At 63.5% G+C, this 114,124-nt stretch carries 96 protein-coding genes, 3 tRNA genes, 3 rRNA genes and 5 pseudogenes (2 of these 107 only partly in view); 56 read left to right on the top strand and 51 right to left on the bottom strand.

Annotated elements, in window-relative coordinates; translation table 11 throughout:
- A protein-coding gene (locus ACZY0R_RS03375) for a hypothetical protein (protein ID WP_035859690.1) crosses the window boundary here: on the top strand, positions 1-108 show its 3' end. 144 nt of this gene lie to the left of the window's left edge; the window shows 108 of its 252 coding nt (coding positions 145-252); the start codon falls outside the window, past its left edge; its stop codon occupies positions 106-108.
- 15 nt (positions 109-123) lie between these two features.
- Here the strand turns inward: ACZY0R_RS03375 and ACZY0R_RS03380 are convergent, their stop codons facing one another.
- The 3 genes from ACZY0R_RS03380 to imuA are packed head-to-tail and all read right to left on the bottom strand — an operon-like array spanning position 124 to position 6,047.
- The gene (locus ACZY0R_RS03380) at positions 124-3,612 is read right to left on the bottom strand and encodes an error-prone DNA polymerase (protein WP_488857122.1); all 3,489 of its coding nucleotides are present in this window, start codon (positions 3,610-3,612) and stop codon (positions 124-126) included.
- A 46-nt stretch (positions 3,613-3,658) separates the two neighbouring features.
- Entirely contained in the window at positions 3,659-5,218 is a 1,560-nt protein-coding gene (locus ACZY0R_RS03385) for a Y-family DNA polymerase (RefSeq protein WP_488857123.1), read from the bottom strand.
- On the bottom strand, positions 5,151-6,047 hold the full coding sequence (gene imuA, locus ACZY0R_RS03390; protein ID WP_488857124.1) for a translesion DNA synthesis-associated protein ImuA: 897 nt from the start codon (positions 6,045-6,047) through the stop codon (positions 5,151-5,153). The genes ACZY0R_RS03385 and imuA overlap by 68 nt, the downstream gene beginning before the upstream one ends.
- Before the next feature lie 572 nt (positions 6,048-6,619).
- Here imuA and ACZY0R_RS03395 point away from each other — a divergent pair.
- The gene (locus tag ACZY0R_RS03395; RefSeq protein ID WP_488857125.1) at positions 6,620-6,799 is read left to right on the top strand and encodes a hypothetical protein; all 180 of its coding nucleotides are present in this window, start codon (positions 6,620-6,622) and stop codon (positions 6,797-6,799) included.
- Positions 6,800-6,812: 13 nt separating this feature from the next.
- A complete protein-coding gene (locus ACZY0R_RS03400; protein WP_488857126.1) occupies positions 6,813-8,432 on the top strand; it encodes an IS66 family transposase in 1,620 nt (539 codons plus the stop codon).
- A 514-nt stretch (positions 8,433-8,946) separates the two neighbouring features.
- Here the strand turns inward: ACZY0R_RS03400 and ACZY0R_RS03405 are convergent.
- Positions 8,947-10,014, bottom strand: coding sequence for an alkene reductase (locus tag ACZY0R_RS03405; RefSeq protein WP_488857127.1), 1,068 nt, complete (start codon positions 10,012-10,014; stop codon positions 8,947-8,949).
- 366 nt (positions 10,015-10,380) lie between these two features.
- Between ACZY0R_RS03405 and ACZY0R_RS03410 the strand changes: the two genes are divergently transcribed.
- Entirely contained in the window at positions 10,381-10,830 is a 450-nt protein-coding gene (locus ACZY0R_RS03410; protein ID WP_045243004.1) for an Rrf2 family transcriptional regulator, read from the top strand.
- Between the two features lie 358 nt (positions 10,831-11,188).
- On the opposite strand, the gene ACZY0R_RS03415 is transcribed toward ACZY0R_RS03410, so the two are convergent.
- Entirely contained in the window at positions 11,189-11,881 is a 693-nt protein-coding gene (locus ACZY0R_RS03415; protein ID WP_488857128.1) for an NnrU family protein, read from the bottom strand.
- 206 nt (positions 11,882-12,087) lie between these two features.
- On the bottom strand, positions 12,088-12,252 hold the full coding sequence (locus tag ACZY0R_RS03420; protein ID WP_488857129.1) for a hypothetical protein: 165 nt from the start codon (positions 12,250-12,252) through the stop codon (positions 12,088-12,090).
- Between the two features lie 190 nt (positions 12,253-12,442).
- Here ACZY0R_RS03420 and ACZY0R_RS03425 point away from each other — a divergent pair, with 190 nt between their 5' ends.
- Positions 12,443-12,727 (top strand): transposase, encoded by a 285-nt coding sequence (locus ACZY0R_RS03425; protein WP_488857130.1) that lies wholly within the window; start codon positions 12,443-12,445, stop codon positions 12,725-12,727.
- A gap of 126 nt (positions 12,728-12,853) precedes the next feature.
- Here the strand turns inward: ACZY0R_RS03425 and ACZY0R_RS03430 are convergent, their stop codons facing one another.
- Both ACZY0R_RS03430 and ACZY0R_RS03435 read right to left on the bottom strand, forming a co-directional pair.
- The gene (locus ACZY0R_RS03430; protein WP_488857131.1) at positions 12,854-13,633 is read right to left on the bottom strand and encodes an SDR family oxidoreductase; all 780 of its coding nucleotides are present in this window, start codon (positions 13,631-13,633) and stop codon (positions 12,854-12,856) included.
- Entirely contained in the window at positions 13,633-13,959 is a 327-nt protein-coding gene (locus ACZY0R_RS03435; protein ID WP_488857132.1) for a nuclear transport factor 2 family protein, read from the bottom strand. The genes ACZY0R_RS03430 and ACZY0R_RS03435 overlap by 1 nt, the downstream gene beginning before the upstream one ends.
- Before the next feature lie 89 nt (positions 13,960-14,048).
- Here ACZY0R_RS03435 and ACZY0R_RS03440 point away from each other — a divergent pair, with 89 nt between their 5' ends.
- A complete protein-coding gene (locus ACZY0R_RS03440) occupies positions 14,049-14,411 on the top strand; it encodes a winged helix-turn-helix transcriptional regulator (RefSeq protein WP_488857133.1) in 363 nt (120 codons plus the stop codon).
- 526 nt (positions 14,412-14,937) lie between these two features.
- On the opposite strand, the gene ACZY0R_RS03445 is transcribed toward ACZY0R_RS03440, so the two are convergent.
- Both ACZY0R_RS03445 and ACZY0R_RS03450 read right to left on the bottom strand, forming a co-directional pair.
- On the bottom strand, positions 14,938-16,359 hold the full coding sequence (locus ACZY0R_RS03445) for a coniferyl aldehyde dehydrogenase (RefSeq protein WP_488857134.1): 1,422 nt from the start codon (positions 16,357-16,359) through the stop codon (positions 14,938-14,940).
- A gap of 100 nt (positions 16,360-16,459) precedes the next feature.
- Positions 16,460-17,920 (bottom strand): hypothetical protein, encoded by a 1,461-nt coding sequence (locus ACZY0R_RS03450; RefSeq protein ID WP_488857135.1) that lies wholly within the window; start codon positions 17,918-17,920, stop codon positions 16,460-16,462.
- Between the two features lie 137 nt (positions 17,921-18,057).
- Between ACZY0R_RS03450 and ACZY0R_RS03455 the strand changes: the two genes are divergently transcribed.
- Positions 18,058-18,768 (top strand): Crp/Fnr family transcriptional regulator, encoded by a 711-nt coding sequence (locus ACZY0R_RS03455; protein WP_488857136.1) that lies wholly within the window; start codon positions 18,058-18,060, stop codon positions 18,766-18,768.
- Positions 18,769-19,007: 239 nt separating this feature from the next.
- On the opposite strand, the gene ACZY0R_RS03460 is transcribed toward ACZY0R_RS03455, so the two are convergent.
- From ACZY0R_RS03460 to ACZY0R_RS03470, 3 genes are read right to left on the bottom strand one after another with little or no spacing between them, the layout of a single operon-like run.
- Positions 19,008-20,042, bottom strand: coding sequence for a copper resistance D family protein (locus tag ACZY0R_RS03460; RefSeq protein WP_488857137.1), 1,035 nt, complete (start codon positions 20,040-20,042; stop codon positions 19,008-19,010).
- Positions 20,043-20,084: 42 nt separating this feature from the next.
- Positions 20,085-20,444, bottom strand: coding sequence for a copper resistance CopC family protein (locus ACZY0R_RS03465; RefSeq protein WP_488857138.1), 360 nt, complete (start codon positions 20,442-20,444; stop codon positions 20,085-20,087).
- A 20-nt stretch (positions 20,445-20,464) separates the two neighbouring features.
- Entirely contained in the window at positions 20,465-21,430 is a 966-nt protein-coding gene (locus ACZY0R_RS03470; RefSeq protein ID WP_488857139.1) for a hypothetical protein, read from the bottom strand.
- 382 nt (positions 21,431-21,812) lie between these two features.
- Between ACZY0R_RS03470 and ACZY0R_RS03475 the strand changes: the two genes are divergently transcribed.
- The 3 genes and pseudogenes from ACZY0R_RS03475 to ACZY0R_RS03485 form a co-directional block, all read left to right on the top strand.
- Positions 21,813-22,898, top strand: a complete 1,086-nt coding sequence (locus tag ACZY0R_RS03475) for an IS630 family transposase (protein WP_488857140.1) — start codon at positions 21,813-21,815, stop codon at positions 22,896-22,898.
- A gap of 211 nt (positions 22,899-23,109) precedes the next feature.
- Positions 23,110-24,432, top strand: coding sequence for an IS4 family transposase (locus ACZY0R_RS03480; protein WP_488859488.1), 1,323 nt, complete (start codon positions 23,110-23,112; stop codon positions 24,430-24,432).
- 68 nt (positions 24,433-24,500) lie between these two features.
- Positions 24,501-25,019: pseudogene (locus tag ACZY0R_RS03485) on the top strand (TonB-dependent receptor plug domain-containing protein); the annotation flags it as partial.
- Between the two features lie 861 nt (positions 25,020-25,880).
- Here the strand turns inward: ACZY0R_RS03485 and ACZY0R_RS03490 are convergent.
- The 4 genes from ACZY0R_RS03490 to ACZY0R_RS03505 form a co-directional block, all read right to left on the bottom strand.
- A complete protein-coding gene (locus ACZY0R_RS03490; protein ID WP_488857141.1) occupies positions 25,881-26,270 on the bottom strand; it encodes a hypothetical protein in 390 nt (129 codons plus the stop codon).
- Positions 26,271-26,498: 228 nt separating this feature from the next.
- On the bottom strand, positions 26,499-26,849 hold the full coding sequence (locus ACZY0R_RS03495) for a type II toxin-antitoxin system ChpB family toxin (protein ID WP_488857142.1): 351 nt from the start codon (positions 26,847-26,849) through the stop codon (positions 26,499-26,501).
- On the bottom strand, positions 26,843-27,094 hold the full coding sequence (locus ACZY0R_RS03500; protein ID WP_488857143.1) for an AbrB/MazE/SpoVT family DNA-binding domain-containing protein: 252 nt from the start codon (positions 27,092-27,094) through the stop codon (positions 26,843-26,845). The genes ACZY0R_RS03495 and ACZY0R_RS03500 overlap by 7 nt, the downstream gene beginning before the upstream one ends.
- Before the next feature lie 166 nt (positions 27,095-27,260).
- Positions 27,261-27,548, bottom strand: coding sequence for a tyrosine-type recombinase/integrase (locus ACZY0R_RS03505; RefSeq protein WP_488857144.1), 288 nt, complete (start codon positions 27,546-27,548; stop codon positions 27,261-27,263).
- On the opposite strand from ACZY0R_RS03505, the pseudogene ACZY0R_RS03510 reads away from it, so the two are divergent.
- Both ACZY0R_RS03510 and ACZY0R_RS03515 read left to right on the top strand, forming a co-directional pair.
- Positions 27,493-27,612, top strand: a pseudogene (locus ACZY0R_RS03510) (ABC transporter substrate-binding protein); the annotation flags it as partial. The gene ACZY0R_RS03505 and the pseudogene ACZY0R_RS03510 sit on opposite strands and share 56 nt — an antisense overlap.
- A gap of 200 nt (positions 27,613-27,812) precedes the next feature.
- A pseudogene (locus tag ACZY0R_RS03515) lies at positions 27,813-27,997 on the top strand (IS3-like element ISBvi3 family transposase); the annotation flags it as partial.
- A 190-nt stretch (positions 27,998-28,187) separates the two neighbouring features.
- Here the strand turns inward: ACZY0R_RS03515 and gltA are convergent.
- The 5 genes from gltA to ACZY0R_RS03540 all read right to left on the bottom strand — a co-directional run bounded on the left by gltA (position 28,188) and on the right by ACZY0R_RS03540 (position 34,381).
- Positions 28,188-29,489 (bottom strand): citrate synthase, encoded by a 1,302-nt coding sequence (gene gltA, locus ACZY0R_RS03520; RefSeq protein ID WP_488857145.1) that lies wholly within the window; start codon positions 29,487-29,489, stop codon positions 28,188-28,190.
- 616 nt (positions 29,490-30,105) lie between these two features.
- The gene (locus ACZY0R_RS03525) at positions 30,106-31,776 is read right to left on the bottom strand and encodes a PHA/PHB synthase family protein (protein WP_488857146.1); all 1,671 of its coding nucleotides are present in this window, start codon (positions 31,774-31,776) and stop codon (positions 30,106-30,108) included.
- 64 nt (positions 31,777-31,840) lie between these two features.
- Positions 31,841-32,281 carry a MaoC family dehydratase gene (locus tag ACZY0R_RS03530; RefSeq protein WP_045242761.1) on the bottom strand — a complete coding sequence of 147 codons (441 nt, stop codon included), beginning with the start codon at positions 32,279-32,281 and terminating at the stop codon, positions 31,841-31,843.
- A gap of 465 nt (positions 32,282-32,746) precedes the next feature.
- The gene (locus ACZY0R_RS03535; RefSeq protein ID WP_488859489.1) at positions 32,747-33,886 is read right to left on the bottom strand and encodes an extracellular catalytic domain type 1 short-chain-length polyhydroxyalkanoate depolymerase; all 1,140 of its coding nucleotides are present in this window, start codon (positions 33,884-33,886) and stop codon (positions 32,747-32,749) included.
- Between the two features lie 63 nt (positions 33,887-33,949).
- Positions 33,950-34,381 carry a CopG family transcriptional regulator gene (locus ACZY0R_RS03540; RefSeq protein ID WP_447432382.1) on the bottom strand — a complete coding sequence of 144 codons (432 nt, stop codon included), beginning with the start codon at positions 34,379-34,381 and terminating at the stop codon, positions 33,950-33,952.
- Between the two features lie 350 nt (positions 34,382-34,731).
- Here ACZY0R_RS03540 and ACZY0R_RS03545 point away from each other — a divergent pair, with 350 nt between their 5' ends.
- The 4 genes from ACZY0R_RS03545 to ACZY0R_RS03560 all read left to right on the top strand — a co-directional run bounded on the left by ACZY0R_RS03545 (position 34,732) and on the right by ACZY0R_RS03560 (position 39,367).
- The gene (locus ACZY0R_RS03545; RefSeq protein WP_045242756.1) at positions 34,732-35,100 is read left to right on the top strand and encodes a hypothetical protein; all 369 of its coding nucleotides are present in this window, start codon (positions 34,732-34,734) and stop codon (positions 35,098-35,100) included.
- Positions 35,101-35,300: 200 nt separating this feature from the next.
- Complete coding sequence (locus tag ACZY0R_RS03550; protein ID WP_488857148.1) at positions 35,301-35,705, top strand: Hsp20/alpha crystallin family protein; 405 nt, start codon at positions 35,301-35,303, stop codon at positions 35,703-35,705.
- Between the two features lie 89 nt (positions 35,706-35,794).
- Positions 35,795-38,236, top strand: a complete 2,442-nt coding sequence (gene lon, locus ACZY0R_RS03555) for an endopeptidase La (protein WP_488857149.1) — start codon at positions 35,795-35,797, stop codon at positions 38,234-38,236.
- A 381-nt stretch (positions 38,237-38,617) separates the two neighbouring features.
- Complete coding sequence (locus ACZY0R_RS03560) at positions 38,618-39,367, top strand: helix-turn-helix transcriptional regulator (protein WP_488857150.1); 750 nt, start codon at positions 38,618-38,620, stop codon at positions 39,365-39,367.
- Positions 39,368-39,423: 56 nt separating this feature from the next.
- Here ACZY0R_RS03560 and ACZY0R_RS03565 read toward each other — a convergent pair whose 3' ends face one another.
- The 4 genes from ACZY0R_RS03565 to gabT all read right to left on the bottom strand — a co-directional run bounded on the left by ACZY0R_RS03565 (position 39,424) and on the right by gabT (position 45,308).
- Entirely contained in the window at positions 39,424-40,923 is a 1,500-nt protein-coding gene (locus tag ACZY0R_RS03565) for an aldehyde dehydrogenase (protein WP_488857151.1), read from the bottom strand.
- 33 nt (positions 40,924-40,956) lie between these two features.
- Positions 40,957-42,198: a Zn-dependent hydrolase gene (locus ACZY0R_RS03570; RefSeq protein WP_488857152.1), complete on the bottom strand. Its 1,242-nt coding sequence runs from the start codon at positions 42,196-42,198 to the stop codon at positions 40,957-40,959.
- Between the two features lie 28 nt (positions 42,199-42,226).
- Positions 42,227-43,954 carry a thiamine pyrophosphate-binding protein gene (locus ACZY0R_RS03575; RefSeq protein ID WP_488857153.1) on the bottom strand — a complete coding sequence of 576 codons (1,728 nt, stop codon included), beginning with the start codon at positions 43,952-43,954 and terminating at the stop codon, positions 42,227-42,229.
- Positions 43,955-44,045: 91 nt separating this feature from the next.
- Positions 44,046-45,308 (bottom strand): 4-aminobutyrate--2-oxoglutarate transaminase, encoded by a 1,263-nt coding sequence (gene gabT, locus ACZY0R_RS03580; RefSeq protein ID WP_488857154.1) that lies wholly within the window; start codon positions 45,306-45,308, stop codon positions 44,046-44,048.
- Between the two features lie 486 nt (positions 45,309-45,794).
- Between gabT and ACZY0R_RS03585 the strand changes: the two genes are divergently transcribed.
- The 4 genes from ACZY0R_RS03585 (at position 45,795) to ACZY0R_RS03600 (ending at position 49,986) form a co-directional block, all read left to right on the top strand.
- A complete protein-coding gene (locus ACZY0R_RS03585) occupies positions 45,795-46,568 on the top strand; it encodes a FadR/GntR family transcriptional regulator (RefSeq protein WP_045242741.1) in 774 nt (257 codons plus the stop codon).
- 365 nt (positions 46,569-46,933) lie between these two features.
- The gene (locus tag ACZY0R_RS03590) at positions 46,934-48,286 is read left to right on the top strand and encodes an MFS transporter (RefSeq protein WP_488857155.1); all 1,353 of its coding nucleotides are present in this window, start codon (positions 46,934-46,936) and stop codon (positions 48,284-48,286) included.
- A 100-nt stretch (positions 48,287-48,386) separates the two neighbouring features.
- On the top strand, positions 48,387-49,013 hold the full coding sequence (locus ACZY0R_RS03595) for an RraA family protein (protein WP_488857156.1): 627 nt from the start codon (positions 48,387-48,389) through the stop codon (positions 49,011-49,013).
- A 109-nt stretch (positions 49,014-49,122) separates the two neighbouring features.
- Positions 49,123-49,986 carry an HpcH/HpaI aldolase/citrate lyase family protein gene (locus ACZY0R_RS03600; protein ID WP_488857157.1) on the top strand — a complete coding sequence of 288 codons (864 nt, stop codon included), beginning with the start codon at positions 49,123-49,125 and terminating at the stop codon, positions 49,984-49,986.
- A gap of 55 nt (positions 49,987-50,041) precedes the next feature.
- Here ACZY0R_RS03600 and ACZY0R_RS03605 read toward each other — a convergent pair whose 3' ends face one another.
- Positions 50,042-51,040, bottom strand: coding sequence for a LysR family transcriptional regulator (locus ACZY0R_RS03605; protein WP_045242739.1), 999 nt, complete (start codon positions 51,038-51,040; stop codon positions 50,042-50,044).
- A gap of 125 nt (positions 51,041-51,165) precedes the next feature.
- On the opposite strand from ACZY0R_RS03605, the gene ACZY0R_RS03610 reads away from it, so the two are divergent.
- Together ACZY0R_RS03610 and ACZY0R_RS03615 are read left to right on the top strand one after the other, a co-directional pair.
- Positions 51,166-51,792, top strand: a complete 627-nt coding sequence (locus ACZY0R_RS03610) for an HAD family hydrolase (RefSeq protein ID WP_488857158.1) — start codon at positions 51,166-51,168, stop codon at positions 51,790-51,792.
- Between the two features lie 53 nt (positions 51,793-51,845).
- Positions 51,846-53,156: an NAD(P)/FAD-dependent oxidoreductase gene (locus ACZY0R_RS03615; protein ID WP_488857159.1), complete on the top strand. Its 1,311-nt coding sequence runs from the start codon at positions 51,846-51,848 to the stop codon at positions 53,154-53,156.
- A 52-nt stretch (positions 53,157-53,208) separates the two neighbouring features.
- Here ACZY0R_RS03615 and ACZY0R_RS03620 read toward each other — a convergent pair whose 3' ends face one another.
- The 5 genes from ACZY0R_RS03620 to ACZY0R_RS03640 all read right to left on the bottom strand — a co-directional run bounded on the left by ACZY0R_RS03620 (position 53,209) and on the right by ACZY0R_RS03640 (position 59,932).
- Entirely contained in the window at positions 53,209-55,083 is a 1,875-nt protein-coding gene (locus ACZY0R_RS03620) for an ABC transporter ATP-binding protein (protein WP_488857160.1), read from the bottom strand.
- Between the two features lies 1 nt (position 55,084).
- Positions 55,085-55,963: an ABC transporter permease gene (locus tag ACZY0R_RS03625; RefSeq protein WP_488857161.1), complete on the bottom strand. Its 879-nt coding sequence runs from the start codon at positions 55,961-55,963 to the stop codon at positions 55,085-55,087.
- Complete coding sequence (locus ACZY0R_RS03630; protein WP_488857162.1) at positions 55,960-56,916, bottom strand: ABC transporter permease; 957 nt, start codon at positions 56,914-56,916, stop codon at positions 55,960-55,962. Before ACZY0R_RS03630 ends, ACZY0R_RS03625 begins: the two co-directional genes overlap by 4 nt.
- A gap of 20 nt (positions 56,917-56,936) precedes the next feature.
- Entirely contained in the window at positions 56,937-58,559 is a 1,623-nt protein-coding gene (locus ACZY0R_RS03635; RefSeq protein ID WP_488857163.1) for an ABC transporter substrate-binding protein, read from the bottom strand.
- Between the two features lie 92 nt (positions 58,560-58,651).
- Positions 58,652-59,932, bottom strand: a complete 1,281-nt coding sequence (locus ACZY0R_RS03640) for an NAD(P)/FAD-dependent oxidoreductase (protein ID WP_488857164.1) — start codon at positions 59,930-59,932, stop codon at positions 58,652-58,654.
- 454 nt (positions 59,933-60,386) lie between these two features.
- Between ACZY0R_RS03640 and ACZY0R_RS03645 the strand changes: the two genes are divergently transcribed.
- The 4 genes from ACZY0R_RS03645 (at position 60,387) to ACZY0R_RS03660 (ending at position 64,282) form a co-directional block, all read left to right on the top strand.
- Positions 60,387-61,241, top strand: a complete 855-nt coding sequence (locus ACZY0R_RS03645) for a GNAT family N-acetyltransferase (protein WP_488857165.1) — start codon at positions 60,387-60,389, stop codon at positions 61,239-61,241.
- 16 nt (positions 61,242-61,257) lie between these two features.
- Positions 61,258-62,184, top strand: a complete 927-nt coding sequence (locus ACZY0R_RS03650) for a 2-hydroxyacid dehydrogenase (protein ID WP_488857166.1) — start codon at positions 61,258-61,260, stop codon at positions 62,182-62,184.
- A 148-nt stretch (positions 62,185-62,332) separates the two neighbouring features.
- Entirely contained in the window at positions 62,333-63,712 is a 1,380-nt protein-coding gene (locus ACZY0R_RS03655; RefSeq protein WP_488857167.1) for an aspartate aminotransferase family protein, read from the top strand.
- A 75-nt stretch (positions 63,713-63,787) separates the two neighbouring features.
- Positions 63,788-64,282 (top strand): Lrp/AsnC family transcriptional regulator, encoded by a 495-nt coding sequence (locus tag ACZY0R_RS03660; protein ID WP_488857168.1) that lies wholly within the window; start codon positions 63,788-63,790, stop codon positions 64,280-64,282.
- A gap of 21 nt (positions 64,283-64,303) precedes the next feature.
- Here the strand turns inward: ACZY0R_RS03660 and ACZY0R_RS03665 are convergent, their stop codons facing one another.
- The gene (locus tag ACZY0R_RS03665) at positions 64,304-64,651 is read right to left on the bottom strand and encodes a cupin domain-containing protein (RefSeq protein ID WP_488857169.1); all 348 of its coding nucleotides are present in this window, start codon (positions 64,649-64,651) and stop codon (positions 64,304-64,306) included.
- 273 nt (positions 64,652-64,924) lie between these two features.
- On the opposite strand from ACZY0R_RS03665, the gene ACZY0R_RS03670 reads away from it, so the two are divergent.
- The 4 genes from ACZY0R_RS03670 to ACZY0R_RS03685 all read left to right on the top strand — a co-directional run bounded on the left by ACZY0R_RS03670 (position 64,925) and on the right by ACZY0R_RS03685 (position 68,737).
- Positions 64,925-65,305 carry a helix-turn-helix domain-containing protein gene (locus ACZY0R_RS03670; RefSeq protein ID WP_488857171.1) on the top strand — a complete coding sequence of 127 codons (381 nt, stop codon included), beginning with the start codon at positions 64,925-64,927 and terminating at the stop codon, positions 65,303-65,305.
- Between the two features lie 26 nt (positions 65,306-65,331).
- Positions 65,332-66,045 carry an HAD family hydrolase gene (locus tag ACZY0R_RS03675; RefSeq protein WP_488857172.1) on the top strand — a complete coding sequence of 238 codons (714 nt, stop codon included), beginning with the start codon at positions 65,332-65,334 and terminating at the stop codon, positions 66,043-66,045.
- Positions 66,046-66,080: 35 nt separating this feature from the next.
- Positions 66,081-67,181, top strand: a complete 1,101-nt coding sequence (locus ACZY0R_RS03680; protein ID WP_488857173.1) for a tartrate dehydrogenase — start codon at positions 66,081-66,083, stop codon at positions 67,179-67,181.
- A 71-nt stretch (positions 67,182-67,252) separates the two neighbouring features.
- The gene (locus tag ACZY0R_RS03685) at positions 67,253-68,737 is read left to right on the top strand and encodes an NAD-dependent succinate-semialdehyde dehydrogenase (protein ID WP_488857174.1); all 1,485 of its coding nucleotides are present in this window, start codon (positions 67,253-67,255) and stop codon (positions 68,735-68,737) included.
- Positions 68,738-68,867: 130 nt separating this feature from the next.
- On the opposite strand, the pseudogene ACZY0R_RS03690 reads toward ACZY0R_RS03685, so the two are convergent.
- Positions 68,868-69,011, bottom strand: a pseudogene (locus tag ACZY0R_RS03690) (ABC transporter ATP-binding protein); the annotation flags it as partial.
- A 57-nt stretch (positions 69,012-69,068) separates the two neighbouring features.
- Between ACZY0R_RS03690 and ACZY0R_RS03695 the strand changes: the two are divergent.
- A complete protein-coding gene (locus tag ACZY0R_RS03695; protein ID WP_488857175.1) occupies positions 69,069-69,428 on the top strand; it encodes a hypothetical protein in 360 nt (119 codons plus the stop codon).
- 630 nt (positions 69,429-70,058) lie between these two features.
- Complete coding sequence (locus ACZY0R_RS03700) at positions 70,059-70,349, top strand: hypothetical protein (protein WP_488857176.1); 291 nt, start codon at positions 70,059-70,061, stop codon at positions 70,347-70,349.
- Positions 70,350-70,400: 51 nt separating this feature from the next.
- On the opposite strand, the gene ACZY0R_RS03705 is transcribed toward ACZY0R_RS03700, so the two are convergent.
- Positions 70,401-71,804, bottom strand: coding sequence for an aminotransferase-like domain-containing protein (locus tag ACZY0R_RS03705; RefSeq protein WP_488857177.1), 1,404 nt, complete (start codon positions 71,802-71,804; stop codon positions 70,401-70,403).
- A 315-nt stretch (positions 71,805-72,119) separates the two neighbouring features.
- Between ACZY0R_RS03705 and cyoA the strand changes: the two genes are divergently transcribed.
- From cyoA to cyoD, 4 genes are all read left to right on the top strand, one after another.
- A complete protein-coding gene (cyoA, locus tag ACZY0R_RS03710; protein WP_488859490.1) occupies positions 72,120-72,980 on the top strand; it encodes a ubiquinol oxidase subunit II in 861 nt (286 codons plus the stop codon).
- A gap of 68 nt (positions 72,981-73,048) precedes the next feature.
- On the top strand, positions 73,049-75,025 hold the full coding sequence (cyoB, locus tag ACZY0R_RS03715) for a cytochrome o ubiquinol oxidase subunit I (protein WP_488857178.1): 1,977 nt from the start codon (positions 73,049-73,051) through the stop codon (positions 75,023-75,025).
- A gap of 3 nt (positions 75,026-75,028) precedes the next feature.
- Positions 75,029-75,631, top strand: a complete 603-nt coding sequence (gene cyoC, locus ACZY0R_RS03720) for a cytochrome o ubiquinol oxidase subunit III (RefSeq protein WP_045242734.1) — start codon at positions 75,029-75,031, stop codon at positions 75,629-75,631.
- Complete coding sequence (cyoD, locus tag ACZY0R_RS03725; RefSeq protein ID WP_488857179.1) at positions 75,628-76,002, top strand: cytochrome o ubiquinol oxidase subunit IV; 375 nt, start codon at positions 75,628-75,630, stop codon at positions 76,000-76,002. The genes cyoC and cyoD overlap by 4 nt, the downstream gene beginning before the upstream one ends.
- A 73-nt stretch (positions 76,003-76,075) precedes the next feature.
- Here cyoD and ACZY0R_RS03730 read toward each other — a convergent pair whose 3' ends face one another.
- Together ACZY0R_RS03730 and cynR are read right to left on the bottom strand one after the other, a co-directional pair.
- The gene (locus tag ACZY0R_RS03730) at positions 76,076-76,777 is read right to left on the bottom strand and encodes a hypothetical protein (protein WP_488857180.1); all 702 of its coding nucleotides are present in this window, start codon (positions 76,775-76,777) and stop codon (positions 76,076-76,078) included.
- Between the two features lie 450 nt (positions 76,778-77,227).
- Positions 77,228-78,127, bottom strand: coding sequence for a transcriptional regulator CynR (gene cynR / locus ACZY0R_RS03735; protein ID WP_488857181.1), 900 nt, complete (start codon positions 78,125-78,127; stop codon positions 77,228-77,230).
- Between the two features lie 117 nt (positions 78,128-78,244).
- Here cynR and ACZY0R_RS03740 point away from each other — a divergent pair, with 117 nt between their 5' ends.
- The gene (locus ACZY0R_RS03740) at positions 78,245-78,904 is read left to right on the top strand and encodes a carbonic anhydrase (RefSeq protein ID WP_488857182.1); all 660 of its coding nucleotides are present in this window, start codon (positions 78,245-78,247) and stop codon (positions 78,902-78,904) included.
- Between the two features lie 31 nt (positions 78,905-78,935).
- Entirely contained in the window at positions 78,936-79,406 is a 471-nt protein-coding gene (gene cynS / locus ACZY0R_RS03745) for a cyanase (RefSeq protein WP_488857183.1), read from the top strand.
- Positions 79,407-79,525: 119 nt separating this feature from the next.
- Here cynS and ACZY0R_RS03750 read toward each other — a convergent pair whose 3' ends face one another.
- The 3 genes from ACZY0R_RS03750 to ACZY0R_RS03760 all read right to left on the bottom strand — a co-directional run bounded on the left by ACZY0R_RS03750 (position 79,526) and on the right by ACZY0R_RS03760 (position 83,928).
- Positions 79,526-81,046, bottom strand: a complete 1,521-nt coding sequence (locus tag ACZY0R_RS03750) for an AMP-binding protein (protein ID WP_488857184.1) — start codon at positions 81,044-81,046, stop codon at positions 79,526-79,528.
- Between the two features lie 68 nt (positions 81,047-81,114).
- A complete protein-coding gene (gene sauS, locus ACZY0R_RS03755) occupies positions 81,115-82,542 on the bottom strand; it encodes an acylating sulfoacetaldehyde dehydrogenase (RefSeq protein ID WP_488857185.1) in 1,428 nt (475 codons plus the stop codon).
- An 81-nt stretch (positions 82,543-82,623) separates the two neighbouring features.
- Positions 82,624-83,928, bottom strand: coding sequence for an MFS transporter (locus ACZY0R_RS03760; RefSeq protein ID WP_488857186.1), 1,305 nt, complete (start codon positions 83,926-83,928; stop codon positions 82,624-82,626).
- Between the two features lie 365 nt (positions 83,929-84,293).
- On the opposite strand from ACZY0R_RS03760, the gene ACZY0R_RS03765 reads away from it, so the two are divergent.
- Positions 84,294-85,058, top strand: a complete 765-nt coding sequence (locus ACZY0R_RS03765; protein ID WP_045242725.1) for an IclR family transcriptional regulator — start codon at positions 84,294-84,296, stop codon at positions 85,056-85,058.
- A 173-nt stretch (positions 85,059-85,231) separates the two neighbouring features.
- Here the strand turns inward: ACZY0R_RS03765 and ACZY0R_RS03770 are convergent, their stop codons facing one another.
- The 5 genes from ACZY0R_RS03770 to ACZY0R_RS03790 form a co-directional block, all read right to left on the bottom strand.
- Positions 85,232-86,389, bottom strand: coding sequence for an acyl-CoA dehydrogenase family protein (locus ACZY0R_RS03770; RefSeq protein ID WP_488857187.1), 1,158 nt, complete (start codon positions 86,387-86,389; stop codon positions 85,232-85,234).
- Positions 86,390-86,576: 187 nt separating this feature from the next.
- Positions 86,577-88,271 carry an IS1634 family transposase gene (locus ACZY0R_RS03775; protein ID WP_488857188.1) on the bottom strand — a complete coding sequence of 565 codons (1,695 nt, stop codon included), beginning with the start codon at positions 88,269-88,271 and terminating at the stop codon, positions 86,577-86,579.
- Between the two features lie 268 nt (positions 88,272-88,539).
- Positions 88,540-88,652: ribosomal RNA gene (rrf, locus tag ACZY0R_RS03780) — 5S ribosomal RNA — on the bottom strand.
- Between the two features lie 134 nt (positions 88,653-88,786).
- Positions 88,787-91,665, bottom strand: a 23S ribosomal RNA gene (locus tag ACZY0R_RS03785).
- Positions 91,666-92,031: 366 nt separating this feature from the next.
- Positions 92,032-93,563: ribosomal RNA gene (locus ACZY0R_RS03790) — 16S ribosomal RNA — on the bottom strand.
- The 16S, 23S and 5S rRNA genes sit together here, the layout of an rRNA operon.
- Positions 93,564-94,241: 678 nt before the next feature.
- On the opposite strand from ACZY0R_RS03790, the gene ACZY0R_RS03795 reads away from it, so the two are divergent.
- The 10 genes from ACZY0R_RS03795 (at position 94,242) to ACZY0R_RS03840 (ending at position 103,545) form a co-directional block, all read left to right on the top strand.
- Positions 94,242-94,859, top strand: a complete 618-nt coding sequence (locus ACZY0R_RS03795; RefSeq protein WP_488857189.1) for a GbsR/MarR family transcriptional regulator — start codon at positions 94,242-94,244, stop codon at positions 94,857-94,859.
- Positions 94,860-94,863: 4 nt separating this feature from the next.
- Complete coding sequence (locus ACZY0R_RS03800; protein ID WP_488857190.1) at positions 94,864-96,225, top strand: cytochrome ubiquinol oxidase subunit I; 1,362 nt, start codon at positions 94,864-94,866, stop codon at positions 96,223-96,225.
- Positions 96,226-96,239: 14 nt separating this feature from the next.
- Positions 96,240-97,262 (top strand): cytochrome d ubiquinol oxidase subunit II, encoded by a 1,023-nt coding sequence (locus ACZY0R_RS03805; RefSeq protein ID WP_488857191.1) that lies wholly within the window; start codon positions 96,240-96,242, stop codon positions 97,260-97,262.
- A gap of 49 nt (positions 97,263-97,311) precedes the next feature.
- A complete protein-coding gene (locus ACZY0R_RS03810; protein ID WP_488857192.1) occupies positions 97,312-98,286 on the top strand; it encodes an oxygenase MpaB family protein in 975 nt (324 codons plus the stop codon).
- 49 nt (positions 98,287-98,335) lie between these two features.
- On the top strand, positions 98,336-98,989 hold the full coding sequence (locus ACZY0R_RS03815; RefSeq protein WP_488857193.1) for a 3'-5' exonuclease: 654 nt from the start codon (positions 98,336-98,338) through the stop codon (positions 98,987-98,989).
- A 41-nt stretch (positions 98,990-99,030) separates the two neighbouring features.
- Positions 99,031-99,600 carry a hypothetical protein gene (locus ACZY0R_RS03820; protein WP_488857194.1) on the top strand — a complete coding sequence of 190 codons (570 nt, stop codon included), beginning with the start codon at positions 99,031-99,033 and terminating at the stop codon, positions 99,598-99,600.
- The gene (locus ACZY0R_RS03825; protein ID WP_488857195.1) at positions 99,569-100,378 is read left to right on the top strand and encodes a YdcF family protein; all 810 of its coding nucleotides are present in this window, start codon (positions 99,569-99,571) and stop codon (positions 100,376-100,378) included. Before ACZY0R_RS03820 ends, ACZY0R_RS03825 begins: the two co-directional genes overlap by 32 nt.
- 312 nt (positions 100,379-100,690) lie before the next feature.
- Positions 100,691-101,821: an FAD-dependent monooxygenase gene (locus ACZY0R_RS03830; protein WP_488857197.1), complete on the top strand. Its 1,131-nt coding sequence runs from the start codon at positions 100,691-100,693 to the stop codon at positions 101,819-101,821.
- A gap of 38 nt (positions 101,822-101,859) precedes the next feature.
- Entirely contained in the window at positions 101,860-102,708 is an 849-nt protein-coding gene (locus ACZY0R_RS03835; protein WP_488857198.1) for an IclR family transcriptional regulator, read from the top strand.
- An 18-nt stretch (positions 102,709-102,726) separates the two neighbouring features.
- Positions 102,727-103,545: a DODA-type extradiol aromatic ring-opening family dioxygenase gene (locus ACZY0R_RS03840; protein WP_488857199.1), complete on the top strand. Its 819-nt coding sequence runs from the start codon at positions 102,727-102,729 to the stop codon at positions 103,543-103,545.
- 113 nt (positions 103,546-103,658) lie between these two features.
- On the opposite strand, the gene ACZY0R_RS03845 is transcribed toward ACZY0R_RS03840, so the two are convergent.
- Positions 103,659-103,733: transfer RNA gene (locus tag ACZY0R_RS03845), tRNA-Thr, on the bottom strand.
- 378 nt (positions 103,734-104,111) lie between these two features.
- Between ACZY0R_RS03845 and ACZY0R_RS03850 the strand changes: the two genes are divergently transcribed.
- The 4 genes from ACZY0R_RS03850 to ACZY0R_RS03865 are packed head-to-tail and all read left to right on the top strand — an operon-like array spanning position 104,112 to position 109,167.
- Positions 104,112-104,855, top strand: coding sequence for a DUF3348 domain-containing protein (locus ACZY0R_RS03850; protein WP_488857200.1), 744 nt, complete (start codon positions 104,112-104,114; stop codon positions 104,853-104,855).
- A 10-nt stretch (positions 104,856-104,865) separates the two neighbouring features.
- The gene (locus tag ACZY0R_RS03855) at positions 104,866-107,856 is read left to right on the top strand and encodes a DUF802 domain-containing protein (RefSeq protein WP_488857201.1); all 2,991 of its coding nucleotides are present in this window, start codon (positions 104,866-104,868) and stop codon (positions 107,854-107,856) included.
- Positions 107,853-108,500 (top strand): OmpA family protein, encoded by a 648-nt coding sequence (locus tag ACZY0R_RS03860; RefSeq protein ID WP_488857202.1) that lies wholly within the window; start codon positions 107,853-107,855, stop codon positions 108,498-108,500. Before ACZY0R_RS03855 ends, ACZY0R_RS03860 begins: the two co-directional genes overlap by 4 nt.
- Complete coding sequence (locus ACZY0R_RS03865; protein ID WP_488857203.1) at positions 108,493-109,167, top strand: DUF2894 domain-containing protein; 675 nt, start codon at positions 108,493-108,495, stop codon at positions 109,165-109,167. Before ACZY0R_RS03860 ends, ACZY0R_RS03865 begins: the two co-directional genes overlap by 8 nt.
- 111 nt (positions 109,168-109,278) lie before the next feature.
- On the opposite strand, the gene ACZY0R_RS03870 is transcribed toward ACZY0R_RS03865, so the two are convergent.
- Positions 109,279-109,632: a VOC family protein gene (locus ACZY0R_RS03870; RefSeq protein WP_488857204.1), complete on the bottom strand. Its 354-nt coding sequence runs from the start codon at positions 109,630-109,632 to the stop codon at positions 109,279-109,281.
- A gap of 293 nt (positions 109,633-109,925) precedes the next feature.
- Between ACZY0R_RS03870 and ACZY0R_RS03875 the strand changes: the two genes are divergently transcribed.
- Positions 109,926-110,339: a hypothetical protein gene (locus ACZY0R_RS03875; RefSeq protein ID WP_488857205.1), complete on the top strand. Its 414-nt coding sequence runs from the start codon at positions 109,926-109,928 to the stop codon at positions 110,337-110,339.
- A 337-nt stretch (positions 110,340-110,676) separates the two neighbouring features.
- On the opposite strand, the gene ACZY0R_RS03880 is transcribed toward ACZY0R_RS03875, so the two are convergent.
- From ACZY0R_RS03880 to ACZY0R_RS03895, 4 genes are all read right to left on the bottom strand, one after another.
- Positions 110,677-110,752: transfer RNA gene (locus ACZY0R_RS03880), tRNA-Gly, on the bottom strand.
- A 5-nt stretch (positions 110,753-110,757) separates the two neighbouring features.
- A tRNA-Asn gene (locus ACZY0R_RS03885) sits at positions 110,758-110,833 on the bottom strand.
- Between the two features lie 180 nt (positions 110,834-111,013).
- The gene (locus ACZY0R_RS03890; protein ID WP_488857207.1) at positions 111,014-112,468 is read right to left on the bottom strand and encodes a heavy metal sensor histidine kinase; all 1,455 of its coding nucleotides are present in this window, start codon (positions 112,466-112,468) and stop codon (positions 111,014-111,016) included.
- Positions 112,468-113,142, bottom strand: a complete 675-nt coding sequence (locus tag ACZY0R_RS03895) for a heavy metal response regulator transcription factor (RefSeq protein ID WP_488857208.1) — start codon at positions 113,140-113,142, stop codon at positions 112,468-112,470. Before ACZY0R_RS03895 ends, ACZY0R_RS03890 begins: the two co-directional genes overlap by 1 nt.
- A 218-nt stretch (positions 113,143-113,360) precedes the next feature.
- On the opposite strand from ACZY0R_RS03895, the pseudogene ACZY0R_RS03900 reads away from it, so the two are divergent.
- Both ACZY0R_RS03900 and ACZY0R_RS03905 read left to right on the top strand, forming a co-directional pair.
- A pseudogene (locus ACZY0R_RS03900) lies at positions 113,361-113,791 on the top strand (efflux RND transporter permease subunit); the annotation flags it as partial.
- Between the two features lie 206 nt (positions 113,792-113,997).
- Positions 113,998-114,124, top strand: the start of a protein-coding gene (locus tag ACZY0R_RS03905) for a DUF4148 domain-containing protein (protein WP_488857209.1). Its footprint extends 224 nt past the window's final position; only the first 127 of its 351 coding nucleotides appear in the window; the start codon lies at positions 113,998-114,000; its stop codon lies off the right edge, out of view.

Genomic DNA, 114,124 nt, shown 5'->3' on the forward strand with positions numbered 1-114,124 from the left:
CATGTCACGCCGCATGGCTTCGCCTTGCTCAGGGCGATGGGCTGGCAGGGAGATATGGCCAGGGCGCGGCAGGGCGCGTCGCGCGGGCAGGAAGCATCCGCGCGGTAACGCCTTCCTCGCGGCTCAATGAAAGTCGCGGCTGGACACCATCAGGCGGCCCAGCAGCGGACTCAGATCCACCAGTTCCTGCGCCACCAGGTGCCTCACCTCGCCCTGGCGCTGCCACATGCCGATCACGCCCAGCAGCGTGGCGCCCAGCACTTCCTTGCGCTGGCGCTCGATCAGGTCCGGCCAGAGAATCACGTTGACGGCACCCGTCTCATCCTCGATCGACGTGAAGATCGTGCCGCTGGCGGTCGCCGGCCGCTGCCGCACCGTGACGATGCCGCAGGCCCGCACGCGCCGGCCGTTGCCGCAACGGGCCAGGTCCTGCGCGGTGGCGTACTTCATGGCCGCCAGCCGCGGCCGCAGCAGCGCAAGCGGATGCGACTTGAGCGACAGGCCCATGCTGGCGTAATCAGCGGCCACGTCCTCGCCCAGGCGCGGCGCCGGCAGCGACAGCTTGCTCTCGGCCGGAGGTGCCTCGTAGAGCAGGTCATGATGGGCGGCCTGCAGCGCGGCGGCGCGGGCTTGCCAGCGCGCCTGGCGCCGATGCCCGGCGAGGCTGGCCAGCGCATCGGCGGCGGCCAGCGCGTCGATGTCGTGGCGATCGAGCCGCGCCCGCAGCACAAGATCCTCGACGCTGGCAAAAGGCTGCCTGGCGCGTGCCTGCTCGATGCGCCCGGCAGCCGCCTCGCGCATGCCGCTCACGCGGTTGAGCCCTAGCCGCACCGCGGGTTGGGTGCGCTCGCGTCCTCGCGCTGCCCGCCCGTCCGCTTCCTGCTCCAGCGTGCTTTCCCAGCAGCTCACCGTCACATCCACGGGCGACGTACGCACGTGGTGGCGCCGCGCATCCTGCACCAGTTGCGAAGGTGAATAGAAACCCATCGGCTGGCTGTTGAGCAAGGCGCACAGGAAAGCCGCCGGATGATGGCACTTGATCCACGCGCTGACATAGACCAGCTTGGCGAAGCTGGCGGCATGGCTTTCCGGGAAGCCATATTCGCCGAAGCCTTCGATCTGCTTGCAGATGGCCAGCGCGAAGGCTTCCGGATACTTGTTGCGGGTCAGCGCGCTGACCAGCGCGTCCTGGTGCTGCTTCAGGTCGCCCTTCCGCCGCCAGGCCGCCATCGAGCGGCGCAACTGGTCGGCCTGGCCGGGAGTGAAACCAGCGGCGTCGATGGCCAGCTGCATCACCTGCTCCTGGAAGATCGGCACGCCCAGGGTCCGGCCCAGCACCTTCTCGATGACGTCGTTGTGATACGCCGGCGGCTTGCCGGTGCGCCGCACCTGCTCGCGCCGTTTCAGGTAGGGATGCACCATGCCACCCTGGATCGGCCCGGGCCGCACGATGGCCACCTCCACCACCAGGTCGTAGAAGGTGCGTGGCAGCAGCCGCGGCAGCATCGACTGCTGCGCGCGCGACTCCACCTGGAACACGCCGATGGTATCGGCGGCGCAGATCATGTCGTAGGTCTGCGCGTCCTTGCCGGGGATGTCCTCCATGCGGTACGGCGCGCCCGAGCGGCTCGGGATCATCGCCAGCGCGCGGCGGATGGCCGACAGCATGCCCAGCGCCAGCACGTCCACTTTCAGCAGGCCGAGCGATTCCAGATCGTCCTTGTCCCACTGGATCACGCTGCGGTCTTCCATGGCCGCGTTCTCGATCGGCACCAGCCGCGACAGCTTGTGCCGCGCGATCACGAAACCGCCCACGTGCTGCGACAGATGCCGCGGAAAGCCGCGCAGTTGCGCGGTCAGGCTGGCCCATTGCCGCACCGCCGGCGATTCCGGGTCCAGCCCGTACTGGGCAATGCGGTCGAGAAAGGTCTTGCCGCCGTCCCACCAGGCCTGGCCCTTGACCACCTGCTCGATCACGCTGGCGTCGATGCCCAGCGCGCGGCCCACGTCGCGCAGCGCGCTGCGCGAGCGGTAGGTGATCAGCGAGGCCGCCAGCGCGGCGCGGTGGCGGCCGTATTTCCCGTAGATGTACTGGATGACTTCCTCGCGCCGCTGGTGCTCGAAATCGACATCGATATCGGGCGGCTCATCGCGTTCGCGCGACAGGAAGCGGCCGAACAGCATGTTGGCGTCGCCGGGATCGACCTCGGTGATGAACAGGCAATAGCAGACCAGCGAATTGGCCGCCGAGCCGCGCCCCTGGCACAGGATGCCGCGCCCGCGGGCAAAGCGCACGATGTCGTGCACGGTGAGGAAGAAGGGTTCGTATTGCTTCTCCCGGATCAGTTCGAACTCCTCCTTCAACTGCTTGCGCCACTCGGGCTTGAGTCCGCCGGGGAAGCGCCGCAGCACACCCTTCATGGTCTCGCGGCGCAGGTAGCTGAAGGGGGTCTCACCGGGGGGCACCAGCTCTTCCGGATACTCGTAGCGCAGCGTATCGAGCGAGAAATCGCACAGCGAGGCGATCCGCACCGTCTGCGCCAGTGCCTCGCGCGGGTACAGCCGGGACAAACGCTGCCGCATGCGCAGGTGCTGCTCGGCATTGGGCGCCAGCGTCATGCCGCACCCGGACAGCGGCTGGCCCACGCGAATCGCGCTCAGCACATCGGCCAGCGGCTTGCGCGAACGCACATGCATGGTCACCGCGCCGGCCGCCGCCAGCGGCACGCCGGATTGCGCCGATGCGTCCGCAAGACGCAGCCGGTGCAAGGCATCGGCATGGCCCTGCAACTGTTCGAGCGCGATCCAGCCGCGCGCGCCAAAGGTCTGCCGCATCCATTGCGCTTGCTGCAGCAGCGCCGCGGGCTCGGGGCAATAAGACGGCAGCAGCAGCGCCAGGCAGTTGGGCATGCCGCGCAGGTGAGCCTGCTCCGGCTGCGGCGGCGCGGCCAGGTCGTCGGGGTGGAGCCGGTAGCTGCCCTTCTCCGAGCGCGTGCGCCCCAGGGTGATCAGTTCGCTCAGGTTGCCAAAGCCTTCCCGGTCCTGCGCCAGCAGCACCAGCCGCAACACCGGCTGGCCGGTGGAGTCGGTCAGCGTGAAGCGGCTGCCGACCAGCAGGCGGAAATCCTGCGCGGCGCGGGCCAGCGCGTCCAGTCGTTCATGGCGGCGCAGGCGGGCCTGGGTGGCTTCGCCAGGGGCCAAGGCGTCGCAGGCGGCGGGCGTGGCATCCGGCACGGCGAGGGATTCACCATCCACGCCATGCTCGCCGTCATGCTGGTCGCCCTCTTCGCCGTCGTCCTCGATGAGATCGTCATCGTCGCCATCCTCATCCAGCCCCGCGGCCAATCGCGCCGCGCTGCGCGCCGCGGCGTCGCCGATGCGCTCACGCAGGTCCTTCAGCGCATGATGCGCGCGCGCCGTGCCGGCCACCGAACATTCATCGGTCAGCGCCAGCCCGCGATAGCCCAGCGCAAAGGCGCGCTCGATCAGTTCGACCGGATGCGACGCCCCGTCCAGGAACGTGAAATTGGAAATGCAGTGCAGCTCCACATAATCCGGCAATACCGGCAGCAACGCGGAAAGCGCCGGCGGCAAAGCGGAAAACGAGGGCATGGCGGGCTTGCTGGACATGACAGGGAGGCAAAGGCTCAGGCGAATCTCAGGCGAACAGGCCGTGCAGGAACCAGCGGTATTCACCGCTCTCCTCGCGCCCGGGACGCTGGCGATAGACCCAGCAACGCAGGCCATCCGCACGTTCGGCGACGAAATAATCGCGCGTGGCCAGCGCGCCATCCCACCAGCCGCTCTCGATGCGCTCCGGCCGCGAGAGCAAGGTCAGCGGGCCGCCATGACAGGGCCGGTGACGCTGCACGGTGAGCGGCATCGGCTTGTCCAGCAGCCACACCGGGCGCTCCGGCATGGCGCCTGCCGGGGCCGGCTGCGGCGCGCGCGCCGGCATTTCGTCGACGGGGCACCAGCGATTGGCGCGCTCGGGCCGGTGGTCGGGCAGCGGCTGGGGTTGCAACACGTTTTCGCGGCCGAGCCGCGCCATCAGCGTATCGAGCAGGCGGCCCAGTTCGGCCGGCGTGCCGCCCGGTTCCGGAAACAGCGAATCGCTCTGCGGCAGGCAGGTCTCCATGGACTCCACCACCAGCATCAGGCCCACCGCCGGCACGCTGAACTGCACCTTGTCCAGCCGCTCCTGCAGCAGCCTGGACAGATGGACCGGATCGCGGCTGGGCTGCGCCAGGCTGACCGTCACCGGCGTAGACGGGGTCTCGGTGCCGAGCCGGTAGCGCTCGTGTTCGAGCCGCAGCACCAGCCGCGTCACGCCCGCGTGCTGTACCGCCAGCCAGCCGGCCAGCGCCAGCAGCAGGCGCTGCGCGCCCGCCATCGCGCCCTGCACGGACTCGGTGCGGCCCGGCAGCTCCATGCGCTGCGCGAAGGCTGCCGGCGCGCTGAACCAGGTAAAGCGCACCGGCACCTCGCCATAGGCCTGGTCCAGCCGCGCCAGCAGATCCGGCCCCAGCCGGCGCCGCAGGCCGGCACGCGGCAGGCCCCGCACCTCGCCCACGGTCCGGCAGCCGATGCCGTCGAGCCAGCCGTCGTCGGCCACGCCTTGCAGCATGGCCACCGGCAGCCGGTCCAGCAGCCGCGCCATGCGAGCAGCCCGCACCGCGCGCCGCGCCGGCCGCACCATCGCGCCACGGCGGTCCCGCCGCAGCGGCTGCGCCGCCAGCCACGCCGCCCCGAAGGCCGTGGGCCCGCAGCCAAGCTGCGGAAACACACCCAGCCGGCGCACCCGCGCATACACCGCGCGGCACAGCGCCAGATGGCCGCCGAACAGCCGCAGGCTGGCGCCGGCATCGATCATCACGGTAGCCGCATCGGGATCGGGATGGCGCGTCACATGCGGTGTGAAGTGCAGCAGCGCCAGCGCCAGCGCCGTCATCAGCTGCGCCTCGGCGGCCGGCTCGCGCTCCAGTTGCACCACCTGCGCCGACAAGGCCTGCACGCCGCCACGCCGCATCCCGGCCTGCACCCCCAGTGCCACCGCCGGCCCGTTGGCCAGCACCACCCGCTCGCGCTCCATCACCGCCACCGGCACCCGGTGGTGCAGCAGGCCGGAGGAAGCCGGGAGCGAGGCGGGCTCAGGCCAGTTCGGCTGCAACGCGTCCAGCGACAGGCGCGGCAGATGCACCGCGATCCAGTACGACATGGGCTTGCTCTCCCGCAACGGCTTGGGGAACCGGGAAATTGAAGGGAACCGGCGGCGGCGCGGACGGCGAAGCGGTCCTGGCCGGCACCGCCATCATCTCGCCCAGCGGCAGCACCAGCGGCGCATCGCGCACCGGGCCGCGCCGCTTGTGAAAAGCGATCGACAAGGCATTATCCGGCGCCGGCGACAGCAGCAGCCGCAGCACCGCCGGCGATGACTCGCGCAGCACACTGGCCGGGCGGCACGCCCAGACCACCGCGTCGCCCGCCTGCGCCAGCACCTGCAGGCGCCGCAGCGCCTCGGGACGCGCCGTGGGCAGCCACACCATCACCCCGCCAAAGGCCTGGCTGCGCAGCACCTGCTCCGCGGCCCACAGCACATCCGCCTGGGCCGCGGCCCGGCCCGCGCCGGCGGGCGGGCGCACCCAGAACAGCTGGCTTGCCGGCAAACCCCATTCGGCCAGGCACATCGCATTGGGCAGGTACGGCGGCCCCACCAGCGCCACCCGGCGCTGTGCCGCCGCCAGCGCCAGCAACGCCGGGCGCAGCAGGCGCAATTCGCCCACGCCGGCGTCGGCCAGCAGCAGCTCCGTCAGCGCCCCCACCGGCCAGCCGCCGCCGGGCAGCTCGGCAGAGAGCGCCGCATGGCCGGTGGACAAGGCCGGCACGCTGCCCGCCCGCCCCAGATGGCCGAGCTGCCCCGCCCGCCACAGGCCGGGATAGCGTCGTTCCAGTGCGTCCAGGGCACCCTGCCGGTCGGCGGCGGGCGCCTGCGCCAACGGCGCAACGCCCGACACGTCGGGCGAGGCTGGGGAGAGATGGGTGGTCATGTGATGCTTGCGCCTCGGCTTGGGGACCGGGTGGAAATTTCCGATTACTGTATATTTATACAGTATCACGGAAGCACGCAAGGAGGCAAAGCCGGGATGAAATCCTGTGGAGACTGACAATAGTTAGCTGCGCTGAGACATAGTTAGCTGCGCCGGACCCAAAATGACATTGTTAGCTGCGCCGACGGGCCAGAATCTGCCTAACGGCTTACAAAGTTAGCTGCGCCGGCACCCGTTAGCCCTTGTCCCGTAAGGCTTTGTCGATCAGCCTCCCAAGCACACCTGGAAAGCGTTTTTCGCCTAGATTCCTCTCAGCAATGGGAGCGTCGGTCCTCGCGGCACCGCCACGCCTCGAAGCGGCAACATCAGCCCCCAATGAAATCAATGGGTTACAGAAGAAGTTCGTAACTTCTCAATAAGCCGGGGCAAGGCCAGGTGGTGAGGCGTGGCCGGTGACTGGAATGTCGGCGTGGAAATATCGGCGCGAGCTTGCCGCAAGCCGCAACGCGTTCCACTTGTAAACGCTGGGTGGGGATGTTAACTTTCGCCGTCGCCATTCACGCTGCCCGATCATGACCACTTGCCAAAAATTCACGCCGCCGGACATCGCGCGAGAAGGATTGACGCCAAAAGAACTTGAGGTGTTGGCATGGGTTGAGGGATTGGTCGACATGGCCAATGGCTTGCAGCAGGAGACGGAGCAACTGGAACAGGAACTCGCCGAGTTGAGAAGAGCGGAAAAGCGCGCGTAGCCTGACTGCGGCCGTGAAGAAGAAACTTGTTGCGCCGTTCATTGCCGAGGCCGAACGCACGCCGGCGGTGCTGAAGGTGCTGGCCTGGGGTGAAGGTCTGGTGGAGCTCATCCATCGTCTGGTGGAGAACGCGGGGCACATGAAGGACGAAGTCGCGGTGCTCAAGGGAGAGAAGAAGCGCCCTACGTTCAAACCAAGCCGTATGCATGAGGAGGCCGGCAAAACCAGCGAGTCCAATCGGCAGCAGCAGGGCAAACCAGCCAGACGACGCGGTTCGCCCGCCAGGAGCAAGACGGGGCAGCTGAAGATCGATTGCGAGCAAGTCATCCAGCCGGACGAGTCGATCCCGTCTGGCTCGCGGTTCAAGGGCTACCGGGATTTCGTGGTCCAGGACCTCGTGATGGGGACACACAATACGCGCTACCGGCTCGCACGCTGGCAGACCCCGGACTGTCAAACGCTGACCGGGCAACTGCCCAAGGCCGTTGCCGGCAGCCACTTTGGCGCGACACTGGTCAGTTACGTGCTGTACCAATATCACCACTGCCACGTGACGCAGCCGCTGCTGTGCGAGCAGTTGCGGGAATGGGGTATCGAGATCTCGTCCGGGCAGATGAATGCGCTGCTGCAGGAGGACAAGGGGCGATTCCACGAGGAAAAGGAGGATCTGCTGTCGACGGGGCTGGCGCTCTCGGCGTATGTGACGGTCGACGACACCGGCACGCGGCATCAGGGCCGCAACGGCTACGTCACCCACATCGGTAACGAACATTTCGCCTGGTTCAAAAGCACAAGCACGAAGAGCCGCATCAATTTCCTCGAACTGCTCGCGGCGGGACATGGCTACCAGGTCAACGACGAGGCCCTCTCCTCCATGAAAAAGCGTGGGCTCCCACAGGCGTTCGTTGATGGGCTGCGTCAGCATGAGTGCGCGAGCTTTGCCGACCAGAGTGCGTGGCTGTCTCACCTGGACAGCCTGGGCATGGACGTTACCCGCCACCGGAACATCGCCACCGAAGGGGCGTTACTGGGCAGCCTGAGGCGACGTGGCGTCGCCCAGGATCTGGCCATCATTAGCGATGATGCGGGACAGTTCAATGTGTTGATTCACGGCTTATGCTGGGTCCACGCCGAGCGTCTCGTGCACAAGCTGCTGCCGCTCAATGACCTACATCGCGAGGATATTGCCCGTGTGCGCGGCGATATCTGGTCGCTCTATGCGGATCTGAAGGAATACAAGCAGAATCCGACGATCCAGCGCAAAGCCGAACTGCAAAAACGCTTTGACGCAGTCTTCATCCAAAAGACCCGTTACGCGACGCTGGACCGTTTGCTCAGACGCCTTCACAAGAACAAGTCCGAGCTGCTCTTGGTGCTCGAACGCCCCGAGATCCCACTGCATACCAACGGCAGTGAACGCGACATTCGCGACCACGTGAAAAAGCAGAAGATCAGTGGCGGCACGCGCAGCGAACTCGGTCGCCAATGCCGTGACACCTTCTCGAGCTTGAAGAAGACCTGTCGAAAGCTGGGAATCTCGTTCTGGGAATACCTGGCCGACCGCATCTCACACACCAATCACATTCCCCTCCTTCCCCACATCCTCGGACAGCGCATCGCTCTCTCCACCTGAGCCGCGTGCCGCCGTTTGCCCCGCTTTATTGAGAAGCTACGATTTGTGAGCGCAGCTAACTATTGTCAGTCTCCACCTGTTCTCGAGCGGCACTGACCCTGATGGCAATGCCGCTCTTCACCGAGATGCTTCGCCTCGTCAAGGTCCCGGGCCAAGCCACGCTCCTTGCGTACCTCATCCGAGAAGGCGCACATCGAGCTCCGTTGCGTCGATCCACTCGCTCCATCGAAACGGACCTCGCCAAATGGCGCCTCGTTAAGAGACAGGTAGCAGCGCAGTTGAAGCGCTCGCTTTCGCTGTGTCGCCGGTTGTTTGCAGTTTTGCGCTACGCGATTATCAAACAGTCGCCGTGAGACTGGCGCGTCCGGAGTCGACGGCACCGGAAGTCACGTTACTCTCGCCGCACTGCGCTTCAGGCTCGACCTGATCCGGGATCTGGATCAGGCATACTCCGAAACCCACCAGCAACCGGATCCCTATCCGGTTGCTGCGGCGCCGACAGCGCGCGTCGGCTTCAAACAGCTTCGTCGAGCAACGGATAGTCGTTGTAGCCGGTTTCGTCGTCCGAGTAGATCGTTTCCGGATTGATCGTATTGAGCGGCGCACCGCGTCGAAAGCGCTCCACCAGGTCAGGATTGGCGATAAAAGGACGTCCAAACGCCGCCGCGTCCGCCTCGCCGCGTTCGATGGCCAGCTCCGCGCTCTCCCTCGTCAGCCCTTCATTGAGGATGTAGGCCCCTTTGAAGATACGCCGCACGTCACGGCCGATGCGATCCTCGCCGCGATCCAGCGCCTCGCGCGCAAAAATGAAAGCGATGTTGCGCGCGTTGAGTTGCTCGGCGATATACGTGAAGAGCGCGCGCGGATTCGAATCGCGCATCGAGTATGAACTCGACATCAGGTTCAGATGCACGCCGATGCGGCCCGCCGGCCAAACCGTGAGCAACGCGTCGACTGCCTCCAGCAAGAAGCGCGCTCGATTCTCGATCGGACCGCCATAACGGTCGGTCCGCTGGTTAGATCCGTCGTGCAGAAACTGATCAAACAGGTAGCCATTTGCCGCGTGAAGCTCGACGCCATCAAAACCAGCGCGTTTTGCGTTTGCGGCGCCGGCCCGGAAATCCTCGACGATGCCTGGAAGTTCTTCGGTCTCCAGCGCACGCGGTACGGTGTACGGGCGATGCGGCCGCACACGCGTGACATGGCCTTCCGGCGCAATCGCGCTGGGGGCGACCGGAAGTTGGCCGTCATGGTAGACCGGATCGGAAACTCGCCCGACGTGCCACAACTGGGAGACGATCAGGCCGCCCGCATCGTGTACCGCGGAGGTCACCTCCGTCCAGCCGGAAATCTGCTTCTCGGTCCATATGCCCGGCGTGTTGGGATAGCCAACGCCCTGAGGCGTGACCGAAGTGGCTTCGGTAATGACGAGTCCTGCGCTCGCACGCAGCACATAGTGCCGTGCATTGAGGGGGCCCGGACTGCGCTCAGAGAACGCGCGCATGCGCGTGAGCGGTGCCATGACAATGCGGTTCGACAGCTTCAGCGCGCCAATCTGGATAGGATCGAAGAGTGTGGACATCTGCGGGTTTCTCGTTTCGGTATTGAAGATGAAATGGACAGCAGCTTCGTTTCCGTTGACTGTGGAAACGTCGTAAGACCTACGCCTATCTTCACAGTACATATGATGTAACTGCATTGGTTACAACATAAACCATCAGCGCCATCAACACAAGTCTTTCGTCTTGAACGTTCGACATCGACGAGACAAAAATGGTATGGTTTGGCGGCTTTGGCACGTCTTTGGGACCCGTGCATGTAGCCGGTTTTCGCCCGCCTTACAAGGCTGCGAACACGCGAGGTCGCCGGGATTCATCAAGCTTGTCAAGTTGACAATCCATGCTGTAATGAATATTGTTACAACTAAATTGACTAATACAGGCTTTCCATGAGCGCTAACAGCCGCTTGACCGTGGCGACCCACATCCTGGCGTGGATGGCGCTCGTCACGCGAGACAATCCTGACCCGGTCACGTCCGACAGGATCGCTGCGAGCGTCAACACTAATCCGGTGGTGATTCGTCGTACGCTCGGGCTGCTTGCAAAAGGCGGCCTTGTCGAAAGTTATCGCGGCGTCAATGCGGGATGGCGCCTGACCAGGAGTGCGGACGCAATCAGCCTGCTCGACGTGTTTGATGCACTTGAAGAGGGTGCGCACTTTGCGCTGCACCCTTCGAAGCCCAGCCAGGCGTGCCCCATCGGGCGAGGCATCGGGTCGACGCTGAGCCACGTCTATGAGTCGATCGACGATGGCGTTCGAAAGACGCTTGCCGCCACGACGATCGAAGAGGTACTTGCAGACACCCTTGCATCGCGATCGTCGAAAAAACGCGGCTGAATCCAGGTCGGTTATCTCGGGACACATCGGCCCAAAAGAATGATGGAACGAATCGTCGCTAAAGAAGCAAAGGTGAGGCAGCCGTCGCCAGATCAAGCTGAGCGGGGCGTCCGCGATACAGTGCCATGTGACAATGCGACAGAACGCCCCCAAAGGATGGCGGTCAACGCAACGCCAACCAAGACAGACCCGTCCGAGGATTCGCAGCCAGGAACCGCGCATGCGGTTGCTTCACTTCCACCTGGCGAAAAGATTGGGCGACAGAGCAACGAAGCGCGGCAGGTGCAGCTCGTTCACTGCTTGGGGGTATCGGCTGGCAACCCGCTACCGCTCCATGGAATGACAGCCCGGGCTGCGGCTACAGCCAGCGCCAGATGCCCGCGGCCCAACCGGCGAGGGGGATATGAGCCCAAGTCGCTGCGAGCCAGACGACGAGGCCGCCCAAAAGCGCGTGCAAGCCGAACCCGCCGAGCCGCGCACGGCCAGCGGCGATCGCCGCGAACGGCAGATAACTCGTCTTCGACTCCCATGCGGGCCAGAGATCGGGCTGGAGCCGCTCCTTTTTCCGGTCCTGCAGCGCGGCGCCGACGAGCGCGAGGATGACCATGGCCGCTGCGACTATGATGTTCTTGGCCACCGGGAACACCGCGACGTGGCACAGCCCCCAAAGTGCGAACGACCACATCATCGGGTGGCGCGTCACCGCGTACACGCCGCGCGCTGCTTCCGGGATCGAGCCGGGCCGACCGCCGGTGGGAAGCGCCGGGTTGCGGATCAGCGAGCCCATCAGGAGGACCGACGCGATCAGCATGACCGCGGTCACAACCGCCCAGAGGCCGTTTCCTACCGGCCATAGTGGTGCCGTCAGGGGCGCCTTTCGGTATGCCAGGATCAGCCAGCCGAGCGTCAAGACCGCAACCAGCGAATAGACGCCCTGGAACCCCGCTTCGCCAATTGCGCGGACCAAACCCCTGCGCAGCGGATGGGACAAGAGAAAGTGGCTGCCCACGAAGGCGACTGCCGCCGCCGCAACTGCGTTGGTGCTTCCCATTGGCCCGGCTCCTCAAGTCATATCGTTGGCTGACCGCATTGCCCCCAAATTCGCGAAGAGGCGTGGCCGGACTGGTTCGACGCTGCCGGCATAGACCGTACTTCGGTATGAAGGGGTCTTCATTTGGACATTTTTCGTCATGGCAATTCAAGCCGCCATAGAGTGGCTGGCATTTGCCTTTGTTCCATATCCAGTACTGAAGATTACTACTTGAGTGTCGCAAAAGCCAACTTGACCATCCCAGCATTAGCTGCTTCCCACTTCCATTTACGGTTATTGACTAACAGTGCTGGAGGGGAAAGCGCGGCGAACTTGCTTGCTGCCTTCTCCACCGCATCTTTCGCTTTCCCTTCCTTGCCGACTTCGTCCACCTTGGCATGCGTGTGCTGAACGGCCGCTTTGGATCGTTACGGCCGTTCGTCGATCCAAAAGCACAGTACGGCAATTGATGCGGCAGATGTCCTCGCCACTCGATCCCGACGACTATTGAGGCTTGCATAAATCATCACAAGCGATTCGAGTCTGACGCGTTATCTGATCAAGGCGTTGATCGGGAGTCGATTGCATGGCGGGGAAGATGGACGAAGCGACCCGAAAGCAGGTTCGCGCTGGACGAATGCTGTTAGCGAACAAGCCGATGCAGTGCAGATGGCCTTTGTCCCGCCCTACAGCCTGGACCTGAATCCTGTGGATTATCTCTGGTCCTGGCTCAAGCGGCATGCCCTGGCCAACTTCTGCCCACACTCGCTCGCTGAACTCAAAACGACCGCCCGCAATCGGCTGCGCAGCGCACAGCGGCGCGCCAACATCATTGCCGCGTGCTGGAAGCAGGCCGAGTTGTTGTGATGTCATCATTTATGCAAGCCTCAATAACAGGACATGCAATACGGCAGCGCCGACGAGGCCTGGCTGTGGCTGTCCGCCTGCCGGCAGAAATATGCGACACCGGGGAGGCAGAGCAAGCGGCTCAGATTACGCAGTCGGAACAGTTCCGCCGTCGATGACGTACTCGGTGCCGGTGATGGCGCTGGCCCGCGCGGAGACGAGGAAACCAATGAGTTCTGCCACTTCTCGGGGAGAGCATGGCCGGCCGAGAGGAATGCCCCCAAGCGAATCCATGATGATCTTGCGGGCGCCTTCGGTGTCGATGCCGCGCTGCCGGGCGATCTCAGCAACGAGACCCGCGGCGGCATCTGTCTCGACCCAGCCGGGGGAGACACGCACGACGCGAACGCCTTTCGGACTGACTTCCCTGGACAAGGCTTTGCTGTAGTTCGACAGGGCAGCTTTGGCGGCGGCATAGGCCATCGTGGCCTCCGGCAACGGTAACTGCCGCTGGATCGACGTGACGTGGATGATGACGCCCGAGCGCTGCTCGACCATCAAGGGCAACAGCGCGCGATCGATGCGCACTGCCGGGAACAGGTTCAGGCTCAATGCCTTGCTCCATTCGTCGTCGTCGAGCACCCTGAAGCCACCCGCCGGCGCAGATGAGCCACCCGCCACGTGCACGATTATATCGACGCCGCCGAGCCGTTCGAGCACGGCGTCGACAATGGTTTTACAGCCCTCTGCAGTCGTGATGTCCGCACCGATGAACCTTTCTTCGGAAAGGTCACCGGGACGCGAACGTGCCGTCGCGATGACGTTCGCGCCTGCCTCGAAAAGGTGTGCGACAACGGCTTTACCGACTCCTTTGGTCCCGCCTGTGACAAGCGCCCGAAGGCCCTGAAGTTCGGGTGCGGCGCTCATCAGTGAATCTCCAGAGACGCGATCTTGCCGCCAGCCAGGACAAACGTGTACGTCAGCTCGACCGGGCTACCGGGGAAGGCGCCCGTGATCCTGGCGCGCATCGTGACGGCGGCGCCATTCTGGGACAGGTCCAACGGCTCGACGTTGTACTGGTACCTGGCTTTGGCGTCTTTCTTCCAGGCCTGGATGGCTTCGAGCCCCTCGATAGTGCGGCCCTCGTCGCGCACCACGGCGTCGGCAGCGAAGCAGTTCGCAAGAGAGGCCGTGTCGCTGGTGGTTTCTGCGTTCAGATAGGCATCCAGTGGCGGCGGCAGGGTCATGTTCATCGGACTTTTCCTGAATGTCACGTTTGCACGTCCCAATGATGGCGCTATAGTTACCACATCGCAAGAACGCACTAAAAAGTAAGTGAGCCGTGCCCAACCGAAAAGCCTACACTCCTGCGACTGCCGCGGTCGACGTCGAAGCCGCATTCAAGCTGCTGGAAGGTCGTTGGAAGCTGGTGATCCTATTTCACCTTTTCGGCGGCCAGGTGCGGCGTTTTTCGGACCTCGAGAGGCTGATCCCCGGCATCACGCAAAAGATGCTTGCCCAGCAGTTACGCCGCCTCGAACAAGCCGGCATTGTGACGCGCACGGTCTATCACCAGGTGCCGCCGAAGGTGGACTACCGCCTGACCGATTGGGGCCAAGCGCTTTGCCCGGCACTGGATGCGATCCTGAAATGGGCAGGGCGCCGTAAAGACTTTCCATCGTCGGCGTCGAGCGTGCGTGCCTAAGGCTGACAGACCTGTTTTCCAGAATACGAATTCTGTGGGTGGTCGACGAGGTGTCTGCTGTAAGTCAACGGATGCGTTTGCATCGGTTTGGGGTGCTCTCCCAAAATTCTTTGGAATCACACGGTCGGGTCGCGCTATGGTCGGACCGCGTCAGCGATCCGCTATTTTCCGTGACGGCCGACGAGATGAAGGCCGGCACGTTATCCGCGACCGTCTCATGTTGCTCCCGGAACGGACGGTCGTAGAACTTGTCAGACCGGATCAATCGGGTCGGGAAGGGACGACTGGGTTGCAGCGGGCGGAGGTCCCTTCCCGGACAGGAACCGCCGTTGGCGCACTGCTTGCCGAATGACCGAAACGGCTGAGGAGCGGGAATCCAGGCTCTTCCCGAGGAACGTCCGATAAGCGCCTGCGGATTCAACCGGTCGATGCAACACACGTCATCGGCCGGGTTCAGGTCATTCACCTTCCTGTCCGGGAACAGCCCGGGTGGCCAAGAAAATCAGCCTCGTATTCTCCGTCTACATCACCGCGTCATGAAGGCCAGGACCCCGTCGATCAACTTGCCATACGGTGGCATCAAGAACTTCAGCGTGCTAAATGGCGCTTGGTAGAAGACCGGTCGCATCTTTGAAAAAGTTTCGAACCCTTCCCGGCCGTGATAGTGCCCCATGCCAGATTCACCTACCCCACCAAATGGCAAATCGTGTTGCCCCACGTGGAAGAGCGCATCGTTGACGGAAACACCGCCGGAGAGCACATGCTCCAATAGCATCCGTACTGTCCGCGCATCGTTGCTGAATGGATACAACGCGAGTGGACGCGGCCCGGCATTGACCGTGGTCACCACCTCCCCAAGCGACCGATAGCTGCGGATTGGCAGAATGGGACCAAAGATTTCCTGTTGCAGAAGATCAGTGTCCTGTGGCGCATTGATGACAAGATGCGGGTTGATCTTACGCGTGCGGGCGTTCCAGGCCGGCCCGGGCAAAAGAGGGATCAACACGGCACCGCGCTCATGTGCGTGGTTCAGTGCCGAAACTAGTCGCGTGAACGCACAATCGTCAATGATCGAGGTGTAGTCGGCCGTATCCATCCCCGGATATCGCGCCGGCACGATCTGCCTGGCGAGTTCGACGAAAGCATCGACTTTTGCTTCAGGCAACCATACGTGATCCACCGTCGTGCATATCTGCCCACTATTGAGCAGTTTGACGTACAGGATGCGTTCCGCGGCTTTGCGCAGTGGGAAGTCGTCGCACACAATCGCGGGGGCCTTGCCCCCCAGTTCCAACGTTACCGGACACAGGTTCCGTGCAGCCGCCGCCATTACGGCGCGTCCCGTCTGGCCGGATCCGGTGAATAGCAGGTGATCGAATGGCAATCTGGAAAACGCAATGCCAACGTCACCGGTCTCGTCAAAGAATGCCAGTTTTTCAGGTGGAAAGTAGGCAGGTATGCGATCGACCAGCAGTCGTGCCAGCGCCCGCGAGTTCTCCGACATCTTCACCATCGCGCGATTGCCGGCAGCGAAGATGTAAACCAAAGGCATCAGGCTGAGATTGACCGGGAAGTTCCATGGCACGATCACCCCAACTACGCCAAGCGGCTGTGGAATAACCCGGTTGCGTGCGCCGAAGAACAGGCGCCGATCGATGCCGCGGTATTGGGGGCGCATCCACCGTGCGAGGTCCTTCAGCGCATGATCGATGGCATCGATGACGGGGAAAATCTCCAGCAGCAGCGTCTCGTGTCGTGAGCGATTGCCATAGTCGGCACTGATCGCAGTACAAATATCATTCTTATTGGCACGGATGAAACGCCCCAGCGTTTGCAGGTCTATGCGCCGTTCGTCCAGGCCAGGCATTGGATGTGCCCGACTGGCCCGGCGCTGCAGCGCGAGGGTGGAATCGAGGGAGATGCACATTTCGGAGTCGAGTTGGTACATAGCTTATGGCGATGTCCGGAACGCACAGGGTTCCTTTGCTTTGGAGTGTGTCATCAACCGTAGCCATCATTCAGGATGGCTACGTTGACAGTGCCTCGGATCAGTGTTTGCCAGGCATGCAAGGCAGCGCAATTTCAAATGCGGACGTCGACATGTAGCGGCCCTGCGGATAGTAGTCACCCATGACTTTTCGCTCATCACCGGGGTTTTCAATCGCCTGCACGGCATGCGGGAAGTTGGACGTGCCGAGCATGTGCCTTAGTTGAACCACCGTGACGTCGGCATCCGCCGCACCGTCGCCGTCATCTGCCATCGGCAGCCAGGTGATGCCGCATACATCGATTGCATTGCGCGGACGATCCTCTTTCCGACTGACAACGATGGTGAAGAAACCATCCGGGCCCACGGGAATGTGCTCGTCATAAGCGCAAGCGTTGACCCGGGTGTTGGCAAAACCCTGGTTGGAGCACATCGACCAGTAGCGCAGATCTCCGTGACCCATGGTTGCGTCGCCGTTGTACGTTTTCGGCGTGGTAGGTGCCTTCCCGCGGATGACGAACACCTTGCCAAGTTTGCGACTGACAATGGTGCGAATGTACTGGTTGTCCAGATTCGGATAAAAGCCCCCCGTGCTCTTCTTCGAATTGGCTAACGGCTTGCCGGTATAGAGGCTGTACAGATACTCGCGGTCGTACTGGATATACCAGGTTGGTGGGTTGGTAGCCGGATAAGCCGGCTCATTCTTCGCTTTCCCCACTTCGCGCGCGGCGGCAATGAGCTCGTGGTACTTCTCCATCGGAACCGCCAGAGCGGCAGCATCCAACTGGAGCGGCTGCTTTGTCCGCAAGGCTGGGCAAGCCGCGTCGCCCTTCAACACCTTGCCGTCTGCCAACGTCAGCACTGGAACCGGCAGCCCGGCGCCGCCGGTCTCGTCTGTCCCCTTGTCACGAGCATAAATGCGGTACAGGATAACTTGCTGGCCGGCTTCATACTTGGGCGCGTGCAAGGTCGTACGCTGCTGGCCAACCTGATTCATGCCGACCGGCTGGTCGGCCGGCGGCACGCCATCAACAACCGCCAGCGAGTATCTCCGGGCTCTGGCAGTGCGTTCAGCCCCCGGCAAGAAAGGATTGATGGCGCCGGGCGCCGGTTTGATCAGATAGTCGGCCACCGATTCGACTGGCACACCGGCGCCGTCATAGCTGATCAGCGACATATAGCGCGAGTGCGGGAATTCTCCCTCCACGGACAGCTTGGCACCTTCCGGTACTGAGAACGTCGCCGCCCAATAGAAAGTACCGGCATCCGGATATGCAATATTGATGTAGGGATCAGCGCTGGCAGGGCCGCGCGACCAGAAGCAATTGCGCGGGCCGGGAATCGGGTCCTTGCCCGCGGCGACCGCCCGCGTGGATTCGGCGGCGGGTGCCGACGGCACTTGCGCGTTCGCGCTGGCAATCGCCAGCGAGCCCGCGGCACACGCCAGGGCTGTTGCGAACCACAGGTAACTTCCGCGGCAGCGGGGCGTGGCGGGTGCGATAGCGTCAGATACTTGAAACACGGCTTGTCTCCTTGTCTTGGTGCACATGGGTGCCAGGCGGGCACGGCATCGTGAGGTCGTGAGGTTTCGAGGCATGCTACATTCGGACCACTACCGCACTTGTCGCCGCGCCGACAACTCTCACAAATTTCTGCTCCATGACTGCGCCAGATACACGCCCTTCCCGCGACATTCGTCGCATACTCGCAGCCGATGCCTGGTTCGGAAACCTGCCGGAGATGTTGCAGTGCAAAATCATTGAGTACGGCACGGTGCGCAGCTTCAGCAAACGCGAGTTGATTTCGGCCCAGGAAAGTTCGCCCAAAGCAATGTGCGCTGTGCTGGAAGGGCGAGTGCGGGTCACCCGCATGCTAGCTGACGGTGAGGAGAGCCTCTACCACGTCGGCAACCCCGGCTTCTGGTTTGGGCCGCTGGCATTGATGACCAATGAGAAGACAACGACGGCTGTCATTGCTGACACGGACGCAAGACTGCTTGTGCTTTCGCGGGCGCAGTTTGAGCGGATCGTCGACGAAGATCCAACGGCCTACCGCTACTTCGCGCTGCTCATTGCGCAGCGATATGCAGGCGTCCTTCGCTATATCTCGGATACAAAACTGATGGCCCCGGAGGCTCGCGTACGCGCGAGGCTGGCGGAACTCCTGCTGTTGCAGCGTCCGCTGGTGCATCAGAGCGGTCCCGTCACCTTGAAGGTTTCGCAGGTGGATCTTGCCGCGATGATCGGTGTGTCCCGCCAGACATTGAATGAGCTCCTGAAGCAACTGGAGAAGCGCGGGCTAATCGAGATCGCGTTCCGGAGCATTCGCGTGATGGATCCGGTGCGCTTGCGGGATGAGGACGACATCTGACACGGACATTTCAGTGCCGGTTGTTTGGCTGGATGGCAGGGATCGGGTTCGACGCCGCGGCCAAAGCGGACCTACACGCTCCATCCACAGCAGCCGTCGGTGGAGGGCAATCTGAGGCGCAGGGCGTAAGAGCGGCGCCCCGCCCTCTCCTCGCGTTTTCTCGGTGATTGCGCATCACGCCTTATGTAACCAACGAAATTGTTTCCGGGTCGGCGTGCAATGGAATTCCTAGCTGCGGCTCAGCGCGCCATTTCGTGACTATGCGTGTGGTGGCTGGTTGGCATACGGCTGAGATGGCGGGGCGGCATCAGGCTGAGCAGCACAGCCACACAGATCAGAGTCCCGATCATCAATAGACCTTCCAGTCGTGCCCTTCGCACAAATTGCACGAGGGGATCGTGCCTTTTCCGTCTGCTCCTCTCCTGCGTCAGCAAGGACAACACGATCGCCCGCAGGCCCGAGGACTTGCCGTCATCAGGCAACCCGCTCGCCCAGGCCTGCAAAGACGGGATGCCGATATAGCGATTCACGGCGCCAAGCACGACAATGATTAGCACCAGTGACAACTTGATCAGCAGAACCCTGCCGTAAGCCGTTTCCCAAAATGCCGCAATACGCTGTAACTCGAGCCAGGTGTTGTAGATACCAGTCAGCGCAACCACCGCCAGCGCGGCGCCAGCGAGTGCCGACCAGCGGCGCGCCATGGCGGCGACAAGCTGGCGCCGCTCGTGCAAGCCGGCAGTGAAGGTACTGAATCCGGTGAGCGTCAGGCCGATCAGGCTGCCGCCCCAGAAAGAGACGGCCAACAGGTGGGACCAGTCCATCAGTTCATGCAGCGTGATGTCACCCCAGTCGGCTGCATGGCCGGACAAGCTTCTGCTGGCGGCGATCAGGCAAGCGGCCGCCAGCATCGCGACCGAGATGGCTGGTGAACCGAGGCGAGGCCTGGTTCGCCAGCCCAGCCAAAGCATCAGCAACGCAACAGGACGAAGCAGCCACACTCGCCCGAAATGGGTTTTGAATAAGACTGTCGGCAACATCGGGGCGACTTCCGCGAGCGGCCGTGCGCTCATTTCCATGGCGCGCCGGATCAGCTCACCGAGACTGCTCAGCGTGAGCATGGCGAGGCAGATACCAAGGAGCCACCAGAGTGGCTGAAGAAAGGCGGCGGAAGGTTGGAGCATCTCGCCCCTGAACGAGACAACCCAAATACGGAACCCCAGCACGCCGATACATATGGCGAGCGCCAGCAGGTCGGCTGCGGTGACGATCATGCTGCCAACACCTGCCACTGACATTGAATGGTCCATGGTCGTCTATCGCCCCACCGTGAACGTGTAGTCCCCTTCCGTGGCGTGCCCGTCGCGCGCGATCACGCGCCAGAAGACATGGTAGACGCCGGGAGGAAGAGGCGGTAGCCGTGCTTCGAGCAGGCGCGCCTGATCGGCATTGACCTGCCCAGGATCCCGATTAACTTGCCGTCCCTGGGCGTCCAGCACGCGCAGGGTGCTGAATGCCGGCTCCAGGTCGGCGTCAAACCAGATGCGAACCTGGCTGGGGAGACTGCCGGTCACCGCACCGACACGCGGCTCGGCTTGCTCGGGGAATGCATGCGGCACTGCTGCTTGAGACCCAAGCAGCCCCAGGAGCGCGGCAATCGCCAGGCTGGTTCTCATTTGTCCGGGTTTCGTTCAGGTCAGGGGAAGATCGGTTTCCCGATACCCTTGGGAAACATGTCATCCAGAAACCAGTGGAATTGAAGGAACGCGCCGACGTCATGACCGGACCGCCTGTTGAGCGGAATGGCCACTTCGAGGGCGACCTGCATGTATTTGCCAAACCACATGACACCCGGATTCACGGTACCGGTCGTCTGGCCGGAACAAGCACCGCTCAGGCAGGTTTTCACCGGAACCTCGATCAGCATGATCATGCGGTTGAACGGCGCGCCCAAGCCGACATCTCTTACGTAGGTCTGGAGATATTGCAGACTGTACTGAACGGTAAAGCCCCAGTTCAGCCGATCGGGCTCCGAGCGTCGCGTGGGCAGTTCAGGCGCGACAATTCCGGTGATTGCCAGGGGACGCAAATATTTCATCCCGTCCGGCAGATCGCCAAAGCCTTTGCCATAGAAGATGGCAGGCGAAATGGTGGAGAAGGACTCCGCTCCGACCCGGCTGCTGCCGGTGCCACCGAGGTCGGCATCGACGCCCACGGAGACAATCGCTTCATGCTCGGCATTCCTGATCACCTGGTACTTGATTCCAAGCCCAAGGTTATCGAATCCATTCTGCGCCACTGTCCCGTCATCAGGCCTGACGCGCTTGTAGGCAGCGCCTAGCGATATACCGAGATCAGGTGTGATGCGCTTGCTCAGTTCGGTGGCAAACGTTGTCGTATGGGCCCCGGACGTAGCCGCGGGCGGTCCAGCTTCGTCACCGCCTCCCGCTCCGCTGGCGCTTTCCTCTTGTGGGAGCTTGCGGTGACCGACCACAAAGCTCGCTTCGTCGGCCACAAAGGGATCGTCAACCGTGATGGTGGCGGGTAAAAAGCGCTTGCCGATGACACCGTGAGCATGGATGTGGGAGCTGAACAATCCGAGGGCGGTGCCTGCAGCGATCAACAAGGCAAGGGCCAGGTCTTGGCTTGCAATAGTCTTCATATCGGACTGGCCTCGATGTTTAGAAGAGTCAGTGCGCGCTGCCTCTTGACACTGTAGGCGAGCCGCTACAGCGCGCAAGCTCGATGTGCGGCCGCCGATCGCAAGTAAGGCTTGGGACTCGGGTCGTGGGTAAGCGAGCCCAGCGCCGGAACGGGAAAGAATGCAGATGGATTCGTCAGCAAAGTGATTGTGGCTGCCCTCGCGCGCTGACTTGCAGATCATGCCCTGCCGATGGCGGTAGTCGCCCCAAATCCGCGCGCCGCGGTGCTATATCGCAGCCGCCGGCGGCGGGCCGGCGCCTAGTGTCCTGCGTCAGAAATTCATTGCATTATTGACACTACGTAGTAGTCTGCGTTGAAGGCACGCAAACGGCGAGGCGGTGATGAGAGGAAGACCAAAGGCGGAACTTGTGTTGAGTGCGGTCGAACGTGAGCAACTCAAGGCGCTGACGATGCGGCGCAAGACGGCACAGGCGTTGGCCTTACGCGCGCGCATTGTGCTGGCTAGCGCTGAAGGCTTGGACAACAAGACCGTCGCGGCAAGGCAGCGTGTCACTCAGCAAACCGTATCGAAATGGCGTGCGCGCTACGTGGCACATCGGCTCGATGGACTGCTCGATGCACCGCGACCAGGGGCACCGAGGACCATCGGTGATGCACAGGTGGATGCGATTATTGCCCAGACGCTCGAATCCGTGCCAGCCGGCGCCACCCACTGGAGCACGCGGAGTATGGCTCGCGCGGCGAATCTATCGCCGTCGACCGTGACGCGTATCTGGCGTGCCTTTGGACTGCAGCCTCATCGACAGGAGACCTTCAAGCTCTCCACCGACCCATTGTTCGTGGAGAAGGTGCGCGATATCGTGGGGTTGTACCTCGACCCACCGCTCAAGGCCATGGTGTTGTGCGTTGACGAGAAGAGCCAGATCCAAGCACTGGACCGTACGCAGCCCATCTTGCCGCTGGCGCCAGGCCTCCCCGAGCGACGCACGCACGACTACATGCGCCATGGCACGACAACGTTGTTCGCTGCGCTGGACATTGCCACAGGAGAAGTTATCGGTGAATTGCATCGCAGGCATCGCAGCAGTGAATTCCTGCAGTTTCTACGCACGATCGAAGCCAACGTGCCACCCACGCTCGATGTGCATCTCGTCATGGACAACTACGGCACGCACAAGACGCCGTCGATCAAGGCTTGGTTCGCTCGCCATCCGCGCTTCCATGTTCATTTCACACCGACCTCTGCCTCATGGATCAATCAGGTGGAGCGCTGGTTTGCGACCATCACTGAACAATACATTCGCCGCGGCACGCATCGCTCAACCCGACAACTTGAGCAAGCCATCCGCCAATACCTTGACCTGAACAACGCCAACCCCAAGCCTTTCGTGTGGACGAAGTCTGCCGATGACATCTTCGCCAGCATCAAGCGATTTTGTCTACGAATTTCTGGCGCAGGACACTAGAATGGCGGCGCTCGTTCTTGGCGCAGCGCGGCCAATACCGGAGGGCGCATGCCGCGCGAGCCACAAAAAAGGCAACAGGGTTTTACAGTCACCCCTTTCAAGGTGACGAAAATTAGGGCACCCTCCGTGTTCTCGAACAGAAGCTGGAGTCAATGGCGTGGTACTGGACGCAGTGGTGGAACGCTTTCTCGAACACAGCCCGATCAGCATGATGGCGCGCCTGGGGTTGCAACGCGCCCTTGATCCGGCCTGGATCAACGAGTTGTTCGAGCAAGAGCGTGAAACGCAGTACACGCGGGAGTTATTGTTCTCGACGACGGTGGAAATCATGTCGCTGGTCGCCGTGGGGCTGCGCCCGTCGGTGCATGCGGCAGCCAAGGCCAGTCCGGCACTGCCGGTTTCCATCACCGCGCTGTATGACAAGCTCAGCCGGACCGAGCCGGGGCTGGTTCGTGCGCTGGTGCAAGGCAGTGCGCAGCGGTTGGGGCCGGTCGTGCAACCGATGTTGCGCAAGCAGCCACCATCGGTGAATGGCTATCGCCTGCGCATCGTGGATGGCAGCCATTTGCCGGCGAGCGAAAAGCGCCTGAAACCATTGCGGGGGTTTCGGGGTGCGGCCTTGCCAGGGCAGTCATTGGTGGTCTATGACCCGGACACGGCGATGATCGTCGATCTGGTGCCCTGTGAAGATGCGCATGCCCAGGAGCGGGCCATCATGGAAATCCTGCTCGCATCGGCCCAGCCGGCCGAACTGTGGATCGCCGATCGCAACTTCAGCACCCGGGCGATTCTTGCCGGGTGGCAGCGTCGCGGCAGCGCCTTCATCGTGCGGGAGCACGGCCGCAATCCGAGCCCCAGCGAGCTGGAGCCGTTACGCGAAATGGGCCGGGTCGAAACCGGCATCGTGTACGAGCAAGCGGTCAGTATCCCAGATGAATCGAACGCGCCGCTGGTGCTGCGGCGCATCGAGCTGCGTCTGGATGGCGCCACCGAGGATGGTGACACCGTCATCCGCCTGCTGACCAATGTCCCGGCCGCCCATCTGACGGCCGAGGCAGTCGCCCGGCTATACCGGCGACGCTGGAGCATAGAGAATTTGTTTCAGCGGCTGGAATCGGTGCTCAATAGTGAGATTCGTTCGTTGAGCCAACCGCGCGCGGCGCTGCTGGCCTTCGGCGTGGCGGCGCTCGCGTATAACGTACTGAGCGTGATTGCGACTGCGGTGAGAATCCGGCATGAGCTGGATACCGGCGACATCGAGCTCTCACCGTATTACCTCGTCAGCGAAATCCGGGCAACTTATGCCGGCATGATGATCGCAGTGCCGCCCGAGGTGTGGCAGGCCTATGACCTCCTCACCCCAGCTCAGCTCGGTCGCGAGTTGATCAAGATGGCGACGCACGTTGATCCCCGCGCGATGCGCAAACATACGCGCGGACCGAAGGCGCCGAAGAAGAAAGGCTATGTGGCCGGATGCGTAGCACGGCGGCATGTTTCTACCGCCCGTGTCATCAAGGCTGGACGTGTCGTCTAATCACCTTGAAAGGGGTGGGTTTTACAGTGAAGAGAAATCGCATTGCGCTGGCCGCCTCGGCAGCGCTGATGGGGCCAGGCTTTCCCGGCGCGCAGGTCGCTGCTCCCGAGCCGCTTCAGGAGGTGGTGGTCTCCGCCAAATCCGACCGCGGCGAAGCGTCGGCCGTGCCGCCGAATACGCCGTCGCCGTCCTATGGCATCAGCAGCGCCTGGATGGCGGACTTCAATGTGGTGAACCCAGAGGACGCGCTGAAATACGCGCCCAATCTCGCGGTGCGCAAGCGCTTCATTGGCGATATCAAATCGATCATCTCGGTGCGCAGCACCAGCTCGCGCCAGTCGGCCCGAGGCCTGGTCTATGCGGACGGGCTGCTCCTGTCCAATCTGCTGGGTTCGGATTTCACGTTTCCGCCGCGTTGGTCGCTGGTCAACGCCGCCGGGGTCAAGCGCGTCGACGTGCTGTATGGCCCGTACTCGGCGTTGTATCCAGGCAATTCGCTGGGTGCGACGGTGCTGATTTCCACCCGCACCCCTGAAAAATTCGAGGGCGATGCCAGTGTCCAGCTATTTACCCAGCGCTTCGGCCTGTAGAAGGGCTATCACACGAACGCTCACCTCGGTCGATATACGAACAGTTCCAAGTTGGATGAACATAGTTCTACGTTGAGTGAATCTCGACAACGGCTCGCCACCTGAACCCAGCCTTAACTATACGAACAGTTCCAAGTTGGATGAACATAGTTCTACGTTGAGTGAATCTCGACAACGGCTCGCCACCTGAACCCAGCCTTAACACAAGCCTTTGATTTCGCTGGGAATCGGTCCGACCTATTCCAGATCCGACCAATTTTGCAATCCGAATCCTCATGCTGATAAGAATATCGGCTTGGGGACAGTTGGCAAAAAGCCGCTTGAAAGCGGCTTCCCTCATTGCACTGCTAGCAACCCTGTGTAGTCTCGTAGCAATCCGTGCAACCTTGGGGGGCGCTCTCGTAGAAACAGACCGTGCGCCAGCCATCCACGCATGGCCCGTCATACGACGGGTAGTTCAGCTGGATACTTCCGCTTGTGCCCTTCTTCGCAAGTTCCTACTGAATTTGCGCCACCTTTTCAGGGGGCACTTTTCTCCAACCCATGGCAAGTGCTTCACTGGGCGATTTCGGTGTGTCCATCATTGTCTCCTTCACCGCAAACAATTTGCGGTAAGAAGACCATAGTCGTTGCAAGGTTCGAGCGCCCGCAGACGGCGTCGGCGCTACTTCTGCTCGATGGACGCTAGCGCATAGTTACCCGGCATGCTCACCAATTGTGAGTGTGCCGTTGCCGCGATCAGCATGACGGACAACGCGACTACCAACGTCTTCATGTGCTCGTTCCTCTTCCTGTTTACAGTGACTCCACCACGGAGCGGATATCGTGCAGGTCCTTGGTGTTACCGGTCGAATTTTCTTACTCGGATACCTGACCTGCGGTCTCGTTGCGATATTCGGGGGGCAGCCTACCGATGGCACGCGAAGCCGCAACAACAATGCCACAGCCAATCAAGGCAATCCCAAGAATCAATTGCAGGCCTGCAACGGGAATACTGGCACGCAGTTGGAACGCAGCGAAGAAGGAGACTACGCCGTTCAGCCCATACAGAAGAGCAAGTAGGTTTCGTGCTCCCGCGCTTCCCCGAAGCACATTAGCGAAGAACAGGCCAAAGACCGCCACTGTACCGAAGAACCTTGGTAACGAATTCCCAGCCAGCAAACCGGCGACTAGTAGGCCCAGTGTCAGGGCCGCGACCATCAGCAGTTGCGAGGCTGCGGTCGGCAACGTGGTGTGAGCCTTGTTCATCGGATCTTCCAAACTTTCCGGGTTGTTAGCGTGGGCGCCGCATCACTACAAAACCCGGATCGCAGTGATCGCGACCCGCGTCCTTGGCTTCCTCTTCGGTGTCAAACGTGCCTGCATCGGCCAAGTTAGCCGTGCAGCCGACGTCTCCATCCTTTGGGCAGAGATAGTCGTCTCCAGTGCGGACGATCCAGCCCCGGTGCGTGCTTGTCGCTTCCATCGCTTTTCCAATCAGTCCAAAATCGTTTGCAACCGGGCTAGGGCATCGTCTATGACTTCGGCCGGTGCTCGCTCGATCTTCTTCGCTCCGCGTGCTTCGAGGTCGAGTGTGCGAACCATGTTCACCAGCGCAACTCCTTGCGTTTCGATGCCAGAACCGGACATTGGCACGGCGAAGCCGGCGAATCGAGCGAATTCACCGCCTTGGGTGATTGGCGCAACCAGCGCGACGCCAAGAGCGTTGAACGCAGCAGGGGACAGCACCAAGGCGGGCCGAAAATCGCCCTGCTGTTCACGGCCTTCGGTCGGGTTCAGGTTGACGCGTACTATGTCGCCGCGCTCAAACTTGGCTCGCCTCACCATGCTTCGCGGCCCACAGGCTTAGCCTCGCGCCACACCCCCAGATCTGCCGGCATTGCAGCGTTCGGATCGCACTGCGCCACCAGATCCGCCAGGGCATACTTGTGCTTCGCAGGCTTGAGCATGACACCTTCCGGTCGTACATCCACAGCGAGCTTGTCGCCCAACGCAACCTTGAGTTGATCGAGGAGCGCGCTAGGCAGGCGCACTGCGGCGCTATTGCCCCATTTCTGAATCGAGAGTTCCATAATTCACCTCCTAATGTTTATCCATTGTAGATACTTGGTCCTAGCACGGTCAAGCAGTTCGTTTCTACAATGTAGCAACTCTAGGTGCTCATCAGATCACCACCAGAAACACAGGGGACTTAGTGTTATCGGCCAACTGGCCTGTTCACTTAAGCCCGTGCGGCCCTCAAATCACCTGCTCGATTGCCTCCCACATGGCCCGATGGCTCACGTCCAGGTATGGGGAGACATGATCCAGCTCGGCATGCCCAAGTAGGGCCTGGACGGTTTCCAGCGAGTGTCCTTGCGCCAGCAAGCGACGGGCGAAGGTGCGCCGCCCGGAGTGGCTGCTGTAGCCTTTGACGAAGCCGGCTGCGCGGCACAGGCCCGTAACGTAGCTCTGTATGCTGTCTGTCGCAAGATGCTCAACCGAGGCGCGCGTCAAGGGCGCAACGCTTCCCGCGATCACGATCATTCCTTCCGTGCTGGTCACCAAGCACAACGCCTCGAAGTACTACTTCCCGGATTCGCCGTACTGAGAACATCCCCCCGCGCTGCGGCCTGAGCGCTCAGGCCGCAAACACGTCATCATCAGCCGGGCACGATGCACGCCAAGGACGCTGCTAGAGGCTGCTCCGCCCGGCGTCATGGCCAACGAGATGCCACACCCTGGACACCCACCTTCCAGCCTGCATGGCAAGGGACGACCGCACCGCCAACAGTCCCCTTTGTCGTCCTCGCCGCGCAGGCAGTCGGGGCGGCCCCGAGTGTGCCAGCGTCAAGCCGGTGTCGGGTGAGCGACCTGGAGGCCGAGAACGGCCGCCTGCGCGAGGCGACGGCGTACTTTGCGAAGGGTGCGCGGTGAAGTACGCATGGATCGACGCACACTGCGACCAGTGCAGCGTGATTCGGCTATGCCCAATCAGCTGTCGTAGCGAGATCAAGTGCGAGTAGGCGCAATGGGCATAGGCGTTACCCAACCGGGCCAAAGGCCTGCGCCGCGCTCATCTGACTGGCACCCGAGCCGGGCGCAGAACGACAACGCCCCGGCGAGCCGGGGCGTCATCTCTTGGCTACGGTACCGGCGGGTCGCACCGGGGCCGACACACTGCAATCAACGCGTGCCGATATCCGGTACGTTGCGGCTTGCCGCACCGTTGAACAGCTGGCGCGGACGGCCGATCTTGTATTCCGGATCGGTGATCATTTCTTCCCACTGCGAGATCCAGCCCGGCGTGCGTGCCAGGGCGAAGATGCAGGTGAACAGCGACGTCGGGATGCCCAGCGCGCGCTGCACGATGCCCGAGTAGAAGTCCACGTTCGGGTACAGCTTGCGGCTGACGAAGTACTCGTCTTCCAGCGCGATCTTTTCCAGTTCCATGGCGAGCTTGAACAGCGGGTCGTTGTGCAGGCCCAGTTCGTTCAGCACTTCATAGCAGGTTTCGCGCATCAGCTTGGCACGCGGGTCGTAGTTCTTGTACACGCGGTGGCCAAAGCCCATCAGGCGCACGCCCGAGTTCGTGTCCTTGACCTGCTTGATGAACTCGGTGATGTTGTCGACGCTGCCGATTTCCTCAAGCATCTTGAGGGCGGCTTCGTTGGCGCCACCGTGAGCCGGGCCCCACAGGCAAGCCACGCCGGCGGCGATGGCGGCAAACGGGTTGGTACCCGAGGAGCCGGCCAGGCGCACCGTCGAGGTGGAGGCGTTCTGCTCGTGGTCGGCGTGCAGGATGAAGATGCGGTCGAGCGCGCGCTCGAGCACCGGGTTCACCTTGTACGGGGCGCACGGCGTGGAGAACATCATCTGCATGAAGTTGCCCGAGTAGGACCGGTCGTTCTGCGGATAGATGTACGGCTGGCCGATGTTGTACTTGTAGGCCATGGCGACCAGGGTCGGCATCTTGGCGATCAGGCGGATCGCGGAGATTTCGCGCTGGTGCGGATCATCGATGTCCATGGCGTCGTGGTAGAACGCGCTCATGGCACCCACCAGGCCCGTCAGGACGGCCATCGGGTGGGCATCGCGGCGGAAGCCGCGCAGGAAAAACTGCATCTGCTCGTGAACCATGGTGTGGTTCATCACGGCACCGACGAATTCTTCCTTCTGCTTGGCGTTGGGCAGTTCGCCCTTGAGCAGCAGGTAGCAGGTTTCCAGGTGGTCGCACTTGGTCGCCAGCTGCTCGATCGGGTAGCCGCGGTACAGCAGCTCGCCCTTGTCGCCGTCGATATAGGTGATCTTCGAATTGCACGAAGCCGTCGACATGAAACCGGGGTCATAGGTGAACTTGCCGGTTTGTCCGTAAAGCTTGCGAATATCGATTACGTCGGGGCCAACGGTACCCGTATAAATCGGCAGCTCAACGCTGGGGGAACCATCGGAAAACGATAGCGTGGCTTTGATTTCGGTCGGCGTCATTTCTGTTCCTTAAATAGGTGAATAGCCAAATCGCTTCAATTCCGACAACGCACAGCGGCGCGATACACCGCTGCATCGTGGTGCAGTATCAAGCACAACCTCTCGTTCCGTGCGGGCGAGCAGTCCGGTTAGTGAAGCGGCGTCCACCCCAAACGAGGCGAGCCTCGTGACTGTTGACGCGGCGTTCGAAAGCTCCCGTTCGCCTGAAGCCCAGTCTGCGCGTGCCAGCGAAACCGCGTGCGCCTGTACGCATCAGCCCGGCCAGGGAAATTTGGCACGAGTGTTCGACGTAGCCAGCCGCTTGGTGACCGGATCCGTGCCGAAAGAACAGCTTGGCTACGAAGTGTAGCTAGTCAAATCACATTCCGAATATGATTTAAAATTGCGAACGCCATTCCAATTATTCATAGATGAACAAATGGACTTGCGCCGTGACCTGCTTGGGGTCAGCCCCGGCCTCCTTCAAGGCCAGTGCCATCTGGCTTGCAAACGCACCCATTGGCCAAGCTGACTGAGATACTACGGTCGGCGCAGCTCGGGCCACTCTATTGCGCCCGATACAGGAGGCGCACCTCCTGCCTGTGTGAATCACCCGGCTCCAGACTGGGATGCGCGGTCAGTCGGCGCGCACGCTGACATAACGGCCAGGAGCGGGCTCGATTGGCTCGAACGTGTCGCTCCCCAATCTGGACGGCGCCGCAACCTGCTTGCCGGCATAGCGTTTCAGCCAGGCAGCCCAATGAACCCACCAGCTCCCCGGCGTGGACGTCGCTGAAGCCAGCCAGCCGTCCGCATCGACGCATTGCTCGCCGGCACGCCAGTAGCCACGCTTTTGCTTCGATGCCGGATTGATAACACCCGCGATATGTCCGCTCTCGCCAAGAACAAACTCCGACTTTCCGCCCAGTAGCTGAACGCTGCGATAGGCAGACTGCCAGGGAACGATGTGATCATCCTTCGTTGCAAGGATATAGTTGGGTACGTTAATGCGGCCCAGGTCCATCGGATGCCCGCAAACGGTCAATTGCCCCGGCTCGCGCAGCTTGTTCTCCAGGTACATATTGCGCAAGTACCATGCATACATGGGCCCGGCCAGGTTCGTGGCGTCGGCGTTCCAGTAAAGCAGGTCGAAGGCGCCCGGCGCTTGCCCTTTCAGGTAGTTGCCGACGAAGTAGGGCCAGATCAGGTCATTCGGGCGCAACATCTGGAAGACAAACGCCAACTCCTTGCCGGGATAGATGCCATCGCGCCCGATAGTCTGCTCGCGTTGCGCAACCGTCGGCTCATCGATGAACACGCCAAGTTCGCCTGGCTCGCTGAAATCCAGCATGGTCGTCAGCAGCGTCATGCTGGCCACCGTCTTTTTACCTCGGGCCTGCTGCACGCCCAAGGCTGAAGTCAGTAGCGTACCGCCGACGCACCAGCCCAGCGCGTTCACCTGAGCCGCGCCACTGATGGCCTGGCTGACTTCCAGCGCCTTCAATACGCCTTGCTCAACGTAGTCGTCCCATGTCGTCTCACTCATGTCCGCTTGCGGATTGCGCCACGATACCAGGAACACGGTCTGCCCCTGCTCGCAGGCAAAGCGCACGAATGAGTTCTCCGGCTGGAGGTCTAGAATGTAGAACTTGTTGATGCACGGAGGCACGATGACCAGCGGCCGCGAGGCAACCTTATCGGTCAGCGGCTTGTACTGGATCAGCTGCATCAATTCACACTCGAAGACAACGGCCCCCTCGGACGTGGCCACATTGCGGCCTACCTCAAAGGCGGATTCGTCCGTGATTGCGATGCGGCCTCGCCGCGCGTCTTCGACGTAGTTGGCAAGTCCGGAAACGAGGCTTCCGCCCCGGGATTCCAATGCCAGCTGAATGGCTTCCGGATTCGTGCCAAGAAAATTGGCGGGGCTCAAGGATTCAATGTACTGGCCGACAAGGAATCTCAGCCTGCTCTTGTCATCCTCCTCGAGACCGATTGTTTCAGTGATCTCCGAGAGAGTTCTGGCGTTATTCAGGTAGCTTTTCTTGAGAAAGCGGTACCACGGATTGCGATTCCATTGGTCCGCGGCGAAGCGTCGATCCGGCTTGTCCCCGCCCGTCTCTTCGCTCCATACCGACCTCATCACGGCTGCCTGCCCTTCCAGATGACGCAGATTGGAGCGCAGCAGGCCCGAAACATCCATACCGCAGGACAAGAACCTCTGCCCGGCCATATATTCGGCCGTTTTTTTAAATGGAGCAGAATATGCCTGGAGCAATTTATCTGAAAATTCTAATGGAAGAGACACGCCGTTCTCCGTAAATTTAGTCGAATTTGAGATTGGAGCTGGCTAACCAGCCAGCTCCGCGGCATTACTGGACCCTGCGCGCCAACGACGTCGGCATCACCAGCGCATCCCCGTCCACCACGACCTTGTCTTGCACCGTACAGACCGTAGTCAGCGAGACGCGCTGCTTCCCCGGCTGCAACTCCTTGACGGTCACGGTAACCTTGACTGTTTCCCCTGGCCTTACGGGCGCTTTGAAGCGAACGTTCTGGCTCAGATAGATCGTCCCAGGCCCCGGCAAGCGTCCGGCAATGGCTGCCGAGATCACGCTGGCGGTCAGCATGCCGTGGGCGATGCATCCGCCGAACTGGGTCGTCCGGGCGAATTCCTCGTCAAGGTGCACGGCATTGTTGTCGCCGGAAGCGGCCGCAAAGAGTGCGATATCCGCTTCTGTGATGGTTCTGTCGAAGGTGGCGCTCATCCCGAGTTCCAGGTCTTCATAGTCATAGCCATTCAGTGCGTTCATTACGTTTCCTGGTGTTTTCTGGTAGTAGTTGAATCCGTCTCGCCCTGACAGTGACAAGCTCGCAGGGACGCACATGCGCTGCCGGGGCTTCGCAGCCCCGGTCCGTGGCAATATGGGTTTCCATCTTCGAGGCCTGGGGTGAGGTGAGCGCGATGCCTGAGGAAAGGCCCTGCGATGACCGATTGCGCTCACGCCGGCAGCACGGTGCCGAAATTTCCAATGGCGAAGCTTAAGGCCGGCTCGATAACTACCTAAAACGGTTTTTCCCGCTGACAATTATCGAAAAAAACGATTGATTCCAACGATGGGCATGTATCGTAACTTGCGTCTTCCTCCCCCCCGCTCCGAGGGGGGGAACGGCGTCGCTCACAGCCATACAATGGGAAGAGCCGGTGGCCGGAAGTCGCGGATGGCGATGATGAGGGCTAGGACCGCGCGGGCCGGACGCGCGGCGATGCCGCCGGATTACGGCCGCAGCGGATGTGCAAGAAAGAAGCGCACCATCTCGGCGCTGGCGTCGGGCCCGCTGTCATCGGTGTACGTCCCGCGCGAACTGCCTCCCGCCCATGCGTGAGGCGCCCCGTGGATGAGCCAGTATTCCGCGTCGATGCCTTCGGGCGATGTCAGTTGCCGGTGTGTGAACGTGCGCCCGCCCCGGCTGCGCTGCTGCTTGTCCCGGCGCGTACCACCCTGGAAATCACGCAGCAGGCGCTCGCCGTTGGACACATGCACCGTGGCGTCGGCATCGCCGTGAAACACGATGAGGGGCCGCGACGGCGAGACAGCACCGTTGCCCCGGGGCGCGGTTCGCGCTTTCTCCATCAGCTTCGCGGCCAGGTTCCCGCCCTTCATCGCAGCCAGTGCCGATGGCAGGTCGTGCGCGCTGCCGAAAGGCAAGCCGGAATGAATCCCCGCCGCGGCATACAGCTCGGGATGCGTCTGCACCATCACCGCAGCCATGGCGCCGCCGGCGGACAAGCCGGCCACGTACACGCGATCCGCGTCGACCGGGTGGTTCGCCATGACTTCCCGCGTGATGCCCGCGATCAGCGCTGGCTCGCCCTGGTTGCGGTGCTGGTCGCCCGGCTTGAACCAGTTCCAGCATTTGGACGGGTTGGCCGTCATCGGCTGGATGGGATACGCGACCAGGAAGCCGTGCCGCTCGGCGAGCGCATTCATGCGCGTGCCCGCCGCGAAATCATCAGCGTCCTGCGTGCACCCGTGCAGCATCACGACCAGCGGCAGCGGCTGGCCATCGTAGCCGCCAGGCACGTAGAGCTTGTAGGCACGCTCGCCGGCGTGACTGGCGTAATGCCTTGTAGTGAAGTGCCCGGAGTCCTGCACGCCGGGCCGCTGCGCCGGCTTCGGTTCCCGCCGGGGCTGCGTGCGCGCCTCGCCGGTTTTGGCGGCAGGACGTTCCGCGCCCGCTGCCGGCGCCGTGCGCGGCAGCAGCGCCTCGACGACTTGCGCAGGCTGGAAACCGGCGGCGGCGCCGCTATCGCGCAGCGCGCGCTGTATGACTTCGGTGGCCTCCAGCGGACCGGCCGTGCGCAACAGCGCCATGGCTTCGTGCATGGAAGCCAGGAATGCTTCGTTCATTTTCATCATGGTGTCCTTCGAGGGGCGTGCAGGAGCAGCCTGCAGTGGAGCCTCCGGTGATTGCCGGGCTCAGCGGATGCGCCCGGCCAGCGCCGCCTTGACCGCGGCGGAGGCATGGAAAGCGCCCAGTACGACAATCGACTGAATCGTGGCCAGGGCCAGTTCGGGCGTGACGTCGGCGGCGATGCTGGCAAGGCCCAGCACATGAATGTCCAGACGCTGCCGTGCCGCTTGCGCGGCCTCCAGGTCCTGCCGGGAAAAATGCTGCAGGCCGAGTACCAGCGCGCGCCGCGTCACGGTCTCGCTGACGGCCTGCGCATGGATCGCAAGCTGGTTGCGGATCGCGGTACGGATCAGGTCGGTACGGTTCGAGTAAAAGCCTTCCTCGACCAGCAGGTCGATCTGGCCGAGGTCGACGGGGCCGAGATTGATCGTGATCTTCTCGGTCTCGCCGCCTTTGGGCCGGGGAGGTGCTGCAAGTGCTCTTTGTTGCTCGTCCATTGCGATCCGCCATCCAAATACCATCCAATGGGATGGTTATAGGATGGAATACGGTCCCGGTCAAGCAGGGATACTGCTTTGTGACGTCCTAGGCTGAATGGGCTTCGCTCCGGCTGGCAGGCAGCGAATTCAAGGGCTTCCCGGCGGCATATGAAATCTTTCACCCGGAGGTGGGGAGGAAACGGTTCCCCGGTATGCTCACTCGAAAATGCCGGAACCGGGGGCGGGCAATGCACTCCGGGGCCTCCTCTGTGTCCGCCCTGCCAGGCCATTTCAGGATCCATATGCACTTCCCTACCTTTGCCAAGTGCGTCAACCGATGGTCCCGCCATGCAGGACACAGGATTGCCATGGCAAGTTGCGCGGCAGCGCTAGCGCTGATAGCCGGCTGCGCGCCGGACTCGGTCCGCAATATCGAGGCGCAAGGCTTCGACGCGTACCTGGATAGCCTGAACCGGAGTTGCCCGAACCTGATGATCGGCAACAACAATGTGAGCGAGTGGCTGCGCACCGACGGCAGCCAGGGCGACAGCGACTATGTCTACTGGCTCGACCAGACCTCGCGCCTTTACTACCACCGCATTACACCCGCGCAGTACCGCGACTCGGTCATCGGCGGGCTGGGGCAGGGCAAGTCGGACACGCGCGCGGTGGACTGCATCATCGGCAGCCTGCCTGCGCAGCGCCCGACGAGCCCGGCCAGCGACAAGCGGCCGTAGTTTCCGCTCAGCGGGTTGCGCCGCTTCCGGACACCGCAAGGAAACCGGATTGCGGCGCATACACCCGATGCCCGGATAGTGATCCAGCCGGCAGGCCGCCCTCGGGACTCGACCCAAAAAGCCAATTGACAATGCCGCCCCCGTGGCATTTGATGAAGCGTCAGCCATGCCTGTTCCAAGGGTGAGCGAGGAGCCCGGCTATGCCAAGCGGCCGCAACATGACAACGTGGGAAACCGCGCTGCAGGCAGTCGAGCGTGCCGAGCGCTTGCATCGCCAGTTCTTTCGCCCGGCCGGCCAGCTTGGCCTGCGCCCGGTGTGGGAGCCGCCCGTGGAAATCTTCGAGCATGGCAAGCAGATCGCCGTCGTGGTGGCGCTGCCCGGCGTGAAGCCAGAGTGCATCGACATCGGGCTGGATGCCAACACGCTCAGCATCCGTGCCGAACGAGCGCTGCACCGCGCCTTCGCCGGCGGTACCGTGCACTGCCTTGAGATTCCCTATGGCCGCTTTGAGCGGCACATCCAGCTTCCTCCCGGGCGCTACGGCATGCAGCAGAGCGAATCCGTGGATGGCTGTCTCGTGCTGATCCTCGAGAGATCGGAGTAGGCGGGACCTGCGCGAAGCCGACTTTGCGCGCTGCCGAATTTTTTCGCGAAGACCTGGCGACACGCGCCCGGCCTGCAGGAGACACGACCATGAGCACCGATGTCGGAGGCGAATCCGCCTTGACCAGGCAGAGTGGGGAGATTGCGCAAAGCGTGGAACAAGGCAGCGTTGCGCAAGCTACCGAAGCGGCCGACGGCGGCTCGGCGTCCGCGCTGCCGCCCGATGGACTCATCCTGCTCCCGGTCCGCAATATCGTCCTCTTCCCCGGCCTGGCAATCCCGCTGGCAATTGGACGCGAGCGCGCGAAGGCAGGCGTGAGCGCGGCCGTACTGGGCCAGCTCCCGCTCGGGGTGGTGCTCCAGCGTGACCCGCAGGCCGAAGATCCGGAACTCGATGCGCTCTATGGCATGGGCACCGTGGCAAATGTGCTGCGCTATGTGACCAGCCCGGATGGGACCCATCACCTGGTTTGCCAGGGCGCCCAGCGCTTCCGGCTGCTCGAACCACTGACCGGCTACCCCTTTCTGGCCGCCCGGGTGGAGATGCTTGCCGAACCCACGCAGCGCGACCCGAACATCGAAGCACGCGCGCTGGTCCTGAAGGAACGCGCGGCGGACATGTTCGCGCTGCTGCCAGGCACCCCGGCGGAATTGCCCGGTTCCCTGCAGGCGATCGAGTCGCCCGGCTTGCTGGCGGACACGCTGGCCGGGCTGGTCGACATCGCGCTGGAGCGCAAGCAGGAGATCCTCGAAACGCTTGAGCTGTGCAAGCGGCTGGACCGGGTGACGGATGCCGTGGCGGCGCACATCGAAGTGCTGCGCCTGTCCCGCGAGATCGCGGAACAAACCCGCGGCAGGCTGGACCAGCGCCAGCGCGAGATGATGCTGCGCGAACAGCTCAAGACCATCCAGCACGAACTGGGCGAGAACACGGAGAGCCACGAGGAGATCCGCAAGCTGGCCGCAGCGATCGCCGCCGCCGGCATGCCGCCCGAGGTCGAATCGCATGCGCGCAAGGAACTGGCCCGGCTGGAACGGATGCCGGAAGCCTCCGGCGAGTACTCGATCAGCATCAGCTACCTTGAATGGCTGACCGAGATGCCGTGGCGCCTTCCCGATGAGAAGCCCATCGATATCGCGCGGGCGCGCCAGATCCTTGACGACGAACACTACGGGCTGAACAAGATCAAGCGCCGCATCCTGGAGTATCTCGGCGTCAGGAAGCTGAATCCGCACGGCAAGGGCCCGATCCTTTGCTTCGTCGGGCCGCCCGGCGTGGGCAAGACCTCGCTTGGTCAGAGCATCGCGCGGGCGATGGAGCGGCCTTTCGTGCGGGTGAGCCTGGGCGGCCTGCATGATGAGTCGGAACTGCGCGGCCATCGGCGCACTTATATCGGTGCGATGCCAGGCAACATCATCCAGGCAATCCGCAAGGCCGGCGCGCGCAACTGCGTGATGCTGCTCGACGAACTCGACAAGCTTGGCCAGGGCGTGCACGGCGATCCGGCAGCCGCCATGCTCGAAATCCTGGATCCCGGCCAGAACGCGAGTTTTCGCGATAACTACCTGGGCGTGACCTTCGACCTGTCGGCCATTGTCTTCATTGCCACCGCGAACCAGTTGGAAACCATCCCGGGCCCCCTGCGCGATCGCATGGAAATGCTGGAACTGGCCGGCTACACAGAGGCCGAGAAGGCGCAGATCGCGCGGCGCTATCTGCTGCCCCGCCAGCTCGAAGCGTGCGGCCTGGCGCCGGCGCAATGCGAACTGACCGAGGAGGCCTTGGCCGTCATCATCCGCGACTACACGCGCGAGGCCGGCGTGCGCAGTCTCGAACGGCAGATCGGCGCGGTCCTGCGCCATGTGGCAATGCTGGTGGCCGAGGATCCGGCCATCCGCAAACGCATCGGGCCTGACGACCTGCCGTCCATCCTGGGGCATCGCCGCTTCGAGAGCGAATCGGCTTTGCGCACCAGCCTGCCGGGCGTGGCAACCAGCCTGGCATGGACCCCGGTTGGCGGCGACCTGCTTTTCATCGAGGCGGGCAGCACGCCGGGCGGCGGCAGGCTGCTGCTCACCGGCCAGCTTGGCGAGGTGATGAAGGAAAGCGCGCAGGCGGCGCTGACCCTGGTCAAATCGCGCTGCGAGTCCCTGCACATCGATTGCGGCCGCTTCGACAAGCACGACATTCATGTCCACGTGCCCGCCGGCGCCGTTCCCAAGGATGGGCCCAGCGCCGGCGTAGCCATGTTCATCGCCATGGCCTCGCTGCTGATGGGCCGGCCGGTGCGCAGCGACTGCGCCATGACCGGCGAGATCAGCCTGCGCGGCATCGTGCTGCCGGTCGGCGGCATCAAGGAGAAGGTGCTGGCTGCCCTGCGCGGCGGTATCAAGACCGTGCTGCTGCCCGCGCGCAACGCCCCCGACCTTGATGACCTGCCGGCGGACGCGCGCAGCCAGTTGCGTTTCGTGATGCTGGATACGGTGGATGACGCGCTGGGCGAGGTGCTGGAAAAGGAAAGCGGAGGCTAAGCCCGGAGGGTCCGCCGCAGGTGCGGGAATCCGGACCTGTGCGTCGGCTGGGGCAACTCCGTCAGCAAGATCGCAACGCGGTGCCAGGAGGAGGCGGCACCGGCGCGAAACGGATGCCGATGAACAGGTTGTAGTTTCAGCGCCGCAACAACAATTCCTTGATTTCGTTATATTCCGCACATAAGATCACCCGGAACAAGAAAAAAAATCAAATATCCGGGCAGGCGTCCATGACGCAGTACCACCCTGGCGGCACAGCCGGGATGGGGGGTCGAAATCCGAAGAGTGGCGGGTGCTGCAATAGCGCTGATCCGCGCTGGCGGCGCCGCGCCTGCTTGTGGGTTCAGCCTGCTCCATTGCATCTGTACGGGGAGGTAAGGCATGAACGCGCTGCTCGTCGAAAGCCATCCGTTGCTCCGCATCGCCATGCTCACGCTGTTGAAGCGCGTTGCGGGCATCGATCACGTCCTTGCCATCGACCCCACGGAAATCCCCGCCCCTTGCCATGCCGGGGACGACGTTGACCTGATTGTCTTCGGCATGCCCGGCAATCCGGACACGGGCTGGCAGTGGCTCGGCGTGGTACGCAGGATATGGCCGGCACCGCGCTTGCTGTTGCTTTCCGATACCGTTCCCCTGGAATTGCCCCAGGGCGCGATCACGACGGGTTTCTGCGGCTGTCTCGCGAAATCGGCGCCGCTCGACGTGATCGAGTCGGCCGTCCGGCGTATCGCCACCGCTCATCCGATGCAATCCGGCATTGGACAGCTTCCACTGTTCCCGGCCCTGCCCGCGGCGAAGCAGGCATCGCAACCCGCCGTTGGCGGTGAACAGCCCGGTGCAGAGGCGATGCTGCTGGGACTGACCCAGCGCCAGTACGATGTGCTGGTATTGCTTGCCCGGGGCCATGCGTTCAAGACCGTGGGCCGCTTGCTGAATATCTCCGTGCCTACCGTCAAGACCCACGCCCGCACCATCTACAAGCTCCTGCAGGCCGGCGGGAAGGAAGAAGCCGTCTACAAGGCGCGGGAGCGGGGCCTTGACCTGGCTCGGGCGGCGCGCGGCGGCGCGGCACCGCTGGCCCTGGCCGGCGACAACGCCCCCACGATGCGGCAAGAGGACCTGATCTGAACCGGGCATCGCACCCGGTCAGCGCGGGGGAAGCCTGCGGTCCGCGCGCCGCCCTGTCATGCCAGGCTGATCCACGTCGTCTTCAGGTCCGTGTACTTGTCCAGCGCGTGCAATGACTTGTCCCGCCCCGAACCCGACTGCTTCACGCCGCCAAAGGGCACCGTCACGTCGCTGTCCATATAACAGTTGACCCAGACCAGCCCTGCCTGCAGCTTGCGCGAAACCCGGTGGGCACGGGAGAGACTGGAGGTCCAGAGCCCCGAGCCAAGGCCGTAGGGGGAATCGTTAGCCATGCGGATGGCCTCCTCTTCCGTCTCGAAGCGGCTCACCGCCAGCACCGGGCCAAAGATCTCTTCCCGCACGATGGTCAGCGACTGCGCCGGGCATTCGAAGATGGTCGGCTGCATGTAATAGCCGCCGCTGTCCGAAAGCGCGCGCTTGCCACCGGCACGCAGCCGGGCGCCTTCGTCCTCGCCGCTCCGCACGTAGGACATCACCCGCTGCAGTTGCGCGCCGTCGACGATGGCACCCATGGCGGACGCCGGATCCAGCGGGTCGCCTGGCTGCATCCGCGCGGCATGCGCTTCCAGCTTTTCCAGGAACACATCGTAGACGCCGCTCTGCACATAGAGGCGCGAGCCGGCGATGCAGATCTCGCCCTGGTTGCTGAAGATGCCGATGGCGGCCGCCTGCGCGGCGCGGTCCAGGTCCGGGCAGTCGTCGAAGACGATGTGCGGGGACTTGCCGCCGCACTCCAGCCAGACACGCTTGAGGTTCGACTGGCCGGAGTATTCCATGAATCGCTTGCCGGTCGCGGTGGACCCGGTGAAGGCAATGCAGTCCACGTCCGGATGGCGGCCCAGCGCCTGGCCCGCGGCGGCGCCAAGTCCCGGCACCACGTTGAAGACGCCCGCCGGAACGCCGGCCTCCTCGGCGAGTTCCGCCAGCCGCAGCGCGGTAAGCGGAGACTGCTCCGCCGGTTTCAGCACCACGCTGTTGCCCGCGGCCAGCGCGGGCGCTACCTTCCAGCTGGCCATCAGCAGCGGATAGTTCCAGGGAACCACCGCCGCGACCACGCCGAGCGGTTCGCGCGTGATGGTGGCCAGCACGCCAGGGCCAGTCGGCGCGATCTCGTCGTAGATCTTGTCGATGGCTTCGCCGTACCACGCGTAAGTGCGCCCGGCCTCGGGAATATCGTATTGCAGCGTTTCGGCGATGGGCTTGCCCATGTCCAGCGTTTCCAGCAGCGCCAGTTCTTCGCGATGCGTGTCGATCAGGTGCGACAGCCGAAGCAGCACGGCCTTGCGGGCGCTGCGCGGCAGGTCCGACCACACGCCTGACTGGAAAGCCTTGCGTGCCGCGGCCACGGCACGGTCGACGTCTTCGGCGCCGCAAGCCGCGACGCGGGCCAGCACCTTGCCGGTGGCGGGGTTGATGGTCTCGAAGGTGGCGCCGTCAATGGCATCGGTCCAGCGGCCATCGATATAGGCCTGCGTACGGACGGGCACCGTTTCCGCCTGCTTGCGCCAGTAGGCGAGATCTCGCAAATCGCTCATCATGCGTTCCTGTATTCGTTGTGTCCGGGCCGCTCAGGCGTTCGCCTGCGCCACCATCGCGCCCAGCAGCACATTGGCTCCGGCTTCGAGGTGCTCTGGCTTGGCGTCTTCGATTTCGTTGTGGCTGATGCCGTCCTTGCAGGGCACGAAGATCATCGCGGTCGGCGCGATGCCCGCGATATAGACGGCGTCGTGGCCGGCGCCCGTCACGATGTCCTGGTGGGTATAGCCTCTCGCGGCGGCTTCCCGGCGCACGTGGCCAATCAGTTCGGGCGCGAACGGCGTCGGCGCGAAGTACTGCACGTCCTCCACGGCCACATCCAGTGCCGCGCCGGTGGTGCTGCCATCCGCCACGGCCGCGCAGGCCGCGCGAAAGCGGGCATCCATTTCCGCAAGCCGCGCCGGATCGAGGTGGCGCAGATCCACCGTGAACTTCACCGCGCCGGGGATGACATTGCGTGACGACGGATGCACATTGACCACGCCCACCGTGCCGCGACCGTGCGGCGCGAATTCGTTGGCGATCCGGATCACGGCCTGCATCAGGAACGTGGCGCCATAGAGCGCATCCTTGCGCAGCGGCATCGGTGTGGGGCCGGCATGCGCCTCCATGCCGGTCACGGTAACGTCGTACCAGCGCAAACCCAGCGATCCGGTCACGACGCCGATCACCTTATCTTCGGCTTCCAGCACCGGACCCTGTTCGATATGGGCCTCGAAATACGCGCCGACCTCGCGGCCGACCTCGGCGTCGCCGGCGTAGCCGATGGCCGCCAGTTCATCCGCCACGCGCTTGCCTGCCACGTCCGTGGCCGATAGCGCGGTCTCCAGCGGGAAGACGCCGGCGAACACGCCGGAGCCCATCATCACCGGGACAAAGCGCGAGCCCTCCTCGTTGGTCCAGATGGCGACTTCCAGCGGGGCCTCGGTGGTGATGCCGTGGTCGTTCAGCGTGCGCAAGACTTCCAGCCCCGCCAGCACGCCATAGCAGCCGTCGAACTTGCCGCCGGTGGGTTGCGTGTCGATATGGCTGCCCGTCATGACCGGTGCGAGGCCGTTGTTGCGCCCTGCCCGGCGGCCAAAGATATTGCCGAGCTTGTCCACCGTCACGCTCAGGCCGGCGTCGCGCATCCATCCGGTCACGAGGTCGCGGCCTTGTCCGTCCAGTGCCGTCAGCGCCAGGCGCGCGTTGCCGCCCTTGGGCGTGGCACCGATCGCGGCGAGATCCATCAGCGACTTCCACAGCCGGTCGCCATTGATTGCGAGTGTCTTCATCTCTTGTCTCCTTTCGCCGTCGTGGCTGTTACCTGGCATCGGCCTGCCGGGCGAAGGCTTCCGACCGGATCTGCGACAAGGTCATGCCCGGCGCGATGCCGTCGGCGTCATAGCGCAGTTCGAGCAGGGCAGGCAGCTGCTGGCTGTTGGCGAATGCCAGCGCGCGTGCAAAGGCGGGGCCGAACTCGGCGTCGCTGGCTACAACCTCGCCGTAGCCGCGATAGGCGCGGATCAGTTCGCTGAATTCCGGATTGTCGAAACCAAGCGCCACGGTGCGGCCCGGAAACTCGCGCTCCTGATGAGCACGGATGGTGCCCCAGATGCCGTTGTTGAACACCAGCACCACAATGCCCGCCCGGTACTGCATGGCGACGCCCAGTTCCTGCAGATTCATCTGGAAGCAGCCATCGCCCGCATAGCAGATCACGGTACGCCCGGGATTCTCCAGCTTGGCGGCGATGGCGGCGGGCAGGCCGTAGCCCATCGACCCCACCGTCGGCGCCAGGCTCGTGCCGACGCCCTTGAAACGGTAGTAGGCGTGCGGGTACAAGGCGTAGTTGCCGGCGCCGACGGTGATGCAGGTGTCCTCGGGCACGTTGTCGCGAACGTGGCAGGCCGCCACATTAAGGTTGAGCGCGCCGGGCGCCGCCTTGGGCTCCTGCTCGGACAGATAGACCTGATGGGCTTCATGGCCGGCGTTGCGTGCGCCACGGGGGCCCGATGGCGCAAGCGCGCTGACCGCGGCGGCGAACGAGACAACATCGGCGGCGATCGGCAGCGTGGGATGGAACACGCGCCCGAGTTCGTTCGCGTCGGGGTACACATGGACCAGGCGCTGTTTCGGCAGCGGGCTTTCCACAACCGTATAGCCCTCGCTGGTTGCCTCGCCCATGCGCGTGCCCACGGCGATCAGCAGGTCGCTTTCCTGCACGCGCTTGCGCAGGGAGTCGGGCATGGCCCAGCCCACATGCCCGGCAAAATTGGGATGATGGTTATCGAAGCATTCCAGGCGCCGCCAGGCCACCCCGACCGGCAGCGCGAAGCGCTCGGCAAAGCCTTCCATCTGCCGGGATGCGGCCGGCGTCCAGCCGGAGCCGCCTACCAGCAGGAACGGGCGCTCGGCCTGCTCCAGCATCTGCGCGAGCGAGGCCATGGCGTCGGGGGTCGGCGCGCTGTGCGCACGGCGATAGCGCGGCACATCGGCCACGCTGGCCTTGCCCCACAGTGTGTCCTCGGGCAGGGCCAGCACGACCGGGCCGGGCCGGCCGCTGGTCGCCACCGCGAAGGCGCGCGCAATGAATTCGGGAATGCGCTCGGTGCGGTCGATCTGCGCCACCCATTTGGTCATCTGGCCGAACATGCGGCGGTAGTCGATCTCCTGGAACGCTTCGCGCTCGTAGAAGTCGTTGCCGACCTGGCCGACGAACAGGATCATGGGCGTGGAGTCCTGGTAGGCGGTATGCACGGCGATGCTGGCATTGGTCGCGCCGGGCCCGCGCGTGACGAAGCAGATGCCGGGCTCGCCGGTCAGCTTGCCGTGCGCTTCCGCCATGTAGCCGGCCCCGCTCTCCTGCCGGCAGACGATGGGCTGGATCTTGTCCTGGTGGTCATACAGCGCATCGATGCAAGGCAGGTAGCTCTCGCCCGGCACCAGGAAGACGCGCTTCACGCCCTGGATAATCAGTTGGTCGATCAGGATCTGGCCGCCGTTGCGCTCTGACAGCGCCGGCAAGGCACGGGGCGAGGGATGATTCATGTCGTGGGTTCCGTTGCGCGATCGCCGCGGCACTAACGCGGCAATCCTTCGTTTACTTGAATTCGATGTCGACTGGCTTGCTGCCTGGCGGTCACTGCAGCAGCGCGGCTTCCAGGATGCCCAGGCCTTCGTCCATCACGGCATCCGGGATGGTCAGGGGGAACAGGAAGCGAATGACATTGCCATGCACGCCGCAGGTGAGCAGCAGCAGGCCTTTCTCCAGGGCGCGGTCCTGCACTTGCCGTGTGAACTCCGGGTTGGGGCTGCCATCGGCCTTGCGGAACTCCACGGCGATCATCGCGCCAAGGCCCCGGACTTCGCCGATCGCCGTCACGCGCGATTTCAGGCCTTCGAGCTTGTCCTGCAGCCGGCGGCCCAGCACCGCGCCGCGCTCGATCAGCTTCTCGCTCTCCAGCACGTCCAGTACCGCCAGCGCCGACGCCACCGCCAGCGGATTGCCGGCGTAGTTGCCGCCCAGGCCGCCGGGGGCCGGTGCATCCATGATCTCGGCCCGCCCGCACACGGCCGACAGCGGCATGCCGCCCGCCAGGCTCTTGGCCATGGTGGTCAGGTCGGGCGCCGCGCCATAGTGCTCCATGGCGAAAAGCTTGCCGGTGCGTCCGAAACCGGTCTGCACTTCGTCGGCGATCAGCAGGATGCCGTGCTCGTCGCAGATGCCGCGCAGCGCGCGCACGAATTCCGCGGGCGCTACGTTGAAGCCGCCCTCCCCCTGGACCGGTTCGAAGATGATGGCGGCGACGCGCCTCGGATCGATATCCGTCTTGAACAGCTGCTGCAGCGCGTTGATCGAGTCCTGCACGCTCACGCCATGCAGGGCATACGGATACGGGGCGTGGAACACATCGGCCGGGAACGGGCCGAATCCCACCTTGTACGGCACGACCTTGCCGGTCAGGGCCATGCCCATCATGGTGCGCCCGTGGAAGCCGCCCGCGAAGGCGATCACGCCGGGGCGCCCGGTGGCGGCACGCGCGATCTTGATGGCGTTCTCCACCGCTTCGGCGCCGGTGGTGAAGAAGGCGGTCTTCTTGGCGAAGGCGCCTGGCGCGCGGGCATTGATCTTCTCGGCCAGCTCGATGTAGCTGGCGTAAGGCACGATCTGGTAGGCCGTGTGGGTGAAGCGCTCCATCTGCGCCTGCATGGCTTGCACCAGGCGCGGGTGGCGGTGACCGGTATTGAGCACGGCAATGCCGGCCGCGAAGTCGATATAGCGATGGCCTTCGACATCCCACAACTCCGCGTTCTCGGCGCGCTCGGCGTAGAAATTGCACATCACGCCTACGCCACGGGGCGTGGCGGCATCCTTGCGGCGTACCAGGTCTGCGTTCTTCATTGCGTGCTCCTTTGGATTTGCTTGTGCGGCCGGGGTCCTGGCCCCTTTCCGCCGTGTCTCGTGCGCTCCCCGAATCGCTTTCTTATAGTGCGATCATCGGGCGTCAACTGGTGGCCGGACCAATTCTAAAGTCCTTGCCAGAAAAATGCCAAGTAATTTCGATTATTTGACTGGTGGTCCGGCCATTTGGTGCGAATAGCTCGCGCTTCCACAAGACATTGCGCTGATACGTGCCGCGTAAGCAACTTAACCTCGAAAGGCTTGCGCCTGAAAGCAGCGCGGACGGCGACGACCTATTGCATGGCCGAGGCCTCACCGTACGCCAGGCCAGCGCATAAGCGCCCCATGAATCACTATATTGGCCGGACCACTGACCCGGATCATCCACAGACAGAGCGAAACCCGCCTACACCCTTGAATTGAGACCCTGTTTTGCGGTATTGATCTGACCACCAGTCAATTTGGAATTTGCAGCGGCGCCCACCCATGTCATCTCTTCAAGCAGTTACAGCGCAGCGCCTCTACCGCCTGATCGCGGACCAGATCGCCAAGAAAATCAGCGCCGGCGAATTCGCGCCGGGCGAGCGCCTGCCGGCCGAGCGCGAGCTTGCCGAGCAGCTCAACGTGGCACGCTCGACGTTGCGCGAGGCGTTGATTGCCCTGGAGATCGGCGGCTACATCGAAGTGCGCGTCGGCAGCGGCGTCTTCGTGCTGGAGCCCAAGGAGAACGGGATCGCTGCAGCCAATGGCGCCGAGCCCGGCATCGGAACCGCTATCGAAACCGATCTTGAAGCCGATATCGACCGCCGCCTTGGCGCGGCCCTGGAAGCCAGCCCGTTCGAACTGCTCGAGACGCGCACGCTGTTCGAGCCGGAATGCGCTGCCCTGGCGGCCCAGCACGGGACGCCGGAGCAGATCGCCGCCATCGAAGAGGCGCACCGGGGCATGAATCCCGACCAGTCGCCGGAAGCCGGGGATTTCGCCCATGACCGGGCCTTCCATGAGGCCATTGCCGCGGCCTGCGGAAATGCGGCGCTTGCGTCAGTGGTCGCCCATGTCTGGGACTTGTGCGAGGCCAGCCCCGTGTACAAGCGCCTTGACAAGCACTTTGTGGGCGCATCGGCCTGGCGCGCGGCGGTAGGCGAGCACGACCGCATCGTGACAGCCATCGTGGCCCGGGACCCGATCCGGGCGCGCCATGCCATGTCCTTCCACCTGCTGGCAATCGTTTCCCGCCTGTCAGAGGAAATCGCCGAGTAGAGCCGAGCAGACCAGCGCCGGACCCGGCAAACCGGGTCCCGGCCCTCGTCCTCATTGCCGGCTGCCATCGCGCATCCGCACAAAACCGGTGCAGACCGGCTCCCGCCCTCGCTTCGCCAGCAGCACTGACACGCACCATTCTCGCGCACCGACCTGGACAAAAAGTGCCACACCAGTATCTTTTCGCTGGCACGCGGCTTGCGTGAATGGGAAAGAGAGTGGCTTTTTACCTGAATTGGCCTGACCATCAGAACACCAGACCTAGAACAACTACCTATTACCCTGCCATTCTGGGTCGCCTACGATATATTGGCCTGACCACCAGAACACAGAAGCACTACGCCTCGCCTATCCAGGAACGCCTCATGAACACTGACCACGCCTCCACTACCCAGCCGGAAACCAGTCATCCTCCTCGCAACATGAAGAAGATCGCCGCCGCCAGCGTCATCGGCACAACAGTCGAATGGTATGACCTGTTCATCTTCGCCACGGCTTCGGCCCTGGTCTTCAACAAGGTCTTCTTCCCCGCCTTCGATCCCCTGACCGGGACCTTGCTCGCCTTCGGCACCTTTGCATCGGCCTATGTCGCCCGCATGGTCGGCGCCGCGCTGTTCGGGCATTTCGGCGACAAGGTCGGCCGCAAGTCCATGCTGCTGGTATCGCTAATCATGATGGGCTCGGCCACGTTCGCCATCGGCCTGCTACCCGACTACCGCTCGATCGGCATCTGGGCGCCCATCCTGCTGCTGACGCTGCGCGTCATCCAGGGCCTTGCGCTAGGCGGCGAATGGGGCGGCGCGGTACTGATGGCGGTGGAACATGCGCCTGCCAACCGGCGCGGCCTCTACGGCTCGTGGGTGCAGATCGGTGTTCCCGCGGGCACGCTGATCGCCAACCTGGCATTCCTGCTCAGCAATGCGGTGATGTCCAATGAGGCGCTGCTGTCCTGGGGCTGGCGCATTCCGTTCCTGGCCAGCGTATTGCTGGTCGGCGTGGGCATGTACATTCGCCTGAACACGTCGGAAACGCCGTCGTTCAGCAAGGTCAAGGCCAGTGCCGCGCAGGTAAAGATTCCCCTGGCGGAAGTGCTGACCAAATCCTGGAAGCAGGTCCTGCTGGGCGGCATCGCGACGATGTCGACGGGTACCGCCTTCAACCTGATCGTGGCGTTCGGCCTGACCTACGGCACCCAGACGCTGGGCTTCTCGCGCAACCAGATGCTGTCGATCGCGCTGATCGCCTGCGCGCTGTGCGTGGTGCTGCTGCCGCTGTTCGGCCTGCTGTCCGACAAGATCGGCCGCAAGCCGGTGATCATCGGCGGGATCCTTGCCGAGGCGCTGCTCGCCTTCCCGTTGTTCTGGCTGCTCGACACCAAGGTGTTTGCCTTTGCCCTGCTCGGCTACCTGCTGATGATGAGCGCCTTTGCGGCAAACTACGGTCCCATCGCCACCTTCCTGGCCGAGCTGTTTGGCACCAAGGTGCGCTACTCGGGCCTGTCGATCAGCTACATGCTGTCCGGGCTGCTGGGCAGCGCGGCCACGCCGATCATCACGACCGCGCTGCTGTCCGCCACGGGCCGCGGTTCGTCGGTGGCCTGGTACATGATCGGGTCCGCGCTGATTTCCGCCGTTGCGTTGTTGCTGCTGGCGGAAACCCTGCGCAAGGATGCGCCAGCGGCAAGCGCCGCGGGCAACGCCAAGGCTTCGCTGTCCTGAGTTGCGGATACCGAGGCGCCACTGCCAGATCGTCGTCCCGGGCCGCGGCCTTGATGCCTGCTGCCGGCCCGGGACGACGTTGTCATACCTGATACCGATCATGCAAACGAACATCGACCCCACCCTGCTGAGCCAGCTGGAACGCGTGAGTTTCCCCACGCTCGGGCACTTTCTCGAGGACGGCTTCGCCAGCCACGGCATTCGCGCGCTCGTCCCCAACGTCAAGGTAGCCGGCCGCGCCGTCACGCTGCGGCTGGCCACGCCCAACGCCATTGCGGTGAACCGCGCGCTGGCCTGCCTCGCCGCGGGCGATGTGCTGGTCATCGATGCCTGCGGCGACCACGCCCACGCGCCTGTCGGCGCCGTCACCGGCACCGCTGCCTTGTGCGCGGGCGCAAAAGGGATCATCGTCGACGGCGTGGTCACGGACGTCCTGGAACTGCGCGCCATGGGGATGCCGGTGTTTGCACGGGGCACCAGCGTCCTCACCACCAAACGGATCGATGACGGCGGCAGCGCCGTCAACAAGCCGGTGATCTGCGGCGGCGTCACCGTCAATCCGGGGGACATCGTGCTGGCCGACGACAACGGCGTGCTGTTCCTGTCGGCGGATGCCGCGGCTGGCGTCATCGCCCGGGCGCTGGCTTCCGACGAGGCCGAGCCGGCCATCCTCGCCCGCCTGCAAGCGGGCGAGCCGGTTGCCTCGGTGCTGTTCCAGGGCGCCTGACGCCAGCCGGATCGATTGCCTTGCCTCACTGGCCCCCTATGAGAGATATGCGATGAACACGCAGCCCCGACACGCGTCAAGACGCCCGCCAGCACTCAGGCGCAGCTGGATGTTCGCGCCAGGACTGGACACCGTCCGCCAGCAGGCGGCGCTTGAGAGCGGCCCGGATGTCATCGTCGCCGACCTGGAAGAGTTCACCAGCCCCGCAGACCGCCCCGCCGCGCGCGCGCGGATTGTCACGCTGATGGATGAATGCCGGGCGCGCGGCATTGTCGGCGCCGTACGCATCAACAAGCTGGATGGCGACGGGCCGGACGATCTTCGCGGCGTCATGCCGGGCGCGCCCGCGGCCATCTTCCTGCCGCACACCGAAACGGCCGCGCACATCCAGGCGCTCGACCAGCAAATCACCGCGCTGGAAAGCGAGTTCGGCCTGGTGCCCCGGCAAATCGAAATCGTGCCGACGCTGGAGTCCGCGCGCGGCATCGTCGCCACCGCCGCCATCCTGTCGGCCAGCACGCGCGTCAGTGCCTGCCTGCTGGCGGCCGAGGACCTGAGCGCGGATCTGGACGCGGTGCGCGGGCCGGATGGCATCGAGCTGCACCCTGTGCGCGCGCGCTTCCTGGTCGAATGCATCGCGGCGGGCTGTGTGCCGGTCGACTGCCCGTTCAATTACCAGGACGCAACGGCGCTGGCGGCCGACCTGGCCTGGGCGCGCCGGATCGGACTGAAAGCAAAATGCACGGTGTATCCGCATCAGGTCGCCGCCCTCCACGCGGCCTTCACGCCCTCCGCGCAGCAGGTCGCGCAAGCGCAGGACATGGTCAGCAGGTACGAGGCGGCCCGCGACGGCAAGCCCGCCGGAGGCGCGCGGGTGGATCCGCCGGACTACAACACCGCGCGCAGGCTGCTGGCGCGCGATGCCAGGTTCCGGGAATGGGCGCAGGCCAGCGGCGATATGGCGCTCAGCTAGAACCGTACGGCCGGGCGACCGGGGACGAACGCCTCCCAGCGAACCGGCCTCGTCTTCATGAATGCTCCGCCGCGTCGGGCTTTGCCTTGCGCAAACGCCGCGCACGGGCATGCAGCCGGCGCAATATCACGTCGAAGGACTCCAGCTGCCGGTTGATTTCCGCCTGGCCCTGCTCCACCAGATAGGCACGGAAGGCCACCGCCACGCGCGGCAGGCGCACGCCCGGCAAGTTCAGTACATACCAGTCGCGCTCGATGGGATTGCCCTGCAGCGGCAGCAGCCCGATCAGCCCGGCCTGGAACTCCAGTGTGCAGGCGTGCAGCGAGAGAAACGCCACGCCCAGCCCGGCGGACACCATCCGCTTGATCGCCGCGTTGCTGGACAGCTCGGAACCCAGTGGCAGCCGCAGGCCAGCCTCCCTGAACAGCCGCTCCACGGTATTGCGCGTGCCTGAGCCGCGCTCGCGCACCAGCAGGTTCTCCTCGACCAGGTCTTGCAGCGTCAGATGGCGGCGCGTCATCAATGGATGGTCCGGCGCCGCGATAAACGCCATGGGGTGCTTGGCGAACGGCGTCGCATGGGTGCGGATATCCGTGGGTGGCCGGCCAATGATGGCCAGGTCGATCTCATGCATGGCCAGCATCCGGACGATCTCCTCGCGGTTGCCCACATGGAGCTTGATCTTGACATCGGGCCGGTCCGCCGTGAATGCCACCAGCATCGACGGCAGCAGGTACTCCGCCGTCGTGATGGCGCCCACCCGGAGCGTTCCCGCCAGGTTGCCCTTGAGCGCCGCGACTTCTTCGGTGGCGTCGCGCCAGAGCCGCAGGATCTGCCCGGCGTAGCCCGCCATCACCTCGCCCGCGGGCGTGAGCTGCGTGCCCCTGCCCGCGCGCTGCACCAGTGGCGCCCCGATGGCTTCCTCCAGCAGCTTCAGTTGCAGCGACACTGTTGGCTGGGTGATATGCAACTCCTCCGCCGCGCGGGAAACACCGCCCAGGCGGGCGATCGCATCGATGGCGTTCAGCTGGCGGAAGGTGGTGGTGCGATTCATAGTAGAAAACCTATCAGTCGGTTTTATAAACCAATTTTTCAATATGAAGGGCCTACCTTATAGTGCCTGGATCGGAAACGCAATCACCTCCGCGTGTCGCAACGCGGTGCTAATGGAGACGGAGAATGTCGCTTGAATTGCTGGTGCTTACCCTGGACGATGTGCTTATCCGGACTGACGAACTGCGCCGGGCCGGCATCGATCTGCCACCGCGGGAACACGGCACTCTCCGCGCGCATGAAGACGCCTTCATCGCGGCTTGCGGCCAGCAGGCGATCCCCGTCCGCCCCCAGGCCCTGGCACTCATGCGCAGCGCCGAGTCAGGCGGTGCGCGCCTGGCGCTGGCCGCCCCGGTCTCGTCGCGCATGCTGTGCGCATTGCTCGATGGTGCCATCGGGCCGGACTGGACCGATCGCTTTGCCGTGGTCGCCACGGCGGACGCGCTATCTGCCCGCGAGACCGAAGCCGATCTCTACCGCCTGGTGCTACGCACCGCCGAGGCGCCGGCGCACCGGGCCCTGCTGGTTGGCGCCACGCAAGGCAGCCTGCGCGCCGCAAGCGGCATCGGCATGCATACGGCCGCTGTATTGCCGCCGGGCAGCGATACGCCGCACCATGCGGGTGTATCGGTAACGCTCTCGGGCACGGCGCGGGCGGTCTGGCCGGACTTCCACGTACTGGAGTCGATCGTGGCCGGCCAGCATAGTGGCCCCAGCGCAAGCCGCGCCATGGCCGAGCCTGTGACGAACTGATGCGCCCACCGGGGGCGCCACCCACGCACCAGACACACATCGCGGAGGTTCCCATGAGAAGAATCGTTATCGTCGGCGGCGGCGCCGCGGGCCTGCAGGTGGCCACTCGCCTGGGCCGGCGCCTGGGCAGGCGCGGTCTCGCAGAGATCATCCTGATCGATCGCAGCCCCACGCATCTGTGGAAGCCTCTGCTCCATGAAGTGGCCGCGGGCCGGATCGAGCCCGTCGTTCACCATACCTCGTTCGCCCTGCAAGCTGAGCGCCATCATTTTCGCTTTGTGCAAGGCGAGCTGCACGCGGCGGATCGCATCAACCGGACCGTCTCCATAGCGATTGCCGGCACATGCCACGGCGAAGGCGACCAGGTCCGGTCCATTGCTTACGACAAGCTGGTTCTCGCTGTCGGCGGTGTCACCCAGTACTTTGGCGTGCCCGGCGCGCGCGAGCACGCCTTGACGCTGGACAGCGTCGCCAGCGCGGAACAGGTGCGGGACCGCGTGTTCACCGCCTTGCGCCGCAGGACCGCCCAGGTCGATGTCGACCAGCAGGCATCGCCGGCAAAGGTTCGCGTGGCCATCGTCGGCGCGGGTGCGACCGGCGTGCAGCTCGCCGCGCAGTTGCGCCGGACCTCGAGCGTGCTGAATCGCTACGGCATACACCGGCTGGACCCGGTGACCGGCGTGGATATTTGCGTCATTGAAGCGTCCGCCGCGGTCGTCCCTGGCATGGGCACCCGGATCGCGGCGCGCGTCGGCGAGCAGCTTGCGCGCCTGCATATCAGCGTCCAATGCAGCGCGCGGGTGACGTCCGTCAGCGAAAACGGCCTGACCATTGCCGGCCAGGCGCCAATGCAGGCGGATGTGGTGGTGTGGGCGGCCGGCATCACGGCGCCTGCCCTGCTGGGCACCTTCCAGCTACCGGTGAATGCCAAAGGGCAGATTCGCGTGCTGCCGACACTGCAAAGTATCGACGACGAGCACATCTACGCCATCGGCGACTGCGCCAGCTGCCGGCCGCAGGACCTCGATGCGGAACTCCCGACCCGCGCGCAGGTTGCTTACCAGCAAGCGCTATATCTCTCGGAAGCCTTGCCACGGCGCCTGGCAGGCAAGCGGCCGGCGGGGTTCAGGTATCGCGACTATGGCTCCCTGGTCTCCCTGGCGGGCAGCAGTGCCATCGCCAACCTGGCCGCTACGCCAGGCAAGGACAACGGCTGGCATATCGAGGGCAAGCTCGCCGCCCTGCTCCACCATGCCGTCTATCGCCGGCACGTGCTCGACATCCACGGTTGGGGACGGGCGCTGGGAGTGACGCTGGCGCAGGGTCTGGAGCGGCTGCTGGCGGCGGGGACGCGGCTGCATTGAGCGATGCCGCCAGGCCCCGGGCGGGCCTGGCGCGGGAACGCCCCGGACGGCCCTAGGCAGCGACGGCGTTTGCCTCGCTGCTCAATGCCAGGAGTTCTTCTCCGGTGTGATGACACAGCACTTCCATCTCGCCCCGGAGTTGCCGCCGCGGCGGCGCCTTGGCGTCGCACACACCCTGGATACGCACTGGGCAGCGATCGAAGAACGGACAGCCCCCCGCGTCACCGCCCGGACCGGGGATGTTCTCGCCGGCCTTGATGGCCAGCCCGTCAAGCCACCCAAGCCGCAATTGCGGCACGGACGCGCTGAGCAATTCGGCATAGGGATGATGCGGCGGATGCACCAGCGCATCGCGCGGCGCCACCTCGACGATCCGCCCGGCATACATCACGACAACCTCGTCGCAGATTGACCGCACGGTGTTCAGGTCGTGGCTGATAAACAGATACGAAACGCCAAGCTCGCGGCGGAGTTCCGCCATCAGCTCCAGGATGGCGGCGCCGACGACGGTATCCAGCGCCGACGTGACCTCGTCGCACAGGATCAGGTCAGGTTCCGCCGCCAGCGCCCGCGCCAGGTTGACGCGCTGCTTCTGCCCGCCCGAGAGCCCTTGCGGCGAGCGTTGCGCCATGCTGGCCGGGAGCTGCACAAGGCCCAGCAGCTTCGCGACACGCTGGCGCAGCGCGTCGCCATGCAAGCCGTGATAGAGCTGCAGCGGCCGCGACAGGATGTCTTCCACCGTCTGCGCGGGATTGAGCGCCGTGTCCGCATTCTGGAACACGATCTGGATGCGGCGCAGCTGCTCGCGGCTACGGTGCGCCAGGCCCGGCGGCAGCGGCTTGCCGTCGAACGTGACCTCGCCGCGCGCCGGCGGCATCAGGCCTGCGATCACCCGGGCCAGCGTGGTCTTGCCGGAGCCGGACTCGCCGATCACGCCAATGGTCTGCCCTCGCCCGACGCTCAGGTTGACGTCGTAGAGCACGCGCTTGGCCGGCAGGCCATCCGCGCCGGGGCGTCCATAGCCGGCCTCCAGTCCAGCAATGCGCAGCAGCGGTTGCGCCGCCGGTTCCGCGCTGGCCGTGGCCGGATGCGGAGCCGGCCTGGCAGCCGCCAGCAGGCTGCGCGTGTACTCGTGCGTGGGCGCTTCGATGATCTGCCGCGTCGTGCCCGTCTCCTGGTGATCGCCGCGGCGCAGCACCATGATGCGGTCCGCGATCTGTGCCACCACGGCGAGGTCGTGCGTCACATAGACCGCCGTGGTGCCGCGTTCCCGCACCACATTGCGGAACGCACGCAGCACTTCGATCTGCGTGGTGACATCCAGCGCCGTGGTCGGCTCGTCCATGATCACCAGCGCCGGATCCGTGATCAGGGCCATCGCGGCCATCAGGCGCTGCAGCTGCCCGCCGGACACCTGGTGGGGATAGCGATCGCCGATATGGTCGGGATCGGGCAAGGCAAGCTCGCGGAACAGTGCGATCGCTTTCTTCTGCGCCTCGCCGCGCGGCATGATCTTGTGGATCAGCGCGGCTTCGACCACCTGGTCGAGAATGGTCCTGGACGGATTGAACGATGCGGCAGCGCTCTGCGCGATATAGGCCACCGTGCGCCCGCGCAACGCCGCGCACTGGCGTGGCGACAGTGCGAGCACATCGGTCTGCCCGATGCGGATATGGCCGCCGGCGATGCGGCAACCCTGGCGGGCATAGCCCATCAACGCCAGTGCCGTGGTGGTCTTGCCGGAGCCGGACTCCCCGATCAGCGCAAGCACTTCGCCCTTGCCGATCGAGAAATCGACCTTGTTGACAATGGTCTGTTCGGACCCGTCCGCCGCTCGCGCAACGATATGCAGGTCCCGGACCTCCACCAGACCGGAACTGTTGGGCTGAGTGGACGGATTGGGCGGATTGGACAGGTTCGCGCTCATCTCAGTGTCCTTGTTCGTCACGCCGTGCGTGGCCGGGAAGATTGTCGATCAGCAGGTTCACGCCGATGGTCAGCGTGGCGATGGCGATGGCGGGGGCAATGACGGCCACCGCCCCCTGGTCGAGGCCACCGATGTTCTCCCGCACCAGCGAGCCCCAGTCGGCAAACGGCGGTTGCACGCCCAGGCCCAGGAAGCTCATGCCAGCCAGCAGCAGCACCACATAGACGAAGCGCAGGCCAAAGTCCGCCAGCACTGGCCCCATGATATTGGGCAGGATTTCCCGGCGCATGATGTAGGCCAGCCCCTCGCCCCGGGTGCGGGCCACCAGCACATAGTCCATCGTGTTGATATTGACCGCCAGCGAGCGCGAGATACGGAACGCGCCCGGCGTATAGGCAATGGCGGCGGTCAGGATCAGCGTCGGGATCGACGAGCCGAACGCAGCCACGACCACCAGCGCGAACATCTTGCTGGGAATCGCCACCAGCACGTCGAGGCTGCGGCTCAGCGTGGCGTCCAGCCAGCGGCGGCTGACAGCGGCCAGCAGTCCCAGCGTCACGCCCAGCCCGCTGGCGATCAGCGTGGCGATCAGCGCCACCCCGACCGTGTAGCGAACGCCCATCAGCACCCGGCTGAGCATGTCGCGGCCGAGGTAGTCGGTGCCCAGCCAGTGCGCCAGGCTCATTGGCGCGAAGACGTCGACGCCGTTCAGCATTTCACCGGGATCGTACGGCGCGAGCACGGGGCCAAGCACGATCATCGCCAGCCAGAAGGCCACGATCGCCGCGCCGATCCAGCCCGTAACCGACAGGCGCGGCAAGCTACGCACGCGAAGGGCGGCCTTGGCATCCTTCGCTGCGGGAGTGAGAGCGTGGTTCATTGGTGGCGCAGTTTAGGGTTGGAGACAATGCTGAACACGTCGGCAACGGTGACCAGCAACAGGTAGGCGGCGCAGAAGATCATGGCGCAGGACTGCACCAGCGGTATGTCGCGCTGGGAGACGCCGTCGACCATCAGCTTGGCAATGCCGGGGTAATTGAAGATCGTCTCGATGATGATGACGCCTCCGAGCAGGTAGGACAGGCTCAGCGCTACCGCATTGGCGATCGGGCCCACGGCGTTGGGCAAGGCATGCAGCAATACGGTGCGCGCCGGCGACGCGCCTTTGAGGCGCACCATTTCGATATACGGCATGCGCAGCTGGTCGATCACCGCTGCCCGCGTCATGCGCACCATCTGGGCAATGATGACCAGGCACAGGCACAGCACCGGCATGGCGAACGAGCGCAGCATCTGCCCGAATGAATAGACGTCGCTCATGCTGGACAGAGCCGGCAGCCAGTGCAGCTTCACCGCGAATACCAGTACCGCGAGCGTGGCCACCAGGAACTCCGGTACCGAGACCACGGCGACCGAGCCCACGCTGATCACCCGGTCAAACCAGGTGCCGCGCCATACCGCCGCGGCAATCCCGAGCAACAAGGCCAGGGGCACGGAGATGAGGGCGGTCGCCGCCGCCAGCATCAGCGAATTGGGCAGCCGCCGGCCGATCAGCGTGGACACCGGCATCTTGCTCACCAGCGAATCACCCGGTTGCCCAGTCACCACGCCGCCCAGCCACCTGGCGTAGCGTACTGGCGCGGGGCTGTCCAGCCCCATCTGCTGGCGCAGCGCCGCGACGGCCTCGGGCGTGGCCGCCTGGCCAAGCTGCTCTTGCGCGGCGTCGCCGGGCAGCAGGGCGGTGATCGCGAACACGATCACCGACACCGCCGCCAGCGACACCACGGCCGCGCCCAGGCGCGTCGCGAGAAGTCTGAGAATGAGTAGATTCATGAGCGTTCTGCCGGTGATGATCAGGCGTCTAGCCAGACATGTTCAGCGAAGGAGTAGCCCATCAGGCCGCCAAGCGGCATCGGGCTCAGGCCCTTGAGCTTGGAGGTATGGCCATCGAGGCTGTTGAGGAACATCGGGATGCCGATGCCGCCCTGCTCGCTGACCATGACCTGCATGTCGGCGTACAGTTTGCGGCGCTTGGCTTCGTCGATCTCGGCGCGCGCGGCCAGCAGCAGCTGGTCGAACTTCTCGTTCTTCCAGCCGGCTTCGTTCCAGGCCGCGTCGGATTTGAAGAACAGCGTGAACAGCGTATCGGCGCTCGGCCGTGGATTCACCGTGCCGAAGCCCAGCGGGCTCTTCATCCAGTAGTTGGACCAGTAGCCGTCCGGCGGCATGCGCTTGACGTCCAGGCTCAAACCCGCCTTCTGTGCCGTTTGCTGCAGCACCAGCGCGATGTCCACCGAGTACAGCGCGGCGGTGGATGCGACCAGCGGCAGGTTTGCACCGGCAAGCCCCGACTTCTTCAGGTGGAACTTGGCCTTGTCGAGGTCGTAGGGCCGCTGCGGCAAGCCGGGGAAATAAAAACGATTGGTCGGGTCGATCGGCTGGTCGTTGCCTATCACGCCATGGCCGAGCAGCACCGCGCGCCGCATCTGCTCGCGGTCGAACATGTATTTCATGGCCAGTACGAAGTCCGGGTTGTTGCCCGGAGCCGCGTCGCGCCGCATGACGAGGTCGGTGTATTGCCCGGACGGTGTCTCGAATATGCCAAAACCCGGCGTCTGCGCGATGCGCTGGACCGAGCGGGGATTGACCGAGCCGATCAGGTGCAAATCCCCCGAGAGCAGCGCGTTGACACGCGCGGCATCGTCGCCAATGCCCACATACTCGATCTCGTCCAGGTAGGGCTTGCCGGGCTTCCAGTAAGCCTCGTTGCGCACGCCGATCGAGCGCACGCCAGGATTGAACTCCTTGCACTTGTACGGCCCCGTGCCGATGCCCTTGCTGAAGTCCTTGGTGCCGTCCTGGACGATATGGAAGTGGAAGGTCCCCACCACCACCGGGAAGTCGGCATTGGGCGAAGCCAGCTTGACCCGGACTTCGTTCGGGCCGGTGGCCTTCACTTCCTGGATCTGGTCGGCAAGCGCCTTGGCCTTGGAACCGGTCGCCGGATCCTTGTGGCGCATCAGCGAATACACCACGTCGGCCGGCGTGAGGGGCTTGCCGTCGTGGAACTGCACGCCCTTGCGCAGCTTGAAGGTCCAGACGGTGGCGTCGCTGCTCTGGAACGACTCGGCAAGCGCCGGCTGCGGCGCCAGCCGCGAGTCCAGCGAGGTCAGGCCGTTGTAGAACATGGTGCCACGCACGTAGTCCGTCTGGTTCGACTGTTTTGCGGGGTCCAGCGTATCGGAGACCGAGGCGGTGTTGCCGGCCACGCGGATCTTGCCGCCGCGCTTTGGCGTCTGCGCGAACACGGAAGTTGCCGTCGAGGCCAGTCCGCCGGCCAGCGTGGCCTGCATGCCGCAAGCCGTCAGCATCCGCAGCACATCGCGGCGCGACGCGCCCTGTTGCAGCGCACGTGTAATCAGCGAATCGTTTTCGCCACCAAGCAGTTCACGCAGTTTCTTGGCATCTTTAGTCATGATAGGCGCTCCAGGGGGATGGAAGACATAGCCTCGCGGCCTTGGTTTCAAGTCATCAACAACGTGTCCGGCTGGTGGTCACCGGCAGGCGGTCATCGCAGGCGGTCTTTCAGCTTGTAGTAGATCCCGACCACGGGCAGGAACCAGGGCTGCCCGAAATAGGCGGGAATGGCGGGCCACGGCAAACCCTGCCAGGGATTGGCGCCGGCAGTGCCGTTCATCATTTCCGCCATGCACTGGCCCATATGCACGGACATCTGCGTGCCGTGTCCGCTGTAGCCCATGGCGTAATAGATGCCGCGGCGCTCGCCGGCGCGTGGCAGGCGGTCGCGCGTCATGTCGACCAGGCCGCCCCAGCAATAGTCGATGCCGACGTCGCGGATCACGGGGAAGGTCTGCGCCAGGGCGGCGCGCAGGATGTCCCCGCTCGCCTGGTCCGACTTGATTCCCGACATGGCGAAACGCGCCCGTCCGCCGAACACGATCCGGTTATCGGCGGTGAGACGGAAATAGTTATGGAGGTTGGCGGTGGTGACATAGGTGCGGCGCCCCGGCAGCAGGGTGGCGGCCACCTCGGGCGCCAGCGGCTCGGTCACGACGATAAAGCTGCCGATCGGCACGATGCGCCGGCGCCAGTAACTGAACGTGCTGAAAGGGCCGTGGCGCGTGGTGCCGGTGGCAACCAGCACCTGGCCAGCCGCCACGCTGCCTACGCCGCTGTGCACGCGAAAGCCGCTGCCGCTGCGCGCCCATCCGCTCACGGCGGCTTGCTGGAATATCTGCGCGCCTTGACGCTGCGCGGCATTGGCCAGCCCGGCGGCAAAACGCCCCATGTGCATCTGCCCGCTCTTGCGCTGCAGCAGGCCGCCGTGGAAGCTGTCGCTCCGTGCCTCGTCGCGCACCTGGATCGCGTCGAACAGTTCAACGTCCGGATCCACGTCGGCACGCAATTGCTCGTAAGAGCGCACCAGCGCCTCGTAGTGCTCAGGTTTGCTGGCCAGCTTCAGCTTGCCATTGCGCACGAAGTCGCAATCGATGCCCTCCTGCCGGATGACGCGCTCCACGGTGTCGACGGCCGCATCGTAGCTGCGATACATCGCGCGGGCCTGGTCGGCACCCAGCCTGGCGGCCAGGCCGGCATAGTCCACCGCCAGGCCGTTATTCACATGCCCACCGTTGCGGCCCGACGCTTCACCGGCCACGCTGCCCGCTTCGAGCACCACCACGGAAGCCCCCTTGCGCGCCAGCGCAAGCGCAGCGGACAAACCGGTGAAGCCGCCGCCGATCACCACCACATCGGCCTGCGCCGGCAGCGCCTGCGCCTGCGGCTGGAAACGCGGCGCGGAATCGAGCCAGTAGGACTCAAGCTTCATGAACGTGCTCTCCGTGGATTCTGACTGGCCATCGGCGCGTAGGGCCGCATCGATGACTGTGTCTGCTGCATCTGCTGCATCTGCACGACAAGGCGGCTACCTGATCCTGCCTCGTCATACGTTCGTCATACGTTCTTCCTGAATGCATTGGAGCACGCTCGGCACACAAGGATGTAGCGTCTTGCTTCCGCGCGAAGAAGGAAACTATGGTTTGAGTGCCCTGTTTCGGCATGCCATGCTCAGGCGTGCGCCAGACGGGCTCGGTGCACGCTTGGCGGTACATTTTCCCCAGGGGTTTCCCGGATACGGTGCAGGCCGTGCCATGTCCCGTGCCTGCCGCACGAAACGAGGATCGCGCCGCCGCATTCCAGCAAGTTCGTTCTAGCGCGCCAGCGCCATCCCCGCTTACGATGCGGGTTCGAATCGAATCACGGGATCACGGGAGGCGTACTTCATGACCGAGGAGATCGACGGCCTTGAGTTCCGGCCCTTTGGCGCGGCGGACCTGGAAGCCGCGGTGGAACTCTCGCGCAGTTCGCGCTGGCCGCACCGCATGGACGACTGGAAGCGGCTGCTTTTGCTTGGGGAAGGCATTGCCGCCGAGCATCAGGGCAAGCTGGTCGGCACGGCCCTCGCCTGGCGCTTCGGCCCTGCATGGGCCACGATCGGCATGGTGCTGGTCGCGCCGGCGCTGCAGCGCAAGGGCATCGGCCGGCGCATGATGCACCTGCTGCTGGAAGACCTGGGCGAGCGCTCCGTGCTGCTGCACGCGACCGGCAGTGCGTGCAAACTCTATGAGACGCTCGGCTTCCGGGCGATCGGCGAGATCCATCAGCATCAGGGGATCGCGCAATCGGCGCCGATCATCGGGCTCGCGCCGGGGGCGCGGCTGCGTCCGCTCGGCCGCTCCGATGCCCCTGCGCTCCAGGCACTGGATCAACTCGCATCCGGCATGCCGCGCGATGCGCTGATGGAGCGGCTGATCGAACGCGGCGAAGGCGTGGTGCTGGACCGCGACGGCACCGCGCTGGGATTCTCTTTCCGGCGCGATTTCGGCAGAGGCCAGCTGATCGGCCCGGTGGCGGCACCCGACCAGGCCGGCGCGCAAGCGCTGATCGCGCACTGGGTGAACCACGGCGTGCGCCGCTTCGTCCGCATCGATGTGCCCGCCGCCAGCGGCCTGAGCGATTGGCTGGAGGCGCTGGGCCTGCAAAAGGTCGACACGGTGACAGCCATGGTGCGCGGCGCAACGCTGGCGCGCGCCGAGTCGCCGCTGCTGTGGGCGCTGACGGCCCAATCCCTTGGTTAGCAGGCCGGAGCGAGCCATGACACTGCTATATAAAGCCGATCCCGAACGCGGCGCCGAGTGGGCTCGCCTGATCGCCGAGCGCGCCCCCGGGCTGGCCTTCCGGCTGTGGCCGGACGTGGGCGACCCGGCGGACGTGCGCTTCCTTGCCGCCTGGGACCCGCCGCCCGATATCGCGCGGACCTTCCCCAACCTGGAACTGGTCTTCTCGGTCGGTGCCGGCATCGACCAGTTCGATTTTTCCTCGCTGCCGCCTTCGTTGCCGGTGGTGCGGATGGTGGAGCCCGGGCTGGCGGCCGGCATGGTGGAGTATGTCACCATGGCGGTGCTGGCCCTGCACCGGCAACTGACCGACTATCGCGAGCAACAGCAACGCGAGGAATGGCGCGCGCGGCGCATCGTCCCGGCCGCGCGGCGGCGCGTCGGCGTCATGGGGCTGGGCGAGCTGGGCAAGGCATGCCTGCACGCGCTTGGCGCTTTCGGCTTCGAACGGCAGGGCTGGAGCCGCTCGCGGCACGCGCTGGATGGCGTGCGATGCCATGCGGGCGATAGCGAACTCCCGGACTTCCTGGCCGGGACCGACATCCTGGTCTGCCTGCTGCCCCTCACCGGCGCCACCCAGGGCATCCTGAACGGCGAACTGTTCTCCCGCCTGCCGCGTGGCGCGTCGGTAGTCAACGTGGGACGCGGCGCGCACCTGGTGGAGCCGGACCTGCTCGCGGCGCTGGAAAGCGGGCAATTGTCGGCAGCGGTGCTCGATGTGTGCAGCGAGGAACCGCTGCCACGCGGCCACGCCTTCTGGCGCCATCCCCGCATCTGGCTTACGCCGCACGTGGCCAGCATGACCCAGCCGGAAACCGCTGTCGATGTGGTGCTGGACAATATCCGCCGCCATCAGGCCGGCGCGCCCCTGGTCGGGCTGGTCGACCGCGGGCGCGGCTATTGAGGCAGCACGCGCAGCATTTCCTGCTGAATGCGCGCGCATAACCCCACGGCCTTCCGCGCCGGGCCTGCTTTCCGGCAGCACCCGCTACCTGAGCGGGCATAAGCTGACAGCATCCATCGTCCATCGTCCATCGCCCGGAACCCGACTTATGCAACCCGACCAGCTCAATGCCCTTGACCGCGCCCACCTGATCCACCCGGTATCGCCGTGGCGCACCCACGAGGAACGCGGCCCCACCATCCTCAGCTCCGGCCATGGCGCCTACGTGACCGACGCCAACGGCAACGAGTTGCTCGACGCCTTCGCCGGGCTGTGGTGCGTCAATATCGGCTATGGCCAGCAGAGCGTGGTGGAAGCTGCCGCCCGGCAGATGAGCCGCCTGCCCTATGCCACCGGCTACTTCCATTTCAGCAGCGAACCCGCCATCGAACTGGCCGCCAAGCTGGTGGAACTGGCCCCCGCGTCGTTGCGCCACGTGTACTTCTCGCTTGGCGGCTCCGATGCCGTGGACTCTGCCGTGCGCTTCATCACGTGCTACTACAACGCCACCAACCGCCCGACGAAAAAGCAGTACATCTCGCTGGAGCGCGGGTACCACGGCTCGTCATCGTTCGGCGCGGGACTGACGGCGCTGCCGGCCTTCCACCGCGGCTTCGACCTGCCGCGCCGGGACCAGCACTATATCCCTTCGCCTTACCCATACCGCAGCCCGGTGGGCGACGATGGCGCCGCGATCATCGCCGCCTCGGTCGCCGCCCTGCGCGCCAAGGTCGCCGAGCTCGGCGCCGACAACGTGGCGGCGTTCTTCTGCGAGCCGGTGCAGGGCTCCGGCGGCGTGATCGTGCCACCGAAAGGCTGGCTCAGGGCCATGCGCGAGGCCTGCCGCGAGCTCGATATCCTGTTCGTGGCCGACGAGGTCATCACCGGCTTCGGGCGCACCGGCCCCATGTTCGCCTGCGAGCATGAAGGCGTGGAGCCGGACCTGATGACGGTCGCCAAGGGCCTGACCGCCGGCTACGCGCCCATGGGCGCGGTGCTGATGTCCGACGCCGTCTATGCCGGCATCGCCGACGGCATGCCGCGCGGCGTCCCGGTTGGCCACGGCATGACCTACTCCGCGCACCCGGTCAGCGCCGCTGTGGCGCTGGAGGTACTGCGCCTTTACCAGGAGGGCGGGCTGCTGGCGAACGGGCAAGCGGTGGAACGGCACTTCAGCGAAGGCCTGCAGGCATTGATGGCGCACCCGCTGGTCGGCGACGCCCGGCACCTCGGCCTGCTCGGCGCGCTGGAGCTGGTGAGCGACAAGGCCAGCAAGCGCGGCTTCGACCCGTCCCTGGGACTCTCCGACCGGCTGTTCGCCGCAGGCTATCGCAATGGGCTGATCTACCGGGCATTCGGCGACAACATCCTCGGCTTTGCCCCGGCGCTGTGCTACACGGCAGCGGATTTCGAGCTGATGTTCGCCAGGCTGAAGAAAGCGCTCGATGAGGTCCTGGACGCGTCGGACGTGCGCAAGGCCATGGCGTAAGCCACGCTGAAAAAATGTCCGGAGGCAGCCACAATCCAGCAGAATAGAGCCGTGCAACCAGGCGCATAGACATCCATGAACGACTCTAAGAAACTCGATCGGCTGGACCTCCGGATCCTCTCGCATCTCCAGAAGAACGGCCGCATCACCAACGTCGACCTGGCGGAGGCGGTCGGGCTTTCCCCCAGCCCCTGCCTGATCCGGGTCAAGCGCCTGGAGCAGGCGGGCTACGTCGTTGGCTATGGGGCGCAGGTCCAGCTGGAGAAGCTAGGCGACACGCTTACCGTGTTCACGGAAATCACCCTGTCGAACCACCGCCGGGACGACTTCGTGCGCTTCGAAACCAGCATCCGCGGCATCGACGAGATCATGGAATGCCACCTGGTCAGCGGCGGCTACGACTACCTGCTCAAATTCATCACGCGCGGGGTCAACCACTACCAGTCGATCATCGACGACCTGCTCGACCGCAGCATCGGCATCGAGAAGTACTTCAGCTACATCGTGATCAAGTCGCCGTTCATCAAGCACCACTATCCCATCGAGAAGCTGATTACCCCGGCCGCCTGAAGGCCTGCCGGGGCGTTGGCCTTACAGCAGCACGTAGACCTTCCTGACCGTCTCCCGGATCTCCCACGCGCCACGCGTGTTGGCCGGGAAGAACAAGGTATCGCCGGCGCTGAACAGCACCGCTTCACCCGCCTCGGGCGTGAACTTGCCACTGCCGGCAAGAATGTGCATGACTTCGGCCTGCTCCACCTGCCGCGCAAAACTACCGACCGTGCATTCCCAGATCCCCGTGTCCCGGTCCTCGCTCCCCGCGATGCGGACTTCCCGCGTGCGGACCTGGCAGGCTGGCTCGCTCAGCGGCAGGCGGACCGCCTCCTGCTCGCCAAAGCCCCCGCACTCCGTGCTCTGTCTGATTACTTGTATAGCCATGGTGCCGCGCGCTCCTGCCAATGTCGTCGTCGAAGCCCCAGCTTAGCGCTGGCATCCGCCGCTGGATTGCACAATCTTGCCGCTTTTGCGTGTCGCGCCACGCCTTGGCGGCCCCAGCGGGGTGCGGCGCGGCAGCCGCCGCACCGCGGCGCATGAACTGCTGTCAGCGCGCGGATAACGCAATTCGCTGCTGAGCGGAAGGGCGTGTACGGTGCCATCGACTGGCGCTCCGCTCCTATCCTTTAGTTCATGCCCGATACGCCAGCACCCCTCTTGCCACCGCCTGCAACGCACGCCCATGCGGCGTCGCGCCGCTCGGCCCTGTGCATCGAGCGTGCGCTGCACCATATCCACTGTCACCTCGCCGAGCGGCTGTCGCTGCAGGATCTCGCTACCGTTGCCGGGCTAAGCCTGTTCCGCTTCGCCACGGCGTTCCGCACCCGCGTCGGCCTGCCGCCTCACCAGTACATCTGCAAGCTCCGAATACGACATGCCCAGCAACTCCTGCGCGCCGGCCTTCCCGCGGCGAGCGTTGCCAGCGAAACCGGTTTTTGCGACCAAAGCCACCTGCAGCGCCACTTCAAGCGCGCCTGCGGCATGACCCCGGGGCAGTATGTGCAAGCGCTCCGGACATCCACCACGCTTACCGCCTGACTCAACCCACCTCAAAGGAGTTTCCCGTGACCCTCAATGCATTCAAGGTTCTGAGCTTCGACGTCGTCGGCACGCTGATCGATTTCGAACGCGGCATGCTGAACTACCTGCATAAGGCTGTACCCGATGCACGCGTGTCCGACGAAGCGTTTCTCGATGCCTACCGGCGCTCGCGCGGCAACAAGGAAACCCTGAGATTCCCCGACGACCTGGTCCGGGTATGGGGCGACATTGCCCGCGGGACCGGCCTGCCCGATACGCCGGCGCTGGCCGAGGGTTATCGCGCCTCGGTGGCCGAGTGGCCGGCCTTTCCGGATTCGGTGGAGGCGCTGAAACGCCTGAAGGCACGCTTCAAGCTGGTGGCCATGACCAATGCGCAGCGTTGGGCCCTGAACCATTTCGAGCGTACGCTGGGCATGCCGTTCGACGACAGCGTCACCGTGGACGATGCACTCACCGAGAAGCCCGACCCGGTGTTCTTCGCCTTCACGCGCGGCCGGCTCAGCACCCGTGGCTACACCCTGGCCGATACGCTGCACGTAGCGCAAAGCCAGTATCACGACATCGGCGTGGCGCGCCAGCTCGGCTATACCACTTGCTGGATCGAGCGCCGCAAGGGCATGCCCGGCTTTGGCGGCACGCTGGCGGTGCCCACGCTGACCAAACCCGACTACCACTTCGCCACGCTGGCGGAGCTGGCCGACGCCGTGGACGCCGCCGCGCAGCAGTCCGCTGCCTGAGCGAGAACGCCAGCTTAACCCAACCAGGAACCACCGTGACCCACCCCTGCACCATTGCCGTGATCGCCGGAGACGGCATCGGCAATGAAGTCATGCCCGAGGGCCTGCGGGTACTGAAAGCCGCCGCCGAGCGCTTCGGCTTGCCGCTGCGCTTCGTGACCTTCGACTGGGCCAACTGCGCCTACTACGAGAAAACCGGCCAGATGATGCCGGACGACTGGAAGAGCCAGCTGCAAAGCTGCGACGCGATCTACTTCGGCGCGGTCGGCTGGCCCGCCACGGTGCCCGATCATGTGTCGCTGTGGGGCTCGCTGCTGAAGTTCCGCCGCGAGTTCGACCAGTACATCAACCTGCGCCCGGTACGCCTGTTCGAGGGAGTGCCCTGCCCCCTGGCGAACCGAAGCCCCGGCGACATCGACTACTACGTGGTGCGCGAGAATACCGAAGGCGAATACACCGCGATCGGCGGCATCATGTACGAGGGCACCGACCGCGAGATCGTGTTGCAGCAATCGGTGTTCTCCCGCCAGACCACCGACCGCGTGCTGAAGTTCGCGTTTGAGCTGGCGCAGAGCCGCGAGCGCAAGCATCTTACGGTTGCCACCAAATCCAACGGGATCGCCGTCAGCATGCCCTGGTGGGACTCGCGCGCGGAAGCCATGGCACGCGACTACCCCGAGGTGACCGTCGACAAGCAGCACATCGACATCCTCTCCGCGCGCTTCGTGCTGCAGCCCAACCGCTTCGACGTGGTGGTCGCCTCCAACCTGTTCGGCGACATCCTGTCTGACCTCGGGCCCGCGACCACCGGCACCATCGGCCTTGCGCCTTCGGCCAACCTGAATCCGGCACGCGACTTCCCCTCGCTGTTCGAGCCCGTGCACGGCTCCGCGCCCGACATCCATGGCAAGAACATCGCCAACCCCGTTGCGATGATCTGGTCGGGCGCGCTGATGCTGGACTTCCTGGGCGACGGCGACCAGGCGTTCCGCGCCGCGCACGACGCCATCCTGCGGGCGATCGAGACCGTGCTGGCCGAAGGCCCGCATACGCCCGACCTCGGCGGCAGCGCCAGCACCACTGATCTCGGCAAGGCCATCGCCGGGCGGGTGGCTGCGGCCGCATTGCCTGCCTGACGCCCCCGTGCCTGGCCCGCGCTCCTGACGCGGTGCCGGGAAACCGCCCAGTCATTTCCGGACCCGAACCCATGACCTCCCTGAAACAGATCTGCGCCACGCTACTGCGCGACAAGAACTTTATCCAGCAAACCTGGTGCGACGCGCGCAGCGGCCGCCGCATGGACGTGAGCGACCCGGCAAGCGGGGAAGCCATCGGCAGCGTGCCGGACAGCGGCGCGGCCGACGCGCTGGCGGCGGTCGATGCCGCGCAAGCCGCCTTCCCCGCCTGGGCCGCCCGCCCGGCAGCAGAACGCGCGCGCCTGCTCAAGCGCTGGCACGCCCTGATCCTGTCGCACCAGGAAGCCTTGGGAAGCCTGATCTCCCTGGAACAGGGGAAGCCGCTCAAGGAAGGCATCGGCGAGGTACTGTACGGCGCCGCCTATGTGGACTGGTTTGCCGCTGAAGCCACCCGCGCCTATGGCGACATCATTCCCGAGGCCGTGCCTGGCCGGAAGATGCTGGTGCTGAAAGAGCCCGTCGGCGTGGTGGCCGCCATCACCCCGTGGAACTTCCCGCTGGCCATGATCGCGCGCAAGATCGCACCGGCGCTGGCCGCGGGCTGCACCGTGGTGGCCAAGCCCGCGGAAGACACGCCCCTGACCGCGCTGGCGCTGGTCTGGCTTGCCGAGCAGGCCGGCTTCCCGGAAGGCGTATTGAATATCGTCACGGCATCGCGCGAGCGCGCGCCCGATGTGGTCGATGTCTGGCTGGCCGATTCGCGCGTGCGCAAGATCACCTTCACCGGCTCCACGCCGGTGGGCAAGCACCTGGCGCGCGAATCCGCTGGCACCCTGAAGCGGTTGTCGCTGGAACTAGGCGGCAATGCGCCGTTCATCGTGTTCGACGATGCCGACCTCGACGCTGCGGTGGAAGGGCTGATGGTGTCGAAGTTCCGCAATGGCGGCCAGACTTGCGTCTGCCCCAACCGGATCTATGTCCAGGACGGCGTCCATGACGACTTTGTCGCCCGGCTGACGAAGAAAGTGGCGGCCCTGGCGGTTGGCCCGGCCACGCATCCGGATTCGCAGATTGGCCCGATGATCAACGCCAAGGCGGTGGAAAAGATCGAGCGCCACGTGAAGGACGCGGTCCGCCTGGGCGCGCGCGTGATGACGGGCGGGGAGCGCGTGCGCAACGAAATTGCCGACGGTCCCAACTACTACCTGCCTACCGTGCTCGCGGACGCCACCCCGGAAATGGCGCTGTCCTGCGAGGAAACCTTCGGGCCCGTGGCGCCGGTATTCCGCTTTCATTCAGAGCAGGACGTCATCGAACAGGCCAACGACACGCCGTTCGGCCTGGCTGCCTACTTCTACTCCAATGACGTGCGCCGCGTCTGGCGCGTGGCGCAAGCGCTGGAAAGCGGCATCGTGGGCATCAACGAAGGGGCGCTTGCGGCGGAGGCGGCGCCGTTTGGCGGTGTCAAGGAGTCCGGCTACGGCAGGGAAGGCTCGAAATACGGCCTGGATGACTATACGCAGACCAAGTATCTCTGCCAGGGCAACCTGGGGTAGTGTCTGGCGGACAAGCGCCGTGGCCGGTGGACGCCGGCCACGAAAGGTGTCTGGCGGCTCGGCATTCAGACAGCCGTTCCAGTAACCCGAGCGTGACACGCTACACGCAGGCCAGCTTGCGCTGCGCGTCTCAGGCCGCCTTCTTCGCCAGCCCCAGATACGTTTCAATCACCTTCGGATTCGCCGCCGGCCCCTCCATCGCCATGTCCCCCGTCTCGATCACATACCCATAGTCCGCCACCTGCAGCGCCGCGCGTGCGTTCTGCTCGAGCGCCGCGGGAGCTGATCCGGGACCCGCTGACCCGCGGGCTTGATTACGTCACGTTGTGCCATGATTGGCACTTTTGACCGGGAACATGGGAAGGAAGGTATGGGCAACCACGGTGACTATTTGAGTGCCGGAATCAGCCGAGAGAAGCGGCCTGGTGAGAGCGCAACTTGCCCGAGAATGATAGGAGCGCTTGTCGTGGCGCTCGGGCTTGCGCTTGCTTCGCCCCTTACTGCGGCCGAAACCGTGTCCCAGAAACAAGTCTCAAGGGCGTGTGACAAGTTTCTCATGGGTTTTTTCATTGGAGAACAGCGCGAATATCCCCTTAAGATTGAACGAAATGGCAGCGATGAATACATTATCCGGCGGGATAATCACCCCACAGAGCTTCACGTTATTTCCAAAAAAGAAGATATTTCCTAAATTTCCCAACTTCTCCATGTAGATACGGTTGGCGAATGCGTTTTGCAAAGTCCTGGCGGCCTCTATGTAAGGCTTCCGACTGGAAGCCGCGTCAATAAGACCGAGGTTGTAAAAACGGGCTATATCTTCGTAGAGATCGGCATCGAATTTGGAGCGAAAGGATTGAATTCCGCTGGCAAGGCCTTCATTGCCTCGATCAGCACCGTCTACCCCATGAGCCGCAAGAAGAAGTAGTCACGCCCCCTGCCCTGAGCGCACGCTGCCGCTCGGGAATGGCTGATTTATGACTCTGCCGCCGGACCCGCCCACCCGCCGGAGTCTTGATTTCCGCAATGCAGGAAGCAACGGGCGATGGAAGGACTCCGACTCTTGCCACCTGGGAACGTCGAGGCGGGCATCCGTTTGCAGGGCCATCACCGCGTCTTGAAACGCTTCATTAGCAATTTTCGGGCAGATTCATACTTGTCCTATATCTATCGAATAGGTCTCCATGCTATTAATCACGGCAGACTGCCTTATTGATCGCTATCACGAGAATTGGCAGTCAGCCAGGCAGAGGCGTAAGGCGCAGGAAACGTGCCTTGAGATTAGGGCATTCGCCTTTGCAGACTATTTCTCCCCAACAGGGGCATGGAGATCAAATTGGACCGAGGAATCAAAGACGAAGGCTTCGTTAGCCGCGCGCTGGAAATTGCGGATCACGGCTGCGGGCGCTGGGTCGCCAATCAAAGCTATTTCAATCATCCGGCCAGGGAGCCGCTGGAGCCGATCGTGAAGGCGGCGATTGTGACGGCAGTGGCGATCTATGTGCAGAAATTCCGCTGGCCGGAAGTAGAGCTGGCCAGTGCCTTGGCCATCGTTACCGTAGGGGACGCGCAGGTTTTGATCGACCGGCTCTTTCCGAACATACCCAAGCCGTAATACCGCGCAATTCTTGCATGCAAGAAAGCCGCCTGCGGGCGGCTTTTCTGATTAAACCACGATCTCCCCGGACATCTGCGGCTTGCGCACCAATAATTCCGCCAGTTTTTTCAATGCAGCCGCAAGATGAGAACGCGCCTCGACCCCGCCCAGCGAAATGCGGATCGCGTTGGGCGGCGTGGGCCCGGAATAAAACGCTTCAGAGGCTGTGACCCGCAAATCCTCAGCCCGCGCGGCCTGCGTCAGCGCCTGGGACGTCCAGTAGCTCGGCAACTGGTGCCAGACATGTATGCCACTGGGAGGCGCCTGGTCCACGCTCGACAGCAACTGCCGTGCAAGCTCCCGCCGCGCGAACGCTTCCGCGCGGATCCCGGCCAGCAGCTGGGCGGCGGAGCCTTCATGAATCCACTGTGTGGCCAGCGCGGTCGACAATGGCGTCGACATCAGCGCGAAGGATCGCAGCGCGGCCAGCACGCCGGCCCGGCTGCGCGCATCGGGCAAGCGGATGTAGGCGGTCCGCAGTCCCGGACTCAGGCATTTCGATAGCGTGGAGACGTAGTAGACCTGGCCCGGCGCAAAGTGGGCCACAGGCGGCGGCGCATTGCTGCCGAGCAGCCAGTAAGGATCGTCTTCGATGATCCTGGCGCCACACTTCTGCGCGGCCAGCGCGACATCGCGGCGGCGATGCCCGGGCATGGTCCGCGCGGTCGGGTTCTGGATGGTCGGATTCAGGTAGATCGCGCGCGCGCCATGCTCGCGGCATGCTTGCTCCAGCGCATCGGGCCGCATTCCTTCGTCATCGGTGGACACGGTCACCACGCGCCTCCCGAGCTGTTCCGCCGCCGCGCGCAAACCCGGATAGATCAGCGGCTCCGCGATGATCGCCTCGCCGGGCTGCGTGAGCGTGAGGATCAGCGCCGCCAGCGCGGCCTGGGCGCCGGGGCAGGCAATCAGTTGTTGGGGGCTGACCGGCTCCAGCATCGGTTTCAGCCACATAGCGCCGGCGGCCCGGTCCGCTTTGCTGCCGCCACCAAGCTGGTAGGTCATGAGCAGGTGCGCATCGGACCGCAGCAGCACCTGCGACAGGCCGCGCTGCAACAGGTCGTGGAAATCCACGCCGGCAGGAGGCGGCGGCACGTTCATGCTCAGGTCGACCATCTGCGCCAGTTCGACCTTCGGCGCGGCGACGAACGTGCCCAGCGCCCCGCGCGCCTCGATCAGGTTGCGCCGCTTGGCCTCGGTGAAGGCCCGCGTCACCGTGGTGAGATCCACCCCGAGCTGCCCGGCCAGGGTGCGTTGCGGCGGCAGGCGGTCCCCCGGGTTCAGCTGCCCTTCCCCCACGGCGCGCTCTATGAAATCAACGATCTGCTGGTAGCGCGCACCCTCGCCGCGCACGAAGGCGGTCGACCAGTCGGGTCCGGCCCCTTCAGCTTGTATGGATTCCGTTTGACGCATTTTCCTTGATGTATGGCCTTTGTCTTACATTATCATGCGCCGCAGCATCACACAAATCCATACATTTAACGCTTTGTATGCGTTTCCCGCCGTCCGGGCGGATTTCCCTTTCTCGCAATGGTTTCCAGCGTGCTGTGGCAGGCGATCTCGACGCGTGCGCCGGTTATGTGATGCATAACCAAGGTATGTCTTATGCGTAACTTAATGGCCGGCGCAAGCCATGCTGTCCGGCGCGATTCCAACAACAGGCACAGGCTGAACAACACAGGCAAGGGCGTGCTGCGCTGCGCGGGGCTGCTCCTGGGTGCCGGAGCCATGCTCCTGCTCAGCGGCTGCCGGCTAGAGCTGCTATCCCCGAAGGGCGACATCGGGCACCAGGAAAAGACCCTGATCTTGGTGTCGCTGTTCCTTATGCTGCTGGTCGTGATTCCCGTCATTTTCCTGACGCTCTATTTCGGCTGGCGCTATCGCGCGTCCAATACCAAAGCAACCTATGCGCCCAAGTGGGCCCATTCCACCAGCATCGAGGTGGTCATCTGGACCATTCCGTGCGTGATCGTGGCCGCCCTGGCGGTTCTTATCTGGCGCACCACCCACTCGCTCGATCCTTACCGGCCGCTGGAGTCGACGGTCAAGCCCGTGCGCGTCGAAGCCGTGGCCCTGAACTGGAAATGGCTGTTCATCTACCCCGACTACGGCATCGCCTCGGTCAACCGGTTGCCGATCCCGGTCCATACACCGATCAATTTCAAGATCACCGCGGAATCGATGATGAACTCCCTGTTCATCCCACAGCTCGGCAGCCAGGTCTACGCCATGGCCGGCATGGAGACCAAGCTGCACCTGATCGCCGACACGCCCGGCATCTACGCGGGGCTATCCGCGGCCTATAGCGGCCCGGGATTCTCCGACATGCATTTCGACACCGTGGCCACCTCGCGCGAGGAGTTCGACGCCTGGGTCCAGCAAGCCAGGAAATCACCGCTGGTGCTGGACGAGAAGGCCTACCGCACTCTGGAGCTCCCGAGCACCAAAACGCCGGTGACCACCTACGCGAGCGTCGCGCCAGACCTGTTCCAGGGCATCGTCAACAAATACATGCATAGCGATGCGCGTGGCGATGTGCGCGGAGAAGTCTGTACAGCCCAAAGCCCCCCGCTGGCCGCCAACCGATGAAGCCAATGAATCCGCAACCTACGCAACATATGCAACGCAACCACGCCGCGGCCACGGAGCACTGATCCATGTTCGGAAAATTAAACATCGATGCGATCCCGTACCATGAACCCATCATCATGGGTACGCTGGTCGCCGTCCTCCTGCTCGGTGCCGCGCTGATCGGCGCCGTTACCTACTTTGGCAAATGGAAGTACCTGTGGACCGAGTGGATCTGCTCGGTCGATCACAAGCGCATCGGCGTGATGTACATCATCATGGCGCTGGTCATGCTGCTGCGCGGCTTCGCCGACGCCATCATGATGCGCGTGCAGCAGGCGATCGCCGTGGGCGATGCGGCCGGATACCTGCCTCCGCATCACTACGACCAGATCTTTACCGCGCATGGCGTGATCATGATCTTCTTCGTGGCGACGCCGTTCATCCTCGGCCTGATGAATGTCATCGTGCCGCTGCAGATCGGCGCCCGCGACGTGGCCTATCCGTTCGTCAACTCGCTCAGCTTCTGGCTCTCGGCGGTGGGCGCGGTGCTGGTCATGCTGTCGATGTTCGTCGGCGACTTTGCCGCTACTGGCTGGGTCGCCTATCCGCCGTTATCCGGGCTGGGATACAGCCCAACGGTGGGGGTCGACTACTACATATGGTCATTGCAGATATCGGGATTGGGGACAACGCTCACCGGCATCAACTTCATCGTCACCATCCTGCGCATGCGTGCGCCGGGCCTGACCCTGATGAAGATGCCGGTGTTCACCTGGACCGCGCTGATCACCAACATCCTGATCGTTGCCGTTTTCCCCGTCCTGACCGCCACGCTCGCGCTGCTCACCGCCGACCGGTACCTGGGCATGCATTTCTTCACCAATGAGCTTGGCGGCAACGCCATGATGTACGTCAACCTGATCTGGATCTGGGGACACCCCGAGGTCTACATCCTGATCCTGCCGTGCTTCGGGGCCTTCTCCGAGATCATCTCGACCTTCTCCGGCAAGCCGCTGTTTGGCTACAAGTCGATGGTGTACGCCACCTCGTCGATCGGCATCCTGTCGTTCTTCGTCTGGCTGCATCACTTCTTCACAATGGGCTCGGGCGCCAACGTCAATGCCTTCTTCGGGATCATGACGTCCATCATCTCGATCCCGACCGGGGTGAAGCTGTTCAACTGGCTGTTCACGATGTACCGCGGCCGCATCCGCTACCACTCATCGACGCTGTGGACGATCGGCTTCATGGTCACCTTTGCCGTCGGCGGCATGACGGGCGTGCTGCTGGCCGTGCCCGGCGCCGATTTCGTGCTGCATAACAGCCTGTTCCTGGTCGCTCACTTCCACAACGTGATCATCGGCGGCGTGATCTTCGGCTGCCTGGCCGCGATGAGCTTCTGGTTCCCCAAGGTGTTCGGCTTCACCCTGAACGAGCGCTGGGGCAAGATCTCATTCTGGTGCTGGCTGGTTGGCTTCTACCTGGCCTTCATGCCGCTCTACGTGCTCGGCTTCAAGGGCATGACCCGCCGCATGAACCACTACACGCACGCGGACTGGCAGCCTTACCTGATCGTCGCGCTATGCGGTGCCGTCATCATCGGTGCCGGCATCGTCGCCCTGCTTGTCCAGCTGGCCGTCAGCGTGCGCGACCGCAAGGACAACCGCGATCTCACCGGCGATCCCTGGGACGGTCGCAGCCTGGAGTGGGCCACCGCCTCGCCCGCGCCCTTCTACAACTTTGCCCATGTGCCGCACATCACCTCGCTGGAGCAGCACTGGGACGACAAGGAAGCGGGCCGTGCCTATGTCCGGCCAGGCCACTATGAAGACATCCATATGCCCAGGAATACCAGCGCGGGCGTGATCGTCTCGGCGTTCGGCCTGGTGCTCTGCTTCGCCCTGGTATGGCATATTTGGGCGCTCGCGGGCCTTGGCCTGCTGGGCATTATCGGCACCTTCATCGCACGGACCTACGACCGCGACGTGGACTACTACGTCCCCGCGGCCGAAGTCGAACGCATCGAAAACTCGCGCTATGCGCAGCTACGCAAGGCGGCTTGACCCATGAGCTACACAGTCATTCACAACGCGCACGAACATGTCGGGCACGACGACGGAACGAAGACCACGCTAGGGTTCTGGATCTACCTGATGAGCGACTGCCTGATCTTCGCAGTGCTGTTCGCTACCTTCGGGGTACTCGCCGGCAACACGGCCGGCGGCCCGAGCGGCAGGGACCTGTTCGAGCTGCCGTTCGTGCTCGGGGAAACGATGCTGCTGCTGGTCAGCAGCTTCACCTTCGGCGTGGCCATGCTGAACATGCAGGCCGGGCGGGAGCGTCAGGTGATCCAGTGGCTGGGCGTCACGTTCCTGCTCGGCGCGGCCTTCATCGCCATGGAGCTGTACGAATTCGCCGAGCTGCTTCATGCCGGCGCGGGGCCGGGCGTCAGCGCGTTCCTGTCTTCCTACTTTTCCCTGGTGGGCACCCACGGCCTGCATGTGACCTGCGGCCTGCTGTGGATCCTGGTCATGATGCACCAGGTCAAATGCTTCGGACTGGATGGCGTGACCCGGCGCCGGCTGGCCTGCCTCAGCCTGTTCTGGCACTTCCTGGACCTGATCTGGATCTGCGTGTTTACCTTTGTCTACCTGCGAGAGTTTGTATGAATACCGCCCAACTTCCCACCGGATCCGCGGCTCACGCGGCGCACGGCAGCATGAAAGGCTATGTGATCGGCTTTGCGCTGTCGCTGGTGCTCACCCTGGCGTCGTTCGGCGCGGTGATGGAAGGGCTCGTGCCCAAAGGCACGGGCCTCGCCGCCATCGTGGTGCTCTGCATCGCCCAACTGGTGGTGCAGCTGGTCTTCTTCCTGCACATCGGCACGTCTGCCGACCAGCGCCAGAACACGGCGATCTTCATCTGCACCGGGGCGCTTATCGCCATCATCGTCGCGGGATCGTTGTGGGTCATGCACAACGCCAACGTCAACATGATGCCGATGGATATGTCGCCGGAACAGGCGCGCCTGCGCGACTAGCGGCTCCGTGACCGGATCGCTTCTCCCGCGATCCGGCCACGCGCCGCGCGCGTCCCAACGGACGAATGCCTCTCTAGATAAACAGACTGCCGGCCGCCGCTTTGCTCAGGGCGGCTGACCAGTTACGGGAATTGTGCAAGCGCGCCGCCCGGTCCCCGAGCATGCTGTCGCCCCCCTCCCAATAGACCCAGCTCCGCCCTCGCCTTATCCGGTCCAGGTAAGCGACTTCAAATCCGGCCGGCAAGCGATAGACCATTGCCTCCAGCACGCTTTCGTCAACGCCGAACACACCCGCAAGCCTGAACTTCCCGCCAGACAGTCCATCTGCAATCCTCAGGTCCAGATACGGCACGAACAGGCCGGCGCGGCGCAGTGCGGCCGGCATCGCGGAGGTCCACTCCCGGATAGCGTCACGCAACGCGCCAAGCGCAAGCGAGAACGCCCGCTCGTTTCTGGCCATCAACACACGGCCGCTAAGCACGCCGTCAACCAGTGCATTGCCAGTTCCATGGAATGCCAGATCTGCAAGCGATCCGCCTTCGGCGTGGCGCTGACCGAGAAGCTCCAGGCAAGCCGCGAGGCCAGTTGCTGTCTTCTCGCCAAGGCTCAAGGCCGGGCAACGCGGATCGGATCCGGCAAGCAGAACCAGCACGTCGGCGGCGTGGCGCGGTGACGCCAGCACAATGCGGTCATAGGCGAGACCGGCGCCCCGCATGAATAGCTCAAGAGCGGCACAGGCCGGACACCCGGCCAGTGAAAATAGCTGATACGTCATGGCTGAGGCAGTTTTCCTGGCGCCAACGATGCGCGCGAAGGACACGCGCGGCGGCCGCAGGAATGGGCGCGAGCGCGTGGCCGCGCGAACCGCGCATGGAACGGATTCTTCGAATGTCGCGCAATGTCTTTGTCCCGGTGGGTCCGGGATTCGCCGGGGCAACCGGCGGCATTGGCTTAGAGAGATATTGCCGCAGCGCAGCAAGGAAAAACAGGAGCAGAAGACCGCTATTTACTGCGGAGCAGACGCAGCGTCTTGCGTGCTATTTTGACGAACGCCGAGCCCTTGCGATCAGTTGTGCCGGAACCGGAATGAACAATGCCTGTTGGCAGACAGCCACGAAAGGCGATGGCCATAGACAGGGAGTGCCCAGCCTTCATCCGATGTCTCGAAAGCTGGGCTCGCCAGTGTCCTGAATCTGAATTTCGTTAGAGAGATTGCTCGGCCGGATCAACGCAGGTTGCGCCCGCCGGCGCCGCATGCGACTTGTGCAAAGTCGGCAAAGGCCCCCGCGGCCGCGGTCCGGTATGCGCCCTTGCGCTGGAGCAATGCGGCTCCCCGGGGCGGCAGCGGCGGCTCCACCTTGAGCCTGCAAAGCTCGCTGTTGTCTTCAAGGATGGCAGCGGGCAGCACCGTCATCAACCGGCCACGGCGCACTGCCTCGATCACGGCATTGACAGAGTTCGCCTCGAATGCGATTCGCGGGGGAACACCCTGCCCGCCAAAGTAGCGATCGATATAGCGGCGCGTTGCAAACTCCATGGTGAGCAACGCCATCGGCTCTCCCTCCAGTTCCTTCAGTGTCAGCGCCGCTCGCCGCCTGGCAAAGCGGTGCGCCGTACCCACCACCAGTGCGAGCCGCTCCTGCATCAAGGTCTGCGCTTCGATGTCCGGCAGATGCACGTCCTCAAAGGCGATCCCGACATCCAGGTTGTCGTCGGCCAGCAGTTGCTCGATCTGCTCCTGCGGTATTTCCAGCAAGCGCAGCGTGACGCCGGGATATTTCTCGTTGAACCCCATGACCAGCGGCCCGATCAGATAGGGCGCGAAGGTGGGCGTCATCGCCAGGCGCAAGGTGCCCCGCGTCAGGTCGCGCACATCGTGGATGGCCCGCGTCCCCGCTTCCAGGTCCTGCAGCGCGCGGCGCGCATAGAGCAGGTACGCCTGGCCGGCATCCGTGGTCCTGATGCTGCGCCCGGACCGGTCGAAGAGTTGCACGCCCAGGGTTTCCTCAAGCTGCCTGATCTGCTGCGACAACGTTGGCTGGGAAACGTGCAGCAGTTCGGCGGCTCGCGTGAAGTTGCCGCTGTCGGCGACGGCAAGGAAGTAACGGATATGACGCAGCAGCATGGGATTTAACTATTGGTATTGCCTATGGAATGCATAATAAACCGGTCTTGGACCCTATAGCGAAATTCGTCCATGATTCTCTCATCGGTTCACCGCCCACCACGATGGAGCAAAGCGATGCAAGACCTCATTGACGGTTTCCTGAAGTTCCAGCGCGACGAGTTCCCGAAACGCTCCGAGCTCTTCAAGCGCCTGGCCACGAGCCAGAATCCGCGCACGCTGTTCATCGCCTGCTCCGACAGCCGGGTGGTGCCCGAACTGCTGACCCAACGCGAGCCTGGCGACCTGTTCGTGATCCGCAACGCCGGCAACGTGGTGCCGTCATACGGCACGCAGCCCGGCGGCGTTTCCGCCAGCGTCGAGTACGCGGTCGCGGGGCTTGGCGTCACGGACGTGGTGATCTGCGGCCACTCGGATTGCGGCGCCATGACCGCGATTGCCACCTGCCAATGCCTGGATCACATGCCGGCCGTCGCCGGCTGGCTGCATCACTGCGATGCCGCCAAGGCCGTCAACGAGGCGCGCGAGCACGCATCGCCGCGCGCGCGTGTCGATTCGATGGCGCGCGAGAACGTCATCGCGCAACTCGCCAACATCAAGACCCATCCGTCCGTTGCCCTCGCGCTCGAGCAAGGGCGCCTGCAGCTTCACGGCTGGGTGTACGACATCGAAACCGGCTCGATCGCCGCCCTGGACGGCACCACGAACCACTTCGTCGCCCTTGCGGACCATCCGCATGTCTGTGCAACCCCAACCAGGCTCGGCATTGCTGCCTGAGCGTATATCCCGCCCCCTCAAGGAGTCTTTCATGCCCCAGTCGCAATACAGCCAGACCAACCGCCAGGCCCTGACCGATGCCATCATCGACGCTAAGATGCGCAAGGACCTTACATTCGAAGATCTCAACGAAGGCTCCGGCCTGACCCTCGCCTATGTGACGGCCGCCCTCCTGGGCCAGCATCCGCTGCCTGAACACGTCGCCAATTCGGTTGCCGACAAGCTCGAACTGGGCGAGGATGCCGCGCGCCTGCTGCAGACCATCCCGTTGCGCGGCAGCATTCCGGGCGGCGTGCCGACCGACCCGACCATCTACCGGTTCTATGAAATCGTGCAGATCTACGGTTCGACGCTCAAGGCCCTGGTGCACGAGAAGTTCGGCGACGGCATCATCAGCGCCATCAACTTCAGGCTGGACATCCAGAAGGTCGAGGACCCGGACGGCGGCCACCGCGCCGTGATCACCCTCGACGGGAAATATCTGCCCACGAAGCCCTTCTGAGCCTCCATTGGACGGCAGGCGCATGCGAGCGGCTTTCGCCGCCCGCCGCTATCCGCTAACCCGCCAGCTTGCCAACGAGGCACTGCACGCTGTCCGACACGGCCGAGGCCGGACGCGCGCTAGGCGGGGATCTCCTCCATGCCGAGGAGTTTCAGCCGCTGCACCTTGCCGGACGGCCCCTTGGGCAGTTCGTCGACAAAGCGGAATGACCTGGGTGTCTTGTAAGCGCCCAGCTCGTTCCGGCAAAACGATCTCAGTTCGTCCTCCGTGCATCGCTCCCCAGGTTTAAACACGATGCACGCCATCAACTCCTGGCCGTAGTGCTGGTCCGGAACGCCCACCACCGCGGCCTCCAGCACAGCCGGATGCTTGAGCAATGCCTCGTCTATCTCGCGAGGCGCAATGTTCTCCCCCCCCTTGATGATGAGCTCCTTGATCCGGCCGGTGACGAAGACAAATCCATCCGCGTCCAGGTATCCAAGATCTCCCGTATGAAGCCAGCCATCCGCCGTCAGCGTCGTGGCGGTTTCTTCCGGACTCTTGTAATAGCACTTCATGACGTTCGGGCCACGCACCAGGATCTCGCCCGCGTCACCCGAAGCGACCACATTTCCCTCCGCATTGACAATCCTGACCTCATTGCCAAAGGCCCGCCCAGGACTGCCGATCTTGCGCTGCGAAGGCTCCAGCGGATTGGTAAAGCATGGCGCGGCGGTTTCCGTGAGCCCCATCGTCTCGATCACGCCGATCCTGAATGCGTCTTCAAAGGCACGATGCTGGCTGGGCGGCAGCGGAGCGGAAGCAGAACGGCAGAAGCGGACCCGGCTGAGATCCAGGCCATCCTGCGCCGGACCCGCGCCATTCAACAGGTAGGAAATCATGGTCGGCACTACGTTGATCCAGGTGCATCGATGCCGCGCCACCATCTCCCAGAAGCCGGAGACCCGAAATCGATGCGGCAGAACCAGGCTCCCGCCATGAATCAGCGGCGATGTCGCGGTCACAATCTGGGCATTGATGTGGTAGAGGGGCAAGACCGCCAGCACCCTGTCTTGGGCCGCGAGTTCGTGGGCTGCCGATACGAACTGTCCACCCGACACGATGGACCGGTTTGCCAGCACGACCCCCTTTGGCTTGCCGGTCGTGCCGGACGTGTACATCATCAGTGCGTCGTCCTCTTCGCCCACGGGTGGCAGCTCCGCCTCCTCATCCGGCACCGGGATGCATTCCCGCGCATCGACATCGCACAGCACGACCTGAATATCCCGCGTCACATTGGCCAGCGCAGCATTCAGACGCTCCAGCTGGTCGGGCGCGACGAATACGATCCTGGCGTCGCTGTGATTCAGCACGTACTCGAGCTGCGACGGGTGCGCGAGCAGATTCAGCGGCGTCGCGCAAAACCCGCCATACATGACACCAATGAACAGGCGGCAGGTCTGGTAGCCGTTGTGCATCAGCATCGCCACCTTGTCGCCCTTCCGAATACCCTGGCCGAGAAGAAAGCGTGCCAGCTCGCGAGAGGCACTCCGCAAGCCGGCGAACGTCATGCTCAGGTCAGGTTCCGGCGCAATCAGGTAAATCGCATCCGGTCGTTCGGCGGCCTGAAAGTCGACATATTCTCGAATGGTGCGCAGCATGTCTATATTCCTCACGTTCAAGCAGTAAAAGACTTATATGGCTTTACGACTGATTCGCAACGGATCGATTAGCCGTGCTTGCGCAGGTACTCACCAAATAGTTCGTCCTCGGAGGGAACCCGTTCCTTGAGCTTTCGCACGATGCGCGTGATGTTGAGGAAGTTCCTGTAATTCATGTTTTCCGAGAAATTATTGCCGCCCCATGTGCCGCAGCCCATGGAAAGCGAGAATGGCAAACCGTTCTCGAAACTGCCGCCGGTCGCAAAGCAATGCGCCTGATTGACGATGACCCGGCAGACTGGAAGCGCATTTCCCAGGTGCAGGATATGGTCATCATCCGCTGTATGAATTCCCACCGAATGGCCCGCCCCCAGATACCCATAGATATCGTTGACTATCGCGCAAGCGTGATCAAAGTCGCGAGCGCGATAGACGGTCAGCACGGGAGAGAGCTTTTCACCAGAATATGGATACTCCGGACCGGCGCCAACTTCCTCCACCATCAGGAATTTCGCTTGCGTCACGCCCGGCCGCGTCAGACCGGCCAGCGCCGCGATCCTGGGCGCGGACTGCGCGGTCACTGCGGAATCCAGCTTTCCCCTCGGCCACATCGTCTCCTGCAACCGGCACTTCTCTTCCGTGTTCAGCAGCATGCCGCCGGCATCGGTCAGCGCTGCCAGCGCCGCGTCATAGACCGGGTCGAGGATGACCACGCTGTTTTCGGACGAGCAGCTCGTCGCATTGTCGAACGTCTTCGAACTGGCAATCATTTGGGCCGCTTCACCAAGACTTGCCGAGGTATCGATGATCGAGGCAACGTTGCCCGCACCGACTCCGAATGCCGGCGATCCGCTCGCATAAGCGGACCGGATATTGTTCTGCGAGCCTGTCGCGACCACCAGGTCCGCCTGTCGCATCAGCTCCTGGGTTGCCTGCTTGGTAATCGGTCCGGGCAGATACTGGACCAGGTCCAGCGGCACGCCAAGCTTCTCCAGCTCCGCGTGAATGTAAGCCACCAGGGCGGCACAAGTGGAAAGTCCCTTGGGAGAGGGCGCGACGATGACCGCATTGCGCCCCTTCAGCGCATTGATGATCTTGTTGGCGGGTGTCGCCGCCGGATTGGTGGAAGGGGTAATCGCGGCTACCACACCGACGGGGCGGGCAATCTCCACCAGTCCGCGCTCTGGATACTCGGCGATGATGCCGACTGTCTTCGCATGTTTCAGGTCGCGCAGCAGCCCCAACGTCTTTCGGTAGTTCTTCTGGATCTTGTCGGGGACGTTGCCGAGCCCGGTGTCGCGCACCGCCATCTCGGCCAGGATGCGATTATGTTCGGGATGCACGATCGCCCATCCCGCCGCGGTGACCACCTCGTCCACTTGTGCCTGCGAATAGCGCTCGTAGCTGCGCTGCGCCGCCCTTGCCTTCCTGATCAGTTTGGGAATCACTTCGCCCTCTGCCGACGCATGGGTGTTCGCGCACGTTTCCATTGACATTCTTTCTCTCCGTTCATTTGTCATTCGTGGTGCTGTCACTGCCGAAACCGGGGCCTTCCCCTGCCAAGGGGAAGGCAAATTTCAATGCGCAGTACCTAGTCCGGACCCACCCAGCGACAGCGCGTCTTCCTGCTCATCCTCGATCTTGTTTGTCGGATCGATCCTCAACGAACAGATTGCCGCGAGCCCCAATAATCCGGCCGAAATCAGGAATGGAAGTTCATAGCTTCCCGTTTTCTGGATCAGGAAACCGAATAAAGCGGGCGAGATCATTCCTGCCACGCCGAAGCCTGTGTTCATCATTCCGCCAGCGGTGCCCGCAAACTTTCCGGCAATATCGAGCGGCAAGCTCCACAAGACGGCATTGGTCAGTTCAAGGAAGAAGAAAGATGCTGCGAGCAGCATCACCGCCGTCAACGGGCTCTGGGTATAGATCGCCGGTACGATGAATACCAGGGCACCGGCCAGCCCGATGAACAGCAATGCACGCCGGGCCAACTTGAGGTTTCCGGTCTTCTTGTAGATGAAGTCTGAGATGACGCCACCGAGGGTGTCGCCAACCACGCCGGCAAGCAGTGGCAGCGCCGTGAACAATGCCAGCTGCTTTACGTCAAATCCACGCGCATCCTTCAGGTAGGAGGGCAGCCACGTCAGGAACACCCAGAGCGACCATCCGTAGCAGAAGTCCACGAACGTCACCAGCCACATGCGCCTGAACATCTGCTTCCATGGCGTTTCTCCTGCTGCTGCCTTCTTCAACTCGCGTGAATTGACGCCGATCTCCTTCAACTCTGCGGGTTGGATCCATTTGTGCTCCAGCGGCGTATTGCGGAACAGCCAGACATAGAGACAGGTCCAGACCAGGCTGACCACACCGAGAATCACGAACGATTCGCGCCAGCCGTAGGCGGCGACAATGACCAGCACGATCGGCGGAGTGACGGCGCCACCCAGGCGCGCGAAGCTATGCGTGATGCCCTGGGCGAAGCCGCGTTCCGTGGCCGGCATCCAGTATGTGAAGGAGCGCGTTGCTGCCGGGAATGCGCCACCTTCACCGATGCCAAGCAGGATCCGGAACATGATCAGCGATCCGAGGCCCCAGGAAAAGCCGCAAAGGATCGTCGCAATCGCCCAAATGCTGGTGAGTATGGTCAGCACCAGCCTCGGTCCATACTTGTCGGCGAACCAGCCGCCCAGGATCTGCATGGCCGCGTAGGGATAGGCAAAGGCTGAAAAGACGAGCCCCAGCTGGGTCGGCGTAAGCGCCATCTCATCTTTGAGGAATGGGGCGATAATTGAGATATTGACACGGTCAATATAGGCGATGAAATACATCAAACACATCAGCCCCAATATCATGTGCCTGACTTTGAATATTTTTTTCATGTCTCTCTCACCATTTTAATTAATTATATGAATGGTCGAATCTATGCCGACTTTCACGCATTCCAAAGAACCACTTGAATTGAAACCACCAGTCTTGCAATGCCGTTCTTGTCTTTTTCAGATTCCTTTTTCCTGCTTCCTCCTTTTTCGTGATGTCAATTTTTGCAGCCAGAGCCATGGCGTCCACGACTGCTTTCAACCCAATCTAATCAAGCCATCGCGCCAGGGGGTCCCGTTTTTCGCGCTATCCTTCGCTGCGTACGCTTCAGAGTGGAAAAATGCAGATTTCGGGACTCCAATCTGTCCCGAAAAACGATAAAGTCGATGCATGTGGGGAAGCGGAAGTACTGCTGTCAGGAGCCAGCATGACAAGATCCAACCAATCGAATGCTGCGGCGGTCCGCGCCTTTCGCGTGCTGGAGACGCTGGCGCAGGCCGGGCGTCCGCTTGCCATGACGGAACTCGTCGAGGCGCTCGGCTTACCTAAACAGACGGTGCACCGCATACTGGTGCAACTGATGGACGCATGGCTGGTCACGCGGGGTGCGGGCGACCGGCTCTATGAGTGCTCACCGCGGGTGCGCGCCCTGGCGGTGAACGTCCTGATGCACGCAGGTCCGGCCGCGGCGCGTCACGCGCTGCTCGAACAACTGGTGACCAAGATCGGCGAGACGTGCAATCTGACGATGCTCTCCGGGAACGACGTGGTGTACATCGACCGGGTCGAAACCGAATGGCCGTTGCGCATGCACTTGCAGCCGGGCTCGCATGTGCCGCTACATTGCTCCGCAAGCGGCAAAGTCCTGCTCAGCTTCCTGCCGAAGGAAAGACGCGACCGCATGGTCGATACATTGCCGCTGCACGCGTATTCGGAGCGGACCATCATCGATCGCGAAGCGTTGCGCAAGGAACTTGCGACGACACGCAAGCGCATGCTGGCCATCAACGACCAGGAGCATCTGCAGGGGTTGATCGCGATTGCGGTGCCGGTCATGCTGGATCGCAATCGTGCCTGCGCCGCGATCGCGGTGCAGGCGCCGGTCGGGCGGCTTACGCTCGACGACCTGCTGGCCTTCGTCCCCGATCTGCGCAAGGCCGCCGAGGAGACGGCGGAGACATTCCGGACATGACCAACTGATGCAGCGCCACGCAAGGGGGCGGTGTCCGCCACGCTGCCGGCGGAAGAGGATTTGAACTACATGCTGTCGAGCCATTCGCGACGCGAACGAAGCCCGGCGAACCGGCTTCGCCATGGTGACGAAGCGGGTGGATACCGCTCCGTGAAGTCAAGCCCGCCCTCGCGTCAGCCTCGGGCTATCCGTTTCGCCATGCTCCAGCGATGGACCTCCGAAGGGCCATCGTAAATCCGGAAGGCGCGCATGTCGCGGAAGATGCGTGCCACGATGGTTTCGTCGGTTACCCCGCTACCGCCAAGTACCTGCACGGAACGATCCACCACCCGCCACAGCGCCTCCGAGCACAGGACCTTGGCCAGGCTGGATTCATCGCGTCCCTTGCCGCCCTGGTCCAGCACCCATGCGCAGTGCCAGATGGTCAGGCGTGCGCTGTGCAGATCCATCTCATTGTCCGCCAGCATGAACCCGACCCCCTCGTGCTCCACCAGGGTTCGGCCGAATGCAAGGCGTTGCCGCGCGTAGTTGGCCGCGACGTCATGCGCCCTCCGCGCCGCGCCGAGCCATCGCATGCAGTGGGTTAGCCGTGCCGGAGCCAGCCTCAGTTGCGCATAACGGAATCCTTCGCCTATCTTCCCGAGTGCATCCTCCGCGGGGACCCGCAAGCCATCGAAACGCACGACGCCGTGCCCGCCCGTAAAGCAGGTGTCGAGCGCGTCCATTTGACGCTCTATCTCGACGCCGGCCTGGTCCATATCCGCGAGGAACATGGTCGCCGTGCCGTCTTCCATCCGGGCCATGATGATGGCGAAGGTGGCCCCAGTGGCGCCCGTGATAAACCACTTCCTGCCCGTGATCACGAAATGATCGCCATCTCGCACCGCAGTGGTCTGCAGCATCGACGGATCGGCGCCGGCGCCCGGAGACGGCTCGGTCATGCAGAAGCAGGAGCGGGTGCGTCCGTCGATCAGTGGCTGCAGCCAGCGCGCCTTCTGTTCTGGCGTTGCGACAATCTCCATCAGGTGGATGTTGCCTTCGTCCGGCGCATGGATGTTCATCGCTACCGGCCCCAGCGGTGAGTAGCCAGCCTCTTCGAAGACGATCGCCTTGTCACGATGCGAAAGCCCCAGGCCTCCGGCCTCCGTGGAAGCATGGGGTGTCAGCAACCCCACTGCCCGAGCCTTCTCCACCAGTTCCGCGCGCAGATCTTCGGCAGGGCCATGCGGTGTCTGCCGGGAATCGAGTTCCATCGGCATGATCTGGCCCGAGATGAACTGGCGGGTGCGTTCCTGCAAATCCCGTTGAACTGACGTCAGGCTGAAGTCCATGGTCTTGTCCTTCGTCTTCTGGTTCTGGTTCTGGTTGGGCCGGTGAGGCGATGCGGGATAAATTGTAGGCCAGGTGGAAATTTCCGCGCAAAAGCCACTCTTACGCCATATCGCCAGAGCCCTCCCGAGTTCGACAGTTAGAAACGTAAGTCTTTGATTTGATTGGAGCCGACTGTGAAACGCTCCACTACAAGAGAGTCAGTTGCGTCGTTTTGGCTGGTTTGCGAACCTTCAATGCGGAGAGAACCCGGGCCTGCTCCTGGCTGATGGCCGAGAGCCCTGCCACGGACTTGGATTGGTCGATGACGATGCGGTGGTGCTGAATGCGATTGAGCATGGCAAGAGCTCGCGCGGGCGACAGCTCGCTGTTGGCGGCCTGCAAGCGCATCCGCATCACCCGATACAGAATCAGTGCCATGAAGCAGATCGCCGCATGGGCGCGGATGCGGTCTGGCAAGCGGTGGTAGACCGGGCCAATCTCGATCTCGGACTTGAGCACACGGAACCCGCGTTCAATATCCGCCAATGACTTGTAGCGGTCGACGACTTCACGTGGTGAGAGATCCGCGGCATTGGTGACCAGCAGCAGCTTGCCATCCATCATGCGGGCATGATGCAAGGCTCGCTCATCGATGGCATAGCAGAAGCGCTCGCTCTTTAGATCGACCTGGATGATACGAGCCAGATGGGCCTCGCAGACCGCATGGTAGAAACGTGCGCGGGCACCGCCATCCGAGAGCTTTTTGCCACGGCTGCGATGGCCGGTGTCTTGCGCATCAAGCTTACCCACCCACTGCGCGGCAAGCTGCTCCAGGTGCGCAATCTGCGCATCGCGCTGCCTGCCTTTCTCCTGCGCTGCCACGGGGTCGTGCGCCACGATCAAGCGCAAGCCGTTCCACGGCACTTCGCCCAGGACTTCTTCATGGGCCGGCAGGCATTGCTGTGTGTGGAGGCCTTCCAATGAATCGACCACATCGCTGTAGCGACGGCCCGGTACCGCCAGGATAAATTCCAGCGGCGCACCGTCTGGCAAGGTCATCGCCTGCAGCTCTGCCAGGTTGTCGATCGAGAGCAGTCCCCGATCGGCGACGACGATGACGCGCTTGACGGGGAACCGGCTCAGCACCTTCTCGAGGGTTGGCTTCAGCGTCGTGACTTCCGCGGTATTGCCGTCAAACACTTCGTGATAGAGCGGCAATCCTTCTGCCGTCTGCACGACCCCCAACATGAATTGCCGGGCAATGACGCCTTCCTTGGCCATGCCGTACTGGCGCACATCATCTTCTTGCTGCGACAGACCCTCGGCACGAATGGTCGTCATGTCGTAGAACACCACCGATAAGGTTTGATCGACCAGCGGACGCAACAGCCCCGCCAACACGGCGTCGACGTCTGCCTGATGCGTGACCAGCGCGTCCATTGCGCGCAGCAGATGTTGGTGGTCGACGGCTTCGATGGACAGCCCTGGCAGGCCAACCGTTTCCAGCCAGCGCAGCACACCCAATTTGGATTCCGGGTCACACAGGCGATTGAAGACCATGATGCGCACAAGCGCTTCGACATCGATGGCATGGCGGGTGCGTCGGAACACGCGGCGCAAGCCGTCGAAGCCGAGCTCTTGCCACAGTTCGGAGAGCGCCCACACGTCGCCGAGCGCACGGGCCGATTCGAACGTCACCGCGGGTTCGGCGGCTGCCTCAAGTGCGGGGCGGCCGGTGACTCGCAACAGCCCATTGATCACGCCTTCCATGCTGTCGCCAAGTTGATCAAGACGGCCTAAGGTGGCAACGGTGCGCTGCTTAGGCTGACCGTTGTCATCGCGATAGGACTCGACCAACTGCACATAACGGCGAGAACCGGAGGAGGTGACTTTGACGAACATGCCGTTACTTTACAGGCATCGAGTGCCTTGTCAAATATAGGCTTCGTTGTTACAAACGTGCCACTACAAGAGTTTGGCGCCCACGACCCAGGAAGCCGCGCCAGTGCTAGGGGCGACGGTCAGAAATGGCGAAAATCGGGCTCAAACTGTCGAACTCGGGAGCCCTCCCATACCGCCGTCGGGCCGGAAGTGCCGGAGCGGACGACAAAATCGCCGCCGCAAAAGCAAAACCCCCCAGTACTTTCGTACTGGGGGGTTTCAAGGGAGAGCCTGGCGATTACCTACTTTCACACGGGTATCCGCACTATCATCGGCGTAGAGTCGTTTCACGGTCCTGTTCGGGATGGGAAGGGGTGGTTCCAACTCGCTATGGTCACCAGGCATAAACGGTGGCCGCGTTGAGGTTGAGTCAACGCAGCGAATAGGGATGTAGTAGAGGTTGTGCGTATCGGCCAAGCTGCTTGTTACTGCTGCAGCGGCACGCGATACTCAACCAGCAGAAACACACTGGTTATAGGATCAAGCCTTACGGGCAATTAGTACTGGTTAGCTTAACGCATTACTGCGCTTCCACACCCAGCCTATCAACGTCCTGGTCTCGAACGACCCTTCAAGGAGCTCAAGGCTCCAGGGAATCCTCATCTTCAGGCGAGTTTCCCGCTTAGATGCTTTCAGCGGTTATCTCTTCCGTACATAGCTACCCTGCGATGCCTCTGGCGAGACAACAGGTACACCAGCGGTACGTCCACTCCGGTCCTCTCGTACTAGGAGCAGCCCCCGTCAAGATTCCAACGCCCACGGCAGATAGGGACCAAACTGTCTCACGACGTTTTAAACCCAGCTCACGTACCTCTTTAAATGGCGAACAGCCATACCCTTGGGACCGGCTACAGCCCCAGGATGAGATGAGCCGACATCGAGGTGCCAAACACCGCCGTCGATATGAACTCTTGGGCGGTATCAGCCTGTTATCCCCAGAGTACCTTTTATCCGTTGAGCGATGGCCCTTCCATTCAGAACCACCGGATCACTATGTCCTGCTTTCGCACCTGCTCGACTTGTCGGTCTCGCAGTTAAGCACGCTTTTGCCATTGCACTTTAGGTACGATGTCCGACCGTACCAAGCGTACCTTCGAACTCCTCCGTTACACTTTGGGAGGAGACCGCCCCAGTCAAACTGCCTACCATGCACTGTCCCCGACCCGGATTCACGGGCCAAGGTTAGAACCTCAAACAAACCAGGGTGGTATTTCAAGGTCGGCTCCACGCAGACTAGCGTCCACGCTTCAAAGCCTCCCACCTATCCTACACAGATCGGTTCAAAGTCCAATGCAAAGCTACAGTAAAGGTTCATGGGGTCTTTCCGTCTAGCCGCGGGGAGATTGCATCATCACAAACACTTCAACTTCGCTGAGTCTCGGGAGGAGACAGTGTGGCCATCGTTACGCCATTCGTGCAGGTCGGAACTTACCCGACAAGGAATTTCGCTACCTTAGGACCGTTATAGTTACGGCCGCCGTTTACCGGGACTTCAATCAAGAGCTTGCACCCCATCATTTAATCTTCCGGCACCGGGCAGGCGTCACACCCTATACGTCCACTTTCGTGTTTGCAGAGTGCTGTGTTTTTATTAAACAGTCGCAGCCACCATTTTATTGCAACCCCTTCACCCTCCTGGCGCAGGCCAGTCAAGCTACAAGGGCGTACCTTATCCCGAAGTTACGGTACCAATTTGCCGAGTTCCTTCTCCCGAGTTCTCTCAAGCGCCTTAGAATACTCATCTCGCCCACCTGTGTCGGTTTGCGGTACGGTCTCGTATGACTGAAGCTTAGAGGCTTTTCTTGGAACCACTTCCAATTGCTTCGCAGCACTAGGCCGCTCGCCCCACATCCTTGAATTCCGCGCCCGGATTTGCCTAAGCGCCTTCTCCAATGCAGGGACCGGGACTTCCAACACCCGGACAACCTTCCGCGATCCGTCCCCCCATCGCATCATACGACGGTGCAGGAATATTAACCTGCTTCCCATCAGCTACGCATCTCTGCCTCGCCTTAGGGGCCGACTCACCCTACGCCGATGAACGTTGCGTAGGAAACCTTGGGCTTACGGCGAGGGGGCTTTTCACCCCCTTTATCGCTACTCATGTCAGCATTCGCACTTCTGATACCTCCAGCATCCTTTACAAGACACCTTCACAGGCTTACAGAACGCTCTCCTACCATGCACTTACGTGCATCCGCAGCTTCGGTGACTGGCTTAGCCCCGTTACATCTTCCGCGCAGGACGACTCGATCAGTGAGCTATTACGCTTTCTTTAAAGGGTGGCTGCTTCTAAGCCAACCTCCTGACTGTTTTAGCCTTCCCACTTCGTTTCCCACTTAGCCAATCTTAGGGACCTTAGCTGGCGGTCTGGGTTGTTTCCCTCTTGACACCGGACGTTAGCACCCGATGTCTGTCTCCCGTGATTGCACTCTTCGGTATTCGGAGTTTGCTATGGCGGGGTAATCAGCAATAGACCCCCCAACCATGACAGTGCTCTACCCCCGAAGGTGAGACACGAGGCACTACCTAAATAGTTTTCGGAGAGAACCAGCTATTTCCAGACTTGTTTAGCCTTTCACCCCTATCCACAGCTCATCCCCTAACTTTTCAACGTTAGTGGGTTCGGTCCTCCAGTACGTGTTACCGCACCTTCAACCTGGCCATGGATAGATCGTCTGGTTTCGGGTCTACACCCAGCGACTGAACGCCCTATTCGGACTCGCTTTCGCTACGCCTTCCCTAATCGGTTAAGCTTGCCACTGAATGTAAGTCGCTGACCCATTATACAAAAGGTACGCCGTCACCCGTTTCCAGGCTCCGACTGTTTGTATGCATGCGGTTTCAGGATCTATTTCACTCCCCTCCCGGGGTTCTTTTCGCCTTTCCCTCACGGTACTGGTTCACTATCGGTCGATCACGAGTATTTAGCCTTGGAGGATGGTCCCCCCATCTTCAGACAGGATTTCACGTGTCCCGCCCTACTTGTCGTACACCTAGTTCCACAACGCTGTTTTCGCATACAGGGCTATCACCTGCTATGGCCGGGCTTTCCATCCCGTTCTGCTAACAACACTGCTAAAGAGTACAAGGCTCTTCCCATTTCGTTCGCCACTACTTTGGGAATCTCGGTTGATTTCTGTTCCTGCAGCTACTTAGATGTTTCAGTTCGCCGCGTTCGCTTCCCTGACCTATGTATTCAGTCAGGGATGACCCATCAGGGCCGGGTTTCCCCATTCGGACATCTCCGGATCAAAGCTTGTTTGCCAGCTCCCCGAAGCTTTTCGCAGGCTACCGCGTCCTTCATCGCCTGTGATCGCCAAGGCATCCACCACATGCACTTGTTCGCTTGACCCTATAACGAGTGTGTCTCAAACTTGCGTTCAAGCCGTGCTCGCTACAGGATGAGTTCTCGCATTTGTGCCGTATTCCAAGTAATCTTTCGATCACTTAAATACATTTTGGTTGATACAATCACAACCCGGTATCGTGTGTTACTTCAGCGTCTCATCAACGCTCACGACACCTTTACTACATCCCATATTTTTAAAGAACAGCCGACTGAGACTTAGTCCCCTGTCGTCTTGGCAAAGCCAAATGCAAGCACTCAACGCTAAGCGCTTGCACTTGACCATGCAACACAGGACACGCAGCGCGCATCCCGGCTCTAACAATCAACAAACCGATAAGTGTGAACGCTCGACTTAGGATGCACGCTCTGAAAGGAGGTGATCCAGCCGCACCTTCCGATACGGCTACCTTGTTACGACTTCACCCCAGTCATGAACCCTGCCGTGGTAATCGCCCTCCTTGCGGTTAGGCTAACTACTTCTGGCAAAACCCACTCCCATGGTGTGACGGGCGGTGTGTACAAGACCCGGGAACGTATTCACCGCGGCATGCTGATCCGCGATTACTAGCGATTCCAGCTTCACGTAGTCGAGTTGCAGACTACGATCCGGACTACGATGCGTTTTCTGGGATTGGCTCCCCCTCGCGGGTTGGCAACCCTCTGTACGCACCATTGTATGACGTGTGAAGCCCTACCCATAAGGGCCATGAGGACTTGACGTCATCCCCACCTTCCTCCGGTTTGTCACCGGCAGTCTCTCTAGAGTGCTCTTGCGTAGCAACTAAAGACAAGGGTTGCGCTCGTTGCGGGACTTAACCCAACATCTCACGACACGAGCTGACGACAGCCATGCAGCACCTGTGTCCACTTTCCCTTTCGGGCACCTAATGCATCTCTGCTTCGTTAGTGGCATGTCAAGGGTAGGTAAGGTTTTTCGCGTTGCATCGAATTAATCCACATCATCCACCGCTTGTGCGGGTCCCCGTCAATTCCTTTGAGTTTTAATCTTGCGACCGTACTCCCCAGGCGGTCAACTTCACGCGTTAGCTACGTTACTGAAGAAATGAATCCCCAACAACTAGTTGACATCGTTTAGGGCGTGGACTACCAGGGTATCTAATCCTGTTTGCTCCCCACGCTTTCGTGCATGAGCGTCAGTGACGTCCCAGGGGGCTGCCTTCGCCATCGGTATTCCTCCACATCTCTACGCATTTCACTGCTACACGTGGAATTCTACCCCCCTCTGACATACTCTAGCCTTGCAGTCACAAGCGCCATTCCCAAGTTGAGCTCGGGGATTTCACGCCTGTCTTACAAAACCGCCTGCGCACGCTTTACGCCCAGTAATTCCGATTAACGCTCGCACCCTACGTATTACCGCGGCTGCTGGCACGTAGTTAGCCGGTGCTTATTCTTCCGGTACCGTCATCCCCCCGCTGTATTAGAGCAAGGGATTTCTTTCCGGACAAAAGTGCTTTACAACCCGAAGGCCTTCTTCACACACGCGGCATTGCTGGATCAGGGTTGCCCCCATTGTCCAAAATTCCCCACTGCTGCCTCCCGTAGGAGTCTGGGCCGTGTCTCAGTCCCAGTGTGGCTGATCGTCCTCTCAGACCAGCTACTGATCGTCGCCTTGGTGGGCCTTTACCCCACCAACTAGCTAATCAGACATCGGCCGCTCCTATCGCGCGAGGCCTTACGGTCCCCCGCTTTCACCCTCAGGTCGTATGCGGTATTAGCTAATCTTTCGACTAGTTATCCCCCACGACAGGGCACGTTCCGATGTATTACTCACCCGTTCGCCACTCGCCACCAGGATTGCTCCCGTGCTGCCGTTCGACTTGCATGTGTAAGGCATGCCGCCAGCGTTCAATCTGAGCCAGGATCAAACTCTTCAGTTTAATACCTGTGTGGTTCCGCGCAGTTACCTGCTGAAACCTCGCTCTTTCGAGCGGTCGCTCACTCTCAGAAAACTGACTGGCTACATCCGCGATTTGCACCCCGGACATAACCAACATGTTTTACTGTGCGAGCACTTTATAACTTGTAAGCTAAAAGACCGAAGTCTTCCGCATCCGCTATCAAGCGCCCACACTTATCGGTTGTTTGTTTGTTAAAGAACTAACCGCGGTTCGCGTTGCTTACCGCGTCGCTGCGTTTGCTGCAGCAGAGAAACGAGATTATGAAGAACTTTTCAAACTTAATCAAGCATTTTGCGAAATTTCTTTTTTCCGGAACCTTCGCTGACTTCGCCTAATTACTCTCGTTAATCCCCGCAACCATTTTCTGCCACTCAGTTTGCAGCGGCGTTTCCTGCTGCGGGGGACCGAATACTAAGGGTTTCCCACTAAGCTTGCAAGCTTTTTCTGGGAAATTCGTAAAGTGTTCCCGCAACCACTCGGGCGGAATGAGTGGCGTAGGGCCAACCTGGCTACGAAACCCAGACAACCACGCTTTGAGCCGCTTGCAGCGAACTCCAAGTCTGGGCAGCGACACCTTGCCGCACCCCTCCAACCCGGCCATGCCTCCCGTTTCATACTAAACTTTCAAAACTTCCTAAAAATTCAAAACAGACAAGCATGCATCTCTCGCCCCTGATCCAGCGCTTCGTGCTCCATTTCGGCGAAATGGGCAGCCGCTGGGGCATCAACCGTACGGTTGGACAAATCTACGCCCTGCTGTTCACCGCCTCCCGCCCGCTCAATGCCGACGAGATCGCCGAAGCGCTGGGCTTTTCGCGCTCCAATGTCAGCATCGGCCTGAAGGAGCTGGAGTCGTGGAACCTGGTGAAACTGTCGCACCAGCCAGGCGACCGCCGCGAGTATTTCTCGGCACCAGACGATGTCTGGGCCATCTTCCGCACGCTGGCCGAGGAACGCCGCCGGCGGGAGATTGATCCGACCCTGTCGATGCTGCGCGAAGTCCAGCTGGAAACTCCGTCCGACCCCAACGACCGCCATGCACAGGAGCGGATGAAGGAGATGTACCAGCTGATCCTGCTGGTAACGAGCTGGTTCGGCGATATCCAGAAGCTCGACGTGGCTACGCTGGAAAAGCTGATGAAGCTCGGTTCCAAGGTCAACAAGCTGCTGGAAGCGAAAGAAAAATTCAGCATCGCCCTCGGTGGCAAGCCTCGCGCCGATACGCCCCCTGCCAGCGCCGTGAAGGCCAAGCCGACCCGCACCCGGAAGGAGTAGTTCCATGTTTTCGTCGCTCGACCCGGTGGTGCTCGCGCGCGTGCAGTTTGCCGCCAACATCACTTTCCATATCCTGTTTCCCACCATCAGCATCGCCCTGACCTGGGTGCTGCTGTTCTTCAAGCTGCGCTTCAACAAGACCGGCGACGATCGCTGGATGGCGGCCTACCGCTTCTGGGTGAAGATCTTTGCCCTGACCTTTGCGCTGGGGGTGGTCAGCGGCATCACCATGAGTTTCCAGTTCGGCACCAACTGGCCGGGCTATATGGAAACCGTGGGCAATGTGGCCGGGCCGCTGCTGGCCTATGAGGTGCTGACGGCGTTTTTCCTGGAAGCCACCTTCCTCGGCATCATGCTGTTCGGCATGCGCCGCGTCAGCAACCGCACGCATACCATCGCCACGCTGCTGGTGGCGGGCGGCACCACCTTGTCGGCCTTCTGGATCCTGGCATTGAACTCGTGGATGCAAACCCCGGCGGGCTTCGAGATGATCGATGGCCGCGCCCACGTGACGAGCTGGCTGGCGGTGATCTTCAACCCGTCCTTCCCCTACCGTTTCGTCCATATGCTGCTGGCCTCGGGCCTGACCGTGGCATTCCTGCTGGCGGGCATCTCGGCCTACCGCTGGCTGCGCGGCGACCGCGCGCCGGAGGTGCTGTCGTCGCTGCGCACCGGCGTGACCATCGCGGCGGTGCTGATCCCGCTGCAGATCGTGGCGGGCGACCTGCATGGACTTAACACCTTGCACCACCAGCCAGCCAAGATCGCCGCGATGGAAGGCATCTGGAAAACCGAGAAAGGCGCGCCGGCCGTGCTGTTCGGCCTGCCCAATGCAACCACGCAGAACAACGATTTCGAGATCGCCATTCCCAAGCTGGCTTCGATCTACCTGACGCATAGCGCGGATGGCGAAATCAAGGGCATCGACGCCTTTGGCGACAGGCATCCGCCGGTGGCGCCGCTGTTTTTCGCCTTCCGCATCATGGTGGGCGTGGGCCTGCTGATGCTGGCAGTGTCGTGGGTGGCTGCGTGGCAACTGCGCCGTGGCGGCCAGCCCGCTCCGTGGATGGCGCGGGCGCTGGTGGCCATGACCTTCTCCGGCTGGTTGGCCCTGGTGGCCGGCTGGTACGTCACCGAGATCGGCCGCCAGCCTTACCTGGTGTACGGCGTGCTGACCACCGCGCAGGCGGCCTCCAAGGTGCCGGCGGCCATGATCGGCGCCACGCTGTCGATGTATCTCGCGCTCTACCTGGCCCTGATCGCCGCCTATATCTCGGTGGTCTTCTACCTGGCCCGCAAGGCGGGGACCGACGACAATGCGGGCAAGCCCGGGATCGAACCCCTTCAAGCCGTGGTGCCTGGCTAATTGCGGAGCGCAGAATGAACGACCTGACCCAACCCGCCGGCTGGATGCCGCTGGTATTCCTGGCCCTGATGGGCCTCTCGATGCTGATCTACGTGATCCTGGACGGCTACGACCTGGGCGTTGGCGTGCTGCTGCGCCGCGCGGACGATGCCGACAAGGACACCATGATCGCCTCGATCGGCCCCTTCTGGGACGCCAACGAAACCTGGCTGGTGCTCGGCGTAGGCCTGCTGCTCACGGCGTTCCCCATCGCCCATGGCGCGATCCTGACCCAGCTCTACCTGCCGGTGGCGCTGATGCTGGCGGGGCTGATCATCCGGGGCGTGGCGTTCGACTTCCGCGTGAAGGCGCGCGCCCACCATAAGCCGTGGTGGAACCGCGCGTTCTACGCGGGTTCGCTGCTGGCTGCCTTCTCGCAAGGCCTGATGCTCGGCCTCTATATCACCGGCTTCCAGTACGGCTGGCTCGACATCGCCTTCGCGGTGGTGGTGGGGCTGTGCCTGGTGGCGGGCTACTGCCTGCTGGGCGCGGGCTGGCTGATCATGAAGACCAGCGGCAGCCTGCAGCGGCGCGCCATGTACTGGGCGCGGCGCAGCCTGTGGCTGACCGGCATCGGCGTGGCGGCGATCTCGCTGGTCACGCCGATGGTGAGCCAGCGCATCTTTGACAAATGGTTCTCACTGCCCAACATCATCCTGCTGGCGCCGATCCCTCTGGTCACGGTGACACTGTTCGTCATCATCGACCGCCTGCTGCGGCGCATGCCGGCCATGCACGACCGCGGCAACGACCGCTGGTGCTGGGTGCCGTTCGCCGGCACCGCGGTGATCTTCCTGATGGCGTTCAACGGCCTGGCCTACAGCATCTTCCCCTATCTGGTGATGGACAAGATCGATATCTGGCAAGCTGCGAGCGCACCGGAATCGCTAGGCGTCATCCTGGCCGGCGCGGCGGTCGTGCTGCCTACCATCCTGGGTTACACGCTCTACGCCTACCGCGTTTTCTGGGGCAAGGCGACGGACCTGCATTACTACTGAGCCGTGTGTCATCATTAGGGTCGAATCGACACGCAATCACCAGGCTTTTATGAGCGGCTCGCAAGGCCATCCCCCCGGCATTCCACCCTCCATGTCCCCGGCCGGCGGCCTTCACCGGCGGCTGCTCGACCGCGTGCGCGCCCGGGCGGGCGCGCAGGTGAGGGGTCTGACCCGGAGCAACTCCGGCCTCAGCCTCGACTATGACAACCCGCTCGGCGACCCCGGCCTGTTCGGCCCGGACGCGGTCTGCTGGCGGGTGCACGCCGATTTTCCGGCGATGCTGGCGGGCGGCGTCAGCGCCCTGCTGATGCAGACCATGCATCCGCTGGCGCTGGCCGGCGTGTGGGATCACTCCACCTTCCGCACCGATATGCAGGGCCGGCTGGGACGCACCGCGCAGTTCATCGCCGGCACCACCTACGGCAGCCGCGCCGATGCGCTGGCGCTCATTGACCGCGTCAGGCGCATTCACGCCGCGGTCAAGGGCACCGCCCCGGACGGACGGCCCTACGCGGCGGACGATCCGGCGCTGCTGACCTGGGTCCATGTGGCCGAGGTATCGAGCTTCCTGACCGCTTACCTGCGCTATGTCGGCCCGCTCTCGCTTGCCGAGCAGGACCGCTATTACGAGGAAGAGGCACGTATCGCCGAACTGCTGGGCGCCACCAACGTTCCCCGCAGCACGGCTGACATCGGCGCCTACCTGGAACGCATGCGCCCGGAACTGGTCGTAAGCGAGCGCAGCCGCGAAGTGGTAAGGCTGGTGATGGCCATGCCGGTGGCCAGCCCGCTGCTGGTGCCGGCCGTGCGCATCATGGCCGACGCGGGCATCGCACTGCTGCCGCACTGGGTCCAGCGCGAGCTTGGCCTGCATGGCGCCACCGCGATCCGCCGGCCGGTTTCGCTGGCCGGCATGCGAGTGCTGGCCCCCACCTTGCGCTGGGCGCTCGGCAGCGGACTGGCGGCGCGCGCGCGGCGGCGGGCGGCAAAGCCCGCGCCCGCGGCGCTGACACAGTCGTCCTGAGCTAGTGGCCTGGACGGGCAATGGACTAACAAAGATAAAGAGAAACAGTATGCAGACCGTTGCGGTTCTGGATTTTGAGACGACGGGACTGTCACCAAATCAAGGCGACCGGGCTACCGAAATCGCGATCATTCTGTTGCGTGACGGGCAAATCGTCGACCGCTATCAAAGCTTGATGAACGCGGGCAGGCGCATCCCCTCGCAGGTCGTGAACCTCACTGGCATCACGAACGACATGATTGCATCGGCACCTGCCGCGTCGAAGGTGATGCGTGAAGCGGCCCAGTTCGTCGGCAAGCATCCCGTGGTGGCCCACAACGCGGGTTTCGACCGGAGGTTTTGGCAAGCCGAGCTTGCGCACCTCGGCATGTCGTCCGATCACTCATTCGCCTGCACGATGCTCGTTTCGCGGCGCGTCTACCCGCACGCTCAAAACCACAGGTTGTCGACGCTGGTCGACATGCTGCGATTGCCGAAGTCCGGGCGTGCCCACCGTGCGATGGCCGATGCTCAGATGACCTGCCACCTCTGGCACCGTCTGCAGCACGATATCGCCCAGACTTACGGCATGAGCCGCGTGGACTACGACCTCATCACCCGCGTACAGCTCACCAGCAGCGCCAAGGTGCCGGCGTTCCTGCGCTCGCTGGGCGCGAGCCAGGCGCGAGGCGATATGAGCGGGACCCCGGAAGTAAACCAGTGACTGGCACTGTGCCAAGACTGTGGTCATGGCTGGACACCGCGTTGAGCTGGATTGCCCTTCTGGCGATCGTTACCAGTCTCGGATTGATCGACTTCCATGGGATGCGGCCTCTGGACGTGGGCGGCACCCTGTTTGGCGGCAGCTTCAATCAAATGATGTATGCCGGCGCCTGGTTGGCGGCGATTGCCGGCATGCTCCTGGCCAGCGCGTTTCGTCTGGCGGGGTACCGTGTGGCCTGGTGCATGGCCGGGATCCTGCAAACAGGCGCTGGTGCCTGGTGGCTGTTGCACTATCCCGGGAATCACGATGGCGACCTGATTCACTCGCCACGGCGGGAAGAGCTTGCCGCAGCGATGCTGGCCGGCGTGGCGCTGCTTATCGGCGGAGCGATTCTGCATGCCAGGGCTGCCCGCGCTCCGCATCATCGTCCGATATCGCAAGCGAGGGTGCTGGTGCGGCTAGCGGCCGCCGGGTCATTGATTCTGATCTTCGCAGGGATCCCGCTCGCCAACGCCCTGCGCGCGCCCCTGCCCCATTGCGCCTTCAACAAGGAAGGCATGCAACTAACCATTTGCCTGGATGAAAGTGATACGCGCACCATTGTCGACTAGCGCTGCCTGGCGGCGCACCTGCCTTGCGCTACTTGGCGCACTGCTGATTGGCGATGCCATCGCGCTGATGCTGATGGGGCTGTTCAACTTTGGTGTCGTCCTCCCTCTGGCGATCGGCGCGGCCTTTCTCATGCTGTCATGGCGCTGGGAGACAGTGGCGCAATGGCGCACGGCTAGCCGGCGGCGCCGATGGATCTGGGGGATGGGCCGGGCGGCGTTTGCCGCGTGGCTGGTGACATTGGGGATGTTCTTCTATTTCATAAGCGCCGGCATTTCCGAATCCGCGGACGCGGGATCGCCCCCAAAAGCCATCCTCATACTGGGCTCCGGCACGCCAAATTGCACCGCATCGCCTACCCTGGCTGCGCGGCTGGACGAAGGCCTGGCGCTGGCACGGCAATGGCCAGCGGCACGAGTGGTGGTGAGCGGCGGCCAGGACTTCGGACTGCGGTGCAGCGAGGCGGATGTCATGGCGGACTACCTGACCACTCGCGGCCTGGCGCCGGACCGCCTGATCCGGGAGGACCGGAGTACCAGCACGGAGGAAAACCTGCTCTTCAGCCGCCGGTTGCTGGAGCAACAGGGCGTGAGCGCCGGTGACCCGCTGGTGCTGGTGACCAGTGATTTTCACCTGGTGCGCGCGAAGCGGATTGCGTACAAGGCCGGGTTCCGGACCGTGTCAGGCGCAGGGGCCGCTACGCCACTCTATTTACGATACAACGCCTGGTTACGCGAGTATTTTGCGTTTATCAGTGGTTGGATATTGCGGGAATACTAGCCTCCAGAAAAAGCACGCCGCGCCGGCACGCAAAGAGACTGTGCAGTTCAACCCTGTGGGTTGAACTCGCGCACTCGCCGCCTTCAGGCGGACCACGCACCCACAGGTTTTCTCCTTCCCTTGAGGCCGCAATGCGGCCTCTTCCTTCGTTCGCCCACGCGTAAACCCTCGGATTGACATCCCCTTGCTGCCTTTATATTCTTTTATGAACACTACGTTCATATTTGAACAAATCCACCGGCAAGTGCAGCCGCTATGCAGCGAGGCGCACCCCCGGGTACACACCAAAGCGACCCCAAAGGAACAAGCACCATGGCTTCAAGGAAAATTGGCATCAACGGCGGCGGCATCGGCGGCCTCGCCGCGGCGATCGCGCTGCGCAAGCTCGGGCTGGATGTCATGGTGTTCGAGCAGGCCGCGCGCTTTGCGCGGGTTGGCGCGGACATCAACCTCACGCCCAACGCGGTGCGCGCGCTGGATGGCCTGGGCGTGGGCGAAGCGCTGCGCGAGACCGCCGCGCGGCCTACCCACCGCATCAGCCGGGTGTGGAACACCGGCGAGGAAACCTCGCGCCTGGCCATGTCCGACGAGGCGGAGATCCGCTACGGCGCGCCGCAGCTCACCATGCACCGCGGCGACCTGATGACCGCGCTGGAGCGCGCCCTGCCCGCTGAATGCGTCAGGCTCGGCAAGAAGGCGACGGAAATCGAACGGCATGAGGCCGGCGCAACCTTGCGCTTCGCCGATGGCACGCAGGAAGACGTGGATGTGCTGGTCGGCGCCGACGGCATCCATTCGGCGGTGCGCACGTCGCTGTTCGGGCCGGAGCATCCGGTCTTCACCGGCGTGGTGGCCTACCGCGCGGTGGTACCGGCCGAGCGCCTTGCCTCCGTGCCGAACCTGCAGGCCTTTACCAAGTGGTGGGGCCCCGAGGCAACCTCGCAGATCGTGACCTTCCCGCTCAACTGCGGCCACGAGATCTTTGTCTTCGCCACGGTGGCGCAGGAAACCTGGCGCAACGAATCCTGGACCATGCCGGGCCGCGTGGAAGACGTGCGCGAAGCCTATGCGGGCTTCCATGCCGAAGCCCGCGCGCTGCTCGATGGCTGCGACGACGTGCTGATCTCCGCTCTGTACGTGCGCGACCCGCTGCCCGCCTGGTCCACCGGCACGGTCACCCTGCTGGGCGATGCCTGCCACCCGATGATGCCCTTCATGGCGCAAGGCGCCGGCATGGCCATCGAGGACGGCGTGGTACTGGCCCGCTGCCTGGCCGAGACCAACGGCAAGGACATCCCGGCCGCGCTCGCGCGCTACCAGGCCGCGCGCCACGAGCGCACCAGCCGCATCCAGATCGGCTCGCGCAGCAACGCCTGGCTCAAGGAAGGCGGCAATGCGGACTGGGTGTACGATTACAACGCCTGGCAGGTGCCGCTCAACTAAGCTGTGTGGTACACCGCCACCCCGCCCAACCGGAACCGATGAGCAAGAACCCCAAGCTGAGCCAGCCCGCCCCCGCCGCAAACGAGCCCGCCGTTGGCGGCGATGACGACAAGACGCAACTGGTCAGCCCGGTGATCCGCGCCCTGCGGCTGCTGCGCTTTATTGCCGAGGGCGGGTCCACCGCCAACCTGAGCGAGGTGGGCCGGCGCATCGACGTGAACCGTGTAACGGTGATGCGCCTGCTTGCCACGCTGGAGCACGAGGGCATGGTGGAGCGGCTGCCGCAGGGCGGCCACCAGGCCGGCTTCGATCTCGTCAAGCTGGCGGCAAAGGTGCTGGCGTCCAAGGACCTCACCGTGTTTGCGCGCAGTGTGCTGGCCGGACTAAGCCAGTCGCTGCAACTGTCGGCCTACCTTGGCGTGCTGGATGGCGGTGACGTGCTTTACCTGTTGCGCGACATGCCGCAGACCACGCTGGTCAGCAACATCCAGGTGGGCAGCCGGGTGCCGGCCCACCTCACCACGCCGGGGCGCATGCTGATCGCCGGCCTGCCGGAAGATGCACTGCGTGAGCGCCTGGGCGAAGAACCGCTGGCCATCGTCACCGGGCAGAGCCCGGCCACCTACGCGCGGCTGGGCGACATCCTTGCCGCCGACCGCGAGCGCAGTTGCGCATGGAGCTTCTCCGCGTTCGAAGCCGGCATCGACTCGTGCGCGGCGCCGGTATTCGATGCCAGCGGCGCCACCGTTGCCGCCATCAGCGTGGCCGGCCCGGAACTCCGCTTCGAGCGGGATACTACGCTGCGCGAGCGCGTCGAACGCGAGGTCAAGCGCGCCGCGCGCGACCTGTCCGGCCTGCTTGGCTACGTAGCCGAGCCGCGCCGCTGAGTCACCAGGAGAGCCAAGATGACAACGCCTGCACTTCCCACATTTTTCATCTCGCACGGCGGCGGGCCCTGGCCCTGGATGGAAGAACAAATGGGTGGCCGTTACGACAGGCTCAAGACCGCCCTGCAGCAGATGCCGCAATTGGCGAGCGCGGTGCCCAAGGCAGTACTGATGATCTCGGCGCACTGGGAAGAGCCGGACTTCACGATCATGGCCAACCCGAATCCGCCCATGATCTATGACTACTACGGCTTCCCGGACTACACCTACCAGGTCCGGTACGCGGCGCCAGGCGCGCCGCAACTCGCCGGGCGCGTACTCGGCCTGCTGGAAACCGCAGGCATTGCTGCCCGGCTCGATCCGCTGCGCGGCTTTGACCACGGCATGTATGCGCCGATGGCCGTCATCTATCCCGGCGCGGAGATGCCGACCGTGCAACTCTCGCTCAAGCGCGGGCTCGACCCGCTCGCGCACCTGGCGCTCGGGCGGGCGCTGGCGCCGCTGCGGCGCGAGGGCATCCTTATCGTCGGCAGCGGACTGAGCTACCACAACCTGCGCGCGTTCGGCCCCGCGGGGAAGGAGGCGTCGGCAGCGTTCGATGCATGGCTTCTGCAAGCACTCACGGCAACAACCCCGGAGCAACGCGCCACGGCGTTGACGGCCTGGGAAAACGCGCCCGCGGCTCGCCTGGCACATCCGCGGGAGGAGCATCTGCTGCCACTTATGGTGGCGGTCGGCGCGGCCGAAGACGACACAGCCACGCGGGTCTATCACGAGGACGACTTCGCCGGCGGCATCACGGTGTCCAGCTTCATGTTCGGGGGAATGCGTCAGTAGGGCCTGGCACGACGGAATGCGGCGCAGGGACTGACCGATGGCGTGAACCTGACTTGAGCGGCCTGTACGATGGCCGCTAACTGCGGGGAGTGAATTCGGGGAATGAAAACGGATGGTGCCCATGGGCAGGATCGAACTGCCGACCTCTCCCTTACCAAGGGAGTGCTCTACCACTGAGCCACATGGGCAGTTACTGATCGCAAACTGCAACGACTTGCTCTTTTGCCTGATGCAACGGAGCGGGATACGAGACCGGTATTGTCGCCATAACCCATTGATTTTTAAGGATTTTTTCAGCATCCAGCCGAATCAATGGACTGCATTATGGACTAATCACCCCTGCTCGGCAACCCCCCTGATAGCGAAAGTTTCCATGGGTATTGCGCTCGCAAAGCCTGGCCCGCAAACGGGCGATCATGCTATGGAGCGTGTGGAGCTTGATCCGGTCCGGTCGCGGTTGCCAATGACACCATGTGGCTCTGGCTGCTTGTTAGCAGTTCAATGCGAAAGGAAGTGGGTCCAGTTCCCGCCGGCGTGTAAACTAGCGGGTTTTTGACTCCGCCGGTATGGTGCAAGTGTCACAGCGCACAAGTTTCAGCGGCCCGACGCTCATTCGTTTGCTTGCGCGCCTGACGGACGTCGATGTTCCCGAATCCAGACAATCGCTCTCGGACCGGCTGAGCCAATGGCTCGGCTGGGCCGACGCCATCGAGCTGTCCACGGCCCTGAGCGGCAATCCGCCGGCTGTGGCATCCGGCGCGCGAGCCTTCGGCAGCGCCGAGGAGCGCGATTGCGCACGTGTCCGAACCGCGTTGGCGGATGCCATCGCCGGCGACAGTGCGCTCGCCCCCGCCAAGCGGCGCGGACAAACGCATCCGCCCGTGCAGGCGGATGCGGTGGATGCGGTAGTCGATTACGCGGTTTATCGTCAGCGTTATCTCTCTCTGCAGCAGGCGATGGAAACGGGCATCGGCAATCTGCGCGGCCGCCTGCGGGCGATGCTGGCCGCCAGTACGCCCGCCATGTCCCGGCTTGCGGTGCTGGATGCCGCCATGGAGCGGGCACTGAGTGCGCGGGAGCGGAGTCTGCTCGCCGCTGTGCCCGCGTTGCTCGAAGGGCACTTCGAGCGTTTGCGCCAGGCCGGGCAGGCGGCGCTGGCCGACGCCCAGGTCCCGGGAGAGCCCGCGGCGGTCTCGCCCGGCGCATGGCTGGATGTGTTCCGCAAGGATATGCGGAGCGTGTTGCTTGCCGAACTGGACATTCGTTTTCAACCGGTCGAAGGGCTTCTTGCGGCCCTTCGCTCAAGCTAACCAGGACGCCATGTCCAGATATCTTCTTAATTTCGCCGTCTTCTTGGTGGGTCTGGCCATCGTGTGCTGGATCGGCGCAGGCTATGCCGGCTCGAACACCCTGGCGCTGGCCGTCACGATGCTGGTCGGCGCCTGCTACCTGGCAGGCGCGCTTGAACTGCGACGCTATCACCAAGCCACTTCCACCCTGACGCGGGCCGTGGCCGGCCTGTCCGAACCTCCGGCCAAGCTGGCTGCCTGGCTGGATCAATTGCATCCCAGCCTGCGCAATGCGACGCGCCTGCGCATCGAGGGTGAGCGCGTGGGCCTGCCAGGGCCGGCGCTGACACCGTATCTCGTGGGCTTGCTGGTGCTGCTGGGCATGCTCGGCACGTTCCTGGGCATGGTGGTCACCCTGAGGGGCACCGGGATGGCGCTGGAAAGCGCAACGGACTTGCAGGCCATCCGCGCTTCGCTGGCCGCGCCGGTCAAGGGTCTGGGATTTGCATTCGGCACCTCGATCGCAGGCGTGGCCACATCCGCCATGCTGGGGCTGCTGTCCACGCTGAGCCGGCGCGAGCGGCTCCAGGCGGCGCAGATGCTGGACGAAAGGATCGCGACGACATTGCGCATCTACTCGCTGACCCATCAGCGCGAGGAATCCTTCAAGCTCCTGCAGCGACAGGCCGAGGTGATGCCCACCCTGGTCGACCGGCTGCAGGCCATGATGGCGGCCATGGAGCAGCACAGCCAAACCCTGCACGAGCGGCAGATCGCCAGCCAGGACGCCTTTCACGGCAAGACCGAGGCCGCGTACACCCGCCTGGCTTCCTCGGTGGAGCAGTCCATGAAGGAAAGCATCGCCGAGAGCTCCCGCGCCGCCGGCGCGGCGCTCCAGCCGGCCGTGGAAGCTTTGATGTCGAGCATCGCGCGGGAGACGGCCTCGTTGAACGACACCGTCACGCAAGCCGTGCAGCGGCAGCTGGACGGGCTGTCGACCGGGTTCGAGTCCGCGACCACTACCGTGGCGGACATCTGGAACAAGGCGCTGGCGGGGCACCAGCGATCGAGCGAGGCGCTGACGCAGGACTTGCGCATCGCGCTCGATCAGTTCGCCGGCACCTTTGAGCACCGCTCGGCGGGCCTGCTGGAAGGCGTCTCCACCCGCCTGGAAGCCACGGCGGGCAGCATGTCGGAAGCGTGGAACAGCGCACTGTCCCGGCACGAGCGCATCAGCGGGAAACTGGCGGGCGACAATCAAAGCGCCCTGGCGGCGGCCGCGGTGACCTTGGAACAGCAATCGGCGTCGCTGGTGCGCACAGTGGGCCAGTCGCACGCCGACCTGCAGGCGGAACTGGCATCGCGGGACCAGCAGCGGCTGGCGGCCTGGGCCGAAACGCTCGGCTCGATGGCCGCTACGCTGCGCCATGAGTGGGAGCAGGCGGGCGCGCACAACGCGAGCCGGCAGCAGGAAATCTGCGACACGCTGGCGCAGACCGTGCGCGACATCTCGGCCCAGACGCAAGCGCACGCCAGCAATACGGTCGCCGAGATCGACCGGCTCGTGCAAGCCGCGTCGGCAGCCCCCAAGCTGCTGGAAAGCGTCTCCGCGCGCCTGGAAGCCGCGACGGGCGGCGTGTCGGAAGCGTGGAGCAGCGCGCTGGCCCAGCACGAGCGCGTCAGCGAGAAACTGGCAGACAACAATCAACAGGCCCTGGCGGCCGCCGCGGCGACCATCGAGCAGCACTCGACTTCACTGCTGCACACGGTGAACCAGTCGCATGTGGACCTGCAGGCGGAACTGGCAGCGCGGGACCAGCAGCGGCTGACGGCCTGGACCGAAACGCTCGGCTCGATGGCCGCTGCGCTGCGCCGCGAGTGGGAGCAGGCGGGCACGCACAACGCGAGCCGGCAGCAGGAGATTTGCGAGACGCTGGCGCAAACCGCGCGCGACATCTCGGCCCAGACGCAGGCGCACGCCAACAGCACGCTCACCGAAATTGACCGCCTCGTGCAAGCCGCGTCCGCGGCCCCCAAGCTGCTGGAAGGCGTCTCCGCGCGCCTGGAAGCCGCAACAGGCAGCGTGTCGGAAGCATGGCGCAACGCGCTCTCCCAGCACGAACGCGTCAGCGAGAAACTGGCGGGCGACAACCAACACGCGCTGGCGGCGGCCGCGGCGACCCTCGAGCAGCACTCGGCGTCGCTGGTGCGCGCGGTGGGCCAGTCGCACGCGGACCTGCAGGCGGAACTGGCGTCGCGGGACCAGCAGCGGCTGGCGGCCTGGACCGAGACGCTCGGTGCGGTGGCTGCCACGCTGTACAAGGAGTGGGAGCAGGCGGGCACGCACAACGCGAGCCGGCAGCAGGAAATCTGCGACACGCTGGCGCAAACCGCGCGCGACATCTCGGCCCGGACGCAGGCGCACGCCAGCGACACCATTGCCGAAATCTCCCGGCTCGTGCAAGCCGCTTCGGAAGCCCCCAAGGCCGCGGCCGACGTCATCGGCGAACTGCGCCAGAAGCTCTCCGACAGCATGGTCCGCGACAACACCATGCTGGAGGAGCGCGGTCGCCTGCTGGAAACGCTGGCAACCCTGCTCGATGCCGTAAACCATGCCTCCACCGAACAGCGCACGGCCGTCGACGCGCTGGTCGGCACGACGGCGGATCTGCTGGACCGTGTCGGCACCCGGTTCACTGACAAGGTCGAGACTGAAACCGGGAAGCTGGAAGCCGTCGCGGCACAAGTCACCGGCAGTGCCGTCGAGGTGGCAAGCCTGGGCGAAGCATTCGGTATGGCCGTGCAGTTGTTCGGCGAGTCGAACGACAAGCTGGTGGCCCACCTGCAGCGCATCGAAGCCGCGCTGGACAAGTCCATCGTGCGTAGTGACGAACAGCTTGCGTACTACGTGGCACAGGCCAGGGAAGTCATCGACCTGAGCATGATGTCGCAGAAGCAGATCGTCGAAAACCTGCAACAACTTGCCGGCCAGGGGGCGCTCGCCGGCGCCGAAGCGGCATGAGCGAGGACATCGACGCCGGCGTGGAGCCGACAGCGCCGATATGGGCCGTCTTCGGCGACCTGATGTCGGTGCTGCTGGGCGCCTTTGTCCTGATCCTGGTGGGCGTCATCGGTGTGCAACTGGAGCTCTCGACCAGGCTGGAAGAGGAAGTCAAGCAACGGCAGGAGGAGACACATCGCCGCGAGGCCCTGGAGAAAGCGCTGGCGGTGCCGCTGGCCGCGGGCCGGGTGACGCTGGTCAACGGGCGCATCGGCATCAGCGGCAACGTATTGTTTGCCCTCAACTCGGATCAGTTGCAGCCTGAAGGCCGGGAAGTGCTGAAGAGCCTGGCCGCGCCCCTGTCTGCTTACCTGCAGGCCCGCGAGGAGATCCTGATGGTGAGCGGCTTTACCGACGACCAGCAGGTGCGGGAGGCCAACCGCCGCTTTGCCGACAACTGGGAGCTGTCAGCCCAGCGCGCATTGACGGTAACCCGTGCGTTGATCGATGCAGGGATCCCCTCCTCCTCGGTATTCGCGGCCGCGTTCGGCTCCGAGCAGCCCGTGACCTCGAATGCCGACGACCAGGGTCGGGCCAAGAACCGGCGCGTGGAAATAGCGCCGATCGCCAGACCATCCACCGCAACGGTGAAGCGCCGTGAGTAGTGGTGGGACACACGACGGCGGGACGCGCGACGCCCAGGCGATGCTCGACGCATGGCGCGAGCGAGGCGCCGACCGCCTGGATCCTGTCCGCTTCCGTTTCATCGAGGCGCTGGCGCGGCGGTCGGCCGGCCACGGCGGCGATGCGCGACGCATCCTGGACGACAGGCTGTCCAAACTGCTCAAGGCCTATGCCGACGATCTTGAAAGCACCGCAAGCAAGGCCGACGTTGCGGGCAACGCGGCATCACCATGCGAGCCGGCTCGCGGGGCGCTTGCCGGGCTGATCGAATACATCGCCAGCCATGCGCCGGCGGATCGCGGCGTCCCCGCAGCCATTCACGCCACGCCCCGCAGCACCTCCTATCCCGAACCGGCGGTGCTCGATTACTTCAGGGAGACCTGGTCCAGGGTCAGTACCGACCGGCAATTGCGGCAGTCGCTGGAGCAGGTGCCCGACAATGCCGGCCCGCTCAACTCGAACCGCCTGGTGCATCGATCCCTCTCACTGATGCACGAACTGTCGCCAGGCTATCTCCGCCAGTTCTTATCGTACGTCGATGCCTTGTCGTGGATGGAGCAGATGAGCGGCGGCGGCGCCTTGGCGGGTATTAAAGAGGCGCCTCGTGCCGGGAGTTCAAGGAAGAGCGCTCGCGGCAGAGCGCGCTAGTGCCGTGGGGGCGGATCTGTACTATGTGGACCGCGTATGAGAAGCGCTTCCGAGGAGACGCGCATGGCAGGCACGACTGACCGCCGTGCCGGAGAACGCTACACCCTATCTTCAACCACGCAGGCCTATGCAGTTTCCCCACGGATCGCGGACCTGGCACATCCGCTCACCGTCCTCAATCTCCAGCGGGCCGCGATAGGGGGTGGCTCCCATGGCAACAAAGTGCGCCCGGGCTTTGTCAAAATCCGCCACCTGCCAGTAAACGACGCTGCCCGCCGCTCCCGCCGATACCTTCTCGTCGCTCGGCACAAGTTCGATGCTGACACCTTCATACTCCAGGTAGGAGAAAGCAAACCCGACCAGATGGCGCTGCTCTGAGCCTATGAAGGCGCGGTGGTACCAATCAAGCGCGGTGGGCACATCCGGCACATGAATGAGCACGGCGCTTACGGGAGATGGGTTCATTTTTGCACCTGCCGGCTCCAGCGCTGGCGACATACATCAAGGCAGATTTGAGAGACGGCGAGCCGCGCGCCCAAGAGTTCAAGGGCGCGCGTCAACCGCCTGTCATGTTGCAAAATATTAAGGTGACAGCGTAGCGGGCTGCGATCAGGTCGGCGGCAGGAAATTTCTGAAAGTTCGCCTCGCAATTTCGCAGCCGACATGAGTGAGCTACCTCGGCAGCGGTCTGGGGCTATGCCTGGTCGCGGGGGAGTGAGCCCGGTCAGAACCCCGTCCAAGTCGCAAGGCTGCGCTACATGCTCGGCGTGGTCACCGTCAGACGCGAAGGGAGGACTGCCTATGGTCTTAGTGCTCCCCCATTTCATGGAGCACTGCTCGTTTCCGGGATCTACGATGTTCGTCCATTGGTCGGCACCTACATTAACCAGGCGCTGAAGCTCGATGCCTTGGGCGCCAGCCGAATGAGTCCGGCACACCTGCCGCTGCAAGCGTGCGTTCCAGTGGCGGTACTTTGGGGAGAGCGGGAAACGGTTGAGTTCAAGCGCCAGGGCGTTGATTTTGCGATGCAGCTCGAAAGGCATGAGATGCTCCTGGCTGCGCAAGAAGTGTCCGGGCGGAATCACTTCGACATCGTTTTCGATCTGGAGGATCCAGCGTCAGTTCTCGGCACCTGTTTGGCGCAACTCTTCCAAAAGAACAGTGGCCGGTAAGGCTCCGTGCCAGAGGGGCGAGGACGAGATGCCGCGACCGATCCATGCCGATTGAGCACTGCATTGCCGCGAGGGATAAGCATGGAAACAAGGTATGCACTGACCACCGAGGAGGTAGACTCCTCTGCACCTAGATTCAGGAACAGATGGCCACATGCCACCCGCTGCCAGCCAACAACAGGGCGCGCAAGTACCCGCCCGTATTGATGGACTAAATCCGGACGCAAAAGTACTGGCTGCTGGATTGCAGTGGAACTGCACTGAAACGAAAAAAGGAGCTTTCGCTCCTTTCTTCGATGACCTTGCAGAATTCCGTGGGATCCTGCAGATCTGTATTTGGAGCGGGAGACGAGGCTCGAACTCGCGACCTCAACCTTGGCAAGGTTGCGCTCTACCAACTGAGCTACTCCCGCTTATTTGGCTCCCCGACCTGGGCTCGAACCAGGGACCTACGGATTAACAGTCCGGCGCTCTACCAACTGAGCTATCGGGGAACAAGCTCCGTTTCTTGCGACTTGCTGCTACTCTGCGAAACGGAGGCCGCATTCTACAACAAGCTTTTTGATTTTTGAATAGGTTTTTTGCGGCGGGTGCGAATTAGTTGGGGCTGGCCATGTTTCGCGCTCCGGTTTCACGCTTCGAGGCTCTGGCAGGAAGAAGGCATACCAGCAACATCACACGTATTGCCGAACCGGCGCGGAATCGGCAATGCCTGCAGGAAAGAACAGCCTGAACACCGTGGTGCCCCCGACCTCCGACTCCACCTCGACGCTGCCGTGGTGCAAGTCCATGATCGACTTCACAATGGCGAGACCGATGCCTGCCGACTCCCCTGAGTTAGCGCGAGCGGGATCGCCACGGAAGAAGCGGTCGAACAGTCTGGGCAGGTGTTCCGGCGCGATGCCGGCGCCAGGGTTGCGCACTTCGATGCTGCTGCCTCCCAGGGAGGAACGCGCCGCCAGCACCACGGTCTGCCCGGCCGGTGTGTAGCGGATGGCGTTGGCCACCAGGTTGCTGACCGCGCGCCGCAGCAGCAGCGGATCGGCCTGCACCGCGCCGCCGCCGTCCACCGCGATCGCCACCCCGCGTGCCTCGGCCAGCCCCTCGAAGTAGTCCGACAGCGCGCCCAGCTCGCGCGCCAGATCCAGCCGCGCCGGCTTGACGGCCACGCGGGCGTTCTCCGCCCGCGCGAGAAACAGCATGTTCTCGATCATGCGGGCGAGCCTCTCATATTCCTCGATATTGGAGGCCAACAGGGCCTGGTACTCGTCGGCGCTGCGCTCGCTCGCCAGCGCGACCTGGCTCTGTCCCAGCAGGTTGCCGATGGGGGTGCGGAAATCGTGCGCCAGATCGGCCGAAAACTGCGAAAGCCGCTCGAAGCCATCGCGCAGCCGGTCCATCATCTGCTGCAAGGCCGCGGCCAGCTCCTCCAGTTCGGGCGGCAATTGCGCCGGATCCACCGGCAGCGCCAGCCGCCGCACAGTGACCGATGAGGCGCCGGCGGCAATGCGCCGCAGCGGCGCCATGCCGGCACGCAGCACCAGGTAGCCGAGCGCGGCCACCGACAGCGTGCCAAGCAGCCCGGCCGCCAGCAACTTGTCGCGGTAGGCGCGCAGCATGATGGTGCGGGAGATGGCGGTCTGGTAGAGCGTGAACGTCTGCGCCGGCGCGGCGGTGGAAGCGGCGGTGGAGGTGGAGGTGGAGGCGGCGCCCGTGCGCACCAAGGCCTTTATGCCGTGCACATAGTAGCCCTGCTGCGTGGTCCAGGTGCGTATCGACGCGGTGCCGAACGGCGCATCCGCGGCTAGAGGCGTCAAGGCGGGCGGCGCGTCCTTCCCGGTATTGGCGGATACCAGCACGGTGCCGTCGGATGCGTGCACCACCAGCGCGAACTCGTCGTTGCCGGACACCACGCCGGCGACTTCCCTCCACGCTCCTGCGGCGCCAGGGTCCAGTTCCGCCAGTTCATTGCGCACGCGTACCGCCTTGCGCAGCAGCTCGGCATCGTCGCGCTCGATCACCTGCATGGCGAGCGCACGATAGAGGTAGGCGCCCGCGCCGCCGAACACGATCGCGGCGACCAGGCCAAAGGCGAGCGCCAGGCGGGTAGTGAGAGAAAGCCTGCGCATCAGGGCTGCCGGCGCTCCAGCACATAGCCCATGCCGCGTACGGTATGGATCAGCTTGGGCTGGAAGTCGTCGTCCATCTTGGCCCGCAGGCGGCGTACCGCCACGTCCACCACATTGGTGTCGCTATCAAAGTTCATATCCCACACATGGGAGGCGATCTGGGTACGGCTGAGCACCTCGCTGTGCCGCCGCGCGAGGAAATGCAGCAGCGAAAACTCGCGCGGCGTCAGATCGATGCGCTGTCCGGCACGCGTCACGCGGTGGCGGATCAGGTCGATCTCAAGGTCTTCGATTTCGATCCGGTCGGCTTCCCGCACCGGTCCGCGCCGCAGCAGCGTGCGTACCCGCGCCAGCAACTCGACGAAGGCGAACGGCTTGGCGAGATAGTCGTCGCCGCCCAGTTCCAGGCCACGCACGCGATCCTCCACTTCGTCGCGCGCCGACAGGAACAGCACCGGCGTGTCCTTGTGCTCGCGCAGCCGCTTGAGCACTTCCCAGCCGTTCATGCCGGGCAGCATGACGTCCAGGATGACCAGGTCGTAGCTGCCCTCCAGCGCCTGGTGCAGGCCGTCGGCACCGGTCACGGCCAGGTCGGCCACGAAGGAAGACTCCGTGAGTCCCTTGCGCAGGTATTCGCCGGTCTTGGGCTCGTCCTCCACCACCAGAATTCTCATGATCGTCCTCGTCTAGCCAGTGCCGGCAAGGCATGCAGCGGCGCCTTGCATGCCGGATGATAGCCCTGGCCGCGCCGGCCTTGAATGACAAATCTGTAATGGATTCGACAGCGTTCCCCGCCCCCTGCCCTTTCTAGAATCCGCCCGTCGAGCGTTTCCGCCGAACCGCCCGAAGGGCGCACCGCGCCCCGTTCATCCATCACTCCGGAGACCCCACAATGTGGATCGTCAGGCTCGCGCCGAGCCGTCCCTACACCTTCGTGGTGCTGGCATTGTGCCTGTTGCTGGCCGGCCCGCTGGTGCTGCTGCGCACGCCCACCGATATCTTTCCGGCCATCGGTATCCCGGTGGTCAGCGTGGTGTGGACCTACAACGGCCTGTCCGCCGAGGACATGGCCCGGCGCATCGCCACCGGTTACGAGCGCTCGCTGACCAACAGCGTGGAGGATATTGAACATATCGAGTCGCAATCGCTCGGCGGCGTGGCGGTGATCAAGATCTTCTTCCACCCGGGCGCGGACATCAACCGCGCCATTGCCGAGACCTTGTCCGGCGCCCAATCGATGCTCGCAATATGCCGCCAGGCACCACGCTGCCGCTGATCCTGAGCTATAGCGCCTCCACGGTACCGATCCTGCGGCTGGCGGTGCGCCGGCGGCAACTGATAGCGAGCGTCATGCTGGTCAAGGCACTCGGTGGTGGCTGGCAAAGCGCACCGATGACGAAACCGTAATGAGATGGTCAGGCTCGGGTCAGTGGCTAAAGCCAATACTGGGTACAGCCTGTTCATCCTGTCGATGAAAGCGCCACGGCCCCGGCGGCAGCGGGCCATCCGACCGAAAGAGGTAACGCATCATGAAAGCACTCATCCGCACCGTACTGATCTCCTGCGCCCTGGCCGCGCCAGCCCTGTCCTTCGCGCAAAGCGCGCAGGCGCCTCTCAGCCGCGCCGACGTCCGTGCCGACCTGATCCGGCTGGAAC

This window comes from Cupriavidus sp. F041 (assembly GCF_057814235.1).

Excerpts from the sequence above, each read along its gene's own strand:
- ACZY0R_RS03610 (WP_488857158.1), top strand. The coding sequence starts at position 51,166 with ATGTCGCTTGAATTGCTGGTGCTTACCCTGGACGATGTGCTTATCCGG.
- ACZY0R_RS03595 (WP_488857156.1), top strand. The coding sequence starts at position 48,387 with ATGCAAACGAACATCGACCCCACCCTGCTGAGCCAGCTGGAACGCGTG.
- ACZY0R_RS03470 (WP_488857139.1), bottom strand. The coding sequence starts at position 21,430 with ATGAAGACTATTGCAAGCCAAGACCTGGCCCTTGCCTTGTTGATCGCT.
- ACZY0R_RS03825 (WP_488857195.1), top strand. The coding sequence starts at position 99,569 with ATGAAAGTGATACGCGCACCATTGTCGACTAGCGCTGCCTGGCGGCGC.
- ACZY0R_RS03805 (WP_488857191.1), top strand. The coding sequence starts at position 96,240 with ATGAACGACCTGACCCAACCCGCCGGCTGGATGCCGCTGGTATTCCTG.
- cyoB (WP_488857178.1), top strand. The coding sequence starts at position 73,049 with ATGTTCGGAAAATTAAACATCGATGCGATCCCGTACCATGAACCCATC.
- ACZY0R_RS03565 (WP_488857151.1), bottom strand. The coding sequence starts at position 40,923 with ATGAGCGATTTGCGAGATCTCGCCTACTGGCGCAAGCAGGCGGAAACG.
- sauS (WP_488857185.1), bottom strand. The coding sequence starts at position 82,542 with ATGTCAATGGAAACGTGCGCGAACACCCATGCGTCGGCAGAGGGCGAA.
- ACZY0R_RS03655 (WP_488857167.1), top strand. The coding sequence starts at position 62,333 with ATGCAACCCGACCAGCTCAATGCCCTTGACCGCGCCCACCTGATCCAC.
- ACZY0R_RS03625 (WP_488857161.1), bottom strand. The coding sequence starts at position 55,963 with ATGAACCACGCTCTCACTCCCGCAGCGAAGGATGCCAAGGCCGCCCTT.
- ACZY0R_RS03895 (WP_488857208.1), bottom strand. The coding sequence starts at position 113,142 with ATGAGAATTCTGGTGGTGGAGGACGAGCCCAAGACCGGCGAATACCTG.
- ACZY0R_RS03405 (WP_488857127.1), bottom strand. The coding sequence starts at position 10,014 with ATGTCCACACTCTTCGATCCTATCCAGATTGGCGCGCTGAAGCTGTCG.
- ACZY0R_RS03550 (WP_488857148.1), top strand. The coding sequence starts at position 35,301 with ATGCCAAGCGGCCGCAACATGACAACGTGGGAAACCGCGCTGCAGGCA.
- ACZY0R_RS03465 (WP_488857138.1), bottom strand. The coding sequence starts at position 20,444 with ATGAGAACCAGCCTGGCGATTGCCGCGCTCCTGGGGCTGCTTGGGTCT.
- ACZY0R_RS03855 (WP_488857201.1), top strand. The coding sequence starts at position 104,866 with ATGTCCAGATATCTTCTTAATTTCGCCGTCTTCTTGGTGGGTCTGGCC.
- ACZY0R_RS03665 (WP_488857169.1), bottom strand. The coding sequence starts at position 64,651 with ATGGCTATACAAGTAATCAGACAGAGCACGGAGTGCGGGGGCTTTGGC.
- ACZY0R_RS03530 (WP_045242761.1), bottom strand. The coding sequence starts at position 32,281 with ATGAACGCACTGAATGGCTATGACTATGAAGACCTGGAACTCGGGATG.
- ACZY0R_RS03775 (WP_488857188.1), bottom strand. The coding sequence starts at position 88,271 with ATGTTCGTCAAAGTCACCTCCTCCGGTTCTCGCCGTTATGTGCAGTTG.
- lon (WP_488857149.1), top strand. The coding sequence starts at position 35,795 with ATGAGCACCGATGTCGGAGGCGAATCCGCCTTGACCAGGCAGAGTGGG.
- ACZY0R_RS03860 (WP_488857202.1), top strand. The coding sequence starts at position 107,853 with ATGAGCGAGGACATCGACGCCGGCGTGGAGCCGACAGCGCCGATATGG.
- ACZY0R_RS03590 (WP_488857155.1), top strand. The coding sequence starts at position 46,934 with ATGAACACTGACCACGCCTCCACTACCCAGCCGGAAACCAGTCATCCT.
- ACZY0R_RS03475 (WP_488857140.1), top strand. The coding sequence starts at position 21,813 with ATGAGAGGAAGACCAAAGGCGGAACTTGTGTTGAGTGCGGTCGAACGT.
- ACZY0R_RS03705 (WP_488857177.1), bottom strand. The coding sequence starts at position 71,804 with ATGCGTCAAACGGAATCCATACAAGCTGAAGGGGCCGGACCCGACTGG.
- ACZY0R_RS03695 (WP_488857175.1), top strand. The coding sequence starts at position 69,069 with ATGATTGGCACTTTTGACCGGGAACATGGGAAGGAAGGTATGGGCAAC.
- ACZY0R_RS03850 (WP_488857200.1), top strand. The coding sequence starts at position 104,112 with ATGGTGCAAGTGTCACAGCGCACAAGTTTCAGCGGCCCGACGCTCATT.
- ACZY0R_RS03760 (WP_488857186.1), bottom strand. The coding sequence starts at position 83,928 with ATGAAAAAAATATTCAAAGTCAGGCACATGATATTGGGGCTGATGTGT.
- ACZY0R_RS03840 (WP_488857199.1), top strand. The coding sequence starts at position 102,727 with ATGACAACGCCTGCACTTCCCACATTTTTCATCTCGCACGGCGGCGGG.
- ACZY0R_RS03635 (WP_488857163.1), bottom strand. The coding sequence starts at position 58,559 with ATGACTAAAGATGCCAAGAAACTGCGTGAACTGCTTGGTGGCGAAAAC.
- cyoD (WP_488857179.1), top strand. The coding sequence starts at position 75,628 with ATGAATACCGCCCAACTTCCCACCGGATCCGCGGCTCACGCGGCGCAC.
- ACZY0R_RS03480 (WP_488859488.1), top strand. The coding sequence starts at position 23,110 with ATGGCGCGCCTGGGGTTGCAACGCGCCCTTGATCCGGCCTGGATCAAC.
- ACZY0R_RS03430 (WP_488857131.1), bottom strand. The coding sequence starts at position 13,633 with ATGAGCGCCGCACCCGAACTTCAGGGCCTTCGGGCGCTTGTCACAGGC.
- ACZY0R_RS03500 (WP_488857143.1), bottom strand. The coding sequence starts at position 27,094 with ATGGAACTCTCGATTCAGAAATGGGGCAATAGCGCCGCAGTGCGCCTG.
- ACZY0R_RS03570 (WP_488857152.1), bottom strand. The coding sequence starts at position 42,198 with ATGAAGACACTCGCAATCAATGGCGACCGGCTGTGGAAGTCGCTGATG.
- ACZY0R_RS03660 (WP_488857168.1), top strand. The coding sequence starts at position 63,788 with ATGAACGACTCTAAGAAACTCGATCGGCTGGACCTCCGGATCCTCTCG.
- ACZY0R_RS03575 (WP_488857153.1), bottom strand. The coding sequence starts at position 43,954 with ATGAATCATCCCTCGCCCCGTGCCTTGCCGGCGCTGTCAGAGCGCAAC.
- ACZY0R_RS03460 (WP_488857137.1), bottom strand. The coding sequence starts at position 20,042 with ATGATCGTCACCGCAGCCGACCTGCTGGCGCTCGCCATATGTATCGGC.
- ACZY0R_RS03875 (WP_488857205.1), top strand. The coding sequence starts at position 109,926 with ATGCTCGGCGTGGTCACCGTCAGACGCGAAGGGAGGACTGCCTATGGT.
- ACZY0R_RS03455 (WP_488857136.1), top strand. The coding sequence starts at position 18,058 with ATGACTGCGCCAGATACACGCCCTTCCCGCGACATTCGTCGCATACTC.
- gltA (WP_488857145.1), bottom strand. The coding sequence starts at position 29,489 with ATGACGCCGACCGAAATCAAAGCCACGCTATCGTTTTCCGATGGTTCC.
- ACZY0R_RS03615 (WP_488857159.1), top strand. The coding sequence starts at position 51,846 with ATGAGAAGAATCGTTATCGTCGGCGGCGGCGCCGCGGGCCTGCAGGTG.
- ACZY0R_RS03750 (WP_488857184.1), bottom strand. The coding sequence starts at position 81,046 with ATGCTGCGCACCATTCGAGAATATGTCGACTTTCAGGCCGCCGAACGA.
- ACZY0R_RS03800 (WP_488857190.1), top strand. The coding sequence starts at position 94,864 with ATGTTTTCGTCGCTCGACCCGGTGGTGCTCGCGCGCGTGCAGTTTGCC.
- ACZY0R_RS03770 (WP_488857187.1), bottom strand. The coding sequence starts at position 86,389 with ATGGACTTCAGCCTGACGTCAGTTCAACGGGATTTGCAGGAACGCACC.
- ACZY0R_RS03740 (WP_488857182.1), top strand. The coding sequence starts at position 78,245 with ATGCAAGACCTCATTGACGGTTTCCTGAAGTTCCAGCGCGACGAGTTC.
- ACZY0R_RS03890 (WP_488857207.1), bottom strand. The coding sequence starts at position 112,468 with ATGCGCAGGCTTTCTCTCACTACCCGCCTGGCGCTCGCCTTTGGCCTG.
- ACZY0R_RS03600 (WP_488857157.1), top strand. The coding sequence starts at position 49,123 with ATGTTCGCGCCAGGACTGGACACCGTCCGCCAGCAGGCGGCGCTTGAG.
- cynR (WP_488857181.1), bottom strand. The coding sequence starts at position 78,127 with ATGCTGCTGCGTCATATCCGTTACTTCCTTGCCGTCGCCGACAGCGGC.
- ACZY0R_RS03870 (WP_488857204.1), bottom strand. The coding sequence starts at position 109,632 with ATGAACCCATCTCCCGTAAGCGCCGTGCTCATTCATGTGCCGGATGTG.
- ACZY0R_RS03490 (WP_488857141.1), bottom strand. The coding sequence starts at position 26,270 with ATGAACAAGGCTCACACCACGTTGCCGACCGCAGCCTCGCAACTGCTG.
- ACZY0R_RS03505 (WP_488857144.1), bottom strand. The coding sequence starts at position 27,548 with ATGATCGTGATCGCGGGAAGCGTTGCGCCCTTGACGCGCGCCTCGGTT.
- ACZY0R_RS03730 (WP_488857180.1), bottom strand. The coding sequence starts at position 76,777 with ATGACGTATCAGCTATTTTCACTGGCCGGGTGTCCGGCCTGTGCCGCT.
- cyoC (WP_045242734.1), top strand. The coding sequence starts at position 75,029 with ATGAGCTACACAGTCATTCACAACGCGCACGAACATGTCGGGCACGAC.
- ACZY0R_RS03415 (WP_488857128.1), bottom strand. The coding sequence starts at position 11,881 with ATGGGAAGCACCAACGCAGTTGCGGCGGCGGCAGTCGCCTTCGTGGGC.
- imuA (WP_488857124.1), bottom strand. The coding sequence starts at position 6,047 with ATGACCACCCATCTCTCCCCAGCCTCGCCCGACGTGTCGGGCGTTGCG.
- ACZY0R_RS03830 (WP_488857197.1), top strand. The coding sequence starts at position 100,691 with ATGGCTTCAAGGAAAATTGGCATCAACGGCGGCGGCATCGGCGGCCTC.
- ACZY0R_RS03545 (WP_045242756.1), top strand. The coding sequence starts at position 34,732 with ATGGCAAGTTGCGCGGCAGCGCTAGCGCTGATAGCCGGCTGCGCGCCG.
- ACZY0R_RS03560 (WP_488857150.1), top strand. The coding sequence starts at position 38,618 with ATGAACGCGCTGCTCGTCGAAAGCCATCCGTTGCTCCGCATCGCCATG.
- ACZY0R_RS03645 (WP_488857165.1), top strand. The coding sequence starts at position 60,387 with ATGACCGAGGAGATCGACGGCCTTGAGTTCCGGCCCTTTGGCGCGGCG.
- cynS (WP_488857183.1), top strand. The coding sequence starts at position 78,936 with ATGCCCCAGTCGCAATACAGCCAGACCAACCGCCAGGCCCTGACCGAT.
- cyoA (WP_488859490.1), top strand. The coding sequence starts at position 72,120 with ATGCTCCTGCTCAGCGGCTGCCGGCTAGAGCTGCTATCCCCGAAGGGC.
- ACZY0R_RS03640 (WP_488857164.1), bottom strand. The coding sequence starts at position 59,932 with ATGAAGCTTGAGTCCTACTGGCTCGATTCCGCGCCGCGTTTCCAGCCG.
- ACZY0R_RS03620 (WP_488857160.1), bottom strand. The coding sequence starts at position 55,083 with ATGAGCGCGAACCTGTCCAATCCGCCCAATCCGTCCACTCAGCCCAAC.
- ACZY0R_RS03630 (WP_488857162.1), bottom strand. The coding sequence starts at position 56,916 with ATGAATCTACTCATTCTCAGACTTCTCGCGACGCGCCTGGGCGCGGCC.
- ACZY0R_RS03810 (WP_488857192.1), top strand. The coding sequence starts at position 97,312 with ATGAGCGGCTCGCAAGGCCATCCCCCCGGCATTCCACCCTCCATGTCC.
- ACZY0R_RS03585 (WP_045242741.1), top strand. The coding sequence starts at position 45,795 with ATGTCATCTCTTCAAGCAGTTACAGCGCAGCGCCTCTACCGCCTGATC.
- ACZY0R_RS03700 (WP_488857176.1), top strand. The coding sequence starts at position 70,059 with ATGGAGATCAAATTGGACCGAGGAATCAAAGACGAAGGCTTCGTTAGC.
- ACZY0R_RS03385 (WP_488857123.1), bottom strand. The coding sequence starts at position 5,218 with ATGTCGTACTGGATCGCGGTGCATCTGCCGCGCCTGTCGCTGGACGCG.
- ACZY0R_RS03395 (WP_488857125.1), top strand. The coding sequence starts at position 6,620 with ATGACCACTTGCCAAAAATTCACGCCGCCGGACATCGCGCGAGAAGGA.
- ACZY0R_RS03835 (WP_488857198.1), top strand. The coding sequence starts at position 101,860 with ATGAGCAAGAACCCCAAGCTGAGCCAGCCCGCCCCCGCCGCAAACGAG.
- ACZY0R_RS03495 (WP_488857142.1), bottom strand. The coding sequence starts at position 26,849 with ATGGTGAGGCGAGCCAAGTTTGAGCGCGGCGACATAGTACGCGTCAAC.
- ACZY0R_RS03435 (WP_488857132.1), bottom strand. The coding sequence starts at position 13,959 with ATGAACATGACCCTGCCGCCGCCACTGGATGCCTATCTGAACGCAGAA.
- ACZY0R_RS03540 (WP_447432382.1), bottom strand. The coding sequence starts at position 34,381 with ATGGACGAGCAACAAAGAGCACTTGCAGCACCTCCCCGGCCCAAAGGC.
- ACZY0R_RS03765 (WP_045242725.1), top strand. The coding sequence starts at position 84,294 with ATGACAAGATCCAACCAATCGAATGCTGCGGCGGTCCGCGCCTTTCGC.
- ACZY0R_RS03815 (WP_488857193.1), top strand. The coding sequence starts at position 98,336 with ATGCAGACCGTTGCGGTTCTGGATTTTGAGACGACGGGACTGTCACCA.
- ACZY0R_RS03445 (WP_488857134.1), bottom strand. The coding sequence starts at position 16,359 with ATGTACCAACTCGACTCCGAAATGTGCATCTCCCTCGATTCCACCCTC.
- gabT (WP_488857154.1), bottom strand. The coding sequence starts at position 45,308 with ATGAAGAACGCAGACCTGGTACGCCGCAAGGATGCCGCCACGCCCCGT.
- ACZY0R_RS03795 (WP_488857189.1), top strand. The coding sequence starts at position 94,242 with ATGCATCTCTCGCCCCTGATCCAGCGCTTCGTGCTCCATTTCGGCGAA.
- ACZY0R_RS03380 (WP_488857122.1), bottom strand. The coding sequence starts at position 3,612 with ATGCCCTCGTTTTCCGCTTTGCCGCCGGCGCTTTCCGCGTTGCTGCCG.
- ACZY0R_RS03650 (WP_488857166.1), top strand. The coding sequence starts at position 61,258 with ATGACACTGCTATATAAAGCCGATCCCGAACGCGGCGCCGAGTGGGCT.
- ACZY0R_RS03410 (WP_045243004.1), top strand. The coding sequence starts at position 10,381 with ATGAGCGCTAACAGCCGCTTGACCGTGGCGACCCACATCCTGGCGTGG.
- ACZY0R_RS03605 (WP_045242739.1), bottom strand. The coding sequence starts at position 51,040 with ATGAATCGCACCACCACCTTCCGCCAGCTGAACGCCATCGATGCGATC.
- ACZY0R_RS03685 (WP_488857174.1), top strand. The coding sequence starts at position 67,253 with ATGACCTCCCTGAAACAGATCTGCGCCACGCTACTGCGCGACAAGAAC.
- ACZY0R_RS03535 (WP_488859489.1), bottom strand. The coding sequence starts at position 33,886 with ATGAAAATGAACGAAGCATTCCTGGCTTCCATGCACGAAGCCATGGCG.